Origin of the sequence: Bacillus sp. ZY-1-1, assembly GCF_003047165.1 — a bacterium.
In the GTDB taxonomy this organism is placed as follows: Bacteria; Bacillota; Bacilli; order Bacillales; family Bacillaceae; genus Bacillus; species Bacillus velezensis.
Genome location: NZ_CP027061.1, coordinates 3482561 through 3597903, shown reverse-complemented (window position 1 = coordinate 3597903; position 115343 = coordinate 3482561). Strand labels below are relative to the sequence as shown.

The window sequence follows — 115343 nt, the reverse complement described above, 5'->3', positions numbered from 1 at the left end:
GTCACCCACGCGAACTTATCGAAACTTCCGAGGTCCGCCACGATATTTCCCATCGCAGTGGCAACGATTGTATTATCCATAGCCGACATTAAAATGCCCAGCAAAAGACCGATGACGACAAACTTCGTCGAGGCGTCCTTCGCGGCTGTTTGTTCCATGCTTTTTCCTCCCATACTTACTTTTGATCATTAAATTTGCTATGATCATATTAGATTTGCCGAAAATTATCTTGATCGTCAAGATAAATTGATTTTATAGGGAGGCCTGTCAGTTGTCAACAAGAAATACCAGAAGCGAGACGGAGGAAACCGCCATACAGTTATTCCGGAAGATGGCCACAAGGACGATCCTGTTTCATCAGGCGGCCGCTCAATCTCTCGGTCTGTTTCCGACCGATTTGAAATCAGCTGATATCTTAAATGAAGCAGGCCCGATGACCGCAGGCGAGCTCGGGAAAAAAACCGGCCTCAGCACAGGTTCGGTAACGGCGCTCATTGACCGGCTCGAAAAAGCGGGATATGTCATGAGGAAAAAAGACCCCGAAGACAAACGGCGGGTGATCATCGTGCCGCTGACAGCCGGAAAAGCGAATGTGAAGCAATTATTCAGCTCCTTATCCCAGTCCACGATCAGCCTTTGCCGGCAATATAAAGAAGAAGAACTGCGGCTGATATTCGATTTTTTAGGAAAAGCGACGGACATGATGGAAGACGAGCTTGAGAAATTAAAATAATGTATCATAGCACGGCCCATTCATGAATAACTTGTACAAGTTGCATGAATGAGGGGGAAGCCAATGAACATCTTTTTAAGCTACATCGTTCTCGGGCTGTCATTGTCAGCACCTGTCGGCCCGGTCAATGCGGCGCAAATTGACAAAGGCATCAAAAACGGCTTTTGGCATGCATGGATTTTCGGTCTCGGCGCCATGGCCGCGGACGGGCTGTATATGATTTTGATCTATTTCGGGCTGTCTCAATTTTTGACCGCTCCTTTTGTAAAAACGTTTTTGTGGCTCTTCGGTTTTTTCGTGCTGACCTACACGGGAGTCGAAACGTTAAAAAATATAAGGGAAGCCATGAATGTCAGAAGCGGAAAAGGAAAACCGGCTTTTTACAAAACTTTCGGCGCGGGGTTTTTTATTTCTCTTTCCAATCCGCTGAGCATTTTATTCTGGCTCGGCATATATGGGAGCATTCTCGCCAAAACCGCTGAATCCTTCGATGCAAATCAGCTTTTGATTTACAGCTCCGGCATTCTTCTCGGCATTTTGATCTGGGATTTCTGCATGGCGGTCGCCGCGAGCACTTTCAGAAATCTCCTTCATGAAACAGCGCTCCGCTGGCTGACGGGAGCGGCGGGTGTGTCTTTGATCGTTTTCGGGTTTTATTTCGGATGGCAGGGGATTCAAATGCTCATCTCATAAATAGAAGAGTCACCCATCGCCTATCTCCGTCATAACGTATCATGACGATACTGGAGGTGGGCCGATGGCAAGCGGGCTGTACACAAAAAGTTGCCTTGAGGAAAAGTTATTGGATCTGCCAAATTGGCAGAGAATCGCTTTTGAGCTTCTATCAGAAAAAGTAGGCGATAAAGCGGACGCGTTTCCGTGCATTCCGGGACGTCAGGGATTTTTGACAGATCAGCTCCGGATATCCTTTGCGGGTGATCCCCGCGAAGAGGGAACCCCGGAGGAAGTGGGGATGCTGCTGTCCGAGTACGGAAAGATCTCAAGGAATACCGGAAAATACGCGTCGCTGCTTGTGATTTTTGATACGCCTGAGGATTTAGCTGAGCATTATTCCGTTGAGGCGTATGAAGAGCTGTTCTGGTCTTTTTTAAACCGGCTGAGCGGCTGCGACCCGAAAGACTGGCCGGAAGACATGCCGGAAGACCCTGAACATTATAAATGGGAGTTCTGCTTTGACGGCGAACCGTATTTTATTCTGTGCGCGACGCCTGCGCATGAAGCGAGACAAAGCAGAAGCTTCCCGTTTTTTATGCTGGCGTTTCAGCCGAGATGGGTTTTCGAAGGATTAAATGATTCAACCGCGTTCGGACGAAACATGAGCCGGCTGATCAGAAAACGCTTAGAGGCGTATGATGAAGCCCCTCTTCATCCCCGATTGGGGTGGTACGGAGGAAAAGACAATTTAGAATGGAAGCAATATTTCCTCCGTGATGATGAGACGCAAGTGTCAAAGTGTCCCTTTTCTTATTTGAAGAGACTGTTTAAACCGACGAAATAAGCTATGATCCGGCAGGGCTGTGTCCCTGCTTTTTTTGTACGATCCATGTCACGATCGCAATGACGGCGAGAAAACAAAGGCTGACCAGAAAACCGGGCCGGCTCGATTTCTCAAACAGCGTCCCGGAGACGGCCGCGACAATCAGCACAAGGGCGATAACAATCTGTACGGTTCCCATCTTTGTCGTTTCGAGCAGTTTCTTGCCCGAGAACAAAATGAACAGCCACGTATAAAGAAGCATCAGTCCCGCCGCGGTTGTCATGTGTTCATATATGTTTTTCGGCAGCACCAATGACAGGATGATGGAGACGATGAGTCCGGCAAACGTCAATCCGAGCGCAGGCCAGCAGATTTTTTTGTTTTCCTTTAATCTGAAGCATTTCGGCGCATCTCCGTCATCTGCCATCGTACAAAGCAATGTCGTCACGGCAAACAGCGAGGCGACGAGCGTGGAAAATCCCGCAATAATAAAAATCCCGTTAAAAATATCAAGAATGATATCTAAATGAAAACCCTTCAGCGATGTAATAAACGGGCTGTCCTGTTCGGTGAATTTGCCCAGCGGCACTAACAGCAGCGCCAGGCCGAGAGAAATGACGTAAATCACCGCAAGAACGGCAAGCATCAGCCGGCCTGATTTTGAGGCTTCCTCCGGCTTTTTCAAATGCACGGTCATCAGCCCCAAGACTTCAATTCCTCCGAAGGCGTAAAACGCATAAATCAGTCCCGTCCATAGCCCCATCGCTCCGTGCGGGAACAAATCCTTTGATTCGTTCGGCACCTGCACATCCGGTTTATGAGAAAATATACCGCACAGCGCCAATATGGCGATCACGATAAACATAAAAATCGCCGCCGTCTTGACAACAGCGAGCACATTTTCCGTTTTTTGAAAAACGGACAGCCCCGTAAATATAATCAAAAGACCGAGCACCGCATAGATGGAGGCGAAAATCCACAGCGGCACATTCGGAAACCAATGCTTCGTAAACAGCGAGATCGCTGTCAGCTGGCTTCCCGTGATCAGCATCTCGGACGACCAGTACACCCATCCGTTGCTGAAACCGGCCCAAGTGCCGAAAGCCTTTCTCGCATAAGCGCAAAAAGACCCCTTTTCGGGCTGTTTGGCGGAGAGCTTCGCGAGCTGCTCAAAGACAAAATAGGTGCCAAGCCCGGCAATAAGAAATGAGATCAGCGCGGAATATCCGCTTTTGACAATAGCGATGCTGGACCCGAGAAAAAAGCCCGTCCCGATTGTGCAGCCGACGCCGATTAAGGAGAGCTGCCACCAAGCGAGATTCCCTTTAGGCTGGTCCTGTGATTTACTCATGAAGTTCAACCCCTTTATCAAAGCTTAGATTGCGGCCGTCAGAAGGGGAATATACATCCAATAAATTGCTTTACATGAAACAAACGGCCGGAGTTCATAATAGAAGAAAAAAAGGAGCAGTCTGATGACACAGCAATTTATCGTACCGCCGAAAAAAGGGCTAGGCCTGAGGGTTCACAAAGGGCAGATTATAAAAGTAGTCGATGTGGAAGGGCAGCAGGTGGCTGATTTTACGGCGTATCATGCCAAGGACTTTTATGAACATCTTGATCAGGGCGCGACGATTGATGCCAACCAGTCCATTCATGTAAAAACGGGTGAACATATTTATTCGAATTTATACAAGCCGATGCTGACGCTGATTGAGGATACAGTCGGCAAGCATGACCTGCTGCTTCCCGCCTGCCGTCCGGATATGAACAGGCTTTTATACGGAAAGCATAAAGACGAGCTCCAGGATACGTGCTATGACAATATGAGCGGGGCGCTTGAACCGTTCGGGGTGCCGCGGCCGCATATGCATTACCCATTTGCCATCTTTATGAACACGGTGCTCGATGAGAAGGGGAACTTATCAGTCGAAACCCCTCTTTCTGACGCGGGTGATTATGTACGGCTCCGTGCGGAAATGGATCTCGTCGTCGCGTTTTCATCCTGTCCGATTGAAAAAGGAAAATGCAACGGAGACAGCATCACGGCGCTGCGGGTGGAAATCAGCTGATCCCGGTGTATTTGGTTCACTTAAAAACTGCACCTGTGCTATATTTAACAAAGAGTCGTACATAGTGGCATGATTCATTTTCAGTATGAACGGGAAATGAATCATAAAGAAACAATGCAGGAGGAGTGATTGGGATGAGCATCCAGAAACAAATTATGAATGATCTCCATGTAAAACCCTCAATTGATCCGAAACAAGAAATTGAGGACAGAGTGAACTTTCTGAAACAATATTTGAAAAAAACAGGTGCCAAAGGCTTTGTGCTCGGCATCAGCGGGGGGCAGGATTCCACGCTTGCGGGACGCCTCGCCCAATTGGCGGCTGAAAGCATCAGAGAAGAAGGCGGAAACGCGGAATTTATCGCCGTCCGTCTTCCGCACGGCACACAGCAAGATGAGGATGACGCCCAATTGGCGCTCAAATTCATTAAACCTGATAAATCATGGACATTTGATATTAAGTCCGCTGTCAGCGCGTTCGCTGATCAGTATAAAAAAGACACGGGCGATCAGCTGTCTGACTTTAACAAAGGAAATGTAAAAGCCAGAATGAGAATGATCGCTCAATATGCCATCGGCGGACAAGAGGGGCTGCTTGTCATCGGAACCGACCATGCGGCCGAGGCGGTGACCGGTTTCTTCACGAAATATGGTGACGGCGGAGCTGATCTGCTGCCGCTGACCGGATTAACGAAACGCCAGGGCAGACGTTTATTAGAAGAACTCGGCGCGCCGGAACGCCTGTATTTGAAATTACCGACGGCCGATCTGCTCGATGAAAAACCGCAGCAGACGGATGAGACCGAACTCGGCATCACATACAATGACATTGATGATTATTTAGAAGGCAAGGATGTTTCTTCCGAAGTGATTGAGGCGCTGGAAAAACGCTACCTCAGTACGGAGCACAAGCGCCAGGTGCCGGCATCAATGTTTGATGATTGGTGGAAATAGAATGAAAAAACCTCCCTTTTGAAAGGGAGGTTATTGTTTATCGTTTTTATTTATCTACACTTTCATAAATTCCTACCCAATACCCTTTGCTGCTGTCATAGTATTTGCTTTTGAAAATCCACTTTGTTCCATCTAAAACGAAAGAAGCAGCGAAGTTGCCGTTAGGGCTTTGAACGAGTTTGATGGCATTAATGCCGGCATCTGCTTTCGTTGAGATTGGGCTATTTTCCACGGATGCGGATGCTGTTGGTGATGCGGCAAAGGCAGGAGCGGCAGACATCAGTAAGGCAAGAGACAGCGCAGAACCGGTTAACACTTTTTTGAATTTCATTTCGAACACTCCCTTTTCAAATGAAATGTATTACAGTGTTAATAATTAGACAATTATCCATATAATTCCTCCTTTATTTCTAAAATTTTTTTCTTAAATTGAAAAAAACATCTCTTCGGAGGGACTTTTTATTTATTGATCCATTTGCATGGGTCAGGGACATGTTTTCAAAACGCTTTTTTATTTGATACGGATATGATTCAGCTTCACCATTAATTTGTCGGTGAATCTTCGAAGGCTGCCTCTCGAATCAGGCTCAAGAGGCAGATTTGCTTGGGCAGCGATCGTTTCTGCGGCCTGCTGAATAGACATTTGGTCTGTATGGAGATGTTCTGTGAAGAGGCTATCAGACAGGCTGTTGATGCAGCGGTCGATTTGTTTTGCGGCCCAGGAGTTTTTTCCTTCCGCTCTGGTGCGCAGGCGTTTCAGCAATGTTTCCTTTGAAGCCAGCAGGGTAAAGTGGTGAATGGTCCGGCCATCCTGTCTCAGCCTGCTGATAATGTCATGGAAGTATTGATCGTTCGTAATGGTCATGGGCACAATGATGATGCCCTGATATGTATCTGACAAATAGGAAAGCATGCTGTAATTGAATTCCCGCCACAGAGGGTAGCTTTGAAAGTCATCTTCAGCGATATCCGGCGGTATCATCGAACGCATCGCAAACCCCATCTTTTCAGGATCATATACGTAAGACGGTTTCAGTCTTCTGTGCAGTTCAAACGCTGTTTGTGTTTTTCCGGAACCGAAAGCCCCATTTATCCAAATGATCATCATGATATCCCCCTTTTTCTATATGATACAAAAAAAAGACCCTTCGATCGAAGAGTCAGCGGGAAAAAACAGACGTATATTCCCGGAGTGATTCCTTTATATGCGTAAAGGCATGTTCTCCAAAATACTCAAGAGAAACAAAGCCGTCATATTGTCTGTTCATCAGCTCTTTTAAAAATGCTTTTTGATCGAGATCTCCTTGAAAAATCGGAGTTGGCTTGCTGAGATACCAGTTGTCAAAATTCCAGTGATAGTTTTTCAGATGAATATGGCTGACGGTATGATACAGCTTTTCTAAAGCGGACATTTGGTCAACGTGATTGACGTGTAGGTTGGAGCCGTCAAAAATGGTGCGGACCCGCGGATGTCCGACATCCTCCAAAAATGCCAGTGCCGCCTCCGGTGTATCCGCGTACGTATCGTAATGAATCTCAAGCCCGATATCGACTTCATAGTCATCTGCGAGCCGTGCTACCTGCTGAAATTGATCAACCGCACGTTGCCACTTTTCCGGTGACGTCCGATGCGAAGGAAGATTGCCGGCAAAGACTCTGATCAAGGGGCTGTGCAGCTGTCGTGCCGCGCTTAATGCCCCTTGAACATCCTTTAATGCCTGCCTTTCATCCTGAGCGGCGAAGTCAGTGTACAAACTGACGGCAGGCACCCCGAGGCCTTCCTCCTGAAGCTGCTGTTCAAGCCTGTCGAGCGGGCCGATTTCCTCTATATATTGTTTAGCGTGTCCGTACCACAGTTCGATTCCGTCAAAGGAGTGCTCCTTCGCGAAAGAAATGATGTCGAAAATATGCTTTTTTTTAAATCCTGTCGTGCAAAAACTCAGTTTCATCGGTAATCCTCCCGTAACTGTCTATCATATGTGTACTTTTCCCCGGGTGAGATACGGATAAACAGGTGAAAAGGGCAGACACTTTTATAAGCGGAGTGTCAGTGCGGTGCACAAATTGTTTAGCGCTTTTTTGCGTCAAAGTATTAAATAATTGACCGAAGTGTTGTACAATTAATTTCATTCGAGTAAGGGGGGAGAAGCCATTGAAAAATGAAACGGAGCTGACGGACTTCAGTCCCGTCCGCAATAAACCGACTCGCGCTCGTTATGTGATACTGTTTCTTTTGTTTTTTATCACTGCGATTAATTATATAGACCGTGCCAGTGTATCCATCGCCGCCCCGTCCATTCAGACATCGCTGAACATAAGCCCCGCGCTTTTGGGCGTCGTCTTTTCCGCATTCAGCTGGACCTATACGGGTATGCAGATTCCCGGCGGGCTCATTTTGGACAAATTCGGGTCAAAACGGACGTACGGCGTTTCTTTAATGATCTGGTCTGTTTTCACCGGAGTGCAGGCTTTTGCAGCCAGTTTCGGATTTTTATTCGGCTGCCGCCTGATTATCGGGCTGGCTGAATCGCCTGCGTTTCCGGCAAACAACCGGATTGTCACGACATGGTTTCCAAGGCGGGAACGCGCCTTTGCCACGGGTGTTTATACGGCGGGGGAATATGTGGGACTGGCGTTCGCCACACCGGTTTTATTCTGGGTGTTAACGGCATTTGACTGGCGCGCCGTCTTTATTTCTTCAGGCGTGCTCGGGCTTGTTTTCTCCGTTTTCTGGTTCAAAATGTATCACGAGCCGAATCGGTACCGGAAAGTGAACCGGGAAGAGCTTGATTATATTAGAGAAGGCGGAGGACTGACAGAGGTGTCTGAATCAGCCGGCAGGATCACGTGGCGGGATTTCGTCCAGCTTCTTAAATACCGCAAGCTTGTCGGCTTGTATATCGGTCAATTCGCCGTAGCCTCCACGCTGTTCTTCTTTTTGACATGGTTTCCGACTTATCTGGCGGAGGCAAAGCACATGGCATTCTTAAAAGTCGGCTTCGCCGCATCAATCCCGTATATCGCCGCCTTTTTCGGCGTATTGTTCGGCGGATATTGGTCTGACGGAATGATGAAACGGGGCGTGTCGGTGAACGTTGCCCGGAAAACCCCCGTCATCCTCGGTCTTCTGCTGACAGGCTCCATCGTGCTCGCGAATGTTACGGATTCTGCTCCTGCGGTTTTGACGATCTTATCCATTGCTTCTTTTGCGCAGGGCATGTCCAATATATCCTGGACGATGCTGAGTGAGGTGGCGCCAAGCGAAACAATCGGATTGGCAGGAGGCGTGTTTAACTTTTTCGCCAATATGGCCGGCATTATCACCCCGCTTATCATCGGGTTTATCGTTTCTGCGACCGGTTCATATAACGGAGCGATTCTGTTTGTCGGCGCTGTCGCATTTATCGGGGCATTTTCTTATATTTTCATTGTCGGAAAGGTGGAACGCATTACGCTCCGATAGAAAGAAAAACTCATCTCTTCTTATAAAGGATGGGTTTTCTTTCATTGCATTATCTCTATATTTCAATATTGGGTTATCATATAATAAACATAACTTTTTCATTTCTTAGGAGGATTTCGCCGAAGATGAACGCAAAACGTGCCATTCCCGTAAGAGAAAGAAACATCGTACTGATCGGATTCATGGGTGTCGGAAAGACAACAATCGGCCAGCTGGTCGCTAAGAAATTATACAGAGACTTCATTGATATTGATTTGCAGATTGAGAAAGATTTCAATATGTCCATCCCTGAAATGTTTGAGAAAAAAGGTGAAGCCTTTTTCCGTCAGACCGAAAAGGATTATATATTAGATATCTGCCGCAATACGAAATTCAAGATCGTGTCGCTTGGGGGCGGTTCGTTTAAACAAGAGGAAATCAGACAGTGCTGCCTTGAAAACTGTCTCGTGCTCCATCTTGATTTATCATGGGAGAATTGGAAGCAGCGGGCTGACCTGCTGATTGAAAGCCGTCCCGTTCTGCATAACCGTTCCATGGATGAAATGCAGCAGCTCTTTAACGAGCGCCAAAGCATCTATGATAAACATAATTCAAAAGTGGCGACGGATAATCTGGAACCAGAAGAAATCGCCGATTATATCGTAGAAACGTTAAAAATCGGCTGGGATCTGTATCAGCCGATGTAAAAAGAGCCGTGACGCTGTGAGCGTACGGCTTTTTTGTTTTCTTTTAAACAAACGTTTATTAAAATGTTTAGAAAATGAGTGTAAAATCGTGTTAAGATAGAGTCAGAAAATTAAATCTTATAAAACAAAGGAGAATAATCGGATATGCAATTATACGACTTGCCGCTCGACCAACTGCAAACCTATAAACCAAATAAAACCGCTCCTCATGACTTTTCGGATTTTTGGGCATCATCATTACATGAGCTTGCAAAGGTAGAGGCAAAGCCTGAATTGACGGCTGAAAGCTACCCGGCTGACGGCGTGAAAGTATTCCGGCTGACATACCGAAGCTTCGGCAAGGCGGAAATTGAGGGATGGTACGCCGTTCCCGACCGGCAAGGACCGCATCCGGCCATCGTGAAATATCACGGCTATAACGCGAGCTATGACGGGGATATACATGACATCGTAAATTGGGCGCTTCACGGATATGCCGCGTTCGGCATGCTTGTCCGCGGTCAGCACAGCAGCACAGATACAAGCGTCTCACCGCACGGACACGTTCCCGGCTGGATGACGAAAGGGATTTTAGATAAAGATACATATTATTACCGCGGCGTGTACTTAGACGCCGTCCGGGCTTTGGAAGTCATCAGGGGCTTTGATGAAGTGGATGAGACGAGAATCGCCGTCATCGGGGGGAGCCAGGGAGGCGGACTTTCAATCGCCGCGGCGGCACTATCTGACATTCCGAGAGCGGTTGCGGCCGATTATCCTTATTTAAGCAATTTTGAGCGGGCCATTGATGTCGCTCTTGATGAGCCGTATCTTGAAATTAACTCCTTTTTCAGAAAGAACGGCAGCCCTGAAACGGAGAAGGCCGCGATGAATACACTGGCCTATTTTGATATCATGAATCTGGCGGACCGCGTAAAAGTTCCGGTGCTCATGTCCATCGGGCTGATTGACCGCGTGACTCCGCCGTCGACGGTGTTTGCCGCTTACAATCATCTGGAAACGGAAAAAGAATTGAAGGTGTACCGATATTTCGGACATGAATACATACCTTCTTTCCATACGGAAAAGCTGGCCTTTCTGAAAGCGCATCTGAAAGGCTGACCGACAGCGAAAAGCCCAAGTACTTGGGCTTTTTTCAGGAATGATCACGGAAAAGGACGGATACAGATGAAACAAAGGATCATCGAAGAATTAAAACGAATTGAAGCACAGCACGGCGTCAAGGTGCTTTACGCCGTAGAATCAGGAAGCCGCGCATGGGGATTTCCGTCAAGCGACAGCGACTACGATGTGCGGTTTCTCTATGTGCCGAAAAAAGAATGGTACTTTTCGATCGAACCGCATAGGGATGTCATAGAAGAGCCGATTCATGACATGCTTGACATCAGCGGCTGGGAACTGAGAAAAGCGCTGCGGCTTTTTAAAAAATCAAATCCGCCTCTTTTGGAATGGCTCTCTTCTGAGATGATCTATTATGAAGCTTTCTCAGCGGCTGAAAAGCTTCGAAAACTGAAAATCCGCGCCTTTTCGCCTGAAGCCGGCATTTATCATTATCTCAATATGGCAAAACGGAATGAAAAAACGGAATTGCAGGGCAGTGAAGTGAAGATTAAAAAGTATTTTTATGTTTTGCGTCCTCTCCTTGCCTGCAGATGGATTGAAACGTTCGGCTCCGTACCGCCGATGTCATTTCCCGTACTGGCCGATGCCTTATTGACGGATGAAGCGCTCATTTCTGAAATCAATACACTGCTTACAAGGAAAAAAAGCGGTCAGGAGCTGGCTCCGGAACCGAGAAATACGATCATTCACGGTTTTATAGAAGAAGAAATAGAACGCATCGGGCACTATGTCAAAACGATCAAAACACCGAAACCTGACATAACGGAGGAACTGAATCAGCTATTGATTCAGACCGTCGAAGAGGCGTGGGGGGAAAAAGGCGGAAATTGACGATTGCCGTCATTTCCGTCCGCCTTTTTTCGGCATAATCCGCCTGCTATCTAAGAAGCTGATTGTGGTAAAACCACAAAAATTTATCAGAATCTTTGTATTTTTAGAATATTGTGAGAGGATGTTTTGTCCATTTACAATAGACTCATACAAATACTTCTTAGATTGCGGGGTGTTAAGGTTGGAAGTGATTACAAGAGATTTTTTCTTATTTTTATCCAAGAGCAGCTTTCTCAATAAGATGGCGCGAAGCTGGGGAAGCCGTGTGGCAGCCGGCAAAATCATCGGAGGAATGGATTTCCGCAGTTCTATCCCGACAATCCGACATTTGAACAGCCAGGGGCTGTCAGTTACTGTCGATCATTTGGGGGAATTTGTCAACAGCGGTGACGTTGCGAAAGAACGCACCGAGGAGTGCATGCAGACCATCGCCTTAATTGCTGATGAACAGCTGAATTCCCAAGTGTCATTAAAAATGACGTCTTTAGGTCTTGATATAGATCTCGATCTCGTCTATGAAAATATGACGAAAATCCTCCAGACGGCTGAAAAACATAAAGTCATGGTGACGATTGACATGGAAGATGAAACGAGATGCCAGAAAACGCTGGATATCTTTAAAGACTTCCGGAGCCGGTATGAATATGTAAGCACCGTGGTGCAGGCTTATCTGTACAGAACGGAGAAGGATCTTGATGACCTCAGCCCGCTGAATCCGTTTCTGCGGCTTGTCAAAGGAGCCTATAAAGAATCGGAAAAGGTGGCCTATCCTGAAAAAAGCGACGTCGATGAAAATTATAAAAGACTCATCCGCAAACAGCTTTTAAAAGGACATTATACGGCAGTTGCCACGCATGATGACAAAATGATCGAGTTTACAAAACAGCTTGCCGAAGAGCACGGCATTCCAAACGACCGTTTTGAGTTTCAGATGCTGTACGGCATGCGCTCGCAAACCCAGCTCAGCCTGGTGGAAGAAGGATACCGCATGAGAGTCTACCTGCCTTACGGGGATGACTGGTACGGCTATTTCATGAGACGGCTCGCCGAACGCCCCTCAAACATCGCATTCGCCTTTAAAGGAATGACTAAGAAGTAAAAAAGGGAGAGATGACAATGACTACACCTTATAAACACGAACCATTCACGAATTTCCAAGATCAATCGAACGTTGAAGAATTTAAGAAAGCGCTTGCGACGGTAAATGAGTATCTGGGAAAAGATTATCCGCTCGTCATCAACGGTGAAAAGGTAGAGACGGAAGCGAAAATCGTATCCATTAACCCTGCAGACAAAGAAGAAGTCGTCGGAAAAGTGTCAAAGGCGTCCCAGGAGCACGCTGAGCAGGCGATTGAAGCGGCTGCGAAAGCGTTCGAAGAGTGGAGATACACATCCCCTGAAGAAAGAGCGGCCGTTTTGTTCCGCGCGGCTGCCAAAGTCCGCCGCAGAAAGCACGAATTCTCCGCCCTGCTCGTCAAGGAAGCCGGAAAACCTTGGAATGAAGCTGATGCGGATACGGCGGAAGCCATCGACTTTATGGAATACTACGCGCGCCAGATGGTTGAATTGGCAAAAGGCAAGCCGGTCAACAGCCGCGAAGGCGAGAAGAACCAATATGTCTACACACCGACCGGCGTAACGGTCGTCATTCCGCCATGGAACTTCCTCTTTGCGATTATGGCGGGAACGACGGTGGCACCGATCGTAACGGGCAACACGGTCGTTCTTAAACCGGCAAGCGCGACACCGGTCATCGCGGCGAAATTCGTAGAAGTGCTTGAGGAATCAGGCCTTCCGAAGGGCGTTGTCAACTTTGTGCCGGGAAGCGGAGCGGAAGTGGGAGACTATCTCGTCGATCACCCGAAAACAAGCATCATTACGTTTACGGGATCACGTGAAGTCGGTACGAGAATTTTCGAACGCGCGGCGAAAGTGCAGCCGGGCCAGCAGCACTTAAAGCGTGTTATCGCTGAAATGGGCGGTAAAGATACGGTTGTTGTCGATGAGGACGCGGACATTGAATTGGCGGCTCAATCCATCTTTACATCAGCATTCGGCTTCGCTGGACAAAAATGTTCTGCAGGTTCACGTGCAGTTGTCCATGAAAAAGTGTATGATCAAGTATTAGAGCGCGTCATCGAAATCACTGAATCAAAAGTGACGGCAAGCCCTGACAGCGCTGACGTGTATATGGGACCTGTCATCGACCAAGGTTCTTACGACAAGATCATGAGCTACATTGAAATCGGAAAAGAAGAAGGCCGTTTAGTAAGCGGCGGCACCGGAGATGATTCAAAAGGCTACTTTATCAAGCCGACGATCTTCGCTGACCTTGATCCGAAAGCCAGACTCATGCAGGAAGAAATTTTCGGGCCGGTCGTGGCGTTTTCTAAAGTATCAAACTTTGATGAAGCGCTGGAAGTGGCCAACAATACTGAATACGGTTTGACAGGCGCGGTCATTACAAATAACCGCAAACATATTGAACGGGCGAAACAGGAATTCCATGTCGGCAACCTGTACTTCAACCGCAATTGTACGGGAGCGATTGTCGGCTACCATCCGTTCGGAGGCTTCAAAATGTCCGGCACTGATTCAAAAGCGGGCGGCCCGGATTATTTGGCCCTCCACATGCAGGCGAAAACAATCAGTGAAATGTTTTAAGAGGGACTGAATGGGCATCCTCCTCGCGGGGGGTGTCCATTTCACCATAAACATATAAAGCGGAGGAGGAAATGCCATAGCAAACATTCAGTTGATTATTTCCATTTGTATTTATATGGCGGGCATGCTGTTTATCGGTTATTTCGCCTACAGACGGACGTCAAATCTGACGGATTACATGCTCGGGGGGCGTTCTTTAGGCCCTGCCGTCACAGCGCTCAGCGCGGGGGCGGCGGATATGAGCGGATGGCTCTTGATGGGGCTTCCGGGCGCCATGTTCTCAACGGGATTAAGCGGCGCTTGGATTGTGATCGGGCTTGTGCTCGGGGCGTGGGCGAACTGGCTTTTCGTCGCGCCGAGACTGAGAACGTATACCGAAAAAGCGGGGAATTCCATCACCATTCCGGGTTTCCTTGAAAACCGTTTCGGTGATCATACGAAGCTTCTCAGACTGTTTTCGGGTCTCGTCATTCTCGTCTTTTTCACTTTTTACGTATCATCCGGCATGGTGTCCGGAGGTGTCTTATTCAACAGCATTTTAGGGTTGAATTACCACACGGGACTGTGGGTCGTGACAGGCGTCGTTGTCGCCTACACCTTGTTCGGGGGCTTTTTGGCGGTAAGCTGGACGGACTTTGTTCAAGGGATCATTATGTTTGCGGCGCTTATTCTTGTGCCGATTGTGACGATTTTCCATACGGGCGGCCCGGGGGAAACCGTTGCCGATATCCGTTCCGTCAACCCGGAACTGTTTAATATGTTCAAAGGGACGACCGTCCTCGGCATTATTTCTTTATTTGCGTGGGGGCTCGGCTATTTCGGGCAGCCGCATATTATTGTGCGTTTTATGGCGATCACATCTGTGAAAGAGATCAAACGCGCCAGACGGATCGGAATGGGATGGATGATTTTGTCTGCACTCGGCGCGCTGTTTACGGGTCTTGCGGGAATCGCGTATTACCACCAGCGCGGGTTGAAGCTGGCTGATCCGGAAACCATTTTTATTCAGCTCGGCAGCATTCTGTTCCACCCGATTATTACGGGATTTCTCATTTCTGCGATTTTAGCGGCCATTATGAGTACGATTTCGTCTCAGCTGCTCGTTACGTCCAGTTCTTTAGTAGAGGATTTGTATAAGTCCATGTTCAGGCGTTCAGCTTCTGATAAGGAACTCGTATTTCTGGGGAGAATGGCAGTGCTTGCGGTGTCAATCATCGCTTTGGTGCTCGCCTGGGAGAAAAACAACACGATACTTGGTCTTGTCAGCTATGCATGGGCGGGATTCGGCGCTTCATTCGGGCCGGTCGTACTGCTCAGTTTATTTTGGAAACGGATGACGAAATGGGGGGCACTCGCCGGCATGATTGCGGGAGCGATTACCGTAATCATTTGGGCGAATGCCGGTCTTTCAGACTTTTTGTACGAAATCATTCCGGGCTTTGCTGTAAGCCTTGCAGCTGTATTTGTCGTCAGCTTATTGACACAGGCTCCGTCAAAAGATGTCACAGATCAGTTTCATGACTACCGTGATACACTTTCTCAATAAAAGCAAGGAACGAGAGGAAGAAGGGACCGCCCTTTTTCCTCTTTTCACGATACAGGCTTTCGGATCATTCCGTTTTGGGAGTATATGAATTTTTTTCTATACAAAAAGTCACCCCTCAGAGTATGATAAAGATAAAAAGAGCATAGGAGAAATAGGTATGGAAGAGCTTTTAGAGAGAGTTTTTTCATTTACGGACATTGATAAATTAATTGATTTCATCAGTTATGAATTGCAGAAGCCCGTTATTCTGGAAAGCGCGGATTTCTTTTTGCTTGCCTATAATTCTTATTACATTAATCACTTCGACTCCGCCAACCAGCAGACGATATTCTCAAAAAAATGCCCCGTGCAGATTTTTGAAAGGTTTCTGAAGGACGGGGTGATCGAAAAGCTGAAAACCGTTCCTGAACCGTTCCGTGTCGAAAAAATAGACAGTATCGGATTGAATCAGAGAGTGGTTGTAAGCGCAAAACATAAAGGGGAAGTGATGGGCTACATCTGGATTCAGGAGCTCGACCGAAACTTGACGGACGAGGAGCTTGATTTTTTATATGAAACTTCATTCCATGTCGGAAAAATCATCTACAAAACGAACCGGCTGAAACAGGAAAAAGAAGAGAGAGCGGAAGACCTGGTGAAACGGGCGATCTTTCAGCAATTCTCCTCTGAAAAGGAGTTCAGGCGGGAAGCGGAAAAGATGAACGCCGTGCTGCCGTCGGTTTTTTCGGTAGTCGTCCTGCACGCCGCGAATGGGGATGGGGAGGCAGTCGAAGATGTAAAGGAAAATATCAAATCGTACTTGAATTTGCGGGATAAAGTCAGCCACGTCTTAACCATTGATTCCAATATTGTCATCGTCGTCGCAAGCTTCTCGCAAAAAAGCTCCGGCACTTCGGCAGCATCTGAATTCATCCACAAACTGCTGACTCATTTTCACTTTCAGAAGATCCCCACTCCCATCTATATCGGAATCGGCAATGAATACAGCAGCATCCTGAAGCTCGGCAAAAGTTATATAGAAGCCCTTGAAGTCATAAAGGCTGCCGAAATTACCGGAAACCAGGAAAATATCCCGTACGAATACAGTAAGCTCGGGATTTACCGCTATCTTGAAAGCATCGAAGAAAAAAACGCCTCACTGGAATATGTAAACGATGATTTAGCGTTATTAAAAGCCAAAGACAGAGAAAGCAGCACCGAACTGCTGAAAACGTTAGAAATCTATCTCCTCAATAACTGCAAAACAAAACCAGCCGCAGAACAGCTTTTTATTCATCAAAACACATTGAACTACCGCATCAAACAGATTCTTGACATGACATCAATTAATTTAAACGACTTCAGGACAAGGTGCCAGCTGTATCTCGATATCATGCTGATGAAAAAGAGATAAAAAAGAAACCAGTCGCCGTACTGGTTTCAGTTTTAATACCTTCCCGCTTATCAATCTCAGAACCTCACTTCTGAATCACTCCTTTCCCGCAAGATGAGAAATGAATAAACACTGCTCCTCAATATGTGTTATACTTTCATTGATATTGATTCTCAATTAAAAAAGTATGAAGTATAGATATAACGGGAGGCACAACGATGGCGGAAAATCATGAGGTGTACGACGTCACGATTATAGGCGGAGGCCCGATCGGCCTGTTTGCGGCTTTTTATTGCGGGATGCGGGAGCTGAAAACGAAAGTGATCGAGTTTTTACCGCGGCTCGGGGGAAAGGTGTCTATGTTTTTTCCTGAAAAAATCATCCGTGATATCGGCGGAATACCCGGGATTGCCGGGGAACAGCTGATTAAGCAGCTGAAGGAGCAGGCGGCGACATTTGAGCCGGATATCGTGTTGAATCAGCGGGTGGCCGGATTTGAACGGCTGGAAGACGGAACCATTGTGCTGGAAAGTTCCGAAGGGGAAAAGCACTATACGCGCACGGTGATTTTGGCCGTCGGCATGGGGACGCTTGAGGTCAATGAACTTGACAGCGCGGATGCGAGCCGTTATTCAGGAAAGAACCTTCATTATAAGGTGGAGAAGCTTGATGCGTTTCGAGATAAGCATGTCGTGATTTCCGGAGGGGGAGATACCGCGGTTGACTGGGCGAATGAGCTGGAACCGATTGCGGCGTCTGTTACCGTCTTGCACCGCCGTGAGGAGTTTGGCGGTTTGGAAAGCAGCGTGGCGAAAATGAAGCGGTCTTCCGTGCGGGTGCTTGCGCCGTATCGTCTGAAGCATCTCAACGGCACCGGGGAACGGATCGAGAGCGTCACCGTTTGCCAAACTGAGTCCGGACTTTCTGAAGTCATCAAGCTTGATGAGCTCATTATCAACCACGGGTTTAAAATTGATCTCGGTCCGATGAAGGACTGGGGGCTTGAGATAGAAGAAGGCAGGATTAAAGCTGACAGGCATATGCGCACGAATCTTCCGGGCGTGTTTGTCGCCGGTGACGCCGCCCATTATGAAAGCAAGCTCAGACTGATTGCCGGCGGTTTCACGGAGGGGCCGACCGCAGTGAACAGCGCCAAAGCCTATTTGGACCCGCAGGCGGATCAGATGGCGATGTATTCGACTCATCATAAAAAATTGGTGACACAATAAAAAAGGGCTGCCCCCCGATGCTGGGTCCGGGGGTCAGAAAAGCATTCCGGCGTATCAGCTGTGAACGAGCATGTCTTTCATTTCATTTCGTATAAACGCAAATAACTGTTCCTGATTTTTCACGGCGGTAAACCCGCAGCCGGCGGGGAGGTCTTCGCCCATGCAGATGACGGGAGGGCGGTTTCCTCTCGGGTTCGGTGATATGCCGATTTGTTTTCCGGCGCTGATCAAATGCTGAGCGGATTCTTTGCCCGTACAGATAATCATTTGCAGAGGTGACTCACTGATCGTGCGTTCGATCATGGAAGTGAATCGCTCATCCGCGATATGTTCATGGGTGATATAAAACGGGCATGATTTTGAGTCTGGCAAGTTTTCTGCTGCTTGACGGCTCCCTACAATGAGAGAATGCGGAGAATCATTTTGCCATTCGGATAGGAGAAAGCCCCGTTTTGTCAGTTCCGTCTTTGCGGCTTCGGTCGCTGCATTCAGGCATGCGGTCACCCGGCGGATGTCGATCTGCTTGAAAGCCAGTGTGTCAAAGAATTCGCATACCGCAAGGCGTGATGTGAAAAATAGTTGTTCAAAGGTGCTGATCTGTTTCAGGATGTTTTCGTTTGCGGGCATTTTTTTAACGATCCGCTTCGGCCATTCAATAACATCGGCGCCATACTCGCGCAGCTTGTCTGTCAATGTATGTTCATCATCCCCATGAGTGACCACCATGATATGCCGTCCGATGAACGGTTTGCTTTCAAACCAGCTGTGTGTTTGAAAATTGACAATATCACCGATGACGATAATGGCAGGGTTGGTGATGTTTTGGCTTTGAACTTTTTCATGGATATCCTGAAGCGTTCCTTTAACGCTCCGCTGCCGTCCCCACGTCCCCCATTGAATGACGAGTACGGGAACGGAAGGGGATTTTCCGTACTCCATAAGCTTCCTGCATATAAATGACAGATTTTTAACGCCCATGTAAAACACAAGCGTTTGAACGCTTCGGGCAAGCCCTTCCCAGTCGAGATTCGGCCTGCCGTGCAATGATGTATCATGAGCGGTGATCATCGCGAAGGACGAAGCGAAATCACGATGGGTGACGGGGACTCCCGCATACAGCGGCGCTGCAATTCCCGAGGTGATGCCGGGCACCATTTCGTAGCGGATGCCATGCTGATGAAGCGCCTCTGCCTCTTCGCCGACCCTGCCGAACACACTTGGATCTCCGCCTTTCAAGCGGACGACGGTGTAGCCCTCCGCCGCTTTTTCAATCAGCAGGGCATTTATCTCAGACTGTTTCATAAAATGGCGGTCGGGCAGCTTTCCGCAATAAATGAACCGGCAGTCCGGTGAGGCGTATTCTAGAAACTTTGGGTTTGCGAGCCGGTCATACAAAATGATATCCGCTTTCTCCAGAGCCTGTTTTCCTTTTACGGTGATCAGCCCCGGGTCTCCTGGTCCGGCACCGACAAAGTATACGATTCCGTTTTTCATGATGGCGTCATCCCTTCAGCAATTTAAAAAATGAAGGACCACTTGGAAAAGTGATCCGGTCTTTGATCAATACAGGAGGTATACATTCTCTCCTTCGATCAGTGTTTCGTATGTTTTGACACAGCCATGATCCGGCTCTTGGACTTTTCCGTCTTCTAAGGAAATCTTCCAGTCATGCATCGGACAGAAGACGTATTCTCCGCTGACGATGCCTTCAGCCAGGACGCCCCCTTTATGGGGACAGCGGTTTTCGACGGCGCGGACGCTCCCGTCAGAAAGCTTAAATACGGCAAGCTCTTTATCTTCTATATATACGGTTTTTCCTAACTCCTCGGGTAATTCGTTTACATTGCCTATGCAAACCTTTGTCATATCTTTATTAACCATGTCCGTTCCCCCTTACTGTTTTATGAAGTCGTGACGACATTTTCGAATAGATCTTTAGAAGCTTTTTTATCTTTAAGGAAGTATTGCCACGGATCTTTGTGGACAGAGAGTGTCTCATTCATTCTGTCGTTGAGCTCCTGCCGTTTTTCCGGATCGTTTAATACGGATTGGACATGAGATAAACCGACGCGCTCAAGCCATGCGGATGTCCGCTCCAGATAGTTTGCCGTTTCTCTGTAGTACTGAAGGTAAGCACCCGCGTATTCTAAGACTTCTTCATTCGTTTTTACTTTCATCAGCAAATCACCGGCGCGCAAATGGGTTCCGCCGTTTCCGCCGACATAAAGCTCCCAGCCTCCGTCGATGCCGACAACGCCAAGGTCCTTAATGCCTGATTCCGCACAGTTCCGCGGGCAGGCGGACACGGCCATTTTAACCTTATGAGGCGTATTGAGCCCTTCGAATTTTTTCTCAAGCGCAATACCCAGTGCCATGGAGTCTTGTGTGCCGAAGCGGCAGAATTGTTCGCCTACGCACGTTTTTACCGTGCGGAGTGTTTTTCCGTACGCGTAGCCTGACGGCATATCAAGCTCGGCCCATACTTTCGGCAGATCTTCTTTTTTAACGCCGATGAGATCAATTCGCTGGCCGCCGGTCATTTTAACGAGCGGGATCTCATATTTGTCGACGACATCGGCGATCTTGCGGAGATCTTGAGAGTTGGTTACGCCCCCGTACATCCGGGGAACGACTGAGTATGTTCCGTCTTTTTGAATATTGGCGTGCATCCGTTCGTTCACAAAACGGGATGTTCTGTCATCCTCGTATGTAGCCGGATTAATCATGCCTAAGTAGTAGTTGAGGGCAGGCCGGCATTTGGAGCAGCCTTCCGGCGTTTTCCAGCCGAGCACGTTCATGATTTCTCTTGTATGTGAGAGCCCTTTGGCTTTGATTTCTTCTACGACTTCATCTCTCGACAGTGAGGTGCAGCCGCAAATCGCTTCTTTTTGCGCGGATGAGTCAAATTCTGAGCCCAGTGTATATTGAAGAATGTCTTCTACGAGCGGTTTACAGCCTCCGCAGGAACGGGATGCCCCGGTGCATGCTTTGATTTCGTCCGTTGATGTGCAGCCTTTTTCCTGAATGGCTTGAATAATCGCACCTTTTGAAACGCCGTTGCAGCCGCAGATGATTTCATCGTCGCTCATCGCCGCGGTCATGCTTGCGCCTGCTTCCTGATCAAGAGGCTGTAAGATTGATATTTTGGAGGTTTCAGAGATATCTGCTTCTTTTTGAATCATAGAAAACAGGCGGTTGCCTTCGCTGCTGTCTCCGAACAAAACAGCGCCGACAATTTGATTGCCCCTCAGGACGATTTTTTTATAAATGCCGTCCTGTTCATCGAACACTTTTATTGCCTTTTTGTCCTCTGATTCATCAAAGTCGCCGGCAGAGAAGACCTCGACGCCTGATACCTTTAATTGAGTGGAGAGAACGGAGCCTTCGTACGGTTTTGTTTCAATGCCGCAAATATGTTTGGCAAGCACTTTTGCCTGTTCATAGAGCGGCGCCACAAGACCGTATGCGATTCCGCGGTGCTCGGCACATTCACCGACCGCGTAAATGTGCGGAATTTCAGTCTGCATATAATCGTTGACAATGATTCCGCGGTTTACCGGGATGCCGCTTTCTGTGCCAAGCTGTGTATTCGGGCGGATGCCGACCGCCATGACGACCAGATCAGCTTCGATGCTTGTGCCGTCTTTAAAGCGTACGCCTTCGACACGGTCAGTACCGAGAATTTCTTCGGTTTGTTTTTCAAGGAAAAAGGTCATGCCTTGTTTTTCTAACTCGTTTTGCAGCAGGCGTCCCGCCGCTGCGTCAAGCTGGCGCTCCATCAGGAATGGGGCGAGGTGGATGACAGACACGTCCATGCCGAGATTCAGCAGTCCGCGCGCGGCTTCCAAACCCAGCAGTCCGCCGCCGATGACGGCTGCTTTTTTATATTGTTTTGACGCGGCGAGCATCGTGTCGGTATCTTTTATGTCCCGGAATGCCGTGACGCCTTGTTTGTCTGCGCCCGGAATCGGAAGGATAAAAGGGACAGAGCCTGTCGCCAGAATGAGTTCATCGTAAGGCTGGATTCTGTCTGCATCGGTGATGACGGTTTGGTTTTCCGTGTCGACTTTGATGACTGTTTCACCGGTATACAGCTGAATGTTGTTTTCTTTGTACCAGTTCCAATCGTTTAACGTAATGTCTTGAATGTCGGTATCGCCTTGCAGCACTTTTGACAGAAGGATTCGGTTATAGTTGGGATGAGGTTCGGCCCCGAATATTGTAATCTCAAATTCGTCTTTTGAAACACGCAGTATTTCTTCAATCGCTCTTACCCCGGCCATTCCATTTCCAACAAGGACTAGCTGTTTTTTTCCCATCAGATGATCCGCTCCTTATCTTTGTTTTTTTCAGCGTAGCACAGCAAAAACAAATATTTAAGATGCATGTTATGAAATGTAACAAAAAATACGAAAAAATCTAAAAATTTTATGAAAATTAGATAGGGCTGATTCGTACCGCACACATCTTAAAACCGGGCATTTTACAGTCCGGATCCAAGGCTTCACCAATTAAATCGTTGACGTTTTGCGTGTCAGACCAATGGATGGGGACAAACAACGTGTGATGTGTCTGACTTTTACTTGATTTTAAACGGAGAATACATCAAAATAAATAGTAACGATTACGATTTAAAACTATGTACATCATGATGAAAATAAGGCAGTTGCGAGATATAAATCGTAATCATTCTATTTTGTCAGGGGGCTATTGATATGAAAAAAATTCCGGTTACAGTATTGAACGGCTATCTTGGTGCCGGAAAGACGACCGTTTTGAATCATATTTTACAAAACCGCAACGGTTTAAAAATTGCCGTCATCGTCAATGACATGAGCGAAGTAAATATAGACGCGGGCTTGGTGAAGCAGGGAGGCGGTTTGTCAAGGACGGATGAGAAACTTGTAGAATTATCCAACGGCTGTATCTGCTGCACGCTGCGTGAAGATTTATTAGTCGAAGTTGAGAAACTCGCGAAAGACGGCAGGTTTGATTATATTGTCATTGAATCAACAGGGATCAGCGAACCGATTCCAGTTGCCCAGACATTTTCTTATATAGATGAAGAAATGGGCATTGATCTGACAACATTCTGCAGGCTGGACACAATGGTGACCGTGGTGGATGCAAACCGCTTCTGGCATGATTTCCAGTCCGGTGACAGCCTTCTTGACCGGAAGGAAGCGGCGGGAGAAGAGGATGAACGGGAGATTGCCGATTTATTAATTGACCAAATCGAGTTTTGTGATGTGCTCATTTTAAATAAATGCGACATGGTGGGCGAAAAAGAGCTTGAACAGCTGGAAACGGTTCTTCGCGCATTACAGCCCCGTGCCAGACTGATCCGGTCCGTTCGCGGAGAAGTGCCCGCCGAATGCATATTGAATACCGGTTTATTTGAGTTTGAGGAAGCGAGTTCATCAGCAGGATGGATAAAGGAACTGACGGTAGGTCATGAAGCGCACACTCCGGAAACGGAAGAGTACAGCATCACTTCGTTTGTGTACTCGCGGCGTCTGCCGTTTCATACCGTTCGTTTTGACAGCTGGCTGCATCAATCAATGCCTGACAACATTGTGCGCGCAAAAGGAATTGTTTGGTGCGCAACCCGCAACAGCCTTGCGCTGCTGATGTCTCAGGCGGGTCCGGCGGTTTCGGTTGAGCCTGTTTCTTATTGGGTGGCGGCAATGCCGAAACTTGAGCAGGAGCAGATCAAAAAGCAGGAACCGGAGATTCTGGAAGATTGGGACGACCAATTCGGAGATCGTCATACGAACTTGGTGTTTATCGGAACAGATTTAGATGAAGCCGCCATTACAAAGGAATTGGATCAGTGCCTGCTCACGCCGTCTGAGTTCGATTCCGACTGGTCGCAGCTTGAAGATCCTTTTCAATGGGATATTCAGCGGGCCGAATAACATACCGGCCAAGTTTAGAAGCAGGTGAAAAGGGAAGGAGTGATGAAAAAGGAGCTGACCAAGTGTGAAAGCATTGACATACCAAGGAAAAGAACATATGGAGGTGAAAGAAGTCCCGGCACCCGCCATTCAAGATGAGAGAGATGTCATCGTTCGAATCACCGCAACCGGGATATGCGGTTCAGACCTTCATTTATATAAAAACGGAATACCCGCCGATCCGGGTTATATTGTCGGGCATGAGCCGATGGGGATCGTTGAAGAAACGGGCAGTCAAGTCAAAAAGCTGAAAAAAGGCGACCGGGTCGTGATTCCTTTTAACATCGGCTGCGGAGAATGTCATTACTGCAAGCACCAGATGGAAAGCCAGTGTGATGAATCAAATCCAAATCCTCATACAGATGCCGGCGGTTTATTCGGTTTTTCGGAGTTTAACGGTAATTATCCCGGCGGGCAGGCTGAATATTTACGTGTTCCTTTTGCTGATTTCTCTTCTTTTCTGGTTCCGGCAGACAGTGAGCTTGAAGATGAGCAGGTGCTGCTTCTGTCAGATGTCATGCCGACCGCCTTTTGGAGCGTTCAGCACAGCGGAGTGAAAAAAGGAGATACAGTCGTTATTTTGGGATCAGGTCCGATCGGCTTAATGGCGCAAAAATTCGCGTGGAAAAAAGGAGCTAAACGGGTTATCGCAGTTGATCAAGTCCCGCATCGCCTTGAACATGCGAGACGCATAAACGGAGCAGAGACCTTCAATTTTTCAGAACATGATGAGATCGGGAAACTGCTGCATGAACAAACGTCAGGGGGCGCGGATGTAGTGATTGATTGTGTCGGAATGGACGGCACGCTGCTTTCAAAAGAAAAAGCAGAGCAAAAACCGAATCAGTTCGGAACGATCAGCCCGATTCTTATAGCATCAGAAGCCGTTAAGAAGTTTGGAACCGTGCAGCTCACGGGCGCATACATTTCTGAAGCGGACGGCTTTCCGCTCGGTGATTTTTTTACACGCAACGTTTCTTTAAAAATGGGCCAGGCACCCGTTATTCATCTGATGCCGATGCTGTATCAAATGATTGAACAAAATGAAATTGATCCGACGGATATCATTACACACAAAATGAGTCTTGCGGAAGCTCCTGCTGCATATGATATATTTGATAAAAAAGAAGATGGCAACATTAAAGTGATTTTGAAGCCATAGCGAGGGGAAACATGATGAATATTTACAGACCGGCGGGATTTTGGATCAGATTGGGAGCCGTTGTACTCGACTATTTAATTACTTCAGTGCCTTTGGCGATTATTTTTATGCTGGCAACAGGAAAAGACCCGAATGAGAGCGCAATGATCAGCATCATTTTGACTCTTTATGGAATTTTGCTCCCTGTATACTGGAACGGCTATGTTATCGGCAAAAAGATCTGCGGTATCCGCATCGTCAAAAAAGACGGAACCCAGGCAGGCTTTCTTACTATGATTTTGAGAGTGCTTGTGGGCGGCCTGATATATGGCGTGACGTTTGGAATCGGTGTGATCGTGAGCGCATTCATGGTCGGAATGAGAGAAGACAAACGGTCAATCCACGATTTTGTAGCGGGAACGTATGTCACATACGCACTGCCGGACGAATCGATTGAAAAGAGCGAATAATTTCGCTCTTTTTTTTGCATAAAAAATGGATGAGGAAGCAACATATAACAAACGTTAAAGGAGGAAAGAGTCATGAAAAAAGCTGCATTGTCTTTAGCTGCGTTTTTCATTACAGCAATGGTTTTCACAATGCCGGCACACGCCGAAACAAAAATGCCTTCAACAATGTCACTCACGGAACAGCAGAAAAAAGAAATTGAATCACTTGAAAAAGAAGTGCTCGAAAAACGCAAACATGTCATATCCAAATATGTTGAGTACGGGGTCCTGCCGAAAGAAAAAGCAGAACATATTAAACAGCATATGGACAGGCGCTTTAATATGATGAAACAAAATGGCTTTGTCCCGAAGCCTCCGCCTCATAAATTGGAAAAGCGGCATCATCATTCTTAAGCATCCGGCAAGCCGGATGCTTTTTTGTTTTTATCGGGATTGCTCTGAAATGCGTTTCAAAACGTATGATATCAATATCATACGCATCAGGAGGATGAAACACATGATACATAAAAAACAGGGTCTGTTCCCTGATACATTTCTATGGGGGTCAGCTTCGGCTGCCTATCAGGTTGAAGGAGCTTGGAATAAGACGGTAAAGGACCTTCAGTATGGGTGAACTGTGCAGAGAGGCTATTAGTGACGGAGTTCATCTCATCGGCTGCTGCAGCTGGTCATTCACGGATCTGTTTAAGCTGGCTGAACGGCTATCAAAAACGCTACGGTTTTGTGTATATCAATCGAGATGAAGAAGATGAAAAAGACTTGAAACGGATCAGGAAAACAGTTTTTATTGGTACCAGAATGTAATTGAAACAAACGGTAAAAGTTTATAAAAGTTCCCTGAGAGAAATATGATTCTCTCAGGGATTTCTTTTACATTGCGTCTGCATCAATAATATACGTATCCGCATGAAGATCGGATATTTCGGCAGGCACTGAATAACAGGTAAGGCTGTATCGGCCTTTCGGAATATTAAAGAAAAGCCGCTTTGACATCACGCTTTCAATCTCAATTCCATCTTTTACAACCTCAAAGGGAACAGTCGCTTTTTTCTCATAGGATAGTACCGGTTCACTTGTGTTAAGCCTGAAGACGATAAATGCCCTCGTATTTCTCCTTGCTTCGAATGAAACAGCTCCGTCAGCTTCCGCATATCCTTTTTCAATGGCTTCATCGGTCCAATCGATAACAGGCGGTTCTGAATCTTTTTGGAAGATTGTAAATTGATGATACGAAATGGCCAGTTCTTGCGGTTTCCATGATTTATTCAATACGCTGTTCCTCCTGTTTTTTTACTTGATTTTAAATAATACTCTCGTTCCGTCGGGATCATTGGTAAGCTGGTGTCCGACCCAAGAGCCGGCTCCGCGGTTGTCTGCCGGAGAAATATATTCTACGGAGGCATTGTTTCCGCCCTGTTTACAAACCGCCATCGGCCATTCATCCCTATCGTATCCCGTTTTGACAGGCACATGTTTAAGAGATTGCTCACGCCGCTTATGTACTCCGTCTCTGTCAATGGTGCATATGCTGGAATGACCTTCTTTTATCGCGTCCTTAATATGCTTTGCTGTTTCCGGATATCGATCGGACGGAAATAGGATTACTTTGTCGTAATCACTCTTCTGAACGGTCTGCTCGTTATCTGAGAAAAGATCACCCTTGATCAGGGCCGCGACTGCTCCGGCAATGATGATAAGAACAAGCAGCAGTGCTTTTAATGTTTTCAAGAGTATCAATCACCTCCAGTTTTAAATTGCTGTAAAGCTGGTCCAAGAATAAAGCAGAATCGGCCGGCTGTAAAGCTGTTAAAATATATTTCTCAGCCGCAATTCAGCTGAATATCTGTAAAACCATCCGCACAAATCAATTTTATTCATTAAATATCCGATCAGAAAGTGTTTTTTGCCGTTTCCCTATTCAGAAATGAACGGTTGCGGCCGTATCGTCAATTGACTTATTATAGCGATAAGCTCACCGGCAGGATATCTTCGTCTGCGAGTGTCCGACCCGAAAACCTTGGCCTGCATGACCGTGCGCAACAAGACGATAAAAAGACGGCCATCTGATAAGAAGGCCGTCAGCAAATCATTCCAGATTTGCATGCTTTGTAAACATGTCTGCTGAATTCAGTTCTTTTTTCTCCATGATTTTTAGAATAACCGCATCGTAAAACAGCAGAAGAGTTTGTTCGAATAAAGAACCCATCGGCTGAATCGTCTTTCTGTCTCCGCCGGTCTCTTCCTTAGGAGAGCCGGGAATCGTTATCGTAAGATCCGCAAGTTTGCCGAGACTTGAATCGGGGTTAATCGTTAATGCAGTGATGATGCCGTTAAGGCTTTTGGCTTTTTCAGCTGTATGAAGCAGACTTTTTGTTTCGCCTGAGCCTGAGCCGATGATGACGAGACCGCCTTCTTGGAGGGGAGGGGTAAGCGTCTCACCGACGATGTAAGCGTTCAGGCCGATGTGCATCATCCTCATGGCGAACGCTTTAGCCATAAAGCCGGAACGCCCCGCTCCGGACGTGAAGATTTGATCTGCCGATAAAATCTCATCTGCAAGCTTGTCAGCTTCACTGTCGGCTATTAATGCTGCGGTGCGGGATATTTCATTGAGTATTTCATGTAAGTATTCAGTCGTTTTCATGATCCTTGTGAAATCAGCTGTTTCATTTTAGCAGCAGCATCCGCTTTATTGTCAGCTCCCGTAATGCCTCCGCCGACAATGATTAAATCTGGGTTTTGTTTGATGGCTTCAGGAAGCGTATCAAGTTTAATGCCTCCGGCAATTGCGGTTTTAGCGCTCTTGACCGCTTTTTTAATCGCCGTCAGTTCCTCGAATGAATTCTTTCCTTCTGCTTGAAGATCATAACCTGTGTGAACACAAATATAATCAACACCGAGTTGGTCAATTTCTTTTGCCCGTGTTTCAAGGTTTTTTACGTTAATCATGTCGACGAGAATTTTTTTCTGCTGTTTTTTTGCTTCGGCAACCGCCCCTTTGATCGTTGAGTCGTCTGTCGCTCCTAAAACGGTGATGATGTCGGCGCCCGCTTCTGCCGCTTTCATGATCTCGTAGCCGCCTGCATCCATGATTTTAAGATCGGCAAGCACTTTCAGGTGAGGAAAGGCTGATTTCATTTCCTGTACGGCTTTCAGGCCTTCATTAATGACAACGGGAGTGCCGATTTCTACAACATCTATATATTGTTCGACCTCTTTCACAAGTTCAATTGCTTCCGGGATATTCACTAAGTCTAATGCCAGCTGTAATTCCACTTTATATCCACTCCTCTTTTTCATGTATTTACATTCTATAGAGTGCCCCGCATGTTGAGAAGTACGCACTTTGAAGTCTAATAGTTACTTTGAGGATACTGTCCCCGCAGGCAATGCGCTTTGTTTCAGCAAAACTGCGTGGTAGTATAAACTGATGAAAGTTGTGTAAAAAAGTAAGCGTGTATGAATAGATGATGAACGTACAAAAAGTAAGAGGAAGGAGAATGGCCCGTGAGCCGAATGGATGAGAAAACGTTTAATTGCGAAAAGGAATTGACGCTTGCCGTGATAGGCGGGAAGTGGAAAATGCTGATTATGTGGCACCTGGGAAAAGAAGGAACAAAGCGGTTTAATGAGCTGAAAGCTTTAATTCCGGATATTACGCACAAAATTCTTGTGAATCAGCTCAGGGAGCTGGAGCAGGATCTGATCGTTCACAGGGAAGTTTACCCTGTCGTCCCTCCGAAAGTGGAGTACTCATTAACGGAGCAAGGAGAGACCCTTATGCCGATTTTGGACGCCATGTATAAGTGGGGAAAAGAATATATGGAATTAATCAACATTGATAAAACTGCAATAAAGGAATCTTTTTGAAGCGCTCTATGTAAAATAGAGTGCTTTTTTTGCGGTTTAATGAAATCATATTGCGAACGATTAAATCTCCTGTTTCGGTTCTTGCGCTGTTTTTTCCCCATCAGCTCATATATGAAAACTATTTTCATTCTGCCATAACTGGATATTCGAGAGATTTATACTATAGTTTAAAGATTTTTAATTTTACATAAATAATATTTTTAAAAATAAATTGCGGGATGCCGCAAAATACCCTCTGGAATTGTCGGAATTTTTTTCGGTGTGCCGAATGAAACTTTTCACCCATTTTTCGGTGATAAAAACAATAATTTCATATAAAGTGAACGTAAGTAGATATATAGTAATTCATGAAGAAATAGGTAAACCCTGTTGCTTACAAACATTGGATTCTTGTCTTGATTTCTCATAAATTTGAGCCGCATTTCGGACTGTGCGGGTGAGTGGATTGCGGATTTCGGCGGTGATTGAATCGGGATCGTTTTGGAGGTAAGTGGTTCTTTTGGCTTGATAATGAGTTAGGGACATTGAGGGAGGCTGTTTCTAAGGGAGAATTGACAATTTTATCTTAAAAAGGGGAGGCGCACACATATGGAAATAACTTTTTATCCTTTAACAAATGCTCAAAAACGTATCTGGTATACAGAAAAATTCTATCCGAACACAAGTATTTCAAATCTTGCCGGGTTCGGGAAACTCATTTCTGACGACGGCGTACAGGCTCATTACGTTGAGAAAGCGATACAGGAATTCGTCCGGCGGTATGAGTCGATGAGAATCCGTCTGCGGCTTGATGATGAGGGGGAGCCCGTTCAATATGTGAGCGATTACCGTCCGCTGACTATCGAACATACAGACATCAGGCAAGCCGGCTGCTCTGCGGAAGAGCTGTCAAAATGGGGACGTGACGAGGCAAGCAAGCCTCTGGCATTATATGATCAGGATTTATTCCGTTTTTCCGTGTATACCATCAGCGAAAATGAGGTCTGGTTTTACGTTAATGTGCATCACATTATTTCAGACGGGATTTCCATGACGATTCTGGGCAATGCGATTACTGATATTTATTTGGAGCTTTCGGGCGGAGCAAGTATGGAACAGACGGAGATTCCTTCCTTTATCGAGCATGTGCTGACTGAGCAGGAATATGTGCAGTCGAAGCGGTTTAAAAAGGATCGGGATTTTTGGAACGGGCAGTTCGAGACCGTGCCGGAGCTTGTGTCCCTGAAACGGAGCCAGGCAGATGCGGGTCTTGATGCGAAACGGTTTTCTCAAGAAATTCCTCACGACTTATATGGCCGCATTCATTCATTCTGCGAGGAGCATAAAGTCAGCGTACTATCTCTGTTCCAATCAGCTTTGATCTCTTATCTCTACAAAGTGACCGGCCGGGATGACGTTGTTACGGGTACGTTTATGGGAAACCGGACAAATGCGAAAGAAAAGCAGATGCTCGGGATGTTCGTATCTACGGTTCCTGTGCGGACAAGCGTTGACGGAGGACAGTCGTTCTTGGAATTCGTTAAAGGCCGGATGAAGGATCTGATGAAAATTCTCCGCCACCAAAAGTATCCGTATAACCTGCTTGTCAATGATTTGCGCGCTTCGAAAAGTTCGCTGAGCAGATTGTTTACGGTGGCTCTGGAGTACCAGGTGATGCAGTGGCAGAAAAAAGAGAATCTGTCCTTCCTGACAGACCCTATTTTCAGCGGAAGCGGTACAAATGATATTTCGATTCATGTGAAGGAACGATGGGACACTGGGAAATTGACGATTGATTTTGACTATCGCAGCGACATATTCAAGGGAGAGGAGATTGTATCTGTTTCTGAACGTTTGATCACGCTGATTGAAGATGCGATTTCATCTCCTGATCGCATAATTGATGAGCTTACTCTTCTTTCTGAATCCGAGAAAGAGCGGCTGTTGACACGGGCCTCAGGCAATCCGGTGAATTACCGCGGGGAGATGACGATACCGGGGCTGTTTGAAGAGAAAGTGAAGTCACTGTCTGACAAACCGGCGGTGGTGTATGAAGGCCGAACATTGTCCTATCGCACATTGCATGAACAGTCAGGCCGAATTGCCGGACGTCTTCTTAATGCCGGGATATCAGCCGATTCTCCTGTCGCGGTGCTGCTTGGCCGTTCTGAGCGTGTTATTGCGGCAATATTGGGAATTTTGAAAGCGGGCGGCGCCTATGTGCCGATAGATCCTGACTTTCCGGCGGATCGGATTCAGTACATTTTGGAGGACAGCGGAGCGAAGGCTGTTCTGACAGAGGCCGGAATACAGGCGCCTGCAGCGGATGCCGAACGGATTGATTTTGACGAGGCTGTTCAGTTTGAAACGGCTGCGGACGGTGTCAGTACACAATCAGACCGGCTGGCTTACATCATCTACACGTCAGGTACAACGGGGCGGCCGAAAGGCGTGATGATTGAGCACCGGCAAGTTCATCATCTGGTGCAATCACTGCAGCAGGAGATTTATCAATGCGGTGAGCAGACATTAAGAATGGCGCTTTTGGCTCCGTTTCATTTTGATGCGTCCGTCAAACAGATTTTTGCCTCGCTTCTTTTGGGACAGACGCTTTATATCGTGCCGAAAACGACTGTAACGAATGGCTCGGCACTGCTGGACTATTATCGTCAAAACCGGATTGAAGCCACTGACGGAACCCCTGCGCATCTGCAGATGATGGTTGCGGCGGGAGATGTCAGCGGAATTGAATTGCGCCACATGCTCATTGGGGGAGAGGGCCTGTCCGCCGCTGTTGCTGAACAGCTGATGAACCTCTTTCATCAATCGGGCAGGGCGCCGCGTCTGACGAATGTCTACGGGCCGACAGAAACGTGCGTAGATGCGTCCGTGCATCAGGTGTCAGCCGATAACGGAATGAATCAACAGGCGGCGTACGTTCCGATCGGAAAACCGCTCGGCAACGCCCGTCTGTATATATTGGATAAGCACCAGAGGCTTCAGCCCGACGGGACGGCCGGTGAGCTGTATATCGCGGGTGACGGTGTAGGCCGCGGCTATTTAAATCTTCCGGATTTGACCGCAGAGAAGTTTTTGCAAGATCCGTTTAACGGAAGCGGCCGCATGTACCGCACGGGTGATATGGCGCGCTGGCTGCCGGACGGGACGATCGAATATATCGGCCGTGAAGATGATCAGGTGAAAGTCCGCGGCTACCGTATTGAGCTGGGAGAAATTGAAACGGTGCTCAGAAAAGCTCCGGGGGCGGCGCAGGCCGTCGTGCTGGCACGGCCGGATCAGCAGGGCAGCTTAGATGTTTGCGCATATATCGTTCAGGAAAAAGGAACCGAGTTTCACCCTGCCGAGTACAGGGAGTATGTGTCCAAGCACCTTCCTGATTACATGGTGCCCGCTTACTTTACAAAAACGGACGAAATTCCGCTCACGCCGAGCGGGAAGGCGGACCGCAAAAAGCTGTTTGCGCTTGATGTGCAGGCTGTCAGCTCATCCGAATATGCCGCGCCGAGAAACGAAACGGAGGAAACGCTCACCGTCATCTGGCAGGAAGTCCTCGGAATGGACAAGGCGGGTATTTATGATCATTTCTTCGAGTCAGGCGGTCATTCATTAAAGGCAATGACGCTTCTGACGAAAATTCATAAGCAAATGGGCGTTGAAATTCCGCTGCAATACTTGTTTGAGCATCCGACGATTGCGGCGCTTGCCGATTATGCGGAAAACCGAAACGAAGGACCGGCATTCAGGGCGATTGAGCCGGCTGAGAAGCAGGCGAGCTATCCGCTTTCGCTCGCTCAGCAGCGGACTTATATCGCGAGCCAATTTGAAGATGCGGGAGTCGGATATAACATGCCGGCTGCGGCCGTGATTGAGGGCGCTTTAGACCTTGAAAAGCTCGAGCGTGCATTTTCTGCCTTAATCAGCAGGCATGAAGCGCTCAGAACATCGTTTCAATCGGAGGACGGCACGCCGAGACAGGTGGTTCACGAACATGTTCCGTTTCATATTGAAATGATCGAAGCGCGCGGAAGAACGAATGAACAGGTCATGAAGGACTTTGTGCGCCGTTTTGATTTATCTGAGGCGCCGCTGTTCAGAATCGGCCTGCAAACGCTAGGTCACAATCGCCATATGCTGCTGTTTGATATGCATCACCTGATTTCTGACGGGGTGTCTATTTCCATCATGCTGAAGGAACTGGCTGACATCTACGGCGGAAATCAGCTGCCTGAATTGCGCATTCAATATAAAGATTATGCCGTATGGCAGGCGGAACGGGCGAAAGAAGGCTACAAGAAGGAGCGGGCGTACTGGAAAGAAGTCTTCAGCGGCGAACTGCCGGTGCTTCAGCTGCTCCCTGATTATCCGCGGCCGCAAGTGCAAAGCTTTGAAGGTGACCGCGTGTCCGCCAAGCTGCCGAAAATGCTGCGGGAACGGCTGCAGAAGCTTGCCGAGAAAAACGGAGCCACCCTTTACATGGTGCTGTTATCGGCATACTATACGCTGCTTTCTAAGTATTCGGGACAGGAAGACATCATCGTGGGAACACCGTCAGCGGGAAGAAATCACTCTGATACCGAGGGGCTTATCGGGATGTTTGTCAACACGCTTGCGCTGCGAAGCTCCGTGAAGCAGGATCAGACATTTGCCGGCTTGTTAGGTCATGTGCGCAAACAGGTGCTGGACGCGTTTTCCCATCAGGATTATCCGTTTGAGTGGCTGACCGAGGAGCTGAACGTGCCCCGGGACATGAGCAGGCATCCGATATTTGACACGATGTTCAGTCTGCAAAATGCTTCGGACGGAATTCCGGAGATCGGCAACCTGACGCTGTCTCTTCATGAAACCAACTTCAATATCGCTAAATTCGATCTGACAATGCAGGCCCGGGAAACAGCGGAAGGCATTGCGCTCGATTTGGATTATTGCACGAAGCTGTTTAAGCGCTCAACTGCGGATCGCATGCTTGCGCACTATGTCCGTCTGCTGGAGAACGCGGCAGCTCATCCGGATGCGAAAATCAGCGAATATGATCTGCTTTCTGAACGGGAGGCTTTGAACCAATTACAGCGGTTCAATCCGGAGCGCACGGCATACCCGAAAGAGCAAACGATCGTGCAGATCTTTGAAGAACAGGCCCGAAAGAACCCTGACCGGACAGCTCTTCAGTTCGAAGGGGATACTCTGTCGTATCAGCAGCTGAATGAACGCGCCAACAGGCTTGCGCGGCATATTCTTTCGGTCGGAGGCGGCGGGGAAACCGCGGCTGTTTTATGTGAACGGTCAATGGACATGATTGTTTCCATTATGGCTGTGTTAAAAGCGGGGTCCGCCTATGTGCCGATTGATCCTGAGCATCCGGTTCAGCGGATTCAGCATTTCTTCCGCGACAGCGGGGCGAATGTGCTCCTGACTCAGCAAAGCCTCAAGCCGCTTGCGGAAAAGGCCGGTTTTCAAGGCGTCATTGTGCTTGCTGATGATGAGGCGAGCTATGAAAAGGACTCTCGCAATCCAGCATTGCCGTTTGATTCCAAAACGATTGCCAACCTCACGTATACATCAGGCACGACGGGAACGCCGAAAGGAAACATCGTCACACATGCCAACATTTTGCGGACGGTAAAAAACACGAACTATTTGACCGTTTCTGAAGAGGACACAGTGCTCGGTCTGTCAAACTACGTCTTTGACGCTTTTATGTTTGATATGTTCGGTTCGCTGTTAAACGGTGCAAAGCTTGTGATCGTCCCGAAAGATACGGTGCTGGACATGTCGCGCCTGTCCCGTGTGATCAAACGGGAGAACGTCAGCATTCTGATGATTACGACGGCTCTGTTCCACCTGCTTGTTGATATGGAGCCGTCCTGTCTGACGACGCTTCGGAAAATCATGTTCGGGGGCGAAAGAGCGTCTGTAGAACATGTCAAAAAGGCGCTGGCGGCAGTCGGAAAAGGAAGACTGCTTCATATGTACGGTCCGTCGGAAAGCACGGTGTTTGCGACATACCATCCGGTGGATGTCATTGAAGAGGATACGCTCTCCGTTCCGATCGGTAAACCGGTCAGCAATACGGAAGTCTTTATTATGAACTCAGCCGGACGCATTCAGCCGGCGGGTATCGCGGGAGAGCTGTGCGTCAGCGGGGAAGGTCTCGTAGAAGGCTACTACAACCGTCCTGAACTGACGGAAGAAAAATTTGTAAAGCATCCGTTTAAGGAAGGTGAACGGATGTATAAAACGGGCGACTTGGCCAGATGGCTTCCGAATGGCGATATCGAGTTTATCGGACGCATCGACCATCAGGTGAAAATCCGCGGTCAGCGGATTGAGCTTGGCGAAATTGAGCATCAGCTTCAAAGCCATGATCAGATTCAGGAATGCATAGTGCTCGCTGTGGATCAGGGCGCGGGTGACAAACTTCTTTGCGCGTATTTTGTCGGCCTCAGGGAAATATCTTCCCGGGAGCTGAGGGAGCATACGGCGAAGGATCTTCCGGCTTATATGATTCCGTCCGTCTTTATTCAATTGGATGAACTGCCTCTTACAGGGAACGGAAAAATCGACAGGCGGGCGCTGCCGATGCCGGATGTGACCGCAGCGAATGCCGTGTCATATACGGCGCCGCGCAATGAAACAGAAAAAAAACTGGCGGATATTTGGGCTGAGGTGCTGCAAATGGAACGGGTCGGCGTCCATGATCAGTTCTTTGAGATCGGGGGCCACTCGTTAGCGGGGATGAAACTGCTGGCCCTTATCCAGAAGACATTCGGCGTGCAGCTTACCTTAAAGGACCTGTTCACTTCTCCGACGGCTGCTGGGCTGGCGCAGCTGATTGAAGGGGCTGAGCGGAAGGCGGCTGAGAGCATCGCACCGGCTGCGGAGCGGGAAACGTATCCGGTTTCTTCACCGCAGAAGCGGATGTTCGTGCTTCAGCAGCTGGAAGGCGCTGAAACAAGCTATAACATGCCGTCTGTGCTCCGTTTAAAAGGAAAGCTTGATGCAGAAAAGCTGAAATCCGTCATGAAACAGCTGACAGAACGCCATGAAGCCTTCAGAACGACATTTGACATAAAGGATGGAGAAACGGTTCAGCGTATATGGGCGGAAGCTTATATCGACATGGAATATTATGAAGCCTCTGAAGAAGATGCTGAACGGATTATTCAGAGCTTTATCCGGCCGTTCCGTCTGGATCAGCTTCCTCTCGTCAGAACGGGGCTGGTCAAGCTGGCTGAACATGACCACCTGCTGCTGTTTGATATGCACCATATCATTTCGGACGGCGCTTCAGTCGGCGTGCTGATAGATGAACTGTCCCGCTTGTATGGCGGCGAAACGCTTGAGCCGCTGCGGATTCATTATAAAGACTATGCGGTATGGCAGCAGAAATTTATTCAATCAGAGCAGTACCGCAAGCAGGAGGAGCATTGGCTTCGGGAGCTTGACGGCGAGCTTCCGGTATTGACGCTGCCGGCTGATTACAGCCGTCCGGCCGTGCAAACCTTTGAAGGAGACAAGCTGGTCTTTTCTCTGACTGAGGAACAGACGTCGGCTCTTCGCAGTCTTGCGAAACAAACGGATTCTACCATGTACATGGTGCTCCTGGCGTCGTACAGCGCCTTTCTCTCAAAACTGAGCGGACAGCATGACATCATTGTCGGCTCGCCGGTTGCGGGACGGTCACATGCGGATCTCGCAAACGTCATCGGTGTTTTTGTGAATACACTCGCGCTTCGTACGTATCCGGAAGCGGACAAAACGTTCACGGACTATCTTAAAGAAGTGAAACAAACCGCTTTACATGCATTTGACGCGCAGGATTATCCGCTTGAAGACCTTCTGCAAAAGGTTGAGGTGCAGCGTGATACGAGCCGAAATCCTCTGTTTGATGCGGTATTCTCAATGCAAAATGCAAATGCTGAAGATCTGGTCATGGAAGGAATTGAGCTGAAGCACCATCCGTTTGACAGAAAAACAGCCAAGTTTGACCTGACGCTGACGGCTGAGGACACAGACGAAGGCTTAACGTTTGTGCTTGAATATAACACCGCGCTGTTTAAACCGGAAACGGCAGAGACGTGGAAGCATTATTGGCTTCAACTGTTAAAAGCCGCAACGGAAAATCCGGCTGCGAAGCTTTCTGAGCTTTCCTTGGTGAATGAAACAGAAAAACAAGCCCTCCTCAATGCATGGAAAGGAAAAACACTCTCTGTGCCGCAGGACAAAACGGTTCACCGTCTCTTTGAAGAAACGGCCGCCCGATACGCGAACCGGCCGGCCGCGGCATATAACGGCGCGAAATGGACGTACGGCGAGCTGAACGCAAGGGCGAACCGGATCGCGCGCATTCTCATGGACTGCGGCGTCACGGCTGACGAACGTGTCGGCATTTTGACGAAACCGTCCTTGGAAATGGCCGCGGGCGTACTCGGCGTCCTGAAAGCGGGCGCGGCATTTGTGCCGATTGACCCCGACTACCCACAAGAGCGGATCAGCTACATTCTGCAGGACAGCGGCGCCAAGCTTCTTCTCACACAGGAAGCGCTGGACGTGCCGGATGGCTACACAGGAGATACGATTCTGCTTGACGGCGGACGCTCCATTCTGAGCCTGCCGCTTGATGAAAACGATGAAGCGAACCCGCAGACGGAAACAACGGCGGATCATCTCGCTTATATGATTTACACGTCAGGAACGACCGGACAGCCGAAGGGTGTCATGGTCGAACACCATGCGCTGGTGAACCTGTGCTTCTGGCATCACGACGCATTCGCCATGACGGCGGATGATAAAAGCGCCAAATACGCGGGCTTTGGTTTTGACGCCTCCATCTGGGAGATGTTCCCGACATGGACCATCGGCGCGGAACTTCACGTCATTGACGAAGCGATCCGGCTGGATATCACCCGCTTAAATCACTATTTCGAGGAGCACGGCGTGACCATCACCTTCCTGCCGACGCAGCTGGCCGAACAATTTATGGAGCTGGAAAATACCTCTCTCCGCATGCTTCTCGTCGGCGGCGACAAGCTGAAGCGGGCGGTGAAACAGCCGTACACGATCGTCAACAACTACGGCCCGACGGAAAACACCGTCGTCGCGACAAGCGGCGTCATCAATCCTGAGGAAGGATCGCTTTCGATCGGACGGGCGATTGCCAATACGAGAGCTTATATTCTCGGCGACGGCGATCAGGTGCAGCCGGAAGGCATTGCCGGTGAATTGTGCGTGGCCGGCCGCGGTCTGGCACGCGGATACCTGAACCGTGAGGAAGAAACGGCGAAGCGGTTTACCGCAGATCCGTTCGTGCCCGGCGAGCGCATGTACCGGACCGGCGACCTCGTCAAATGGAACGCGCAGAGCGGCATCGAATACATCGGCCGTATCGACCAGCAGGTCAAAGTGCGGGGCTACCGGATCGAGCTTTCAGAAATCGAAGTCCGCCTCGCCCAGCTTGCGGACGTTCATGACGCAGCGGTGACGGCGGTGGAAGACAAAGCGGGCAATACCGCGCTTTGCGCCTATGTCGCGCCTCGGCAGGACGATATTGAAGCGCTCAAAGCCGCGCTGAAAGACACGCTTCCGGACTACATGGTGCCGGCGTTCTGGGTGGAGATGGACGAGCTTCCGGTCACCGCAAACGGAAAGATTGACAAAAAAGCCCTGCCGGAACCGGACATTGAAGCGGGAAGCGCCGCTTATAAAGCGCCGGAAACGGAGATGGAGACGCTGCTTTCCGACATTTGGGAGGAAGTGCTCGGTCTTGATCAGATCGGCGTAAGCGATAATTTCTTCACCCTCGGCGGCGACTCGATCAAAGGCATCCAAATGGCGAGCCGCCTGAACCAGCACGGCTACAAGCTGGAAATGAAAGATCTCTTCCAGCACCCGACCATCGAAGAGCTCGTCTCTTATGTGGAGCGGACGGAAGGCAAGCAGGCCGATCAGGGACCTGTCGAAGGCGAAGCGGAGTTAACGCCGATCCAGCGCTGGTTCTTTGAGAAAAACTTCACGGACAAACACCACTGGAATCAATCCGTCATGCTTCATGCGAAAGACGGCTTTGATCCGGAGATAACAGAAAAAACATTACATGTCCTGACGGTGCACCATGATGCGCTCCGGATGATTTATCGTGAACAAAAACCGTATTACAGAGGGCTTGAGGATGCGTCTGTTGAACTGAACGTCTTTGAGCTGAACGGACCTGCTGAAGATCATGAGGACCGTATCGAACGGGAAGCAGACCGTCTTCAAAGCAGTATTTCACTGGAAACAGGACATCTGCTGAAGGCCGGGCTCTTCCGGGCTGAAGATGGAGACCACCTTCTTCTCGCAATCCATCACTTAGTCGTGGATGGTGTATCTTGGCGGATTTTACTGGAGGACTTCACGTCCGTTTATACGCAGCTGAAACAAGGCAATGAACCGGCGCTGCCTCCGAAAACACATTCATTCGCCGAATTTGCTGAGAGAATCAAAGAATACGCAAATACGAAGGCGTTTCTGAAAGAAGCGGATTACTGGAGGGGGCTTGAGGAGAAAGAGGTATGCACTCAGCTTCCGAAAGACAGGCAGTCTGGCGATCAGCGCATGAGACATACGAGAACGGTCAGTTTCTCTCTGACGCCTGAACAAACTGAACAGCTGACGACAAACGTACATGAAGCCTACCATACGGAAATGAACGACATCCTGCTCACGGCGCTCGGACTGGCGCTGAAAGAGTGGACGGGTGAAGACACGATCGGCGTTCATTTGGAAGGCCACGGGCGCGAAGACATTCTTGACGGCCTGAATATCACCCGGACGGTCGGATGGTTTACGAGCATGTATCCGATGATCCTTGAGATGAAGCACGCCGACGATCTTTCATATCAGCTGAAACAAATGAAAGAAGACATCAGACACATCCCGAACAAAGGAGTCGGCTACGGCATTCTGCGTTATGTAACGGCGCCTGAGCATAAAGAGGGTCTTTCATTTGAGATTGATCCGGATATCAGCTTTAACTACTTAGGCCAGTTTAATGAGATGTCGGATTCCGGCTTATTTACAAGATCCGGGATGCCGTCAGGACAATCGCTGAGCCCTGACACAGAGAAGCCGAATGCGCTTGATATTGTCGGATTTATAGAAAATGGGCAGATGACGATGACGTTTGCCTATCATTCTCTCGAATTTCATGAAAAAACCATTCAATCGTTCAGTGACAGCTTTAAAGGGCACCTCTTGAAAATCATAGATCACTGCCTGGCCCAAGACGGACCTGAGCTTACGCCTAGCGATCTTGGCGATGATGATCTGACGCTTGATGAACTTGATAAATTAATGGAAATTCTCTAACAGAAAAGACAGAGGTGACATATGAGCAAAAAATCGATTCAAAAGGTGTATGCACTCACACCGATGCAGGAGGGAATGCTGTATCATGCGCTGCTTGATCCGCATTCTTCCTCCTACTTCACACAATTAGAGCTTAGGATTCACGGAAGCTTTCAGCTTGAGCTTTTTGAAAAAAGTGTCAATGAGCTGATTCGGACATATGACATCCTGCGTACGGTATTCGTGCACCAGCAGCTTCAAAAACCGCGCCAAGTCGTATTAGCAGAGCGGAAGACGAAGGTGCACTATGAAGATATCAGTCAATTAGATGAAGCGCGCCAAACCGAATATATTGAACGCTATAAACGCGATGTGCAGCAGCAGGGCTTTCATCTGGCGAAGGATATTCTCTTTAAAGCGGCGGTGTTCAGGCTCAGTGAGAAGGAACTGTATCTCGTCTGGAGCAATCATCATATCGTCATGGACGGCTGGAGTATGGGCGTTTTGATGAAAAGCCTGTTTCAAAACTATGAAGCGCTTCGTGCCGGCCGGCCCGCCGGGGGAAGCCAGGGCAAACCTTACTCTGACTATATCAAATGGCTCGGAGGCAGGGATTATGAGGAGGCGGAACAATATTGGAGCAGCCGCCTGGCGGATTTCGAACAGCCGAGCCTGCTCCCGGGCCGTCTGGCATCAGAAAAGAAAGACTACCAAAATGAAGAATATTCTTTTGTCTGGGATGAAGAGCTGGTCGCGCAGATTCAGCAGACCGCCAACCGGCATCAAGTCACGGGGCCTAACCTGTTTCAGGCCGTTTGGGGTGCGGTGCTCAGCAAATACAACTATACAGACGATGTGGTGTTCGGCACCGTCGTATCAGGCCGTCCTTCAGAAATCAACGGCATTGAAACGATGGCGGGGCTGTTCATCAATACGATTCCTGTCAGAATCAAGATTGACAAAGATGCAGCCTTTTCTGACGTGATGGCGGCAGTTCAGAAAAACGCCGTGGAAGCCGAGCGCTATGATTATGTGCCGCTCTATGACATTCAAAAGCGCTCCGCTCTGGACGGCAGCCTCTTGAATCATTTGGTCGCGTTTGAAAACTATCCGCTGGACAAAGAGCTGGAAAACGGGGGCATGGAGGAAAGACTCGGCTTTTCCATTAAAGTTGAACATGCTTTTGAGCAGACGAGCTTTGATTTCAATCTCATCGTGTATCCGGGAAAAACGTGGACCGTCAAAATCAAATACAACGGAGCGGCTTTCGCACATGATGCCATCGAACGAACGGCGCACCATCTGACCTGCATGATGAAAGCGGCGGTCGGAACGCCTGACGCGCCCGTGCGGGAACTCGGCCTTGTTTCAGGCGAAGAAGAGCGGCAGATTGTTGAGATATTCAATGATACGAAAACGGCGCTTCCGGAAGAGGAGGCCGTTCACCGTTTGTTTGAAGCACAGGCAAACCGGACGCCTGCAAGCATCGCGATAAAAGAAGAGGGACGCGAATGGACCTACCGTGAAGTGAACGAAGCGGCCAACCGCCTGGCGAGACACCTTGTGAAGAGCGGGCTGGAAAAAGGCCGGACCGCCGCTATTATGAACGACCGGTCTGCGGAAACCGTTATCGGAATGCTTGCCGTCCTAAAAGCAGGCGGCGCCTATGTGCCGATTGATCCGGCTTTTCCGGAGGACCGTCTCCGCTTTATGGCGGCAGACAGCTCGATTCGGCTCGTGCTGACAGTTCAGGACTATCAAGAACAAGCGGGCACATTGCAAGTCCCGATTGTCATGCTGAATGAAAGCGCGGATGAAACGGTAAGCGGAACAGACTTGAATCTCCCGGCCGGCGGCAACGACTTGGCGTATATCATGTATACATCCGGATCGACCGGCAAACCGAAAGGCGTCATGATTGAACACAGAAATATCATCAGGCTCGTCAAACCTTCGAATTACGTGCCGGTTCATGAAGAAGACCGGATGGCGCAAACGGGAGCCGTCAGCTTTGATGCCGGAACCTTTGAAGTCTTCGGCGCATTGCTGAACGGAGCGGCATTGCACCCGGTGAAAAAAGAGACGCTGCTTGACGCCGGACGATTCGCCCAATTTCTGAAAGAGCAGCGGATCACGACCATGTGGCTGACGTCTCCGCTGTTTAATCAGCTTGCCCAAAAGGATGCCGGCATGTTTAACACGCTCCGGCACCTCATCATCGGCGGTGATGCGCTTGTGCCGCATATCGTCAGCAAAGTGAGGAAGGCATCACCGGAGCTGTCGCTTTGGAACGGCTACGGGCCGACGGAGAATACGACGTTTTCGACGAGTTTTCTCATTGATCAGGACTACGACGGTTCGATCCCGATCGGGAAGCCGATCGGAAATTCCACTGCGTACATTATGGACGAAAACCGCAACCTCCAGCCGATCGGCGCGCCCGGGGAGCTGTGTGTCGGCGGAAGCGGAGTGGCAAGAGGCTATGTGAATCTGCCTGAATTAACGGAGAAGCAGTTTGTCCGCGATCCGTTCAGACCGGATGAAACGATATACCGGACGGGGGACTTGGCGAAGTGGCTTCCGGACGGCACGATCGAGTTTCTCGGCAGAATTGACAACCAAGTAAAGGTCCGCGGTTTCAGAATCGAGCTCGGCGAAATTGAGGCGAAAATCAGCCAGGCGGAGAATGTGACGGAATCTGCGGCTGTGATCCGGAAAAATAAAGCGGATGAAAATGAAATCTGCGCTTACTTTACCGCAGACCAAGCCCTTTCGCCGGAAGACCTGCGCAAAACGCTTTCGGAATCACTTCCGGAATACATGATTCCCGCGCACTTCATCCAGATGAATCAGTTTCCGCTGACGGCGAACGGAAAGATTGATAAAAAAGCGCTGCCTGAGCCTCAGGCTGAAGCCGTTCAAAAAGAATACGAAGCGCCGAAAACGGAAGCGGAGCAGAAACTCGCGGACATTTGGGAAGGCATTCTCGGTGTAAAAGCGGGTGTGACTGACAATTTCTTCACGATTGGCGGACATTCTTTAAAAGCCATGATGATGACCGCTAAAATCCAGGAGCACTTTCAAAAAGAAGTGCCGATTAAAGTGTTATTTGAAAAGCCGACCATTCAGGAGCTTGCGCATTATTTGGAGCATGAGACCGAGGAGGAACAGCAGTTTGAACCGATCCGACAAGCGCCTTATCAGAAGCATTATCCTGTTTCCTCAGCACAGCGCAGGATGTATATCCTTAATCAGCTCGGACAGGCCAGCACGAGCTACAACGTCCCTGCTGTACTTCTGCTGGAAGGATCAGTAGACAAAAACCGTCTTGAGGAGGCCATGCAGGCATTAATCAACCGTCATGAGACACTGCGTACGTCGTTTGACATGGCAGATGGAGAAGTCGTGCAGACCATTCATAAAAATGTGTCGTTTGAGCTTGAAACCGCCGAGGGCCGGGAAGAAGATGCAGAAGAGCTGACAAAAGCCTTTATCAGGCCGTTTGCGCTCAATCGTGCGCCGCTGGTCCGTTCGAAGCTGATCCGGCTTGAAGAAGACCGGCATCTTCTGCTGATTGACATGCACCACATTATTACGGACGGGAGCTCAATGGGCATTTTCATCGGTGATCTTGCGAAGCTTTATCAAGGCACGGAGCTTGAGCTGCCAAAGATTCATTATAAGGATTTTTCAGTCTGGCAGCGTGAAAAAGCAAATCTTGATCAGCACGAAGCTTACTGGCTTGATACGTTCAAAGGCGATCTGCCGGTGCTGGATCTGCCGCTTGATTTCCCGCGTCCTGCCGAGCGCAGTTTTGAAGGGGAACGCGTCATCTTCGGGCTTGATAAACAGGTGACGGCGCAGATTAAGAAGCTGCTGGCTGATACGGATACGACGATGTACATGTTCTTGTTAGCCGCTTTTCAAGTGCTGCTGTCCAAATATTCGGGGCAGGAAGACATCATAGTCGGGTCTCCGGCGGCCGGAAGACAGCATCCTGATCTCCAAGACGTGCCGGGCATGTTTGTCAACACAGTTGCGCTTCGGTCGCATCCTGCCGGCAAAAAAACGTTCAAGCAATTTCTGGATGAAGTGAAAACGGCGAGCCTTCAAGCTTTTGAGCATCAAAGCTATCCGCTTGAAGAATTAATTGAAAAACTGCCGTTAACGAGGGACACAAGCCGGAGTCCGCTGTTCAGCGTGTTATTTAATATGCAGAACATGGAGATCCCGGCCCTGCGGCTCGGAGATTTGGAGATTTCTTCTTACTCCATGCATCATCATGTCGCTAAATTTGATCTTTCCTTAGAAGCGGCTGAGCGCGGAGAAGAGGTCGGATTGAGCTTTGATTACGCGAAAGCCTTATTTGCGGACGAAACCATCCGCCGCTGGAGCGCTCATTTTGTCAATCTGATTAAAGCCTGCGCCGAAAATCCGGATATTCAGCTGGCCGACGCAAGCCTGCTGTCCGCTCCTGAGCGGGAAGCGCTCCTTTCTGATGAAAAACGGACGGAAGCGGATCTGCCTGAGGGCACTTTTGTTTCGCTGTTTGAACGGCAAGCGCAAAAAACGCCTGATCTCACGGCGGTTGCGGGCGGAACAAGTCTGACATATCTTGAGCTTGATGAACGCTCGAACCGGTTTGCCCGCCACCTTCAGGCTTGCGGAACGGGCAGTGAGGACATCGTGGCCATTATGATGGATCGTTCGGCCGACTTGATTACCGCGATTCTCGGCGTCATGAAAGCCGGAGCGGCATTTCTCCCGATTGATCCGGAGACTCCTGAAGAGAGAATCCGCTACTCTCTCGAAGACAGCGGAACGAAGCTTCTGGTCGTCAATGAGAGAAACATGACCGCGGCCGCCGTTTATAAAGGAAAAACGGTCGTAATGGAAGACGGAGAATGGCAGAACGAAAGCGCCGACCGGCTTGAAACGGAGCCCGGCGCCGACCGGCTTGCCTATATCATTTATACCTCGGGAACAACGGGCAAACCGAAAGGCGTCCAGCTGGAGCACCGCAATCTAATCAATTATGTCACATGGTTCAGCCGTGAAGCCGGTTTGACCGAAGCTGACAAATCCGTGCTGCTGTCTTCTTACGCATTTGATCTCGGCTATACGGCCATATTCCCGATTCTTCAGGCGGGCGGCGAGCTGCATATTGTGCCGAAAGAGACGTACACCGCACCTGATCAGCTTGGTGAGTATATACAGAAAAACGGCATTACGTATATGAAACTGACGCCGTCATTGTTCCATATGATCGTCAATACAGCCCGTTTTACGTCAGAACGCCGTTTCAGCCCGCTTCGTTTAGTGGTGCTCGGCGGAGAAAAGATCATTACGTCCGATGTCCGCAAGTTTCATGACGTATACGCCCATACCGACTTCATCAATCACTACGGGCCGACGGAAACGACGATCGGCGCCATTGCGGAACGGATCAATATGGAGCGTCTTGCTCAATATGAGCAGCGTCCCGTCATCGGCCGCCCGATCGCAAATACCGGCGCGCTTGTATTGGACGGAGCAATGCAGCTCGTTCCTCCGGGCGCAAGCGGCGAGCTTTATATTACCGGGAAGGGGCTTGCCAGAGGATATCTTCACCGTCCGCAGCTGACGGCGGAGAAATTTCTCTCAAAACCTTTTTCACCGGACAGCCTGATGTACAAAACGGGAGATATCGTCCGCAGGCTTCCTGACGGGACGATTGAATTTATCGGCCGTGCGGATGATCAGGTGAAAATCCGGGGCTACCGCATTGAATTAAAAGAGGTTGAAACCGTGCTGTTAAGCGTAAACGGCATTCAGGAGGCGGTCGTTCTCGCAGTCAGCGAAGGCGGGCTGCCGGAACTGTGCGCGTACTTTAAAGCCGACAGCGGGCTGAAAGGCTCTGAGCTTCGCAAACGGCTTTCCGAAACACTGCCGTCTCATATGCTTCCGGCCTATTTCGTGCAAGTAGACCGCATTCCGCTCACAGCCAACGGAAAAACCGATAAAAACGCCCTCCCGAAACCGGGCGTCAGCCAAACGGCGCAAATTGCTTCAGCCTTGCCGGAAACGGAATTGGAGGAAAAGCTGTGCCGCATTTGGAAACAGACACTCGGTACGGATACGCTCGGCATCGACGATAATTTCTTCGATTACGGCGGGCACTCTTTAAAAGGAATGATGCTCCTCGCCAATATTCAGGCTGAACTGGACAAAACGGTTCCGTTAAAAGCGCTGTTCGAACAGCCGACTGTCCGCCTGCTTGCCGCATATATCGAAAAATCGGCGGTATCTGAGGGATATCGGATGATCACACCGGCAGACAGTGCAGACGCGTACCCGTTATCATCCGCCCAAAAACGGATGTACGTTCTGAACCAGCTTGACCGGGAGACAATCAGCTATAATATGCCGTCCGTTCTTCTGATGGAAGGAGAAGTCAATATTTCAAGGCTTCAGAAAGCGCTCAATCAGATGATCAACCGCCACGAATCTTTGCGGACGTCCTTTATCGATCAAAAAGGCCAGCCGATGCAGCAGATCGCAGAACAGGCTGACATTGACCTGCACATCTTTGAAGCAGCGGACGAGGAGAAGGCGGATCTTATCATTCAGGCATTCATTAAGCCGTTTGATCTGAGCGCGGCTCCGCTCATTCGGGCCGCTCTTGTCAGACTGAATGAAAAGAAACACCTGCTGCTGCTGGATATGCATCATATCATTGCCGACGGCGTGTCCAGGAGCATGCTGGTCAAAGAGCTCGCTCACCTTTACAAAGGCGGAAGTCTGCCGTCGCCGAACCTGCACTATAAAGACTTCGCCGTCTGGCAGAATGAACCCGGGCAGGCCGAACGGATGAAAGACCATGAGCGTTATTGGCTCTCGGCATTTTCCGGCGAGCTTCCTGAATTGAATCTGCCGACCGATTTTCCGCGTCCGCCGGTTCAAAGTTTTAAAGGACAATCCGTCCGTTTCAGAGCGGGGCGTCAGACGGAAAAAGCGGTGCGTGAATTAATGGAATCATCGGGAGCGACTCTTCATATGGTGCTTCACGCCGCGTTCCATGTCTTTTTGAGCAAAATCACGGGCCAGCGCGATATCATTATCGGTTCGGTGACCGCCGGAAGAACGAGCGCCGAAGTTCAGGAAATGCCGGGGATGTTTGTCAATACGCTTGCGCTACGCAATGAAACGCAAAAAGAGCAGACCTTCGCCGGGCTGCTCGAACGGGTGAAACAAACCAATCTCGACGCGCTGGCGCATCAGGATTATCCGTTTGAGGAGCTGATCGGAAAGCTTGACCTGCCGAGAGATATGAGCCGCAACCCGTTGTTCCAGGTGATGGTGACGACAGAAGATCCGGATAAAGAAACACTGGAACTGGAGAACCTGCGCATCACTCCGTATGAGTCAAACCAAGGCACGGCGAAATTCGATCTGACACTCGGCGGCTTTACGGATCAAGAAGGTCTCGGCCTTCAGTTTGAATATGCGACTGATCTGTTTAAAAAAGAAACCATTGAAAAGTGGAGCGCCGGGTTCCTGCGGATTCTGAAGCAAGCGGCGGAAAGCCCGGACAGAAAGCTGCCTGAGATTTCACTGATCAGCGATGCTGAAAAACAAGCCCTCCTTGACGCATGGAAAGGAAAAACACTCTCTGTGCCGCAGGACAAAACGGTTCACCGTCTCTTTGAAGAAACGGCCGCCCGCCACGCGAACCGGCCGGCCGCGGCATATAACGGCGCGAAATGGACGTACGGCGAGCTGAACGCAAGGGCGAACCGGATCGCGCGCATTCTCATAGACTGCGGCGTCACGGCTGACGAACGTGTCGGCATTTTGACGAAACCGTCCTTGGAAATGGCCGCGGGCGTACTCGGCGTCCTGAAAGCGGGCGCGGCATTTGTGCCGATTGACCCCGACTACCCACAAGAGCGGATCAGCTACATTCTGCAGGACAGCGGCGCCAAGCTTCTTCTCACACAGGAAGCGCTGGACGTGCCGGATGGCTACACAGGAGAAACGATCCTGCTTGACGGCGGACGCTCCATTCTGAGCCTGCCGCTTGATGAAAACGATGAAGCGAACCCGCAGACTGAAACAACGGCGGATCATCTCGCTTATATGATTTACACGTCAGGAACGACCGGACAGCCGAAGGGTGTCATGGTCGAACACCATGCGCTGGTGAACCTGTGCTTCTGGCATCACGACGCATTCGCCATGACGGCGGATGATAAAAGCGCCAAATACGCGGGCTTCGGTTTTGACGCCTCCATCTGGGAAATGTTCCCGACATGGACCATCGGCGCGGAACTTCACGTCATTGACGAAGCGATCCGGCTGGATATCACCCGCTTAAATCACTATTTCGAGGAGCACGGCGTGACCATCACCTTCCTGCCGACGCAGCTGGCCGAACAATTTATGGAGCTGGAAAATACCTGTCTCCGCATGCTTCTCGTCGGCGGCGACAAGCTGAAGCGGGCGGTGAAACAGCCGTACACGATCGTCAACAACTACGGCCCGACGGAAAACACCGTCGTCGCGACAAGCGGCGTCATCAATCCTGAGGAAGGATCGCTTTCGATCGGACGGGCGATTGCCAATACGAGAGCTTATATTCTCGGCGACGGCGATCAGGTGCAGCCGGAAGGCATTGCCGGTGAATTGTGCGTGGCCGGCCGCGGTCTGGCACGCGGATACCTGAACCGTGAAGAAGAGACGGCGAAGCGGTTTACCGCAGATCCGTTCGTGCCCGGCGAGCGCATGTACCGGACCGGCGACCTCGTCAAATGGAACGCGCAGAGCGGCATCGAATACATCGGCCGTATCGACCAGCAGGTCAAAGTGCGGGGCTACCGGATCGAGCTTTCAGAAATCGAAGTCCGCCTCGCCCAGCTTGCGGATGTTCATGACGCAGCGGTGACGGCGGTGGAAGACAAAGCAGGCAATGCCGCGCTTTGCGCCTATGTCGCGCCTCAGCAGGACGATATTGAAGCGCTCAAAGCCGCGCTGAAAGACACGCTTCCGGACTACATGGTGCCGGCGTTCTGGGTGGAGATGGACGAGCTTCCGGTCACCGCAAACGGAAAGATTGACAAAAAAGCCCTGCCGGAACCGGACATTGAAGCGGGAAGCGCCGCTTACAAAGCGCCGGAAACGGAGATGGAGACGCTGCTTTCCGACATTTGGGAGGAAGTGCTCGGTCTTGATCAGATCGGCGTAAGCGATAATTTCTTCACGCTCGGCGGCGACTCAATCAAAGGCATCCAAATGGCGAGCCGCCTGAACCAGCACGGCTACAAGCTGGAGATGAAAGATCTCTTCCAGCACCCGACCATCGAAGAGCTCGTCTCTTATGTGGAGCGGACGGAAGGCAAGCAGGCCGACCAGGGACCTGTCGAAGGCAAAGCGGAGTTAACGCCGATCCAGCGCTGGTTCTTTGAGAAAAACTTCACGGACAAACACCACTGGAACCAATCCGTCATGCTTCATGCGAAAGACGGCTTTGATCCGGACCTGGTGGAAAAAACCCTGCAAGCATTGATTGAACACCATGATGCGCTCCGCATGGTTTACCGTGAAGAAAGGGAAGGCATCATTCAGACATACCTCCCTGTCACAGAATGCAAGGCAAGCTTTGAAATCGTTGATCTGTACGGAACGGACGAGGATATGCTGAAAAGCCAGATTCAGCGGCTGGCCGATCATCTTCAGGGCAGTCTTGATCTGGAGAACGGCCCGCTGTTAAAAGCGGAGCAATACCGGACAGAACAAGGCGATCATCTGTTAATCGCGGTTCACCATCTCGTCGTGGACGGGGTTTCATGGAGAATTCTGCTTGAGGATTTCGCTTCAGGTTATAAACAGGCGCAGCAGCAAAACAGCATCGTCCTCCCGCAAAAAACCCACTCCTTTAAAGATTGGGCGGAGGCGCTGAACACGTTTGCGCAATCAGAAGAGCTGAAAAAGCAGGCGGATTATTGGGCGCAGGCAGATGCGGAAGAGCTCCGGCCGCTGCCGAAAGACCATGATCCGGACAAACGGCTCGTCAAACATACGGCGGCCGTGAAATGTGAATTGACTGAGGAAGAAACGGCACAGCTGCTGACAGATGTTCATCATCCGTACGGAACGGAAATCAACGACATTCTGCTCAGCGCACTCGGCTTAACGATCGGTGAATGGACGGAAAACGGCAAAGTCGGCATCAACTTAGAAGGACACGGCCGGGAAGAAATCATACCGAACGTCAATATTTCACGGACGGTCGGCTGGTTTACGGCCCAATATCCGTTGATTCTGCAGATCAGCAAGGAAGACGGCGTCTCTTCCGTCATTAAAACGGTAAAAGAGACAGTGCGGCGCGTTCCAGATAAAGGTGTAGGATACGGAATTCTCCGGTATCTGTCATCCGATGAAACAGAAAAAGGCGCCGCGCCTGAAATCAGTTTTAACTACTTGGGGCAGTTTGACAATGAAGTGAAAACGGAATGGTTTGAGCCGTCTCCATATGATATGGGACGTCAAGTCAGCGAAGAGTCAGAGGCGTTATACGCACTGAGCTTCAGCGGAATGGTTACAGGCGGCCGCTTCGTCATTTCCTGCTCATACAATCAGGAAGAATATGAAAGAAGCACCGTCGAAAAACAGATGCAGCGGTTTAAAGACAATCTTTTAATGATCATCCGCCATTGCACGGCCAAAGAGGAGAAAGAATTTACGCCGAGCGATTTCAGCGCGCAGGATCTTGAGATGGATGAAATGGGAGACATCTTTGACATGCTTGAGGAGAATTTAACGTGACAAAAACAGTTAACAGAAGGGGGGAGCGGAGCAGATGAGCCAGTTCAAAAAAGATCAAGTTCAGGACATGTATTATTTGTCGCCGATGCAGGAGGGAATGCTGTTTCATACTCTCCTGAATCCCGGCCAAAGCTTTTACATCGAACAAATGACAATGAAAGTAAAAGGCAGCTTGAATATCAAATGCCTTGAAGAAAGCATGAATGTGATCATGGACCGGTACGATGTATTTCGTACCGTGTTCATTCACGAAAAAGTAAAAAGGCCGGTCCAAGTCGTATTGAAAAAACGGCAGTTTCAGATAGAAGAAATCGATCTGACACACTTAACGGGCAGCGAGCAAGCATCCAAAATTAATGAATACAAAGAACAGGATAAGATCAAGGGCTTTGATTTGACGCGGGATATTCCGATGCGGGCAGCCATCTTTAAAAAATCGGAAGAAAGCTTTGAATGGGTGTGGAGCTACCACCACATCATTTTGGACGGCTGGTGCTTCGGCATCGTCGTGCAGGATCTGTTTAAGGTATACAATGCCCTGCGAGAACAAAAGCCGTACAGCCTGCCGCCGGTCAAACCGTATAAAGACTATATCAAGTGGCTTGAAAAGCAGGATAAACAAGCATCACTGCATTACTGGCGCGGGTACTTAGAAGATTTTGAAGGACAAACGACATTTGCGGAGCAAAGAAAGAAACAAGAGAACGGCTATGAGCCGAAAGAGCTGCTCTTCTCACTGCCGGAGGCGGAAACAAAAGCATTTACCGAGCTTGCAAAATCGCAGCATACCACTTTGAGTACGGCGCTGCAGGCAGTTTGGAGTGTATTAATCAGCCGCTACCAGCAGTCCGGCGATTTGATCTTCGGCACAGTCGTTTCCGGGCGTCCCGCAGAAATCAAAGGCGTTGAACATATGGTCGGGCTGTTTATCAATGCTGTTCCGAGGCGGGTGAAGCTGTCTGAGGATACCACATTTAACGGCTTGCTCAAGCAGCTGCAGGAGCAATCGCTGGAGTCTGAGCCTCATCAATATGTGCCGCTCTATGACATCCAAAGCCAGGCCGATCAGCCAAAGCTGATTGACCACATCATTGTGTTTGAAAATTATCCGCTTCAGGATGCAAAAAATGAAGAAAACAGTGAAAACGGCTTTGATATGGAGGACGTCCATGTTTTTGAGAAATCGAATTATGATCTCAACCTGATGGCTTCTCCAGGTGATGAGATGCTGATTAAGCTTGCCTATAACGGGAATGTGTTTGATGAGGCGTTTATCCTACGCTTAAAATCTCAGCTTCTTACAGCGATTCAGCAGCTCATCCAGAAGCCGGATCAGCCTGTCAATACGATCAGACTTGTTGATGAAAAGGAAAGAGAGCTTCTGCTTACCGGCTTAAACCCGCCGGCTGAGACTCATCAGGCGAAGCCTCTGACGGATTGGTTCAAGGAAGCGGTGAATGTAAATCCTGATGCACCGGCGCTTACGTATTCCGGCCAGACTCTTTCCTATCGCGAATTAGATGAGGAAGCGAACCGTCTTGCGCGCCGTTTGCAAAAGCAAGGTGCGGGTAAAGACACCGTTGTCGCGTTGTACACGAAGCGCTCGCTTGAACTGGTGATCGGCATTCTCGGCGTATTAAAAGCAGGAGCGGCTTATCTGCCGGTTGATCCGAAGCTGCCGGAGGACCGAATCTCGTACATGCTGACTGACAGTGCGGCAGCCTGTCTGCTGACACATCAGGAGATGAAAGAAAAAGCGGCTCAGCTGCCGTATACAGGAACAACACTCATCATCGATGATCAAGCACGGTTTGAGGAACAGGCAAGCGATCCTGCAGCCGCAATTGATCCCGATGATCCGGCGTATATTATGTATACGTCCGGCACAACCGGAAAGCCGAAGGGCAATATCACCACTCATGCCAATATACAAGGATTGGTCAAGCATGTAGACTATATGGCATTTTCTGAACAAGATACGTTCTTATCTGTTTCGAATTACGCCTTTGACGCATTTACTTTTGATTTCTACGCATCAATACTGAATGCGGCACGGCTCATTATCGCAGATGAACATACACTGCTTGATACAGAACGGCTCACTGATCTGATCCGGCAGGAGAATGTCAATGTCATGTTTGCGACAACCGCACTTTTTAATCTTCTCACCGATGCGGGAGAGGAGTGGCTGAAGGGGCTCCGCTGTGTGTTATTCGGGGGTGAGCGCGCGTCTGTGCCTCACGTCAGAAAGGCGCTTGAGATCATGGGGCCTGGCAAGCTGATTAATTGCTACGGGCCGACTGAGGGAACGGTGTTTGCGACAGCTCACGTCGTGCATGATATACCGGATTCCATTTCCTCATTGCCGATCGGAAAGCCGATCAGCAATGCAAGTATTTATATTCTTAACGGGCAAAACCAGCTTCAGCCGTTCGGAGCTGTCGGTGAACTGTGCATCAGCGGAATGGGTGTATCAAAAGGGTATCTGAACCGTCACGACCTGACGAAGCAAACATTTATCCCAAATCCGTTCAAGCCGGGAGAAACGCTTTACCGCACAGGGGATTTAGCACGCTGGCTGCCGGATGGAACGATTGAATACGCCGGGCGTATTGACGACCAGGTCAAAATACGCGGTCACCGGATTGAACTTGAAGAAATCGAAAAGCAGCTGCAGGAATACCCGGGTGTGAAAGATGCGGTCGTTGTTGCAGACCGCCATGAGTCCGGAGATGCATCAATCAACGCCTATCTCGTGAACCGGACGCCGCTTTCAGCTGAAGACGTAAAGAGGCACTTGAAAAAACAGCTTCCTGCTTACATGGTGCCGCAAACCTTTACTTTCTTAGAAGAGCTTCCTTTAACGACAAACGGGAAGGTCAATAAACGGCAGCTGCCGAAACCGGATCAGGCTCAGGCGGCGAAAGAATGGATCGGGCCTCGAAACGCGACGGAAGAAACGATTGCACACATCTGGTCCGAGATTCTCGGCAGACAGCAGATCGGGATTCATGATGATTTCTTCGCGCTCGGAGGCCATTCCTTAAAAGCGATGACGGCAGCGTCGCGCATTAAAAAAGAGCTCGGTACGGACATCCCGGTGCAGCTGTTATTCGAAGCGACGACAATCGCAGACATTGCCGGTTATCTGCTTCACGGTGAAGAAAAAGGAATGAAAGATCTCACCATCATGAATAAAAATCAGTCTGACACACTGTTTGCGTTCCCGCCGGTTCTCGGTTACGGGCTGATGTACCAGCCGCTGGCAAAACAGCTGTCCGGCTATAGAATCTGTGCGTTTGATTTTATCGAGGAAGACAACCGCATCGAACGCTACACAGAGCTGATCAATCAGCTCCAGCCGGAAGGACCGGTCAAGCTGTTCGGATACTCGGCAGGCTGCACGCTCGCCTTTGAAACGGCCAAACGGCTTGAAGCCGAAGGACGTAAAGTGGAGCGGCTGATCATGGTTGATTCCTATAAAAAACAAGGCGTCAGCGACTTGGAAGGCCGCACCGTAGAAAGCGATGTCCAGGCGCTGATGAAGGTAAACCGGGATAACGAAGCGCTGAATGACGAAGCCGTCAAAGAAGGTCTCGCCAAAAAAACAAACGCGTTTTATTCTTATTTCGTGCATACCGTCAGCACCGGCACGGTCAATGCGGATATAGATCTATTAACGTCAGAACCGGACTTTGCGATGCCGCCGTGGCTCGCTTCGTGGGAGGAAGCCACGACAGGTGAATACCGTGTGAAAAAAGGCTGCGGCAGTCACGCAGAAATGCTTCAGGGAGAATGTCTCGAAAGGAATGCGGCATATTTGCTCGAATTCCTAAGGAAGGAACATCCGAAGCTGACAGCTTCACGATAGAAAAGGAGGAAGCCCGCCAATGGTCCAGCTCTTTAAATCGTTCGATACCACGGAAAAAACGCAGCTTATCTGTTTTCCGTTCGCAGGAGGCTATTCCGCATCATTCCGCCCGCTCCACACCTATCTTCAAGGTGAGTGTGAGATGCTTGCCGCGGAACCGCCGGGACACGGAACAAATCAAATGTCCGCCGTTGAGGATTTTGAACAGCTTGTCAGTTTATACAAGCAGGAGTTGAATCTCCATCCTGACCGCCCGTTTGTCCTGTTCGGCCACAGTATGGGAGGCATGGTCGCTTTCAGGCTGGCGCAAAAGCTGGAGCGGGAGGGGATTTACCCGCAGGCCGTGATCATCTCAGCCATTCAGCCGCCGCATGTTGAAAGGAAAAAAGTGTCTCATCTTGATGATGAAAAATTTCTCGCCCATATTATCGAGCTGGGCGGAATGCCGCAGGAGTTAGTGGAGAATAAGGAGGTCATGTCATTTTTCCTGCCTTCTTTCAGATCCGACTACCGCGCGCTTGAAAGCTTCTGTCCGTCTGATTCTCACATGATTCAATCACCCGTCCATATTTTTAACGGGCGGAAAGATAAAAAATGTATCAAAGATGCGGACGGATGGAAAAAATGGGCCGACAATCCCGTATTTCATGAGTTTTCGGACGGCCACATGTTCATATTAAGTGAAACTGAAAAAGTGGCGGAACGAATATATGAGATTATTAACAGGAGCACTGCAGGCCAATTGTTATAGGATATGACAGACAGCATTCGCTGTCTGTTTTTTGTAACAAAATCTGCCCGTGAGTTTTCTCATTTATCAAAAATTTTATGTTATGATTTGATGGAATATAATTTTGAAGGGATTGTCGTACATGAATGATGCAGCAAAAGAGCTGAACAGAACATTATCTGAAGAAAACCCGCACGTGCTTCATATGCTTTCTGATTTGGGCAGAGAGTTGTTTTATCCGAAAGGGGTGCTGACACAATCGGCGGAAGCGAAAGCCAAGGCCGGAAAGTATAATGCCACGATCGGGATTGCCACCTCACAAGGCGAGTCCATGCACTTTTCCCATATTCAAGAGACACTGTCCGCCTATAACCCCGATGATATCTACGATTATGCTCCGCCGCAGGGAAAAGAGCCGCTCAGACAGGAATGGCTGAAAAAAATGCGTCTCGAAAATCCTTCATTAGCCGGCAAAGACATCAGCACGCCGATCGTGACAAACGCTTTAACACACGGGCTGAGCATTGCCGCCGACTTGTTCGTCAATGAAGGGGATGCGCTGCTTCTGCCGGATAAATATTGGGGAAATTACAATTTTATTTTCGGTGTCCGGCGCAAGGCATCCATTGAGACGTACCCGCTTTTTCAGCAGGATGGGCGTTTTAATGCGGCGGGGCTGTCCGAGCTGCTGAAAAAGCAGGAAGAAAAGGCGATTGTCGTGCTGAATTTCCCGAATAATCCGACAGGCTATACGCCGGGGGAAGAGGAAGCGTCAGAAATCGTCAGTGTGATCCTGGAGGCAGCGGAGGCCGGCAAAGAGATTGTCGTGCTCGTAGACGATGCGTATTACAATCTGTTTTACGATGAAACGGCCATTCAGGAATCCATCTTCAGCAAACTCGCCCAAGTGCACGACCGGGTGCTTTGCGTAAAAATAGACGGCGCGACGAAGGAAAATTACGCGTGGGGCTTCCGCGTCGGTTTTATTACGTACAGCACAAAAAGCGAAAAAGCGCTGCGCGTGCTCGAGGAAAAAACAAAAGGGATTATCAGGGGAACGATTTCAAGCGCCCCGCATCCGTCCCAAACGTTTATGCTGCGGGCGATGCAGTCACCGGAATACGAGAAAGAAAAATCGCTGAAATATAATATCATGAAAAAACGGGCTGACAAAGTGAAAGCCGTTCTTGCAGAAAACAAGCACTATGAAGACGTATGGACGCCTTATCCGTTTAACTCGGGTTATTTCATGTGTGTCCGGCTGAAAGACATAAACGCCGGCGAATTAAGAGTGTCGTTGCTTGAAAAGAGAGGAATCGGGACGATATCCATTAATGAAACCGATTTGCGAATCGCATTTTCATGTGTTGAAGAAGAATACATCGCGGATCTGTTCGAAGAAATTTATCAAGAAGCAAAGCAGCTGCAGAAACAGGCGGAAATATCAGGCTGACAAAAAAAGGAGGGGGATACCCTCCTTTTTCTATGCTTACATCAGCTCTTCATACGTTTTCATCTCAATCCCGTCACAAAAATCGGGATGCGCCGCACAAACGGCCAGCTTATATTCCTCGTCCGCATCATATGTGCGGATGAAACAAGGTTCATGTCCGTCCGGGAGCTCAATGGACACATGGCCGTCGTCTTTGAGGCGGACGCTGAATGAATCAAGCGGAAGGGAAAGCCCTTTTCCGGCCTGCTTGATAAAGCTTTCTTTCATCGACCACAGGAGGTAAAAATAATCGGTCTGCTGATCGGGGTGTTTCGCTTGCAGATCACTGTATTCCGTCGGCGAAAAAAAACGTTTGGCGATATCAATCGTGCCGGGCTTCATTTTTTCAATATCAATGCCGATCGGTTTTGAATCAACGGCACACACGATCCAGCGCCCGGAGTGGGAAATGTTAAAGTGCATGTCCGGAAGCGCGGGGATGTACGGCTTTCCGTATTCCTGGACGCTGAATGAAATCGCGGCCGGATCAAGTCCGTAAGCCTTCGCCGCAGCGGTGCGGATCAGCATGTCGCCGATCAAGGTGCGGTGAGCATCCTCCTTATGGTAAAAGCGCCGGCATTTTTCCCGCTTTTCGGCGGACACGGCTGCCATCATCCGATCCTCTTCCCCTGCAGAAAGCGGGCGGTCCATATATACTCCGTAAATCTTCATGTCCAGATCCTCCGTCTGAAAATATTGTCAAAACCATCCTATCATATCAAACGAAAGCTGTCCGAAAATAAAAAAACAAAACCGTTTCGGCTTTGTTTTTAATGCACGGACGTTGCCCGCCCGGAGATCGCGTATGTTAACAGTTTAGAGGACTGCGGCAAAGAAAAACGCAGAATCAGCCCCGTCAAAACAGCCGTAATAATGGTTCCGGCGCCGATCGGTCCGCCCATCACCCAGGCTGCGGCAAGAATCGTCAGCTCAATGCCGTTCCGCACCCATTGCACGTTCCAGCCCGTTTTTTCAGATATCAGCATCATCAGAGAGTCCCGGGGGCCCGCGCCGAGCCCTGCTGATACGTAAATACCGACGCCGCAGCCGATCAGCAGCAATCCGATAGAAAAAAACACGGCCGCTAAGGAAAAAGCGTGCGCCTCAGGAAGCAGAAACGAGAAGAAATCAATAAACATTCCCATCAGCACCATGTTTAAGATAGCGCCGATTTTCGGGAGCGTCCTCGTGAACAGGCAGGTTAAAGCCACGATGACCGCGCCGACCAAGATGGACCATTGGCCGACAGATAGCCCGAAATGCTGAAAAAGCCCATAATGAAAGGCATCCCAAGGGCTGATGCCGAGAGCTTTTCCTTTAATGGTTAACGATACCCCGAAAGACAAAATCAACAGACCGGCAAAATAAAACGTCCAGCGCATCAAGAATTCCCGCTTCAAAGAGGTCCCTTCTTTCATAACATTCATTAATTGTCATTGTAGCATAACCGCCCAAAAAAAGAAGAAGCGAAATCAGTGTTTCGCTTCTTCTCCGGCTCCTACAAAGGATTCAGTATACGATTTAAAAACCGCTGCGTGCGTTCTTCTTTCGGCGCGGAAAAAATCTGGGCCGGCGGTCCTTGTTCCACAATGACGCCGCCGTCAATGAAGATGACTTCATCGGCCACTTCCTGCGCGAATTTGATTTCATGGGTGACGACGACCATCGTCCAGCCTTCGTTCGCCAGATCCTTAATCACTTTGAGCACCTCGCCGACCAGCTCCGGATCAAGTGCTGACGTCGGTTCGTCAAACAGCATCAGCTCGGGCTGAATCGCAAGCGCGCGGGCGATGCCGACCCGCTGCTGCTGACCGCCGGAAAGCTGGAACGGATATAAATCCATTTTGTCTTTCAGTCCGACTTTTTCCAGAAGCTCTATCGCTTCTTTTCTGACTTGCTCCTTGTCGCGCTTTTGCACTTGAACGGGTCCTTCCATGACGTTTTCAAGCGCCGTGCGGTGAGGAAACAGATGATACGCCTGAAAGACCATGCCTGATTTGCGGCGGAGGCGGAGAATATCAGCCTGCTTCACTTTTTTGGAGAAATCTATTGAAAAATCGGAGAATGCCAGCTCGCCGCGATTGGGGATCTCAAGCGCGTTCAGACAGCGCAGAAGCGTCGTTTTTCCTGAACCGGACGGTCCCAGAATGGCGATGACTTTCCCTTTTTCTATCTCCATATCTATCTTTTTTAAAATTTCATTCTGTCCGAATGATTTATTTAATCCTTTGACGGAAAGCATATCGAAACCTCCTTATTTGGCCACATAACGGTCGAGACGCCGTTCGATCACATGCTGTACGATTGACAGCAAGAAGCAGATGATCCAATAGATAAAGGCGGCTTCAATATAGATGACCAAGATTTGATCAAGGTTTTGCGCGCCGATTTCCTGCGCTTTTCTGAACAGCTCCGCGACGAGAATCTGTGACGCGAGAGATGTATCCTTGATCAGGCTGATAAATGTATTTGATAATGGCGGAATGGACACGCGAAACGCCTGCGGCAGGATCACGCGGAACAATGTCTTTCGATAGGTCATGCCGATCGTATAACCGGCTTCCCATTGCCCTTTCGGCACGGATGAAATAGATGCCCGGATGATTTCAGAAGCATAGGCGCCCACGTTTAATGAAAACGCGATGACTGCGCTTGGGAAAGGGTCCAGCGTAATATTAAATGTCGGGAACAGATAAAAAATGATGAACAATTGAACGAGAAGAGGAGTGCCGCGCACCGCTGATACGTATACGCTGAACACCCATCTCAATGGTTTCATATTTGACATTCTGGCGAGCGCCGTAATCAGCGCGATGATCATTCCGAAAATAAAGGAAAGAATGGTAAGGGGAATCGAGTAATAGATTCCCCCGGAAAGAATCGGCCAGAATGACTGCTGCACCAAATCCCACGGAATGGCTGTTGCAATCACGGGTTCCGGCATGTTACTTAGAAACATCTTCGCCGAACCATTTTTTCGCTATTTTAGAAAGAGTCCCGTCCTCTTTCATTTCTTTTAACGCTTTGTTGACGTGAGTCACAAGTTCGCCGCTTCCTTTTCGGAATGCGAAATATGTCTGCTGCGGCTGGCCTGCTTCAAACGCGATTTTCACGTTTTTATTGCCGGACGTTTTTAAGTAGTTCAGTACGGCAAGCTTATCGTTGTAAGTCAGATCAGCGCGGCCCTGCTGAATGAGCTGAAGGGATTGCGCCATGCCTTCAACGCCTTCAATTTTCGCGCCGGCTTCTTTCGCTAATTTATTGTAATTGCTTGTTAATGACTGAGCCGCTGTTTTTCCTTTGACATCAGCCTCTTTCGCAATCGTGCTGTCTTTTTTCGTCACGACGACTGCATTTGACGTTGTGTATTTATCAGAAAAATCATATTGGTTCTCACGGCCTGTTTTGCCGACTTGGTTGGCGACGACGTCAAACCGTTTCGCGTTTAAACCGGCAAACATGCTGTCCCATTGTGTTTCTTTAAAGTCAGCTTTCAGACCGAGGCGTTTCGCGACTTCTTGAATCACTTCAACATCATATCCGGTCAGTTTGTCAGTCTTTTTATCATGGAAGGTAAACGGTTCGTACGTTCCTTCTGTACCGACGGTCAGTACGCCTTTTTTCTTGACAGAAGCCCAAAGATCGCCGTCTTTTGACTTAGATCCGCTGTCCTGTGAGTTTCCGCAGGCTGCAAGCATTGCGATGCTGACCATCATGAACAAAGCGAATAATGCTTTTTTCATCTTCTTTATTCCCCACTTTTCTGAGTAGTTTTATTGAGAAAAAATAGCTCCCAATTGTAAAGGATAACTTTTTTTTAGTATGAGTCAAGTAATTGGTTTTCATAAGCGGGAATTCATCGTGTTCCGGATCAAAATAATTCCAAAAACTGTCTGACAGGCTTCGGCAGGTAGCTGTCTTTTCTCCAGATGACGGCCGGTGTCATGACAAACGGGTTGTCTTCGATGATAACCGTTTTGACATGCGAGCGCATATGGACGGGAATCATCGTCAAAGGCAGAATTGTGGCGCCGAATCCTGATGATACAAGGCTCAAGAGCGTCGCGGAGTCATGGCATTCACAAACAACCTGGAGGTCGAGACCGTACTGTTCACAAACTTGGAGGACTTGGTCATACACACCTCTTCCATTGACGGTGCGCAAAAGGATCAGAGGCAAAGAGGCGATGTCATTCAGTTTAATCGTTTCTCCGCACAGTCGTTTTGAATGCTCGGACAGCACCAATACACACGGAATGTCTTCAAGCTCCTTCGATTCAATGCCGTCGTTTTTAATCAAGGTGGTGGTGACGGCGGCGTCAATCTGCCGGGTTTCCAGAAGCTCGAGCAGTGAGACGGGTTCATCTTCCCAAATGTTAAAGGTGAGATGCGGAAACCGCTCTTTCATCTGTGACACTTTCTCAAGCATAAGCGCTGCGCAGTAAATGGTTGACCCGACGGCAAGTGTCCCGGCCACCTCCTCCTTCAGCTCTTGTACCTCGATTATAGCGTCCTCAAACTTATGAAGAATCTCTTTTGCTCTTTTCAAAAAGACGTTTCCTTCATATGTGAGGGTCATTTGTTTCTTTTTATTGCGGTCAAACAGAATGACGCCCAATTCTTCTTCGAGCTGTTTCAACTGTCGGCTCAAAGGCGGCTGTGCCATATGGAGCTTTTTGGCGGCCGTCGTGATTTTCTGCTCTTGGGCAATGGTGATGAAATAACGCAATTGCCGAATATCCATGAGAACGCTCGCTCCTTTCTTTTATACCTTTAAGGTATGATACATAGATTTAACGAATATTTTTCATATGGATATATCAGGAGTATGATGGATTTGACACCACATTTCAAGCGTAAAGGAGGGGTCAATATGAAGCTCGTCATCGGAATGACCGGGGCAACGGGAGCCATATTCGGGATCAGGCTTTTAGAATATTTAAAAGCCGCGGAGATCGAAACCCATCTTGTCGTGTCTCCTTGGGCAAATGTCACCATTACACATGAAACCGATTATACGTTAAAAGATGTCGAGAAACTCGCATCCTATACGTATTCTCACAAAGACCAGGCAGCGGCGATTTCAAGCGGTTCGTTTGAAACGGACGGGATGATCATCGCTCCGTGCAGCATGAAATCACTGGCAAGCATCCGCACCGGAATGGCTGACAATCTGCTGACAAGGGCGGCTGACGTCATCCTGAAGGAGCGGAAAAAACTTGTGCTGCTGACAAGAGAAACGCCGCTCAGCCAAATCCATTTAGAAAATATGCTAGCGCTTACAAAAATGGGTTCCGTCATTCTTCCGCCGATGCCGGCATTCTATAACAAGCCGGCTGACATGGATGAATTGATAGACCATATTGTGTTCCGGACGCTCGATCAGTTCGGCATCCGTCTGCCGGAAGCGAAACGGTGGTACGGAATTGAAAAACAAAAAGGAGGAATCTGATAATGGCCTATCAGGATTTTAGGGAATTTCTCGCCGCTCTTGAAAAAGAAGGGCAGCTCTTAACCGTCAACGAAGAGGTAAAACCGGAGCCGGACCTGGGCGCCGCCGCGCGTGCAGCCAGCAATCTCGGGGATAAAACCCCTGCGCTTTTGTTTAACAATATTTACGGACATCACGATGCGCAGGTGGCTCTGAATGTCATCGGCTCGTGGCCGAATCACGCGATGATGCTCGGCATGCCGAAAGATACGCCTGTTAAAGAACAATTCTTTGAGTTTGCCAAACGGTACGATGCATTTCCGGTGCCGGTCAAACGGGAAGAAACCGCGCCGTTTCATGAAAATGAAATAACGGAAGATATCAATCTATTTGACATCCTTCCGCTATTCAGAATCAACCAGGGGGACGGCGGCTACTATTTGGATAAAGCGTGCGTCATTTCCCGCGATCTTGAAGATCCGGACAATTTCGGCAAGCAGAATGTCGGTATTTACAGAATGCAGGTAAAGGGAAAAGACCGCCTTGGCATTCAGCCCGTGCCTCAGCATGATATTGCGATTCATCTTCGCCAAGCTGAAGAACGCGGCGTGAATCTTCCTGTTACGATCGCGCTCGGCTGTGAGCCGGTGATTACGACGGCTGCATCAACTCCGCTGTTATACGATCAATCCGAGTATGAAATGGCCGGCGCGATTCAAGGGGAGCCCTACAGAATCGTTAAATCTAAATTGTCTGATTTAGACATCCCTTGGGGCGCTGAAGTCGTTCTGGAAGGAGAGATCCTTGCGGGAGAACGGGAATACGAAGGACCTTTCGGTGAGTTCACGGGCCATTATTCAGGCGGCCGCAGCATGCCGGTGATCAAAATCAAACGGGTATATCATAGAAACAATCCGATTTTTGAACATTTATACTTAGGCATGCCGTGGACGGAGTGCGATTATATGATCGGCATTAATACGTGCGTGCCGCTTTACCAGCAGCTGAAGGAAGCCTATCCGAACGAAATCGTCGCCGTGAATGCGATGTATACACACGGGCTGATCGCCATTATCTCCACGAAAACGCGCTACGGCGGATTTGCCAAGGCCGTCGGCATGCGCGCCCTGACGACGCCGCACGGACTCGGCTACTGCAAAATGGTCATTGTCGTGGATGAGGATGTCGATCCGTTTAACCTGCCGCAAGTCATGTGGGCGCTCTCAACGAAAATGCATCCGAAACACGATGCAGTCATCATTCCTGATCTGTCCGTCCTTCCGCTTGACCCGGGGTCTGATCCGGCAGGGATGACACACAAAATGATTCTTGACGCCACGACGCCTGTCGCGCCGGAAACAAGAGGCCATTATTCGCAGCCGCTTGATTCCCCGCTGACAACGAAAGAGTGGGAACAAAAACTGATGGACTTAATGAATCAATAAGAAAGGATGAGTTTACTATGAAAACATGCCCGCGCTGTGAATCGCAAAAAGGAGAAACCGTCAGCCAATCGCCGGTCAAAGGCGCTTGGGAAATATACCAATGCCAAACCTGCTTTTTTACATGGAGATCCTGTGAACCGGAAAGCATCACGAATCCGGCGGCATTCAACCCGGCATTTAAAATCGATCCGAAAGAAACAGAGACGGCCACACATGTTCCCGCTGTCCCGGAAAGAAAAGCGTAATGCTGACGGAGCACTTGCCGGAGGCGCTTTACGCGCTTTTAGACGGAACGGAACTTGAAAAAAAGCAGCACGACGCATTTGTGCTCCAATCCGTGACAAAAGAAGGCCGTCCGCACGCGGCCATGATCAGCGCCGGTGAAATCGCGGCCGTGAGCAGAACAAATCTCCGGCTCGCCTTATGGAAAAACACGACGACCGTAAAAAGCCTGCTGCATTCGGGACAAGCTCTTTTCATCGCCTGGCACGGAGGAGCCGCATATTACGTCACATTGGAATGTAAGGCGCTTCCGCCGCTGAAAGAGGCGAAACACGAGCGGGAACGGTTCAGCTGCCGCGTGATCACCGTCAAGGAAGATCGGGCGAAATACGCGGATCTGACATCAGGACCGGCCATCCAGCTCCACGAACCGGAAGATGTCCTGAAGAGATGGAGAGAAACACTTGAGGAGTTAAAACGATAGACGCACAAAAAAAGCCTGCGGACGATTCCGCAGGCTTCTCTTTTATTGTACGCCTTTCATCGCCCGTTTAATGACGGGAGACAGAAGAATTAAAATAATACCGAGAATGATCGAAACAAGACCGATTGAGCCGAAGTAGGCCGCTTCAGAAATCTTATCAAACAAACCGACTACTTTTGCGTTCAGGGCTTGACCGCAGGCGTTTGTTAAAAACCACATACTCATCGTCTGCGCTGAGAAAGCTGCAGGCGCAAGTTTCGTTGTGACGGATAAACCGACCGGTGAAAGGCAAAGCTCACCAAGCACAACCAAAAGGAAGCTGAGCACAAGCCAAAGCGGGCTCACAAGCTCGCCGCTTCCGCCCATAACCGGAAGCACCATGACTAAAAATGATAATCCGGCAAGGATAATGCCGATCGCGAATTTAATCGGTGTTGAAGGCTGGCGTTTGCCGAGCTTCATCCAGATCCACGCGAACACCGGCGCGAAAATAACGATGAATAACGGGTTCAGAGACTGGAACCATGAAGACTCAAGATGCATGCCCGCAAAGGAAAGTCTCGTGCGCTGATCCGCATATAAAGCTAGAATCGTCGCGCCCTGCTCCTGAATCGCCCAGAACATTGCCGCTGCAATAAACAGCGGAACATAAGCCGCAAGCCGTGATTTTTCCGTTTTCGTCGCTTTTTTGCTTGTGAACATCACGATAAAGTAAATAACCGGAATGACAATGCCGAGGATACTGACGGTGTCAATCACACGCTGGATCGTCAGCCAGCCGGTTTGAATCAGAACAATAATAACGGCTGCTGCGATGACCACTCCGATTCCCGTGCCGATCACTGATGATTTAGAAATCGGATTCGGTACATTGGAGCCTGCTTTGCCGAGGTATTTCTTTCTCGTAAGAGCGAAAACAATCAGTCCGAGGAACATACCGGCCGCGGCGCATCCGAAGCCTAAGTGGTAGTTGTACTTCTGTCCGAGTGTTCCGACAATTAGCGGCGCAAGCAATCCGCCGAGGTTGATCCCCATGTAAAAGATGCTGAAACCTGAGTCGCGGCGCTCGTCTTCCTTCGTATATAAATCTCCGACAACGCTGGATACGTTTGGTTTAAGCAGGCCGGTTCCGATAATGATCAGAGCCATGCTGGTAAAAAACGCCGCCGTGCTGCCGGGGAAGGCAAGAGCGATGTGCCCGAACATAATTAAAATTCCGCCGTAAAATACGGTGTTTGCCGTGCCGAATACCCGGTCGGCCAGCCATCCGCCGATGACGCTCGACATATATACGAGAGATCCGTATATGGACATGATGGCAACTGCGGTCGTTTTATCAAAGCCGAGACCGCCATGAGCGACTTCCGTGTATAAATAGTAAAGCAATATGGCTCTCATACCATAGTAGGAGAAACGCTCCCAAAATTCGGTAAAAAACAGTGTGAACAAGCCGCGGGGATGACCGAAAAAGCCTCGTTGCGGCACAGTTTCTGTTATAGATTCCTTATCAATAGATGCCACCTGAGCCAACCCTTTCTTAAAAAAGTGTATTACAAAAATCATATTCTTATATAATACTTGTGTCAATATAATTTATACTGAATTCAAAAAATTCCAGAATGAAAAGATATTAAAACGGTGAATATAGACGAATTTTCCTGATTCCAATGACTTATTTTGTTATATTATCTGACTAAACTATCTTTATAAACTTTTTTAATAAAATTTAAAGTATGTACAGGCGGAGCGGGATATGGCGGAATAAGATGACAATAAGAGAGGAAGGAGGAGATTATCACTTGCCGAATCGTATATTGGATATTACGGATTGCGGTGTGGCGGCAGACGGAAAAACCGATGTGACGGGCGCCATCAACCAATGCTTGGCCAGAGCCGTCAGCGAAGGCTGTCATACGGTGTTTTTTCCGCCCGGAACGTATAAAATCAACGGCACGCTTGGCGGGGACAAAAGCCAGCCGTTTCGGAACGCCGGGATTAACGTGCCGAGCCATCTCACCATCGTTTTAGATCCGGAATGCACGATTAAAGTGGCGCCGAACAGCTCCTGGGGCTACTCGGCTTTCTATATAGGCAGGCGTGAAAATGTCACCATCACCGGCGGCCGGATCATCGGGGAACGGGATGAACACACGTATACCAATGTCCCTTTGCGGTCGACCCATGAATGGGGGTTTGGAATCTGTATTGAAGGCAGCAGCAATGTGCTGATCGAAAATGTGAAGATTTCAGATTTTACGGGAGACGGTATAATTGTCAGCCCGCTCGGGTTAAAAACAAACAGTGATTACGAAACTTCAGAACAGGTGACCATCCGCTGCTGTGAGATCAGGCAGTCAAGGCGGAACAACATTTCAATCACCGGCTGCAATACCGTTACGGTGGAAGAATGCGTGATTGAAGACGCCGGGCAAGGGAACGGAACGGCTCCGAAATTCGGAATCGATATTGAATCGTACGGAGAAGGCGATATTGATTATGAAGAAGCTCTTCATATTACGGTCCGCAACAACTTCTTTTCCGGAAACGCCGCAAGCTCAGTCACCAATTTTAACGGATATAATGTGTTAATTGAAGGAAATCATTCCGATAACACAATCAGCTACGGGTATGGGGCGCATACCGTCATTACGGGGAATGTCTTCTTTCGGTCAGACGGCGGCTCAAGGACCGCAGTCGCCGGACAAGGTGTGTCACAAGGACAGGACAGCAGCAATGCCGTCATTTCCAACAATCTGATTACCGGGTTTTCCACCGGAATAGATGTAAGGGGAAAAAGCGTCCTCGTCACCCACAACAAAATTAATCAATTTGAAAATACGGGCATTTCCGTCTATCAGGCAGAAGATGTGACCGTTGACGGCAATGTCATTGAAAACGGACGTTCCGAAACGAGACGAAGCACGGGGATGCGGGCGACGCTTTCGGAGAACGCCGTCTTTACGAATAACACTCTGAATCAGGTGACAGACGGAATCAGCATGTCGGCCGGCAGTATCATTGTAAAACAAAATGTGCTGAAATCGTTCAGCCGGGGCATATGGGTCACAGGCGGAAATGCCGTTATTGAAGGAAATACGCTCCTTCCGAATGCGTATCAGGGCGCCGCGGAGTCCTATGCCGTATCTGTGACAAATGACGCCGGGGCTGTCATCAAAGGCAATCTCTTTAAGAACTATAAAAACTATCCCGTATTCAGTTCAACATCCTCGGGAACCTCTGTCATCAGCAACCGCTTTGAATCATCACCGCTTATCGTTACCGTGTATCTGAACTCAGGCACGCATGAAGTCATAGACAATACGCTCACGATCAACCGAACAGCGGGCAGCCCGATCGGCATCTATCTGAACGGAGCCTCCAATTCCCTCGTTTCGGGCAATACCATCAACAACCTTTCCGCCGCTTCTGCTTCCGCCATCCAAACCAGCTCCTCCGCAAGTACTAAAATCATCGGCAACCGCATTATCAAAGGCGTCATTGTGAAGCACGCGACAGATACGGAAAGCGGAAATATCGTCATCTGAGAACATCTGCGCCGGAAAAATAAAAAGAACACATGAACTCCGAGAGAAGGAGGAATGTGTTCTTTTTTGACACAATAAAGCCTTGCGCCTGTCAGGCATCTTTTTTACCTGATTTATATAAAGCGATCATTTCTCTGATTAAAAAGAGGGCGAATAAAAACAGCATCAGCCATTCTGAGAAGGTGGTCAATTTAAAAGCGGACAGGTTGTTTTGAACCGCTCCATAGAAACTGAAACCTTGCAGCATATCCACCGTTACTGAAATGATCAGACAGGCAGTCAGCAAAAAGAATGAAACCCCCAATATTTTCATGCGCATCACTCTCCCTTTTTATCCTTTTCGATTACGCAGAACTTATACAGACTTTCCGCCGTGCATAATCTTTTGCCGTACAGGAAGAATATGAAAAAAACGAGGAAAGGTTTTTTGCGATATGCCGCCATTTTTTAAGCAGAGGAAACAAAAAAAAGCCGATCAAAACGACCGTGACAATGAAAGCAGAAAAGAAGCGGACAGCCAGCCGGACAAAGAGCGGGATGAGCCGATCTCCCTCAGCTTAAAGCAAAATATGAAGAAGCTGTCTGAGAGGTTCGGCAACAGTGCCGATGTCGTCATCCGCCGGCTGAAAATCGGAAAAGAAGAGCTTCCGGCCGCAATCGTGTATATCGCCGGTTTGGTAGACGAACAGCTTGTCAGCCAATCCCTTCTGGAGGATTTAATCGATATCCCGTCCGTTCAGCCGGAACAAGCGGTCTGCCTGATATACGATAAAACGCTTGCGATCGGCGGGGTGAAAGAGGAAGAAAAATGGAAAAGCCTTTATGCCGGGCTGGTGGCGGGCAGCACGCTCATTTTTGTCGACGGGGCTGACAAGGCGCTGATCGCCAGCACGGAAGGGGGAGAGCACCGGTCCATTCAAGAGCCGAGCACTCAGGTCTCTTTCCGCGGCCCGCGCCAGGGATTCACTGAATCTCTGCAAACCAATATTTCCATGATCCGCAGGTATGTAAAAACGCCTGATGTATGGGTTGAAAAAATGGAGATCGGACACGAAACGAATACGGATGTCGCGCTGATGTATATTAACGGAATTTGCGATAAAAAGCTGATTAAGGAAGTCCGCAAGCGGCTGAAGCACATTGACATCGACAGCATCCTGGAATCCGGCTACATTGAACAGCTCATTGAAGACGCGCCGTTTTCTGTGTTCCCCACCGTATATCATACGGAGCGGCCGGACGTCGTGGCGGGGAATCTGCTGGAAGGACGATTTGCGATTATCGTGGACGGAACGCCGTTCGTTCTCATCGCGCCGGCCTTATTTATTCAATTTTTTCAATCCGTTGAGGATTATTATTCACGATTTGATATCGCCACAAGCATCAGGGTGCTGCGGGTTTTGATTTTCTTCATTTCACTGGTGGCGCCGGGGATTTATGTGGCGGCGACGACCTTTCACCAGGAAATGATTCCGACGCAGCTGCTGATTGTCATCGCGGCTCAGCGGGAGACGGTGCCGTTCCCGGCCGTGATTGAAGCGCTGACGATGGAAGTGGCTTTTGAGATTCTCAGGGAGGCGGGTGTCCGGCTTCCGAGAGTTGTCGGCTCCGCCGTTTCCATAGTCGGAGCGCTTGTCATCGGCCAGGCCGCCGTACAGGCCGGCATCGTCTCCCCGGCCATGGTTATCGTCGTCGCGCTGACGGCGATTGCCAGCTTTGCGACCCCGGCTTTTGACATGGCGATATCCGCGCGGCTGATCCGGTTTCTCTTTATTCTGTCAGCGGCGGTCATGGGATTTTACGGGCTGATTCTGGGCATTATCATGATGTTCGTCCATCTGTGCGGCCTGCGTTCATTCGGTTTTCCGTATATGTCCCCGCTCGCTCCTTTGACCCCGGGCGGGCTGAAGGATTCCATCCTCCGCGCTCCGTTATGGGCAGATGAAAAAAGGCCGGAACTGCTCGTGCAGGAAAACAACAGGCGCCAAGGGGAACATCAAAGACCGAAACCGGAGACATCCAGAGGGATGGTTAATAAAGATGTAGAAGAGGGCGACGGTAATGAAAAGACGTAAATGGATACTTATCCTTTGTACGATGGTTTCCCTTATGTTTGTATCCGGATGCTGGGATAAAAGGGAGCTGACTGATTTGGCTGTGATCTCCGCCATCGGTATTGACCGGACTGAAACGGGAAAATACGTCCTTCACTTGCAAATTATCAATCCGGGAAACGTGGCCGGCGGTCTGCAGGGCGGCGGAGCGGGAGACCGGCCTCCGGTTTCCGTCTATTCGGTGTCCGGAGACAATATGACGGAAGCTTTGAGAAAAGGCTCGATGAAAGTGTCCAGAAGGCTCTATTTTGCGCATACGAATCTCGTGGTGTTCAGTGAAAAGCTGGCGAAAGAGGAAGGGCTCAGTTTTATTCTGGACAATCTTGACCGCGACACCGAATTCAGGACGACCGCAACCGCGGTGATCGCGCATAATTGCAAGGCTGAAGACATTATTAAAGTGCTGACGCCGATTGATAAAATCCCTTCCAATAAAGTGAACAAGACGCTCAGCTTCACGCAGGAACAATACGGCAGAGTCATTAAAACCAGCCTTCAGGACGTTCTGATTGATCTCGCTTCTCCGGCCGGGTCGCCGTTTATTCCGGGTTATGAAATGCACGGAGACGATAAAGCCGGTCCTACGATGGAAAATACGCAGACGACTGAACCGAAAGCAGTGCTGTCAGCGGACGGACTGGCGGTGTTCAAAAAGGATGGGAGGCTGGATTACTGGATTGAGGATGACGACAGTGTGGGGGCTGTATGGCTGCTCAATAGGATCAAGCATACGTTCATCAATGCGGATTGGAAGAATGTGAAGCACGCAATCAGTCTGCAGGTCACCCGCCAGAATACAAAGGTGACGGCCACTTTTCCGAACGGAAAACCGCATATTCACGTGCATGCTCAGGTCGAGGGGCTGGTGGACGCTGTCAGATACCCTTTCCATCTGTCTGATCCGCAAGTGCTGATGACGATGCAAAAGGCGCTCAGCGTGCAGCTTGACAAAGATATCACCAAATCAATTGAAGATATAAAAGCCCGTAAGAATGACTTCGTCGGCTTCGGAGACCTGATCTATCGGAAGCATCCGGACAAATGGAAAAAGTTCAAAGGGAAGTGGGATGAAGAATATTTCCCCAATCTCCCCGTAGATGTCAAAACGGAAGTCATTATCAGAAGAACGGGCTTGCGGAATAATCCTCTCTCAGACAAGCTTGAGCATGATTGATTTGAGGAGAAAGGAGCGAAGCGTATGGAAAATGCGAAAATCGGCACGCGTCAGCTGTTTATTATGATCATTTTGTTTGAATTGGGCAGTTCGTTATTGATCCCGCCAGGCACGATGGCCGGGCGGGATGCATGGCTGTCCGTGCTTCTCGGGTGCGTTATCGGTCTCGGACTTTTCTACGTTTATCAGGCGCTGTATCAATTTTTTCCTGAGTCTTCTCCGAGAGATTACATGAACGAACTGATCGGCAGACATCTGAGCTGGGCGGTCTCGCTTCTTTATATTCTCTATTTTTCTTATATCGCGGCCCGCGTATTGCGGGATTTTGGCGAAATGCTTGTCACCTTCGCCTACCAGGACACGCCGCTTTTAATTGTGAATGCCATGCTGATGATCGCCGCGATATTTGCAGTCAGAAAGGGTATTGAAGTGATAGCGAGAGCCGGCGAGCTGCTGTTTGGCATTATGTATTTTCTGACAGCCGTCGGGCTGATCCTCATTATCAGCTCAGGCACGATAAACCTCAGATTTCTCCAGCCCGTTTTAGCGGAGGGTGCAGGAACGGTCATTTATTCCGTGTTTAAACAGACGATGTTCATCCCGTTCGGTGAATTAATCGTGTTTGTCATGATTTTCCCTTATTTAAAAGATCGGAAAAAGGTGAAGAAAACCGGATTTCTGGCGATTATCATCAGCGGGCTGTTTTTGGCGATGTCAGTGGCGATTAATATTTGTGTGCTGGACGTCAACTTAATGCTCCGCTCTCAATTTCCGCTGCTGAGCACCATACAGACGATTAAAGTAGAAGAGTTTTTAGACCGGCTGGATGTCTTTTTCATGCTCGTGCTCGTCATCGGCGGTTTTTTCAAAGTCAGCCTTTTTACATATGCGGTTGTCGTGGGTGTGTCCACGCTGTTTAAAGAAAAAAATCCGTCTCAGCTGGCCTTTCCGGTCGGATTGGGGGTGCTGATTCTCTCCATCAGCATCGCAAGCAATTTTTCGGAACACATGAATGAAGGCTTAAACATTGTGCCGATCTATATTCATCTTCCGTTTCAAGTGCTGTTCCCCGTTTTGCTGCTTATCATTGCCGTTATTAAGAAAAAGGTCAAAGGGACCGTCTATACAGTTTCGAAGAAATAACCCGGACGGTGCGCCGGGTTATTTTTAAAATCATGATTTTTGTCTTAATGCATTGACAAACTTGCGTGACAATTGTACATTTTGATTTATTCTTATAAAATTACTAGGAAATATAGGTTTAGTGGTGTTAATATTTTCCGAACCGTATTTCAGAATAGAAGGAGATCCATCATGACAAAGAAAAAAGAAATCAAACTCGGTGTGTTTCTCGCGGGCACCGGCCATCATGTCGCTTCTTGGAGACATCCTCAGGCACCGGCGGACGCGAGCATGAATTTGGATTATTTCAAAGAACTGGCGAAAACAGCTGAGCGGGGGAAATTGGACATGCTGTTTTTGGCGGACAGTTTATCAATAGACGGCAAATCACATCCGAATGTGCTGACGCGCTTTGAGCCGTTTACGCTGCTGTCGGCGCTCGCTCAGGTCACATCCCGCATCGGTCTGACGGCGACCGCGTCTACCACATACAGCGAACCGTTCCATATCGCGAGACAATTTGCATCGCTTGATCATCTTTCCAACGGCCGCGCGGGCTGGAATGTCGTCACATCTTCGATTGAATCGACCGCGCTTAATTTCAGCGGCGAAAAGCATCTTGAGCACCATCTCAGATATCAGCGCGCGGAAGAATTCGTTGAAGTCGTCAAAGGATTATGGGATTCGTGGGAGGAAGACGCCTTTATCCGTGACAAAGAATCAGGAGCATTTTTCGATAAAGACAAAATGCATGAATTGAACCATAAAGGAACATATTTCTCCGTGAGAGGGCCGTTAAATGTCGCCCGCACACCTCAAGGGCGCCCGGTCATTATTCAGGCCGGATCATCAGGAGACGGAAAAGCGCTGGCCGCCAAAACGGCGGAGGTCATTTTCACCGCGCAAAATCATTTGGAGTCCGCGCAGGAATTCTATCAATCTATTAAAGAACAAGCGGCTTCTTTCGGCCGTGATCCTGAAAAAATCGCGATCATGCCGGGGATCTTTCCCGTTATCGCCGATACCGAGGAAGAAGCGCAGGCAAAATATGAAGAGCTCCAAGATCTCATCATTCCGTCTGTCGGCCTGAACATTCTGCAAAACTATCTGGGCGGCGTCGACCTTTCCGCCTGCCCGCTTGACGGCCCGCTGCCTGAATTGGATGCGGATGCGTCGAATGCCGTTAAAAGCCGGTTCAAGCTCGTTCAGGAGATGGCCAAACGCGATAACATGACCATCCGCGAGCTGTACAAATATGTGGCGGGTTCAAGAGGCCATCATATCTTTGTCGGAACGCCTGAACAGCTTGCCGATAAGATGGAAGAATGGGTCGGAAAACAAGCTTGTGACGGCTTCAACATCATGCCGCCGCTTTTGCCTGAAGGTCTCACTCTTTTTGTAGACAAAGTGATTCCGATTTTACAAGAACGGGGCGTGTTCAGAAAAGAGTATGAAGGAACGACGCTCAGAGAACATTTCGGACTGGAAAAACCGGCAAACCGATATGCCGACTAAAGGAGGGCTCATCATGTCAAGACAATACCGGCTTGCAACGGAGGCAGACGCTGATGAGTTGCTTTCACTGACACTGCGGGCGTATGAACCGATCCGCAAGCTCGGCATCAATTTTGCCGCTGCCACGGCGGATAAAGAACTCGTATTAACTAACATACAGAAAAACGCCTGTTACGTTTTGGAGGAAGACGGACGGATTCTGGCGACGATTTCTCTGCGGATGCCGTGGGGGCCGAATCCCGGGCCGTACGGTGTCCCTCATATTTGGTGGTTCGCCGTCGATCCTGAAACCGGAAAAAAAGGGACGGGCTCAGACATGCTGGAGTGGCTGGAGAATACAGTGCTCCGCGATACATTAAAAGCGCCTTTCGTGTCACTGGGCACAGCGGACAAGCATCCGTGGCTGATCGGCATGTACGAGCGGAAAGGCTACGTCCGCGCAGGCGAAAAGGATTTAGGAAAAGGCCACATCACCATCTATTTAAAAAAACAATTGCAGGATTAACATTTTAATAGGAAAAGGCGGGATTTCAATGAAGAAGAAAACATGGGCTTTGCTGCTGTCTGCCGCGCTTTTGGCGGTCTTAACAGCATGCGGAAACGGAAAAGAAAGCGAAGGCGGCGATAACGTGCTGCATGTCGGCGCCACGGGACAAAGCTATCCGTTCGCATATAAAGAAAACGGCAAGCTGACAGGCTTTGACGTGGATGTCATGGAAGCCGTAGCGAAAAAAATCAACATGAAACTGGACTGGAAGCTGCTTGAATTCAGCGGACTGATGGGCGAGCTCCAGACCGGCAAACTCGACACCATCTCAAACCAGGTCGCTGTCACGGACGAACGCAAGAAAACGTATAACTTCACAGAACCGTATTCGTATGCGGGCACTCAAATCGTCGTCAAAAACGATAACAAAGACATCAAATCAGTCAATGATCTGAAAGGAAAAACAGTGGCGGCCGTTCTGGGCTCAAACCACGCGAAAAACCTTGAGAGCAAGGACCCGGATAAAAAAATCAACATAAAAACATATGAAACACAAGAAGGTACGCTGAAAGACGTGGCTTACGGACGGGTTGACGCCTATGTAAACAGCCGCAGCGTCCTGATCGCCCAGATCAAAAAGACCGGTCTGCCTCTGAAATTAGCAGGAGACCCGATTGTCTATGAAAAAGTCGCTTTCCCGTTTGCGAAAGATGCGGCTCACGATAAAATCCGCAAAAAAGTAAACAAAGCCATTGAAGACCTGCGGAAAGACGGCACGCTGAAAAAGCTGTCTGAAAAGTACTTTAACGAAGATATCACAAAGGAAGCAAAGCAATAAGAAACGGCGGTGAAAATCGAGAATGAACAGCATTGATTGGGGATTTATGTTTTCAGCTTTTCCCGCGTTAATCGAAGCCTTGCCGATCACATTACTAATGGCCGTCGCGGCCATGGTATTTGCCGTGATCGGCGGCCTTATATTAGCGCTTATCACAAAAAATCGTATTCCTGTGCTTCACCAGCTGTCAAAGGTGTATATTTCATTTTTCCGGGGCGTGCCGACGCTCGTGCAGCTTTTCTTAATTTATTACGGCCTGCCTCAGCTCTTTCCCGGGATGAGCAAGATGACGGCGTTAACTGCGGCGATTATCGGGCTAAGCCTGAAGAATGCCGCCTACCTGGCTGAAATCTTCCGCGCGGCGCTCAACTCAGTCGATGAGGGGCAGCTTGAAGCCTGTCTGTCTGTCGGAATGACAAAATCCCAGGCGTACAGACGGATCATTTTCCCGCAAGCCGTCAGAAACGCGCTTCCCGCGACGGGAAATACGTTTATCGGCCTGTTAAAAGAAACATCGCTCGCTTTTACATTAGGTGTGATGGAGATGTTCGCCCAAGGAAAAATGTACGCATCAGGCAACCTCAAATATTTTGAGACGTATTTAGCCGTCGCGGTCATGTACTGGATTCTTACGATTATTTACAGTGTGCTGCAGGATCTGCTCGAACGGGCGATCAGCAAGCCTTATCGCACATAGGAGGAGGCTCAGGATGATACAAGTCAGACATATTCGAAAAGCATTTAAAGACCTTACCGTACTTGACGGGATCGATCTTGAGATCAAAAGCGGCGAAGTTACGGCCATCATCGGCCCGTCAGGCTCGGGAAAATCAACGCTCCTCCGCTGTCTGAATCTGCTGGAGCGCCCGGATGACGGCATCATTGAAATCGGCGATGCAAAGCTGAATGCAGCGTCCTATTCGCGCAAAGACGTACACAAGCTTCGCCAGCAGACGGCGATGGTGTTTCAGAATTACAACCTGTTCAAAAACAAAACCGCCCTGCAAAATGTGACAGAGGCGCTGATCACCGCGCAAAAGAAACCGAAAAAAGAAGCGGAACAGATCGGTATGGACCTGCTGCGGCAAGTCGGTTTAGAACACAAAGCGGACAGCTACCCGATTACGATGTCAGGCGGGCAGCAGCAGCGGATCGGGATTGCGAGAGCCTTGGCCGTTGATCCTCACGCGATTTTACTGGATGAACCGACTTCGGCCCTTGACCCTGAGCTTGTAGCCGGGGTGCTCCAAGTCATCAAATCAATTGCCGAAAAACAGACAACCATGATCATCGTCACGCATGAGATGGCTTTTGCGCGTGAAGTAGCCGACAAAGTTATTTTTATGGCGGACGGACGCATCATCGAACAGGGAACGCCGGAGGAGCTGTTTGACAATCCGCAGAACGAACGGACGAAAAAATTCATTAAGCAAGTGGGAGAGCCTGCCGAACTTGTCTAAGAAGGGAAGAAGAAGAAATGGCAAATGAAACGTATGAATCATTAAACAAACGTTTAATCAATATCCGCCGCGACCTTCATGAACACCCTGAGCTGTCAGGCGAGGAATTCGAAACGACGAATAAAATCCGCCGCTGGCTGGAGGAAGAAGGAATCACGGTTCTTGATGTGCCGAAACTTCAAACCGGAGTGATCGCTGAAATCAAAGGAGATAAAAGCGGCCCCGTCATCGCCGTCAGAGCGGACATCGACGCACTGACGATCGAAGAGAAAACAAACCTTCCGTTTGCTTCGCGCAACAGCGGCGTGATGCACGCATGCGGCCATGATTTCCATACGGCATCTATCCTCGGCACGGCTTTCTTATTAAATGAGAGAAAGCATGAGCTGAAAGGAACGGTGCGGTTTATTTTTCAGCCCGCGGAAGAAATCGCCGCCGGAGCAAGACAGGTCATTGAAGCCGGCGCGCTTGACGGTGTATCGGCGATATTCGGCATGCATAACAAACCTGACCTCCCCGTCGGCACGGTCGGTCTGAAAGAAGGCCCGCTTATGGCGAGTGTCGACCGCTTTGAAATCACCGTGAAAGGAAAAGGCGGCCACGCCGGAATCCCCGACAACAGCATTGACCCGATTCAGGCGGCAGGGCAGATCATCGGCGGCCTGCAATCGATTGTCAGCAGAAACATCAGCTCGCTTCACAATGCCGTCGTCAGCATCACAAGAGTTCAGGGGGGCAGTTCTTGGAATGTCATTCCGGACCATGTTGAAATGGAAGGAACCGTCCGGACGTTTCAAAAAGAAGCGCGGGACGCTGTTCCGAAACATATGAAGCGGGTTGCCGAAGGAATCGCGGCCGGATTCGGGGCAGAGGCTGACTTCCGCTGGTTTCCTTACCTGCCGTCAGTGATGAACGATGCCCGATTCATACAGGCGGCGGAACAAACGGCTGAAAGCCTCGGACTTCAAACCGTTCGGGCAGAACAGTCGCCCGGCGGCGAAGACTTCGCATTATATCAAGAAAAAATCCCCGGCTTCTTCGTCTGGATGGGAACAAACGGAACAGAAGAATGGCACCATCCAGCCTTTACACTCGACGAAAAAGCGCTTCCGAAAGCGGCTGAGTTTTTCGCCCGGCTTGCCGTCAATGTATTGGAGCAGACGGAATGAATACGGAAAATCTGACGGCCGGACTTGCTCAGGCCGTCATGTCGTCTGTGCCGGAAACATCCGCCGAAGCGATGAAAGAAGCGCGCAAAGGACTGCTTGATTTTACAGCGGCAGCTTTTGCGGGGAGACGGGATACAGGAGTTGAAAAGCTGGTAAAACTGGCCGAAGAAGAAGGCGGGATGCCGATAGCGCCGCTTATCGGCAGAAATCAAAAAACCACGCCGTCCCAATCCGCGCTCATTAACGGTTTCATCGCACATGCGCTTGATTTTGACGATGTTCATTCTGATGTAAGAGGACATCCGAGCGCGGTCATCCTTCCGGCTTTGATTGCAGCCGCATCAGCCGGCCGGATAGACAAGAGCCGTTTTCTCGGTGCTTATGTGACGGGAATCGAAGTGATGGCGCGGCTCGGCGAGTCAGCTGGAAGGCATCATTACGAGAAAGGCTGGCACAATACAGGAACGTTAGGTGCCATTGCGGCCGCATGCGCCGTCGGATTCGCGGAGAATCTGAATCAAACCCAATTACAGAAAGCAATCGGGTTTGCAGCTGCCCGTTCCGGAGGCATGAGAATGCAATTCGGGACAGAAATGAAGCCGCTCCACGCCGGCCTGGCCGCTCAAGCCGGGGTGTTCGCCGTAAAGCTTGCAAAGGCCGGTTTCGGCGGCTCAGCTCATGCGCTCGACGGGGAGAAAGGTTTTTTCGGACTGTACGGCGATCTTGAACGGGCAGAAACCCTGCTTGTAAACGGGTGGGGAAACCCTTGGCGGATCGTGAGTCCGGGACTTTGGTTTAAGGTTTATCCGTTTTGCTCGGCGGCCCATCATGCGGCGGACGCCATTCTCAAGCTGAAGGCCGAACATGGTCTCACTTTCGGCCAAACGGAACGGATTGACGTGATTTATCCGCCGGGCGGGGACGCCGCATTGACAGAACGGCGTCCGAAAACAGGCGAAGCGGGTCGGTTCAGCGTAGAATATGTGATCACCTTAGCTTTGCACGGTAAGGATTTTTCAGTTGAACATTTCACATCCGAGCCGATTCCGCAATCCCTTCAAAAAGGATTTGAGCGGATTCACCGCAGCTGCGATGACCAAATTCAGCCGGCTGACAACGCCGTTCCGAAGGGCCGTTTTACAATTGTACGGGTCACGGTTTCCGGCGGTCATGTCTATGAAGCACGTATCGACTGTCCAAGGGGAGCGCCGGGAAACGGTCTTTCTGAAAAAGACATTGAAGACAAGCTCCGGCTCGCTTTGCCGGGAGAAGAGAAAAAGGCGGAAGAATTGATCAAAGCAGCCGGACAATCAAATATTGACCGTTATTTACAGCTGATATAAATAAAAAGAGCGAGGGGATGCAGCCCTGGCTCTTTTTACGTTCACTTCTATTGAATAGGGGGATATAGGGTGCGCCCCTGTCTGCGCTGGCAGGGGCGCGGTATCAGGAAACGGCCGTGCCGTTTTCTTTGACCGTGAAACTTCCTCTTGATAAGCGGATGTTGATATCAGACACTTTGGCAATTTGTTCGTCGTGCGTAACCATGATGACGCATTTGCCGTCTTTATGCGCCAGATCCTGAAAGAGCCGGACGATTTCCTTTGACGTATCCTCGTCGAGGTTTCCCGTCGGCTCATCCGCGCAAATCAGATCCGTATCACAGCAGAAAGCCCGCGCAATTGAAACGCGCTGCTGCTGTCCGCCGCTTAATGTCAGCACCCGCTGACGGGCCTGCTGTTCGGTGATGCCGACTTTATCCAGCATGCTGAGCGCGGACGCATCTTTGTTGTTCTCCTTAGATCCGGTAATCTCCATCGCGGTTGTGACGTTCTGGAGCGCCGTCATATACGGGATCAGATGATGAGATTGAAAGACGATAGAGACATATTGATTTCTGAATTTGGTTAATCCGATTTTGGAGATGTCTTCTCCGTTATAAAGGATGCTTCCCTCTTTAGGTGTGTCAAGGCCGCCCGCCAGAGACAGAAACGTGGTTTTTCCCGTTCCGGAGGCGCCGGCAATTGTATAAAACTTCCCTTTTTCAAAGCTGATCGTTATATCCTGAAACAGCGGCTGTGATTTATCTTGGTACCAGTAGCCGGTCTGTTGAAAGGTTAATAGGCTCATTATGCTGCCTCCTCTTATTCCTGCTTGGTCAGGATCGTTTTAGGGTGAAGCCGCATGACTGATACAGACGGCAGTAATGTGGCGATGACGGCAATTGCGACGCCGATCCCGCCGAGAATCAGAAGGTCATTCAGCGAAACGTTTACCTGCATTGTACTGATGACATCTGCACCGGATGAATGCTGACCGAACATGCCGTCTCCCCGCGGCATTTCTCCTCCGCCCCAGCCGCTTGTTTGCTGCTGGGAATCATCGGCTGAGCTGACCTGCTGGGAAAGAAGCTGATTTCCGAGCTGATTCGCCACAAGGCTGCCCGTGACGGATGCGATCCCGATGGCGATAACCGCGACAATCAGAATTTCCGTTAAGAATTGTCCGATGAGCTTCCAGCGCTTTTCGCCGATCGCCATCAAGACACCCATTTCATACTTGCGTTCCCTGATCGACATCATCACGATCAATCCGAGAATGACCGCGCCCGCGATGGATACAAGGTACACCACGTTTTTAGAAAATGACGCGACATTTTCAATCGGGCCGGCCATTTGCTGATACACCTGATCATTTGTCGTCAGCGTGTAGGTTTTATCATCTATAGATGTTTTTTTCGCAGCCGCAACGAATGAGTCAATATATTTTGCATCATCCATATAATAAACGGCTGAGCTGATTCTGTTTTTGTTATCAGACCCTTTTAACGCCGCAGCTGCGGTGTAAGGCGTATAGATTTTATTGTCAGGGTTTAAGAATGAAAAATGCTCTGCCTGATCGTCTCCTGATGATGTTGTTTTATAAATTCCCACAATTTTAAGCTTTGTACTCACAGAATCATCCGCTGCTGAGGAAACTGTAATGGAGCCGCCGACCTTCAGCTTGTTTTGATCTGCCAGCGTTTCATTGATCACTGCGACTTTTGCGTCCGCATCTGTTTTTGTGATGGCGCGGCCATCAGTGATTTTTGAGCTCCCGCCTGTGAAATCATCAAGCAGCGCCGTAGAGAGCACGCCTTCGACCGAAATATCCGCTGAAATCATCTGTCTTCCGCCGCCTTGAAAACGGCTTCCGCCGGAGCTGTTATCGGCTGATTCGCCTGAGCTTTTTATCGCGTCAAAGCTTTCTGCGTTTGCTGACGCTGTCGTGAGGAAGTTGTAATTTTTAACGTGCTGTAAAGATGTAAGTTTCTTGGCATCAGAGACGGAAATCGGCGTTGATTCAAACGTCCTCTTTTCACCGTCTTTTTGCTGCTGCGCCATTTGCTTTTGGCGGTCAGCCTGGAGTGTGACGCTCCCGCCGATCTGCTGCCTTGCCAGTTCGCTTGATTTCTTTGCCGCTGACTGGATCGTAAGACCGGACAGGACAAAAATGCAAATCACTGAAAACACAACCAGCTGCAAAAACGTTTTTCCCTTTTTTGCCTTCATGCTCCAAAAGGCTCTTTTTATAAAGTTCATGTCTGTTCCTCCGTGTGGGTGTCAGATCTTGTAAAACCAGCCTTCTTTAGAACCGGTTATCCGATATGTATATAGTAGGAGAAATGTATGAAAAAAATATGAACAAACTATTTCCGGGTGATGAAATAAAAACTAACAATTGTGAAACGCGAAAATATCCGGGTAAAATGGTGCTATTATAAGTAAAAGCGTCAAGATAAACGGAGGACCCAATGAAGATATTAATGGTAGAAGACAATATAAGCGTATGCACCATGACGGAAATGTTCTTTTTTAAAGAAGGATTTGAAGCCGAATTTGTCCATGACGGAGTGGAAGGCTATCAGCGGTTCACGGAAGAGGACTGGGATTTGGTCATTCTGGATATTATGCTTCCATCTATGGACGGAGTGACGATCTGCCGGAAAATAAGAGAGACGAGCAGTGTGCCGATTATTATGCTGACCGCAAAGGACACGGAGTCTGATCAGGTGATCGGGTTTGAAATGGGAGCCGACGACTATGTCACCAAGCCGTTCAGCCCGCTGACGCTAGTAGCGCGGATTAAAGCGGTGATCAGAAGATACCGGGCGACGGGGCAGGCCGTAAAAAGCGGCGACTTGATCGAAACGGCGTGTTTTTCAATCAATAAGAAGACGCGGGAAGTGTTTCTGCATGGAAAGCCTGTCGAGAATCTGACGCCGAAGGAATTCGATCTGCTCTTTTATCTCGCACAAAATCCGCGCCAGGTCTTTTCGAGAGAGCAGCTGCTTGAGCAGGTGTGGGGCTATCAATTTTACGGCGATGAACGTACGGTTGATGTTCATATTAAACGGCTGCGCAAAAAACTGTCCAGTGACGAAAAACCGTTTTTATACACGGTGTGGGGGGTAGGATACAAATTTGATGAGGATTAAATACTTATATCAGCTGCTGTTAAGCCATGTCAGCATTTTGATTTTGGCCTTTTTCATCATCATTTCCCTGTTTTCGCACTTTGTGAAAGATTTTGCGTATCAAAATAAAGTGGATGAGCTGTCTTCTTACGCCCAGCAGATCACAAGTGAGCTGAACGGACGCGATCTTGATCTGCGCCGCCTGTATCCGTATCAGGACATGTTAAAAACGCGCGAGACCAGGTTTATTATTTTTGATGAACATCAGCGGCCGTACTTTTTTCCTGACGATATGCCGCCGCGCGAGAAGCTCAAAAGTAAGGAGTGGCACATGCTGAAGCAAGGGAAAACCGTTCAGATCAGAGCGGAGATGAACCGTTTTAATACGGAGGGCTTGGAAGTATCGCTTGTCGCAAAACCGCTTTTGATCAACGATCAATTTAAAGGCGCGGTGCTGCTCGTGTCTCCCGTCAGAGGGGTCGAGCAGATGATCAGCCAGGTCAACCGCTATATGATTTACGCGATTATCAGCACCCTTATCATCACGATTCTGCTGAGCTGGCTTTTATCTAAATTTCACGTTAAGCGGATTCAGACATTGCGGGATGCGACCGGAAAAGTGGCATCCGGGGATTACGATATTTCGCTCAAGAACAGCGGCGGCGATGAAATCGGCATGCTGGCGTCCGATTTCAACATCATGGCCAAAAATCTGAAGCAATCGAGAGAGCAGATTGACCGCCTGGAAAAACGGAGGCGCCAATTTATCGCCGATGTCTCCCATGAGCTGAGAACGCCTTTGACGACCATTAACGGACTTGTGGAGGGGCTTAACAGCAACACCATCCCGGAAAAAGATAAAGAGAAATGCTTCTCGCTGATCAGTGAAGAAACGAAGCGGATGCTCAGGCTCGTGAAAGAAAACTTGGATTATGAAAAAATCAGATCCCAGCAAATCAAACTGGACAAGCTCAGTCTGCCGCTCATCGAGGTGTTTGAAATTATTAAAGAGCATCTCAATCAGCAGGCGGAGGAAAAACAAAATCAGCTGCGGATTCAGGCGGAGGACGGCGTCAAAGTGTTCGCCGATTATGACAGGCTGATCCAGATTCTCGTCAACATCACGAAAAACAGCATTCAATTTACGCAAAACGGAGACATCACGCTGCGCGGGTATGAAGGCTATAAAGAAACGGTGATTGAGATCGAAGACACCGGAATCGGCATCTCCAAAGAGGAAATTGAGCATATATGGGAGCGGTTTTATAAGGCGGACGTGTCCCGGACGAATACGGCATACGGCGAATACGGACTCGGCCTGTCCATCGTCAGGCAGCTCGTTGAAATGCACAAGGGCACGATAGATATTGCCAGCGAAAAAGGAAAAGGCACGACGTTTACAATCCGCCTTCCGCTGAATACGAAACATGAATCATCTTGAAACCGGCAGTCCCGTCTGGCTGCCGGCTGTTTCATCTTCACTCGGAAAATTGCGCTCTGCCGAAACAAAGTTTGCGTGTTTTTCGGGATGGAAAGACACGGAAACGTGATAAAATAACTGGTAAACAGGTCTTGGATGGGGAGGGTGAAGGAATGAAGAGCGGGTTAATTCCTTCTTCAGCAGTCGGGCAGAAAATTAACGAGTGGTATCGATACATCAGAACATTCAGCGTGCCGGATGCGGAGATCTTGAAGGCCGAGATCAAACAAGAGCTTGACCGTATGGAGCCTGATTCAAACTTAGTGCTTTATTATTCCCTCATGGAATTTCGCCATCAGCTGATGCTGGACTACTTGGAGCCGCTGGAAAAACTGAAGATAGAAGACCAGCCGACCCTGTCGGAAATTCTTGATAACATTGATAACAGCCAGGCCGGCCTCAAAGGGCTTCTCGATTATTACGTCAACTTTTTCAAAGGCATGTTTGAATTTGATAAAAGAGAATTTATCTCAGCGATTACATATTATAAACAAGCTGAGAAAAAACTGGCCTTCGTATCGGACCACGTGGAACGGGCGGAGTTTTATTTTAAAGTGGCCGAAGCTTATTATCATATGAAACAAACGTATTTTTCTTTGATACATATAAAAAACGCTTATGAAATTTACGTCGAGCAGGACACATATAACGTCCGGATCATTCAATGCCATTTTGTATTCGGCGTCAATTTAATGGATGAAAGGCGCTTTGAACAGGCGGCCAAACATTTTCAGCACGCTCTGCAAATGGCCGAAAAAGAACAAAAAGCGCAGCTTGTCGGGAGGGCGCTGTATAACCTCGGACTGTGCTACTACAATCAGGACCGCATCGGCGAAGCGATTCCGTACTTTGAACGGGCGGTTGATACATTTGAATCACAAAGAATCGTCAATTCTCTTCCTCAAGCATATTTCCTAATCACACTCATTTACTTTAAACTCGGAAAAAAAGAAAAAGCGTCGGAATATCACAAGCGGGGATATGAATATGCTAAAGAAACAGACGATCCCGTTTACACGGTAAAATTCGAATGGCTGCAGGCTCTGTATCAGGCGAAACCGGATGAGGAAACAATCAGCGCGTGTTTCCGTTACCTGGAAGATAAAAATTTATACGCCGATATAGAGGATTTAGCACTAGAAGCAGCTAAATATTACTATGAACAAAATTGCTTTAAGATTTCTTCTGACTATTTTCTGAAAGTCGAAGAGGCAAGGAAACAAATACAAAGGAGTGAGGGTTTGTATGAAATTGAAATCTAAATGGTTTGTTATTTGTTTAGCAGCCGCCGCGATTTTTACAGTGACAGGTGCAGGCCAGACAGATCAGGCTGAATTCCATGTAGCTGAAAGAGGAATGACGTGAGAAGAAAATAACCTGAACAAAGGAAAAGACTGCCCGGGAATGTTCCCGGCAGTCTTTTTTTTTGCGCGGCCGGACTTGAACAGCGGCGGAAAACAAAAGAAAACGCCGCAGGTCAAAACCCGCAGCGTCCTCATATAGACGGAGTGATGCTTAGAAACCGCCAACATAGGCAGTACCTACAATAACCAACAGGATAAATAAAACAACGATCAAAGCGAAAGAGCTGATTCCAGAATATCCTGACATGAGCTTCACCTCCATATTGTCTATACCATACAATATGTAAAAGAAGCTGCTTTGTAAGGGATATTAGTGGACAAGAGAAAAAAGAGGCGGTGTCCTATGAGAGTAAGACTCCGGCGAAAAACTCGTCATACAGCGCCCGCACCGCTTGTTTTTCCTGTTCTTCTTTCACCCCGAACATCATGCTGACTTCCGATGACCCCTGATTGATCATCTCGATGTTGACGCCGGCTTCGGACAGTGCTTTGGATGCCCTGGCGGTTGTGCCGACATTATGGCGCATCGCTTCCCCGACGACCATAATCAGCGCCAGGTTGTGCCTGACTGTGACTTCATCTGCTTGAAGTTCCTGCTTCAGACGGGTGACGAGCCTGTGTTCCAGTTCTGAGTCCATCTGATCGTGCCGAAGGATGATCGTGATGTCGTCAATGCCGGATGGAACATGTTCATACGTCAATCCTTCTTCCTCCAAAATGTGAAGGGCTTTGCGGCCGAAACCGATTTCCCGGTTCATTAAATATTTGCTTATGTAAATGCTGCAAAAGCCCGTGTCGCTTGCGATGCCGATGACTGGCCCGTTCGTATTGTCACGGCTGCTGACGACGCGCGTTCCTTTCGCCTCCGGATTATTCGTATTCTTAATCTGAACGGGGATGCCGGCCCGAAAAGCGGGAATCAGCGCTTCATCATGAAAAACGGAAAACCCGGCATAGGAGAGCTCACGCATTTCCCGATACGTCAGTTCGTTAATCTCTTTCGGATGCCGCACGATTGACGGGTTGACGGAATAGACGGCGTCCACATCAGTAAAGTTTTCGTACAGGTCGGCTTTTAAGCCGCTGGCGAGAATGGAGCCGGTAATATCAGAACCGCTCCGGGAAAACGTCACAATCTCATGCTCCTTCGTGTAACCGAAAAATCCCGGAAAAATGATCAAGCCTTCACGGTTTCTCAGACGGTACAAATGATCATAAGACTCAGGGAGCACCTGGGCGCTTCCGGGTTCATTCGTCACAAACAGCCCCGCTTCTTTCGGGCTTACGTATTCGGCTTTCACGCCCTGCCGGCGGAAGTAGGCCGCGATCAGCTTCGCGTTGTTGTCCTCGCCGCTCGCTTTCACCGCATCCATATACTGATCGGGATTGGCTTTGCTGCTGTTTAAGAGAGCGAATAGGTCACTGCGGATTCTTTCTATAATAGAGAAATCCAGGTTCAGCTCACGCGCGATGGCGGCGTACCGTTCAATGACCGGTTCGGCAAGCTCGGGCGCTGCACCATTTTGCAAATAATGCTCCGCACAGCGGATTAACAGATCCGTCACCTTTGTATCGTCCGAGAAGCGTTTTCCCGGCGCCGATACGACGACGGCTTTCCGCGAGGGATCAGCCGTCACGATTTGAAACACTTTCTCAAGCTGGGCTCCTGACGCAAGAGAGCTGCCTCCGAATTTTACAACTTTCATGATTTACATCCCCTAATATTTAAATTTTCTCACAAATTTAATTTTTATTATCTCTCTTTCAAACATGTAAATCAAGGATTTTTTCTATGTGGGGAGAACATTTGTATTTTCATGGAGGAATTTTGCCGCTGTTTGTCAGATTTGTTTCCCGCAAGCGTGTCATCATGTGCAAAAAATGATAAGCAGCCAAATGAAGGTTATAGAAAATCCTGCAAATTCTTGATAGACTGATTGTAAGACAATTTAGTGTACGGCCCGCGGATGACCGTTTTTGAAAGCAAAACTGTATTGACTGCGCTTGGAAAGATGATAAGATTATAGTTGTCGTTGATAATGATAATCATTACGAGTGGGGATATATGGGAGTTGTTTGGCAATCAGTCATACCGTTTGTGATGGGTGCAGGGAGGCAGCATGAAGCTACGTTACTTACTTTTGCTACTGGCGGTTTTGGCGTGTACTTCTATATTTATCGGTGTAGAAGATTTGTCGCCGCTGGATATTTTTCATTTAAATAAAGAACAGGCAGGTACATTGTTTGACAGCCGGCTGCCGCGTTTGGTGAGCATTATCATCGCCGGCATGAGCCTGAGCATCTGCGGATTAATCATGCAGCAGATCAGCCGGAATAAATTTGTATCGCCGACGACTGCGGGAACGATGGACTGGGCAAGGCTCGGAATTTTGATTTCATTAATGCTTTTTACGTCAGCGAGCCCGCTTGTGAAAATGTCTATCGCTTTTATTTTCGCGTTGGCGGGAAATTTCCTTTTCATGAAAATCCTCGAGAGAATCAAGTTCAATGATGCGATTTTTATTCCTCTCGTCGGTTTAATGCTTGGGAACATCGTCAGCTCAATCGCCACGTTTATCGCATATAAATACGACCTGATCCAAAACCTGTCATCTTGGCTGCAGGGAGATTTCTCACTGGTCGTTAAAGGCCGGTATGAGCTTTTATATCTGAGTATCCCGCTGGTGATCATCGCTTATGTGTATGCGGATAAATTTACGGTGGCGGGAATGGGAGAGAGCTTTTCCGTCAATCTCGGCCTGAAATACAAACGCGTCGTCAATATCGGTCTGATTATCGTGTCGCTCATCGCTTCACTGGTGATCCTGACCGTCGGGATGCTGCCGTTTCTCGGTTTGATCATTCCCAATATGGTGTCGATTTACAAAGGGGACAACCTGAGGAGCAGCCTGCCTCACACAGCTCTCTTGGGCGCTGTTTTTGTGCTGTTTTGCGACATTTTGGGAAGGGTGATCATCTTCCCGTACGAAATTTCCATCGGCCTGATGGTCGGTGTTATCGGTAGCGGCATCTTCCTGTATATGCTGTTAAGGAGAAAAGCATATGAGTCATAATAAAAAAATTACGCTGCTGGCGGCGCTCGCCATAATATGTATCGGATTCTTTCTGTTCTACGGACTGGGCAATTGGGAATACTCCCTGCCGAGACGATGCTTCAAAGTGCTTGCCATGATGCTCACAGGGGGAGCGATCGCGTTTTCAACGGTCATCTTCCAGACGATTACAAATAACCGCATACTGACACCGGGCATTTTAGGCCTCGATTCCCTGTATATGCTCATTCAGACCGTCATCGTGTTCCTGTTCGGTTCAATGAATATCGTCATGATGAACAAAAATCTTAATTTCGCCATCTCCGTCGGGCTGATGGTGCTCTTGTCACTCGTTTTGTATCAGCTCATGTTTAAAGGCGAGGGGCGGAACGTGTTTTTCCTTCTGCTTGTCGGCGTCGTGTTCGGCACGCTGTTCAACAGTCTGTCATCCTTTATGCAGATGCTGATTGATCCGAATGAGTTCCAGGTTGTTCAGGACAAAATGTTTGCCAGCTTTAACAATATCAACACCGATCTTTTAGGATTTGCCGGTGCTGTCTTTCTTCTGACAGGCATTTATGTCTGGCGGTTCACGCGGTTTTTTGACGTGCTGTCGCTCGGCAGGGAGCACGCCGTCAACCTTGGGATTGATTACGATAAGCTTGTGAAACAGATGCTCATCGTCGTCGCCATTCTTGTGTCTGTCTCTACGGCTCTTGTCGGGCCGATTATGTTTTTAGGACTGCTTGTCGTCAATCTGGCGAGAGAGTTTTTAAAAACCTACAGGCACACGTATTTAATCGCGGGTTCCGTCCTGATCAGCATCGTCGCGCTCGTCGGGGGCCAGTTTGTCGTGGAGAAAGTGTTCACGTTTTCCACGACGCTGAGCGTCATCATTAATTTTGCCGGCGGGATTTATTTTATCTATCTGCTGTTAAAGGAGAATAAATCATGGTAGAGGTCAAAAATGTAAGCAAACAATACGGAGGGAAAACCGTCCTTGAGAAAACGTCTCTATCCATTCAAAAGGGCAGGCTCACCTCGTTTATCGGTCCGAACGGCGCGGGAAAAAGCACGCTGCTGTCTATCATGAGCCGGCTGATTAAGACGGATTCCGGAGAAATCACGGTCGACGGGCAAGAGATCGGGGCCTGTAAAAGCAACGATCTGGCGAAAAAAATCAGCATCCTGAAGCAGACGAACCAAATCAATATCAGACTGACGATTAAAGACCTGGTCAGCTTCGGCAGATTTCCGTATTCCCAGGGGAAACTGACGGATGAAGATTGGGTGCATATCAACCAGGCCCTCAGTTATATGAAGCTGGATGACTTAAAGGATAAATACCTCGATCAGCTCAGCGGAGGCCAGTGTCAGAGGGCGTTTATCGCGATGATCATCGCTCAGGATACGGACTATATTTTTCTCGATGAGCCGCTGAACAATTTAGATATGAAGCATTCCGTTGAAATGATGAAGCTGTTGAAGCGGCTTGTGGAAGACTTCGGAAAAACGGTCGTCGTAGTGATTCACGATATCAACTTCGCATCCGTATATTCAGACCATATCGTCGCACTGAAAAACGGACGGATCGTCAAAGAAGGGCCGGCGGAGGAGATCATTGAAACCTCCGTGCTTGAAGATATTTATGATATGACCATCCCGATTCAAGAGATTGACAGTCAGCGGATCGGTGTGTACTTTTCTTAAAAACCAGATGAGGTGAAAGTCATGAAAAAATTCGCATTGCTATTCATTGCGCTAGTTACGATTTTTGTTGTTTCTGCATGCGGAAACGGGGACAAAACATCAGGCAAATCAAAAGAAACAATCACAATCAAAGATGATCTGAACAAAGAAGGAGTCAAAGTGCCGAAGAATCCGAAAAAAGTCGTCGTATTCAACTTCGGAATGCTGGATACGATGGATGAACTCGGTTTACAGGATCACGTGGCGGGACTTCCGAAACAAAACCTTCCAAAATACTTATCTTCATATAATAGTGATAAATACGCCAATACCGGCGGTTTAAAAGAACCGGATTTTGAAAAAGTCGCGGATATTGATCCGGATTTAATCATTATCGCCCACAGACAATCTGATTCTTATAAAGAGTTCTCAAAAATCGCGCCGACGATTTATCTTGATGATGACTATACAAACTACGTTGACAGATTCAAGCAAAACACTGAAGTGATCGGCAAAATCTTTAACAAAGAAAATGAAGTGAAAGATAAGCTTGCGAAAATTGACAAATCCATTGCCGATCTGAAGAAAAAGACAAGCAGCACGGATAAAAACGGGTTAGTGGTGATGGCGAACGACGGCAAAATCAGCGCGTTCGGATCTAAATCAAGATACGGCTTCATTCATGATGTGTTCGGCGTCAAACCGGCTGACAAAAACATCGAAGCCTCACTGCACGGACAAAGCATTTCCTATGAATATATCGCCAAAACAAACCCTGATTACATGTTTGTCGTTGACCGCGGAACAGCGATCGGCACAAAATCTTCAACAAAACAAGTGGTTGAAAATGATTATGTAAAATCGGTGAAAGCCGTGAAAAACAACCATGTTGTCTACCTTGATTCAGCTACATGGTATTTATCAGGAGGCGGCCTGGAATCCATGGCGCAAATGGTGAAAGAAGTAAAAGACGGAATCGAGAAGTAAAAAAAGAACCCGGTCACATACGTGATCGGGTTCTTTTTGGTTTACCGCGTAACGGCCTGCTGCTGCTCGGGCTGACGCGGTTTTTTCTTCAATGTAAAAGATAGGAGGAAGCCGGCTAGCGCGATGCAGGCGGCTACGACAAAGGCCGCATTCATGCCGTGCAGGGCGGCGTTTGCCGGAGTTGACGCATTGGCGTGCGCGGCCTGGCTGCTCATCACGGAAACCAGCAGCGCCGTACCGATAGAACCGCCGACTTGGCGGACGGTATTGTTCATGGCTGTGCCGTGCGGAATTAAGTGGCGCGGCAGGGCGTTGATTCCCGCTGTCGTCACCGGCATCATAATCATGGCTGTTCCCAAAAGCCGCGCGGTATAAACGACGACAATCCAAATGAGAGACGTCGAGTCCGTCAGATTCATAAACGGCAGGGACGTGAGCAGGATGATGAAGAATCCGGTCATCGCAAGGCCTTTTCCGCCGATTCTGTCAAACACCCGGCCGATAAACGGAGACATCATCCCCATCACAATCGCGCCCGGCAAAAGCATTAATCCGGTATCAAACGCGGAGACGCCCCGGACTTTTTGCGTGTAAAGCGGGAGAATGGTTTCCGTTCCGATCAGCAGCGCGAAAACAAGCGTTCCGAGCAGGGTGGTCAGGCTGAAAATCCCGAAAGAAAACACACGGAATTCCAGCATCGGTTTTTTGAGCTTCATCTGTCTTGCGATAAAGAAAATCAGCGCGGCCGCTCCGACAAGCAGCGAAGTCAGCACTTCAGTACTGGTCCATCCTGAGGAACCGGCGCTTGAGAAGCCGTAAAGCAGCCCGCCGAATCCGAGGGTCGATAAGATCACGGATAAAATATCAATCTGTGTTTCTCGTAATGTCGTGACGTTTTTCATCAGAATAATTGCTAAAAGCAAATCGATGACTGCGATCGGGAAGATGATATAAAACAAAGACCGCCAAGAGAATGCTTCGACCGCCCATCCGGAAAGCGTCGGGCCGATCGCCGGCGCGAACGAAATAACCAAGCCGACCATACCCATGGCGCGGCCGCGCTTTTCCATCGGGAAAATCGTGAGAAATACCGTCTGCATGAGCGGCAGCATAATTCCGGCGCCGGCCGCCTGAATAATCCGGGCCGTTAAGAGCACCGGAAAGTTCGGGGCGAATGCGCCGACAATGGTGCCCGCCGTGAAAATACTCATAGCGGAAATCAGGAGGGTGCGGCTCGTAAATTTCTCTATTAAAAATGCGGTAATCGGAATCAAAATCCCGTTTGTCAGCATAAACGACGTTGTCAGCCATTGCGCTTTGTTGGCATCTATATTGAAGTCATTCATAATGTGCGGCAGCGCCGTGATAAGCAGTGTCTGGTTCAAAATGGCGACGAACGCTCCCGCCAAAAGAATCCCGACAATGACAGAGCGGTTGTATGGTGCAGTTTTAATACTCTTATTCAAGCTGATTCCTTCTTTCTTTATAGTTTGAGCAATGTTTTAACGGCTGCAAGCGGCTGGTGCAGCGGTCCGGCCTGCTCCAAATAACCGATGAGCGCTTTTATAAGAAAATCCCGCGGCTGTTTGTCCGCTGATTCTTTCTCCAGCATAACCGCCGCGGAAGCGAGTCCTGCGGCATCATATTTTTCCTCCGGAAGGGCTGAGACGGCTTCTTTCAGTTCCTTCAGGCTTTCAGCCAGCAATACGGTTTTGTCTTTCGGCTCAAATGAGGAAGCGGAGGCGGTATAAAGGTCAATCATCTCCTGAGGCAAAGCGGTTTCGGTTTTCCTGTTTTCGACGATGAGATTGAGATGGCGGATGATAAAGTCCGTGAGCGGCTCCAGGGCGAGCGGTTCTTTTTCCAGCTTAATCAGCGTGATGCATTCTCTCAGGAGCCCCTGCAGGACGATCACCAGCTCCCATACATAAGGAATAATGTCTTCGCCGTACGTCTGAATCAGTGAATCGCGATGCCAGCAGATAAAGGTGGAGCGGGCCCTGTGAATATGCCGTTTTACCCGCTCATTAATGGAAGAGGGGCTTCCGTACATCAGCATATTAAAAAACTGCTGGTTGCGTCTGAAGCCTTCAAGCTCAGCCATCAGTTTTTTGGCAAACCGTTCCTCAGGGGAGAGGCTCGTTTCTTCATTTAATAATGAAGCGGCCGCTACCATCTGTTTCTGGTTAAAATCGAGCAGCTCCAGGAGCAGGTCTTCCTTTGATTCAAACAGCTTATACAAAGATGCTTTGGAGACTTTGCACTCCTCTGCGATCGCCTGCATCGAGACCGACGAAAAGCTTTTCCCGGAAAAAAGCTTCCTTGCCGCCAGCAGAATATCCGTTTTCTTATCATTCATAAGCCCAGATTCCTTCTTTCGTCACAATAGAAAACCCATCGGTTCACAGAAAACCAATGAGTATATGATGAAAATATTAACAAAAATTTTTACATAGTGTCAACGCTTTTGTTTGAGAAATAGAAAAAACCTGCCGGAGTGTTCCGACAGGCTGATACGTTTATTTATCCGTCTTAAATCCTTGTTTTTCAAGCATTTCACGAATGTGAGGATAATAAACCTGCTTATAGTAGGAAGTGATGCCTTGTGACCAGTTTCTTGTTTCCTGTCCGTCGGTGCGTTTTTTCATGTATTCGGACATCTGCTTGTCATAGGCCTCGATATGGGTTCTTAAATCTTCTTCTTGATACGTTTCATGATGCAGAACGGCTGCTTGCGGCAGACGCGGTTTTTTCGCGGAGCGGTCTGCCGGATGGCCGATGACGAGACCGGAAACCGGGAAAACGTATTTCGGAAGTTTCAGCAATTCAATGATTTCGTCAGGCTTGCCGCGCACGGCGCCGATCGGCACAGTGCCGAGTCCCATTGATTCAGCCGCAGCCGTTGCCGTACCCAGCGCAATCCCGACATCTACGGCTCCGACTAGAACGGACTCTAAACCGTTCGTGATCTCAAGCGGTGTATCATTATATTCTTCAAGCGCAATTTTGGCGCGGTTAAAATCAGCGCAGAATAAAAGGAAAACAGGCGCTTGGTCAATCCACGGCTGGCCGCCGGCCAATTCGGATATTTTTTTCTTCCGCTCCTTATCTTTCACCGCAATAACGGTAAATTGCTGGCCGTTAATGGAAGTCGGCGCTGCCTGAGTTGCTTGGATGATAAGGTCCAGCTGCTCATCCGATACGGGTTCATCTGTGTAGCTGCGGATGGAACGGTGGTCTGTTAATATTTGAAGGACTTCGTTCATGTCATTCATCCTTTCGTTACTCTGACAGTTCTGTGCGGACGACGTCAAGCGGCGCACTCAGCACTTCTTTTGCTTTTGCCACGAATCCTTGGAAATGGTCAGTTGCGTTGTGGAATTTCATCGCTTCTTCATCTTTCCATTGCTCAAGCATAACGAATGTATTTTCCTCACCGACTTTTTCGAAAAGATCGTATTGCACATTTCCTTCTTCCGCGCGTGAATGCTGAACAAGTGATTGCGCTTCTCCTAAAAATTCCTCGCGTTTATCCGCTTTTACTTTCATGTAAGCCTGTAAGACGATCATTGTTATTCCTCCTGATTGGGTTTATTTGTTATAGTTCGAATATTATCGAACTAACTGTAACATGTTTCGCAGTGAATGGTAAAGGAAAAACCCTCACCGCCTAAATTGTCACCCGCCGCTTTTATGTGTTACATTTGACTCATGAACATTCCAAACCATCCTGAAACCGACCGCTTACAGCTGACAAAGGTTCTTCATGCTCTGAGTGATCCGCTCCGCTTAGAGCTGGTCAAACAATTGGCGGAAACAACAGAAAAAACGTGCGGTACCTGCGCTGATGTCCGGGTCGCCAAATCAACGCTGTCCCATCACTTCAAAGTGCTGCGGGAAGCGGGGATCGCCCAAGTGCGCATAGACGGGAAGCACCGTTATTATTCCCTGCGCAAAGATGATTTACAAGCGGCGTTTCCCGGCCTGCTGGAGGCGATTTTGCAGACAGAACCGGACCGCTGGTAAATAAGTCCCCGAATTCCGGGGGTTTTTTTATGCGCCGAAAACCGCCCGGTAAAGCCTGAGGACGCCATCTTGAATATCGCTCTCCTTCAGGCGGGCAAACCCCAGAATGAGCTGCGGCTTATTTGAATCGCCTCCCGCTTTCAGACGGAACCGGCTCATCGCAAACAGATCGAGCTGTTCTGCATCCGCCCGTGCCAAAATCTCTTTTTCTGAACGGGCGCAGTCAAACTCAGTGACAAAATGAAGCCCCGCATTGGCGCCCTTTACACTGATTTTTTCTCCGAATGTTTCTTCCAAAGCCGAAATGAGGCGTTCCCGCATGTTCTTATAATGCTGCTTCATCTTTTTAATATGTTTCTGATATTCACCTGAGTCGATAAATTCTTTCAGCGCGAGCTGGGCAAGCGTGCTGCACGTATGCAGGTCATAGGTTCTCTCTTTGAACGTCCGCAAAAGCCCGGGCGGCAGAACCATATAGCTGATGCGCAGACCTGGGAAAAGGGATTTTGAAAAGGTCCCCATGTAGATGACATTTTGAAACCGGTCAAGGCTTTGAAGCGCCGGTATCGTATCGGCGTCATATTTAAATTCACTGTCATAATCATCTTCAATGATGAAGCGGCCGTTCTGTTCGGCGGCCCAGTTTAAAAGCTGAATCCGCCGGGAAGCGGGCATGATCACGCCTGAGGGGAATTGATGGGAAGGCGTGGTGATCAATACACAGGGCCGGTGTTTTTCGATTTCGGCCATGGACATGCCTTTTTCATCAAGGCTGATCGTCGCAACCTTTTTCCCGAGGTTTTGCAGCAGCCGGTACATCCTCATATATCCCGGGTTCTCCATGGCGTACAGCGCGTCTTTTGGCAGCAGTTCCGTCAGCAGCTGCGTCAGCATTTGCGTGCCCGCCCCGAGCACGATTTGTTCCGGGCGGCATGTAACGCCCCTTGTCAGGGAAATAAGCCGCGAAATGGTTTCACGGACTTCATATAAGCCTTGCGGATGGACGAGTTCCCCGAGTGTATGAAATGAACGGGCGGCTGCTTTATGCTCACAGCGGAACCAGCTTTTCAGGGGAAAATGCGCCGTATCCACGCTCATATGAGAAAACGAAATCCAGCCGCTCTTATCCGGCTCCCGCTCTTTTAAATCTTCAGGCAATGAGAGCGAAGGCGTTTCTTCATGATAAACCGTATCAATTTCCTCCACGAAAAAGCCTTTTCTTTCGACTGCATATAAATAACCTTCCGAAAGCAGCTGCTGATAAGCTGAATTCACTGAATTCACGCTGACCTTCAGCGTCTCGGCAAGCTCCCGTTTAGACGGCACCTTTGTATGAGGCATCAGGCTGCGTTTCAAAACGGCCGCTTTTATGTGCTGATAGATCTGCTGATAGATATAATCCGCCGTTTCCGAATGATCAATGGAAATCGTCAGCATCCAGACCCTGCTCCTTTCTGATACCATGGAAAAATTGATTTTGGTACTTTTCATCATACCAAAAAGAAGTCAGAATGATAAGAAAACAATATAGGGGGATGGAATCTATGAGTCGAACAGCATCATTGGAAGTGACAACAGCCCAGTGGCAGCAAAAACGGGATCAATTCGTTTCCAAGGGGGTCGGCAACGGAAACCGCAGCATGGCGGTAAAAGGGGAAGGGGCGCTTTTGTACGATTTGGACGGCAGACGATTCATTGATTTTGCCGGAGCGATCGGAACGCTGAATGTCGGCCATTCTCATCCGAAAGTGGTGGAGGCCGTAAAGAAACAGGCGGAGGATCTGATTCACCCGGGATTTAACGTCATGATGTATCCGTCTTATATTGAGCTGGCCGAAAAACTTTGCGCCCTTGCGCCGGGAGATCATGCGAAAAAAGCGATTTTTCTCAATTCGGGGGCGGAAGCGGTGGAAAACGCCGTGAAAATCGCCAGAAAATATACGAAGCGCCAGGCTGTCGTGTCATTTACAAGAGGGTTCCACGGCCGCACGAACATGACGATGAGCATGACGAGCAAGGTGAAGCCTTATAAATACGGTTTCGGCCCGTTTGCCTCAGAGGTGTATCAAGCGCCGTTTCCTTACTATTATCAAAAGCCGGCCGGCATGAGTGACGAGCAGTATGACGACTTTATCATCAGCGCTTTCGAGGATTTCTTTATCGCCGCAGTCGCACCGGAAACCGTCGCCTGTGTCGTAATGGAGCCGGTTCAGGGAGAAGGCGGCTTCATCATTCCGTCAAAACGTTTCGTGCAGCACGTCGCCGCTTTTTGTAAAAAACACGGTATCGTTTTTGTAGCGGATGAGATTCAGACCGGTTTTGCCAGAACGGGAACGTATTTTGCGATTGAGCATTTCGAAGCCGTTCCGGATTTGATCACCGTATCCAAATCACTTGCGGCCGGATTACCTCTGAGCGGTGTCATCGGCCGGGCGGAAATGCTTGATGCCGCCGCGCCGGGGGAACTCGGTGGCACATATGCGGGAAGCCCGCTCGGCTGTGCGGCTGCGCTCGCGGTCCTGGATATTATTGAAGAAGAAGGGCTGAATCAGCGTTCCGAAGAGATCGGCCGGATCATCGAGCATCAAGCGCTCGAGTGGAAAAAAGAGCATGCCTGCATCGGAGAAGTGCGCAGACTCGGCGCGATGGCGGCCATCGAAATTGTCAAAGATCCGCACACGCGGGAACCGGATAAAGCAAAGGCCGCGGCGATCGCTAAAACGGCGAACGAGAACGGACTGCTGCTGCTGACGGCCGGCATTAACGGCAACATTATCCGATTCCTGACGCCGCTTGTCGTGACGGATGAGCAGCTCAAAGAAGGCCTTTCCATTATCGAAGCAGCTCTGTGAGTTCAATTATTGGAATCCCGCCGGATGTGTCTGCTATCATGAAAGTGTGAGATACATCAACAAGCATACAATGGTTTTACTATAGGAAAGAAAGGAATGTTCAATATGCCAGAACAATTAACAGTGTACAACCCGGCAACGGGAGAGGCGATCGAAAGCATCCCCCAGCAGACGGCCGAAGATGTTGAAAAAGCGATTGAACGTTCACATCAAGCGTTTCAATCATGGTCCAAAACATCAGCGGGAGAACGTGCCTCACTTTTGAGAAAATGGTATGAGCTGATTGTTGAAAATAAAGAAGAACTTGCGGAATTAATTACGAAAGAAAACGGCAAACCGTACGAAGAAGCGGTCGGAGAAGTTTTATACGGCGCCGGCTATATTGAATGGTTCGCCGAAGAAGCAAAACGGATTTACGGCAGAACCGTACCTGCGCCGACAACAGGCAAACGGATTGTCGTCACCCGTCAGGCGGTCGGCCCGGTAGCCGCGATCACGCCGTGGAATTTCCCGAATGCGATGATTACAAGAAAAGCCGCGCCCGCTTTGGCGGCAGGCTGTACGTTCATCATCAAACCGGCGGAGGATACGCCGCTTTCCGCTTACGCCCTTGCGCGTCTCGCATATGAAGCGGGAATTCCGAAGGACGTGCTGCAAGTGGTGATCGGTGACGGAGCTGAAATCGGAAACGTCTTCACCAGCAGCCCGAAAATCCGTAAAATTACCTTTACCGGCTCAACGCCTGTCGGTAAAATCCTGATGAAAAACAGCGCCGACACCGTAAAACATATGTCAATGGAGCTTGGCGGACATGCGCCGCTGATCGTGGATGAAGACGCTGATCTTGATCTGGCGGTAGCCCAAACAATGGCCTCTAAATTCAGAAATGCCGGCCAAACCTGCGTCTGTGCGAACCGGCTGATCGTACACGAATCCGTGAAAGACGAGTTTGCGAAAAAACTGAGTGAAGAAGCTGCGAAACTCAAAGTCGGAAACGGTCTTGAAAAAGGCGTAAACGTCGGCCCTGTCATCAACAAAAAAGGCTTCGATAAAATCGTCGGACAAATTAATGACGCCGTGGAAAAAGGTGCAGAAGTGCTGACGGGCGGAACGTATGACCAAAACGACGAAAAAGGATGCTATTTCGTGACGCCGACCGTGCTTTCAAATGTAGATACATCCATGAACATCATGCATGAAGAAACATTCGGCCCGGTTGCGCCGATCGTTACGTTCTCAGATATTGATGAAGCGATCAAGCTTGCGAACGATACGCCGTTCGGGCTTGCGGCTTATTTCTTCACAGAAAACTACCGCCGCGGCATCTATATTTCTGAACAGCTTGAATACGGCATCATCGGCTGGAATGACGGCGGTCCGTCCGCGGTTCAAGCGCCGTTCGGAGGAATGAAAGAAAGCGGCATCGGCCGTGAAGGCGGTACAGAAGGCATTGAACCGTACCTGGAAACCAAATACATGTCTATCGGACTTTAATGAGCCGAAAAGAAAGCCCCGCTTCTAAGCGGGGCTTTTTTTATTGAGCGGTCTGCCGGTGAATATCGCCGGCAGGCTTTTTTGATCTTGCGGGAATAATCGGTTCGATTCCAGACAAAATAACAGCAAATACGATTGAAAGAAGGTCGCCATCATGGATATATTACTGGCTCTTCTCCCGGCTTTATTTTGGGGGAGCATCGTGTTATTTAACGTCAAATTAGGCGGCGGGCCTTACAGCCAGACGCTGGGAACGACAATCGGGGCGCTCATCGTTTCGTTTGTGCTGTATCTGTTTGTCCATCCGGTGCTGTCCGGGCGCATTTTTATTGTCGGCATCATCTCGGGGCTGTTTTGGTCGCTCGGCCAAAGCAATCAGCTTAAAAGCATACAGCTGATGGGCGTTTCAAAAACGATGCCGATATCAACGGGAATGCAGCTCGTCTCGACTTCTTTGTTCGGTGTGATCGTATTCAAAGAATGGTCAACCCCGATCGCGATTACGCTGGGTATTCTCGCCCTTATTTTTATCATCATCGGGATTGTGCTCACATCTTTAGAAGATAAAAAGGGGCGGGCGGACGGAGAACCGGGAAACTTAAAAAAAGGCATTGTCATCCTGCTGATCTCCACGCTCGGCTATTTGGTCTATGTCGTCGTCGCCCGGCTGTTCGGTGTATCAGGATGGTCAGCGCTTCTGCCGCAGGCGATCGGGATGGTCATCGGCGGACTGGTCCTGACGTACAAGCATAAACCGTTTAATAAGTACGCCCTCAAGAACATTCTGCCGGGAATCATCTGGGCGCTCGGGAACATGTTTCTGTTCATCTCACAGCCGCGCGTCGGAGTTGCGACAAGTTTTTCCCTCTCTCAAATGGGGATCGTCATCAGCACGCTCGGCGGAATCTTCATTCTCCGTGAGAGCAAAACGAAGCGTCAGCTGGTCGCCATTGCCATCGGGATTATCCTGATCATTGTAGCCGCGGTATTCTTAGGCGTTGCAAAATCAAATTCATAACATATGCAGGAGGTTTGAACATGTACACGGATTTAAAAGGAAAAGTCGTTGCCATTACGGGAGCTTCATCAGGATTAGGAAAAGCGATGGCGATCCGCTTCGGACAGGAGCAGGCGAAAGTCGTGGTTAACTACTATAGTAATGAAAAAGACGCCCAAACCGTTAAAGAAGAGATTCAAAAAGCGGGAGGCGAAGCTGTCATCGTTCAAGGAGACGTCACAAAAGAAGAAGATGTCAAAAACATCGTGCAGACCGCAGTGAAGGAATTCGGCACATTGGATGTCATGATCAATAACGCCGGCATGGAAAATCCGGTTCAGTCGCATGAAATGCCGCTTAAAGACTGGAACAAAGTTATCAATACCAATCTGACCGGCGCTTTCTTAGGAAGCCGCGAAGCCATAAAATATTACGTAGAGAATGATATTCAAGGAAACGTCATTAACATGTCAAGCGTACATGAAATGATTCCGTGGCCGCTGTTTGTCCACTACGCGGCGAGTAAAGGCGGCATCAAATTGATGACGGAAACGCTGGCGCTTGAGTACGCGCCGAAGCGCATCCGTGTTAACAATATCGGACCGGGCGCCATCAATACGCCGATCAACGCGGAAAAATTTGCCGATCCCGTTCAGAAAAAAGATGTGGAAAGCATGATTCCGATGGGATATATCGGTGAGCCGGAAGAAATCGCGGCTGTCGCCGTCTGGCTTGCTTCAAAGGAATCAAGCTATGTGACCGGGATTACGCTGTTTGCTGACGGGGGAATGACCAAATATCCGTCTTTCCAGGCAGGCCGCGGATAAGAAAAAAAGCGATCGCAGGCTCTTTAGAGCCGGATCGCTTTTTGCTTACGCGCGTTTTTTCTTTACAAGCGCCGCGATGGAAAGGATAATCGCCGCAGCTGACAGAACGATGGCCGCAATATCAAGCGGTGATACGCCGGATTTGCTTTCTTCGTTTGACTGTTCAGCTCCGTGCGCATCCGTCACGCTGGCCGATTTCGTGATTTTCGTAATCGAGTGAGGCGTGTCGGCTTTCTCATCCCCCGTCCATTCTACAATGCTGCCGTCTTTGTAATATTGGTAAGCGTCCCAAGCGGCATCTCCGCTCTTTTCAGGATTTTTCGCAACGAACGTGAACTGCTGGAATTGGCCGGGCTGAATGCCGCCGTCCTTTGCTTCCCAAGTGACGGAGACCGCTTTGTCATCATGTTTGGATACGGATGTTTTCCAGCCCGGAATCGGCTGATACTGCTGAAATTCAACGCCGGCGGGCATTTTCAGCACGACTTTCGTTGTCGGCTCATTCTTTTCCACAGGCACTTTCATCGTGTATGTTTCCCAAGAACCGGCCGCGGATTCCGCGGGTTTGACTGAGACGTGGGCGCTTGCTGCCGCCGTAAAACCGACGAGTGACAGAGTCACGGCGGATATGAATATTAAAGCCTTTTTTTTCAACATGAGATACACTCCTTAGTTTGTCGTTGAGAATATTTGGTTGATTTCATTAAAATCGTTTGTCAGCCCGTGGACTTTGATCTTCCAGTTTCCCTTTTTGGTGATGGACAGGTTGGCGGCTTCGAATGTGCCTTCCTTCGTCTTCTTCAAATCAAAGGTGCTTTCATGCTGTTTGCCGCTGAAGCCCGTCTGGTAAACAGTGACCGTAAATTGCTGAATGTCTTTTACCAAGCTGCCGTTATGATCGGTGACAATGACTTGAAATTCATTTTTACCCGGCTGGTTCGGCGTAATGTGCAAGGATAGGGTCTCCCCGTTTCCGATCGTTTCTGAGCCGTTAAAAGGCAATGGCGCGGGCGGAGGCGGACTGGGCAGGCTTGTGAAGACGGCGGTTGTGAATAACACCGCAATGCCTAGTGCCCATTCGGCCTTTATCGTTGCGCTGATGCTCCTTTTTCTGCTGAACTTCGTCATCCATACGTGAACGGCGCCGAGCGCAAGCATGATGACAAACAGTCCGATTTTCAAAAGGAGCGTCTTGCCGTAAGCGGTGTGAAAGAGTGAATCAAACGAGCGGATAATGAAAAATCCGTTCAGCACACCTGAAAATAACAGCACGCCGACAGAGGCGAACGCCCAAGGAGAAAACCGTCTGACCGTTTCCCAAGCGATGGTTTTATCGGTTTTTCTCCACTCTGATGAAAGAAGCAGCACAAGAGCGGCTATACCGCCCATCCATACAGACGCGGCCGATAAATGGAGAAAGTCCATCGCGATGCCGACCGCTTTTTCGTCAATGACCGCCGCATGCCCGGCGAATGCTTTTGCCAAAAGCGAAGCGAAGAAGAGCAACAGCGGCGCCGTCCAGTACGCAAATGACCGGAATGTTTTCTTCTTCAGCAGCGGGATCATCGACAGGGCGAGCAGGATAAATAAGCTGATCTGGATCATCCAGACGTACCCGCCTGCCGTTTTCAGAAGCGTTTCTTTTACATAGTCGGGCTGAAACGCGGCGCTCCAAGCGCCGCCCGCGTTTTCTTTCGTCTGGATCGGGAGCTGGCACACGAGCGCGAGCCCCGTTAAACATAAAGAAATCACGAGCAGCTTTACAGTTCGTTTTGCTTTTGATGAATCTTCATTATTTCTGTACCAAAACAGATGGAAAAAAGCCGTGCCGATAAACAGGGAGAGAGCGGTGTACAAAATACCGCGGTCGATGGCCGCTTCGGGATGAAGCGCCGCTTGCGATGATGTCTGCTCCTGAAGTTCTCCGCCGGCTTTTCCGATGCTGAAAGGGATGACGCCGGATACCGGATGTCCGTCGGCCGATACCGCGTTCCATTCCGCTCTGTAAATATCATGCGGCAGATTTTTTTTCAATGCCGCGGTCATGATGCGGGCATTATTTTTTTGAATCACCGTTTTGCCCGCGTCAACCCGTTCGCCGGATGAATTATAGACCTTAATGGAGTGGAAGCCTTCTTCAATCTGTTCATTAAACTCAATTTCAATCTGCTTCGGCGCTTGTTTTAATTCGCTGTTCTCACCCGGATTTGAGTTTGTGATGTAGGCGTGGGCGAAGCTTGTTTTCGGAATCAAAACAAGGAACAGCAAAAAGACGAGCCAGCGTTTGTTCTGTCTCATGGATGATGACACCGCCTTCCGGTTGGTTGTTGTTATGTCTTGCTGCAGGTGCATCCCTTCTGCCTGTCGTGTAAGATGATGTCCGCCGCCTCGTCAAAGGTGCAAATGACCCCGCCGAATCCTTTTTGAAACCGTTCTGCGTAATCAAGCGTTGAGAAGGGAATCGCCTGAGGCCGGCAGCAGTGAAGGTCAATATCGGCATGGACTAAAAAGTATGCGGAAGCTGCCGTCAGCGTCGTCTGAAGAAGAAAATCCTTACAAATGACGTGGGACACTTCATCCTTTTTATCCTCATACCGCAAAATCGCGCAATGAATGCAGCACATCTGCTCAACGGTTTGTGAAACGGTAATAAGCTGAACAGAATACGAATGCTGAATCGGCCGCAGGCAATAGCCGCATTGATTGGCGCTTCGTTCTGAAGCGGGAGGGAGCGTAATGCCGCCGGGTGTCCGGATAATCCGGTTTGCATCCGCCAGCTGATTGACGTCTCTGTACACGGTCATCTCGGAGACGCCGAATTTCTCGCTTATGTCAGAGATTTTCAGCGCGCCCTCTTCTTTCAGCCATTCAAGCAAGGTTTGCTGTCTGTGAATCGGAAGCAATTCTGCATCCTCCTTTTTATGCGAATGAGTGATGAACCTCCCTCTAAGAGTAGATGTTTTCACAAATGCACACAAGAGCCTGATGATAAAATATGTGAAAAAATGTTGAACAATCACAAATGTAAAACACGCAGTCAGACTCTGTTATAATAGAAGAGTTGAATGGAGGAATAAACATGAAAGAAACGACCTGCCCGAACTGCGGCAAGCCGATTACAGGCGACATGGTCAGATCATCGATGATCCCGTGCCAGTTTCAGTGCGGGCATTGCCATGTGAAATTGCGTGAATATAAAGTATCAGCTCCGATTATGGCTGCGGCCATTGCGATCACGGTGCTTTTGATTTATCTTGTGCAGATGGCCAGAACCGCCGTCATGCCGATGTTTCCGGCAGCGCGGTATGTGCCGGCCGCCATTTTCGCGCTCGTATGTGCGTATCCGGTGTTTATTGTCAGTGAGCGGCTCATTGCCAAGCTCGTCGTCACAAAAGGACACATTATATACAGAAAGCGGTAAGACACCTTTGATGAGGTGTCTTTTTTTGTTAAGGATTTGTCACAGTCTCTGTGCCAAACTCCTCTTTACTTTTCATTGAATGAGGATTGTAAGCGTTTTATGATGAAGACACAGGGGAGAGAGAAACCCCGTGTCTTATTTATTTTCATCTGAAGGCAGGCAAACAGGGAGGGAATGAGCATGCAGCAAGAACAGCAAGCTGGCATGAAAGTGAAGATACAGCGGTTCGGCAGTTATTTAAGCGGTATGATCATGCCGAATATCGGCGCATTTATCGCATGGGGAATTATCACTGCGCTGTTTATTCCGGCGGGATGGTTTCCGAATCCGCAGCTGAATACATTGGTAAGCCCGATGATTACGTATCTTCTGCCGCTTTTAATCGCATATACGGGCGGAAAAATGATCTATGATCACCGCGGGGGAGTCGTCGGAGCGACGGCCGCCATCGGAGTCATTGTCGGAGCGGACATTCCGATGTTCTTAGGGGCAATGATTATGGGACCTTTGGGCGGTTATCTCATTAAACAATTAGACCGTGTATTTAAAGATAAAGTCAGACAGGGTTTTGAAATGCTGATCAACAACTTCACGGCGGGAATTATCGGCGCGGTGCTGACGATTATCGCGTTTTATGCGATCGGCCCGGTCGTCCTGTCTCTTAACAAATTGCTGGCGGCGGGTGTGGAAGTCATTGTTCACGCGAATTTGCTGCCGATTGCAAGCGTTTTCGTAGAGCCGGCGAAAGTCCTGTTCCTGAATAACGCGATCAACCACGGCATTTTAAGTCCGATCGGAATCGAGCAGGCCGCCAAAGCGGGAAAATCCATTCTGTTCTTAGTGGAAGCGAACCCCGGACCGGGACTCGGTATTTTACTGGCCTATATGTTCTTTGGGAAAGGCTCTTCAAGATCGACAGCTCCGGGAGCGGCGATCATTCATTTCTTCGGGGGGATTCATGAAATCTATTTCCCTTACATTTTAATGAAACCGATGCTGATCCTCGCGGCGATCGCAGGGGGAGCGAGCGGACTGCTCACATTCTCGATCTTTAACGCGGGTCTTGTCGCCGCATCATCTCCGGGAAGCATCATCGCCATTTTGGCGCTGACGCCGAAAGGAAGCTATCTCGGCGTGCTGGCGGGCGTCATCGTGGCCGCGGCCGTATCGTTTATCGTCTCGGCGCTTATTCTGAAATCGTCTAAAGCGGGCGAAGAAGATTTGACAGCCGCGGCGGAAAAAATGCAGGAAATGAAAGGCAGGAAAAGTGAAGCGGCGGCCGCATTGGCAGACAAAGAGGAAGAGCCGGAAAACAGCGCCGCTGATATTTCCGCTGACCAAGTCAGCCGCATTATCTTCGCATGTGACGCGGGTATGGGATCGAGCGCAATGGGCGCCTCCATTTTAAGAAACAAAGTGAAAAAAGCAGACCTGGATATTGATGTGACAAATACGTCGATCAATAATCTTCCGAATGACGCGGATATCGTCATTACGCATAAGGACCTGACTGACCGCGCGAAAGCGAAGCTGCCGCAGGCGGTGCACATTTCGGTTGATAATTTCTTAAACAGCCCGAAATACGATGAACTGATTGAAAAGCTTAAAAACTAATCAAACAGAAAGAGGGATCTTCATCATGGAAGTATTGGCTAAAGCGAACATCAAACTGAACCAGACAGTGAACTCAAAAGAGGATGCCATCCGCCTGGCGGGACAGACGTTGATTGATAACGGTTACGTGAAGAACGGCTATGTGGAAAAAATGTTCGAACGTGAAGAAACATCATCCACGTTTATGGGAAATTTCATTGCGATCCCGCACGGAACAGAAGATGCGAAGGATGAGGTGCTTCATTCAGGCATTTCCGTCATCCAGATTCCGAACGGTGTGGAATACGGTGAAGGCAATACGGCAAAGGTCGTTTTCGGTATCGCCGGAAAAAACAATGAACACTTAGACATCCTGTCAAACATCGCCATCATCTGCTCAGAGGAAGAAAACATCGAACGGCTGATCAGTGCAAAGACGGAAGAAGAACTGGCCGCTATTTTCAGCGAGGTGAACTGACATGATTGCCCTTCATTTCGGAGCGGGAAACATCGGGCGGGGCTTTATCGGCGCCCTGCTCCATCATTCCGGCTATGACGTAGTTTTCGCTGATGTGAATGAAACGATGGTCAGCCTTCTCAATGAAAAGAAGGAATATACCGTGGAGCTTGCCGACGGCGGCAGGCAGACAGAAATCATCGGCCCCGTTTCAGCCATCAACAGCGCGGTGCAAGAACAAGAGCTGTACGGGCTGATCAATGAAGCGGCGATCATTACGACGGCGGTGGGCCCGAACGTTCTCAGACTCATCGCCCCGTCCATCGCGGAAGGTCTGAAGCGCAGAACGTCCTCTGAGCCTCTCAATATCATTGCCTGTGAAAATATGATCGGCGGCAGCAGTTTTCTGAAAAAAGAAGTTTTCGGACATTTGACGGAAGCGGAGCGGGAACTCGTGAACCGGACAGTCGGCTTCCCGGATTCTGCGGTAGATCGGATCGTGCCGATTCAGCACCATGAAGATCCGCTGAAAGTATCCGTAGAACCGTTTTTTGAATGGGTCATAGACAGAACCGGCTTTGCCGGCGATCAGCCGGTACTTAAAGGCGCGTTGTTTACGGATGATCTTACGCCTTTCATTGAGAGAAAGCTGTTTACCGTCAATACCGGGCATGCCGTCACGGCGTATGTCGGCTATCAGCGTGGATTAAAAACCGTCAAAGAGGCCATCGGCCATCCGGAAATCCGGCGTGTCGTGTACGATGCACTTTCAGAAACGGGCGAGTACTTGGTGAAAGCATACGGCTTTAAGCAATCCGAACACGAGCAGTACATGAAAAAAATCATCAGCCGCTTTGATAATGAATACATCACGGATGATGTGACAAGAGTCGCCAGATCACCGCTCAGAAAACTCGGAGCGAATGACAGATTAGTAGGGCCGGCCAAAAAAATAAAAGAACCGAATGCGCTGGCGGAAGGTATCGCCGCCGCCCTGCGCTTTGACTATCAGGATGATCCGGAAGCGGTTGAGCTGCAAAAGCTTATCGCGGAAAAAGGCACGAGCGGCGTTCTTCAAGACATTTGCGGTATTCAGCCGCATGAACCGCTGCACGGCATCGTGCTCAAAAAGCTCAATCAATAAAAATGAACCCGCGTCGGGGGGACGCGGGTTTTTTCTTGCGTTATAATGAGAGGGAAGGGAGGCTGCGTGATGAATCAGAAGCTATTGCCCCATCGTTTTCCGTTTCTTTTGATTGACGGCACGACGAACAGTGAAGCCGGAAAATGGGCGGCTGCTTACAAAAACATCAGTGAAAATGACTGGTTTATAACTGAATCCCAAAGAGAGATGCCATTTTCGCTCGTCGTTGAAGCAATGGCCCAAACGGCGGCTTGCGCGGGAATTACCGGCGGTGACGGTCTCGGTCTCTTATCCGCGGTGAAGAAAGCGGAAAGGTTAGGTGCCGCTTTGCCGGGAGACCGTCTGGATCTTTTTTTTGAGGTCACGCGAATCAGACGCGGTTTTGTGTTCGGCCGGGCGAAAGCGTCCGTTGCCGGGAAGCCTGTGGCGGAAGCGGAGCTCAGCATATTTATCCAGCCATCGTAAAAAAAGCCGCCTCCACCGGCGGCTTTCGGACAAGCGTGTTATTTTGTATCATAATCTCTCTCACTTTGTGAATTGTCCCTCTGGTCATGTTTGTGTTTTTCGTCATTGGCGTTTTCCTTCAGCTCTTCCAGCGGAATCGGATCCGTTAAATCATGATGTTCAGGATTTTCATTCGGTTTGTTCTTTTGTTTTCTTTCTTTCATCCTCCATCACCTCAATATTTCTTTTCCTCAACGCTCGCCCCGCCAAACGCAGGAAGCGGTTTTTTGTTCCTGTGGGTCATATGTATTAAAATAGAGACGACTACAATATAAAAAGTGAGGTACATATATGCCGATACAAAGAGAAGACGCAGATATTAAACTGATCGCGATTGATATGGACGGAACCCTGCTCAATGACGAGCAGCTCATCCCGGAGGAAAACCGGCGGGCGATCAAGGAAGCGGAGGCGAAAGGAATTCACGTCGTCATCAGCACAGGACGCACGCTGATGACCTGCCGCGAACTGGCTGAGTCTCTCGAGCTGTCATCCTTTTTAATCACGGCAAACGGCAGCGAAATCTGGGATTCCAACTTTGAGCTGGTTGAGCGCAAGCTTCTTCATACCGATCATATTCAAAAATTATGGGATCTGAGGAATAAGCACAACACGAATTTCTGGGCCTCTACCGTCGATAGAGTGTGGAGAGGGGAATTCCCGGAAACGATTACGGATCATCAGTGGCTCAAGTTCGGGTTCGAAATCGAGGATGATGAAGTGCGGAATGAGGTGCTGAAAGAGCTCAAGGAATACAAGGAGCTCGAAATCACAAACTCAAGTCCGATCAACATCGAAGTCAATGCCCTCGGTATCAACAAAGCGGCTGCGCTGGCGAAGGTATCGGAAAAACTCGGCTTCACGATGGAAAATGTGATGGCCATGGGTGACAGTCTGAATGACATTGCCATGATCGAAAAAGCGGGTGTCGGCGTCGCCATGGGGAACGCGCAGGACATCGTGAAAGAAACAGCTGACTGGGTGACTGATGTCAACACGGAAAACGGGGTCGCCAAAGCGATCCGCCACTGGGTGTTATAATAGAAAAAAGAGAGAGTCTCAGCATGAGGCTCTCTTTTTTGTTTTGTCAGATTTGTGACTAGGTCCATGGTAGGTTTTCTGACAAAAGGATGTTCAAACTTGTCAGAATTAAATATAATGAAGAGAAATCCAACAATTCGGAATAGTCATTCCAAATATCGGAATGATAATAAAATAAAACGTTTACAATACAGGAGGGAGCTTATGTTTCAGATTGACATCAATTGTGATTTAGGAGAGAGTTTCGGTGCTTATAAAATCGGACTGGATGAAGAGATTTTGGATTATGTGACATCTGCAAACATCGCCTGCGGCTTTCATGCGGGTGATCCTAGCGTGATGCGCAAAACGGTTGCGCTTGCGGCGGAAAAAGGCGTGAAAATCGGCGCTCATCCCGGGCTGTTCGATCTGCAGGGATTCGGGCGGCGGCAGATCGCGATTACGCCCGAGGAAGCGTATGATCTGACGCTGTATCAAATCGGCGCGCTGTCAGGGTTTTTAAAAGCGGAAGGTGTCGAGATGCAGCATGTGAAGCCGCACGGCGCTTTATATAATATGGCCGCCGTCAATCCCGGCCTGTCAGAAGCCATCGCTCAGGCGGTCTGTCATTTTGATCCCGGACTTATTCTTTTCGGGCTTTCCGGAAGCGAGCTGATTAAAGCGGGAGATCGAATCGGACTGAGGACGGCAAGCGAAGTGTTTGCGGACCGCACCTATCAGGAAGACGGCACGCTGACGCCGCGTTCAGAGCCGGATGCGCTGATTCAGGATGACAAAAAAGCGGTCGGTCAAGTGATTCAAATGGTGAAAGACAGCACGGTGACATCACGTAAGGGACAAGCTGTAAACCTGAAAGCGGACACGGTCTGCATTCACGGAGACGGCGCCCACGCGCTGACATTCGCAAAAACAATCAAAAAAGAATTAAAAGCGGCAGACATTCAAATCAGCGCGCTTGCAAAAGACTGAGCAGCAGAGGGAGGAAGACAGCATGGAGCAAAAGAAAAAAACAGCCGGAAAGGCTTCCGGCAAATGGTCGCTTCTTTTAGGCGCGACATTTTTGATGGCGACATCATCAATCGGGCCCGGCTTTCTGACGCAAACGGCCACGTTTACCAATACATTGGCGGCAAGCTTCGGCTTTATCATTTTAATTTCTATTATTTTGGACATCTTCGCGCAAACCAATGTATGGCGGATTATCGCGGTTTCCGGAAAGCGCGGCCAAGAGATTGCCAATATGGTGCTTCCGGGCGCCGGTTATGCCATTGCTTTTCTGGTCGTGCTCGGCGGACTTGCGTTTAATATCGGAAACATCGGCGGCGCGGGTCTCGGTCTTCAAGTATTATTCGGAATCAAACCGGAGATCGGCGCTTTAATCAGCGCAGCGGTCGCGGTGCTGATTTTTGTCATAAAGGAAGCCGGAAAAGTCATGGACCGTTTTATGCAGATCGCCGGAATCGTCATGATCGTATTGACGGTGTATGTTGCCGTAACGACGGCTCCGCCGGTCGGACACGCCGTTGTAAAAACTTTTATGCCTGATCATATCAGTGTGCTGGCAATCGTGACGCTTGTCGGCGGCACGGTCGGCGGATACATTACATTTGCCGGAGGCCATCGCTTGCTTGATTCAGGCATCCAGGGGAAGGAAGTCATTCCTCAGGTGACGAAAAGCTCCGTCACAGGCGTCTTGATTACATCTGTTATGCGGATTGCCCTGTTTCTCGCCGTGCTCGGCGTCGTTTCAAAGGGTCTGCGCATTGATCCTGATAATCCCGCGGCTTCTGTATTCCGGCTTGCGGCGGGAAATGTCGGCTATAAAATTTTCGGCGTCATCATGTGGTCTGCCGCTATCACGTCTGTCATCGGCGCCGCCTATACATCGGTGTCATTCTTCAAATCGTTTTCGGCAAAAATCGAAAAGCACTCACATGGCGTAATTATCGGTTTTATCATCGTATCCACTCTTATTTTTGTCACGATCGGCCAGCCTGCCAAAATTCTGGTCGCGGTCGGTTCGCTTAACGGCTTAATTCTGCCGCTTGCATTAGCGATGATTCTGTTGGGCGCCTATAAGAAAAAAATCGTCGGCGATTACAAGCATCCGATCTGGCTCACGATTGCAGGGGCGATCGTAGTGGTTGTCATGGCGGTTATGGGCATCTATACATTATTCTCGCAAATGCCGCAGCTATGGAGCTGATGATATGAAAAACCATATGAGTGATATGAGTCCCGAAGAAGTCAGACAGCTTATCAGGAAAGGGCAGATGACCGGGCCGACGGCGGGGTTGGCCGCTTCTTACGCACAAGCCAATCTCGTCGTTTTGCAAAAGGATCTTGCCTTTGATTTTCTCTTATTCTGTCAGCGCAATCAAAAGCCTTGTCCGGTGCTTGATGTGACGGATGCGGGTTCACCCGTTCCGACAATAGCGGCGCCGGGAGCTGATATCCGGACGGACTTTCCGAAATACAGGATTTATCGGCATGGCGTGCTTACTGAAGAGGTAACGGATATTACGCCGTATTGGAAGGATAATTATGTCGGGTTTTTGATCGGCTGCAGTTTTTCATTCGAGCAGGCCCTTATTAATCAGCACATCCCGATCAGGCACATCGATGAAGGCGTGAACGTTCCCATGTATAAAACAAATATTGACTGTGTTCCGGCGGGCCCGTTTTCAGGAAAAATGGTCGTCAGCATGAGACCGATTCCGGAAAGGCTGGCAGTCCGCGCGGCGCAGGTCACGTCACGTTTTCCCGCCGTGCACGGCGCCCCCGTCCGCATCGGAAATCCGCAAAGCATCGGCATCAGCGATTTGCATCAGCCGGATTTCGGAGATGCCGTAACGGTGCGGGAAGGTGAAGTTCCCGTATTCTGGGCTTGCGGCGTTACACCCCAGGCGGTGATCATGGAAGCAAAGCCTGATATCGTAATAACACATTCACCGGGGCACATGCTGATCACCGATATACAAAATGAATCGCTTACTGTCCTGTAAGTGAGAAAGAATACAACGAGGTGATGACAATGATGCAGTATAGCGGAAATACAGCGCTTGATATACAGCCGTACGGTGATTCCGCCGTTATCATCCGCTTTGGCGGGCACATCAGCGAAGAGGTTAACAGCCGGGTGCAGGCGGCGGCAGCCTGTATGGAAGAACGGCCGTTTCCGGGCTTCGTTGAATGTATTCCGGCATTCACAAGCTTAACGGTCTTTTATGACGTGTCTGCCGTCTCAAACATAAAAAAAGGCGTTTCTCCTTTTGCCCTGGTCAAGAAAGAAGTGACAGAACGTCTCAGCCATATAATGACCGGCCGCAAAAAAGAGCGCCGGGTGATGGAAATCCCCGTTTGCTACGGCGGAGATTTCGGTCCCGATTTAGAAGAGGTCGCTGAAATGAACGATCTGACCCCGGAAGACGTCATCCGCATTCATACTGAAGGCGAATATCTCGTTTATATGCTCGGATTTGCGCCGGGATTTCCGTTTTTAGGTGGAATGTCTGAGCGGATCAGAGCGCCGAGAAAGGCGTCGCCAAGGCCGTCCATCCCGGCCGGTTCAGTAGGAATCGCGGGAATGCAGACCGGTGTGTATCCGATATCCACTCCCGGCGGCTGGCAGCTGATCGGCAGCACCCCGCTCCGGCTTTTCAGGCCGGAAGAACATCCGCCGAGTCTATTGAGAGCGGGCGATACGGTGAAATTCGTCCGGATCACAGCAGAGGAGTACAGACGCATCAAGGAGGGAGCCGAATGAGTATGAAAGTGGTAAAACCCGGTCTCTTGACGACGGTTCAGGACACGGGGCGGACGGGATATCAGAAATACGGTGTGCTGGGAAGCGGCGCAATGGATACGATCTCTCTGCGCATCGCCAATCTTCTTGCCGGAAATCAAGAAAAAGAGGCGGGGCTTGAAGTTACGCTTATGGGGCCAGGGCCTTCCTTTGAGTTCTCAGAACCCGCGGTTATTGCCGTTACGGGGGCGGATTTCGCCTTTCATATTAATGGGGAGCGCGCCCCTCTGTGGAAACCGGTTTTGATAAAGGAAAACAGCGTCGTTTCATTCGGGCCGTGCAAGATGGGGAGCCGCGCTTATCTCGCCGTCGCGGGGGGATTTGACGTGCCCGCCGTCATGGAAAGCAAAAGCACGTATGTCAGAGCGGGGATCGGCGGCTTTTGCGGAAGAGCGCTGCAAAAAGATGATGAGCTGCCGCTCGGCCGTATGACGCCATGTTCGGAATCAATCGCGTACCGTCTGAGCGATTCTTTCGGACAGCATGGTTTCTCAGCGCCTGATTGGTCTGTCAGCAGCAGAGGGTTTCTGCCGCTGAAAAAAAATCCGGTCATACGAGTGCTTGAAGGCGCTCAATTTCATGCTTTTACAGAAGAAGCAAAATTACGTTTTTATCAAGAGTCATATACGGTCACGCCTCAATCCGACCGAATGGGCTACCGGCTGAAGGGCGCTCCGCTTGAATTGCGGGAGCCGCTGGAAATGGTATCTGAGGCTGTGACGTTCGGAACGGTGCAGGTGCCGCCGGACGGCAATCCGATTATTCTGCTGGCTGACAGACAGACGACGGGGGGCTATCCGCGAATGGCGCATATCATATCCGCCGATCTTCCTCTCGTCGCCCAAACGATGCCGGGGGAACATATTACGTTCCGGGCCGTTTCGCTGGAGGAAGCGGAAATGCTGCTTTTGGAGAAGGAACAGCAGCTGAAGGAGCTGAAAGCAAGGCTCAAAATGGAATGGCTGATCTGACAAAGGGGCTAAAGACCATGGAAAACAAAAACAAAACCGTCATCAAATCAATGGAACTGCTTCATTTGTTTCTCACTGAACCGAGCCTGAGCTTAAATGAGCTGGTTTCTCTATCGGAAATGCCGAAGACTTCGGTTCACCGGATGGCAAGCTCACTGGAGGAAACAGGGTTTCTCACCCGGGCGGCGGACGGCCGTTATCAGCTTGGTCTGATCTTTTTACAATTCGGCCAGCTCGTCTCTGAACGTCTGGATATCAGGAAAATAGCCAAACCGATTATGGAAGAGCTGTGCAGCGAAGTGGATGAGGCCGTTCAGCTGATCATGAGGGACGGGGATGAAGCCATTTACG

Annotated in this window: 99 protein-coding genes and 1 pseudogene (2 of these 100 running past the window's edge); 66 read left to right on the top strand and 34 right to left on the bottom strand. The window is 49.2% G+C overall.

What is annotated here, in order from left to right; translation table 11 throughout:
- A protein-coding gene (locus C5I45_RS17975; protein WP_003156627.1) for an MDR family MFS transporter crosses the window boundary here: on the bottom strand, nucleotides 1–158 show its beginning. It extends 1375 nt beyond the left edge of the window; the window shows 158 of its 1533 coding nt (coding positions 1–158); it begins with the start codon at nucleotides 156–158; its stop codon lies beyond the left edge, outside the window.
- Nucleotides 159–271: 113 nt separating this feature from the next.
- Between C5I45_RS17975 and C5I45_RS17970 the strand changes: the two genes are divergently transcribed.
- From C5I45_RS17970 to C5I45_RS17960, 3 genes are all read left to right on the top strand, one after another.
- Nucleotides 272–733 (top strand): MarR family transcriptional regulator, encoded by a 462-nt coding sequence (locus C5I45_RS17970; protein ID WP_003156626.1) that lies wholly within the window; start codon nucleotides 272–274, stop codon nucleotides 731–733.
- Nucleotides 734–796: 63 nt separating this feature from the next.
- Nucleotides 797–1426: a LysE family translocator gene (locus tag C5I45_RS17965; protein ID WP_003156625.1), complete on the top strand. Its 630-nt coding sequence runs from the start codon at nucleotides 797–799 to the stop codon at nucleotides 1424–1426.
- A 64-nt stretch (nucleotides 1427–1490) separates the two neighbouring features.
- Nucleotides 1491–2252, top strand: a complete 762-nt coding sequence (locus tag C5I45_RS17960; protein ID WP_044053432.1) for a YqcI/YcgG family protein — start codon at nucleotides 1491–1493, stop codon at nucleotides 2250–2252.
- Between the two features lies 1 nt (nucleotide 2253).
- On the opposite strand, the gene C5I45_RS17955 is transcribed toward C5I45_RS17960, so the two are convergent.
- Entirely contained in the window at nucleotides 2254–3582 is a 1329-nt protein-coding gene (locus C5I45_RS17955; RefSeq protein ID WP_032857841.1) for an amino acid permease, read from the bottom strand.
- A gap of 124 nt (nucleotides 3583–3706) precedes the next feature.
- Between C5I45_RS17955 and C5I45_RS17950 the strand changes: the two genes are divergently transcribed.
- On the top strand, nucleotides 3707–4303 hold the full coding sequence (locus C5I45_RS17950; protein WP_025853789.1) for a DUF1989 domain-containing protein: 597 nt from the start codon (nucleotides 3707–3709) through the stop codon (nucleotides 4301–4303).
- A 134-nt stretch (nucleotides 4304–4437) separates the two neighbouring features.
- Complete coding sequence (nadE, locus tag C5I45_RS17945; RefSeq protein WP_007409061.1) at nucleotides 4438–5256, top strand: ammonia-dependent NAD(+) synthetase; 819 nt, start codon at nucleotides 4438–4440, stop codon at nucleotides 5254–5256.
- A gap of 46 nt (nucleotides 5257–5302) precedes the next feature.
- Here the strand turns inward: nadE and C5I45_RS17940 are convergent, their stop codons facing one another.
- The 3 genes from C5I45_RS17940 to C5I45_RS17930 form a co-directional block, all read right to left on the bottom strand.
- Complete coding sequence (locus C5I45_RS17940; protein ID WP_003156618.1) at nucleotides 5303–5587, bottom strand: antimicrobial peptide LCI; 285 nt, start codon at nucleotides 5585–5587, stop codon at nucleotides 5303–5305.
- A gap of 180 nt (nucleotides 5588–5767) precedes the next feature.
- Entirely contained in the window at nucleotides 5768–6361 is a 594-nt protein-coding gene (tmrB, locus tag C5I45_RS17935; RefSeq protein ID WP_003156615.1) for a tunicamycin resistance ATP-binding TmrB, read from the bottom strand.
- A 55-nt stretch (nucleotides 6362–6416) separates the two neighbouring features.
- Nucleotides 6417–7205, bottom strand: a complete 789-nt coding sequence (locus C5I45_RS17930; RefSeq protein WP_057080009.1) for a sugar phosphate isomerase/epimerase family protein — start codon at nucleotides 7203–7205, stop codon at nucleotides 6417–6419.
- 203 nt (nucleotides 7206–7408) lie between these two features.
- Between C5I45_RS17930 and C5I45_RS17925 the strand changes: the two genes are divergently transcribed.
- From C5I45_RS17925 to C5I45_RS17885, 9 genes are all read left to right on the top strand, one after another.
- On the top strand, nucleotides 7409–8719 hold the full coding sequence (locus C5I45_RS17925; RefSeq protein ID WP_032857845.1) for an MFS transporter: 1311 nt from the start codon (nucleotides 7409–7411) through the stop codon (nucleotides 8717–8719).
- A 125-nt stretch (nucleotides 8720–8844) separates the two neighbouring features.
- Nucleotides 8845–9405, top strand: coding sequence for a shikimate kinase (locus C5I45_RS17920; RefSeq protein WP_003156609.1), 561 nt, complete (start codon nucleotides 8845–8847; stop codon nucleotides 9403–9405).
- Nucleotides 9406–9549: 144 nt separating this feature from the next.
- On the top strand, nucleotides 9550–10506 hold the full coding sequence (gene cah, locus C5I45_RS17915; protein ID WP_107994551.1) for a cephalosporin C deacetylase: 957 nt from the start codon (nucleotides 9550–9552) through the stop codon (nucleotides 10504–10506).
- 66 nt (nucleotides 10507–10572) lie between these two features.
- Complete coding sequence (locus tag C5I45_RS17910) at nucleotides 10573–11358, top strand: nucleotidyltransferase domain-containing protein (RefSeq protein ID WP_003156605.1); 786 nt, start codon at nucleotides 10573–10575, stop codon at nucleotides 11356–11358.
- 187 nt (nucleotides 11359–11545) lie between these two features.
- A complete protein-coding gene (locus C5I45_RS17905) occupies nucleotides 11546–12457 on the top strand; it encodes a proline dehydrogenase family protein (RefSeq protein ID WP_088037528.1) in 912 nt (303 codons plus the stop codon).
- 17 nt (nucleotides 12458–12474) lie between these two features.
- Nucleotides 12475–14022 carry an L-glutamate gamma-semialdehyde dehydrogenase gene (gene pruA, locus C5I45_RS17900; RefSeq protein ID WP_003156602.1) on the top strand — a complete coding sequence of 516 codons (1548 nt, stop codon included), beginning with the start codon at nucleotides 12475–12477 and terminating at the stop codon, nucleotides 14020–14022.
- A gap of 91 nt (nucleotides 14023–14113) precedes the next feature.
- A complete protein-coding gene (gene putP / locus C5I45_RS17895; RefSeq protein ID WP_024084869.1) occupies nucleotides 14114–15568 on the top strand; it encodes a sodium/proline symporter PutP in 1455 nt (484 codons plus the stop codon).
- Nucleotides 15569–15725: 157 nt separating this feature from the next.
- Nucleotides 15726–16961, top strand: a complete 1236-nt coding sequence (locus C5I45_RS17890) for a proline utilization transcriptional regulator PutR (protein ID WP_003156600.1) — start codon at nucleotides 15726–15728, stop codon at nucleotides 16959–16961.
- Between the two features lie 197 nt (nucleotides 16962–17158).
- Nucleotides 17159–18169, top strand: coding sequence for an NAD(P)/FAD-dependent oxidoreductase (locus C5I45_RS17885; protein WP_014304310.1), 1011 nt, complete (start codon nucleotides 17159–17161; stop codon nucleotides 18167–18169).
- Between the two features lie 54 nt (nucleotides 18170–18223).
- On the opposite strand, the gene cobA is transcribed toward C5I45_RS17885, so the two are convergent.
- The 4 genes from cobA to C5I45_RS20030 form a co-directional block, all read right to left on the bottom strand.
- Nucleotides 18224–19663, bottom strand: a complete 1440-nt coding sequence (gene cobA / locus C5I45_RS17880) for a uroporphyrinogen-III C-methyltransferase (RefSeq protein WP_014304311.1) — start codon at nucleotides 19661–19663, stop codon at nucleotides 18224–18226.
- A gap of 66 nt (nucleotides 19664–19729) precedes the next feature.
- Nucleotides 19730–20050, bottom strand: coding sequence for a nitrite reductase small subunit NirD (gene nirD, locus C5I45_RS17875; protein WP_003156597.1), 321 nt, complete (start codon nucleotides 20048–20050; stop codon nucleotides 19730–19732).
- Nucleotides 20051–20070: 20 nt separating this feature from the next.
- The gene (gene nasD, locus C5I45_RS17870; protein ID WP_014304312.1) at nucleotides 20071–22488 is read right to left on the bottom strand and encodes an NADPH-nitrite reductase; all 2418 of its coding nucleotides are present in this window, start codon (nucleotides 22486–22488) and stop codon (nucleotides 20071–20073) included.
- A 118-nt stretch (nucleotides 22489–22606) separates the two neighbouring features.
- Entirely contained in the window at nucleotides 22607–22771 is a 165-nt protein-coding gene (locus C5I45_RS20030) for a molybdopterin dinucleotide binding domain-containing protein (protein WP_370648487.1), read from the bottom strand.
- Nucleotides 22772–22884: 113 nt separating this feature from the next.
- On the opposite strand from C5I45_RS20030, the gene C5I45_RS17860 reads away from it, so the two are divergent.
- From C5I45_RS17860 to C5I45_RS17835, 6 genes and pseudogenes are all read left to right on the top strand, one after another.
- Entirely contained in the window at nucleotides 22885–24087 is a 1203-nt protein-coding gene (locus C5I45_RS17860) for a GTP-binding protein (protein WP_014304313.1), read from the top strand.
- A 64-nt stretch (nucleotides 24088–24151) separates the two neighbouring features.
- Nucleotides 24152–25288, top strand: coding sequence for a zinc-dependent alcohol dehydrogenase (locus C5I45_RS17855; RefSeq protein WP_107994550.1), 1137 nt, complete (start codon nucleotides 24152–24154; stop codon nucleotides 25286–25288).
- Between the two features lie 14 nt (nucleotides 25289–25302).
- A complete protein-coding gene (locus C5I45_RS17850; protein ID WP_003156592.1) occupies nucleotides 25303–25737 on the top strand; it encodes an RDD family protein in 435 nt (144 codons plus the stop codon).
- Between the two features lie 117 nt (nucleotides 25738–25854).
- On the top strand, nucleotides 25855–26130 hold the full coding sequence (locus C5I45_RS17845) for a YckD family protein (RefSeq protein ID WP_369719109.1): 276 nt from the start codon (nucleotides 25855–25857) through the stop codon (nucleotides 26128–26130).
- Nucleotides 26072–26350 (top strand): family 1 glycosylhydrolase, encoded by a 279-nt coding sequence (locus tag C5I45_RS20280; RefSeq protein ID WP_107890409.1) that lies wholly within the window; start codon nucleotides 26072–26074, stop codon nucleotides 26348–26350. The genes C5I45_RS17845 and C5I45_RS20280 overlap by 59 nt, the downstream gene beginning before the upstream one ends.
- Nucleotides 26349–26567 (top strand): annotated as a pseudogene (locus tag C5I45_RS17835) (family 1 glycosylhydrolase); the annotation flags it as partial. The gene C5I45_RS20280 and the pseudogene C5I45_RS17835, both read left to right, overlap by 2 nt.
- A gap of 40 nt (nucleotides 26568–26607) precedes the next feature.
- Here the strand turns inward: C5I45_RS17835 and C5I45_RS17830 are convergent.
- The 4 genes from C5I45_RS17830 to hxlA form a co-directional block, all read right to left on the bottom strand.
- Nucleotides 26608–27006: a competence protein ComJ gene (locus C5I45_RS17830; RefSeq protein ID WP_003156589.1), complete on the bottom strand. Its 399-nt coding sequence runs from the start codon at nucleotides 27004–27006 to the stop codon at nucleotides 26608–26610.
- Between the two features lie 21 nt (nucleotides 27007–27027).
- Complete coding sequence (locus C5I45_RS17825) at nucleotides 27028–27465, bottom strand: NucA/NucB deoxyribonuclease domain-containing protein (protein WP_003156588.1); 438 nt, start codon at nucleotides 27463–27465, stop codon at nucleotides 27028–27030.
- 358 nt (nucleotides 27466–27823) lie between these two features.
- On the bottom strand, nucleotides 27824–28381 hold the full coding sequence (hxlB, locus tag C5I45_RS17820; RefSeq protein WP_014304318.1) for a 6-phospho-3-hexuloisomerase: 558 nt from the start codon (nucleotides 28379–28381) through the stop codon (nucleotides 27824–27826).
- On the bottom strand, nucleotides 28378–29013 hold the full coding sequence (hxlA, locus tag C5I45_RS17815) for a 3-hexulose-6-phosphate synthase (RefSeq protein ID WP_014304319.1): 636 nt from the start codon (nucleotides 29011–29013) through the stop codon (nucleotides 28378–28380). The genes hxlB and hxlA overlap by 4 nt, the downstream gene beginning before the upstream one ends.
- A 231-nt stretch (nucleotides 29014–29244) precedes the next feature.
- Between hxlA and C5I45_RS17810 the strand changes: the two genes are divergently transcribed.
- The 6 genes from C5I45_RS17810 to C5I45_RS17785 all read left to right on the top strand — a co-directional run bounded on the left by C5I45_RS17810 (nucleotide 29245) and on the right by C5I45_RS17785 (nucleotide 57786).
- Nucleotides 29245–29607, top strand: coding sequence for a transcriptional activator HxlR (locus C5I45_RS17810; protein ID WP_014304320.1), 363 nt, complete (start codon nucleotides 29245–29247; stop codon nucleotides 29605–29607).
- Nucleotides 29608–30195: 588 nt separating this feature from the next.
- A complete protein-coding gene (gene srfAA, locus C5I45_RS17805) occupies nucleotides 30196–40950 on the top strand; it encodes a surfactin non-ribosomal peptide synthetase SrfAA (RefSeq protein ID WP_107994549.1) in 10755 nt (3584 codons plus the stop codon).
- 21 nt (nucleotides 40951–40971) lie between these two features.
- A complete protein-coding gene (srfAB, locus tag C5I45_RS20175; protein ID WP_107994548.1) occupies nucleotides 40972–51732 on the top strand; it encodes a surfactin non-ribosomal peptide synthetase SrfAB in 10761 nt (3586 codons plus the stop codon).
- Nucleotides 51733–51766: 34 nt separating this feature from the next.
- On the top strand, nucleotides 51767–55603 hold the full coding sequence (gene srfAC, locus C5I45_RS17795; RefSeq protein ID WP_107994547.1) for a surfactin non-ribosomal peptide synthetase SrfAC: 3837 nt from the start codon (nucleotides 51767–51769) through the stop codon (nucleotides 55601–55603).
- A gap of 19 nt (nucleotides 55604–55622) precedes the next feature.
- A complete protein-coding gene (srfAD, locus tag C5I45_RS17790; protein ID WP_107994546.1) occupies nucleotides 55623–56354 on the top strand; it encodes a surfactin biosynthesis thioesterase SrfAD in 732 nt (243 codons plus the stop codon).
- 121 nt (nucleotides 56355–56475) lie between these two features.
- Nucleotides 56476–57786: an aminotransferase class I/II-fold pyridoxal phosphate-dependent enzyme gene (locus tag C5I45_RS17785; RefSeq protein ID WP_046559339.1), complete on the top strand. Its 1311-nt coding sequence runs from the start codon at nucleotides 56476–56478 to the stop codon at nucleotides 57784–57786.
- A gap of 36 nt (nucleotides 57787–57822) precedes the next feature.
- Here C5I45_RS17785 and C5I45_RS17780 read toward each other — a convergent pair whose 3' ends face one another.
- From C5I45_RS17780 to C5I45_RS17755, 6 genes are all read right to left on the bottom strand, one after another.
- Nucleotides 57823–58497, bottom strand: a complete 675-nt coding sequence (locus tag C5I45_RS17780) for a 4'-phosphopantetheinyl transferase family protein (protein ID WP_014304326.1) — start codon at nucleotides 58495–58497, stop codon at nucleotides 57823–57825.
- Between the two features lie 98 nt (nucleotides 58498–58595).
- Nucleotides 58596–59243, bottom strand: coding sequence for a YczE/YyaS/YitT family protein (locus C5I45_RS17775; RefSeq protein WP_077723128.1), 648 nt, complete (start codon nucleotides 59241–59243; stop codon nucleotides 58596–58598).
- Nucleotides 59244–59323: 80 nt separating this feature from the next.
- Nucleotides 59324–60067 carry a cystine ABC transporter ATP-binding protein TcyC gene (gene tcyC / locus C5I45_RS17770; protein ID WP_003156376.1) on the bottom strand — a complete coding sequence of 248 codons (744 nt, stop codon included), beginning with the start codon at nucleotides 60065–60067 and terminating at the stop codon, nucleotides 59324–59326.
- A gap of 12 nt (nucleotides 60068–60079) precedes the next feature.
- A complete protein-coding gene (locus C5I45_RS17765) occupies nucleotides 60080–60784 on the bottom strand; it encodes an amino acid ABC transporter permease (protein WP_003156375.1) in 705 nt (234 codons plus the stop codon).
- Nucleotides 60771–61568 (bottom strand): cystine ABC transporter substrate-binding lipoprotein TcyA, encoded by a 798-nt coding sequence (gene tcyA, locus C5I45_RS17760; protein WP_003156373.1) that lies wholly within the window; start codon nucleotides 61566–61568, stop codon nucleotides 60771–60773. Before tcyA ends, C5I45_RS17765 begins: the two co-directional genes overlap by 14 nt.
- A gap of 128 nt (nucleotides 61569–61696) precedes the next feature.
- A complete protein-coding gene (locus tag C5I45_RS17755) occupies nucleotides 61697–62569 on the bottom strand; it encodes a transcriptional regulator BsdA (RefSeq protein ID WP_003156371.1) in 873 nt (290 codons plus the stop codon).
- Nucleotides 62570–62662: 93 nt separating this feature from the next.
- Between C5I45_RS17755 and C5I45_RS17750 the strand changes: the two genes are divergently transcribed.
- Genes C5I45_RS17750 through C5I45_RS17735 form a run of 4 tightly spaced genes read left to right on the top strand, consistent with a single transcriptional unit; the run spans nucleotide 62663 to nucleotide 65407 of the window.
- A complete protein-coding gene (locus C5I45_RS17750; protein WP_088005476.1) occupies nucleotides 62663–63277 on the top strand; it encodes a non-oxidative hydroxyarylic acid decarboxylases subunit B in 615 nt (204 codons plus the stop codon).
- Nucleotides 63278–63279: 2 nt separating this feature from the next.
- Nucleotides 63280–64701, top strand: a complete 1422-nt coding sequence (gene bsdC, locus C5I45_RS17745) for a phenolic acid decarboxylase BsdC (protein WP_003156369.1) — start codon at nucleotides 63280–63282, stop codon at nucleotides 64699–64701.
- A gap of 17 nt (nucleotides 64702–64718) precedes the next feature.
- Complete coding sequence (locus C5I45_RS17740) at nucleotides 64719–64946, top strand: non-oxidative hydroxyarylic acid decarboxylases subunit D (RefSeq protein ID WP_003156368.1); 228 nt, start codon at nucleotides 64719–64721, stop codon at nucleotides 64944–64946.
- Nucleotides 64946–65407 carry a hypothetical protein gene (locus tag C5I45_RS17735; protein WP_058906559.1) on the top strand — a complete coding sequence of 154 codons (462 nt, stop codon included), beginning with the start codon at nucleotides 64946–64948 and terminating at the stop codon, nucleotides 65405–65407. Before C5I45_RS17740 ends, C5I45_RS17735 begins: the two co-directional genes overlap by 1 nt.
- 42 nt (nucleotides 65408–65449) lie before the next feature.
- On the opposite strand, the gene C5I45_RS17730 is transcribed toward C5I45_RS17735, so the two are convergent.
- Nucleotides 65450–66928: a peptide MFS transporter gene (locus C5I45_RS17730; RefSeq protein WP_003156366.1), complete on the bottom strand. Its 1479-nt coding sequence runs from the start codon at nucleotides 66926–66928 to the stop codon at nucleotides 65450–65452.
- Between the two features lie 278 nt (nucleotides 66929–67206).
- Between C5I45_RS17730 and C5I45_RS17725 the strand changes: the two genes are divergently transcribed.
- The gene (locus C5I45_RS17725; protein ID WP_079890897.1) at nucleotides 67207–68952 is read left to right on the top strand and encodes a right-handed parallel beta-helix repeat-containing protein; all 1746 of its coding nucleotides are present in this window, start codon (nucleotides 67207–67209) and stop codon (nucleotides 68950–68952) included.
- 91 nt (nucleotides 68953–69043) lie between these two features.
- On the opposite strand, the gene C5I45_RS17720 is transcribed toward C5I45_RS17725, so the two are convergent.
- Nucleotides 69044–69265, bottom strand: coding sequence for a YczF family membrane protein (locus C5I45_RS17720; protein WP_003156362.1), 222 nt, complete (start codon nucleotides 69263–69265; stop codon nucleotides 69044–69046).
- Between the two features lie 121 nt (nucleotides 69266–69386).
- Here C5I45_RS17720 and gerKA point away from each other — a divergent pair, with 121 nt between their 5' ends.
- The 10 genes from gerKA to C5I45_RS17670 all read left to right on the top strand — a co-directional run bounded on the left by gerKA (nucleotide 69387) and on the right by C5I45_RS17670 (nucleotide 80174).
- Nucleotides 69387–71027, top strand: a complete 1641-nt coding sequence (gene gerKA / locus C5I45_RS17715; RefSeq protein ID WP_058906561.1) for a spore germination protein GerKA — start codon at nucleotides 69387–69389, stop codon at nucleotides 71025–71027.
- Entirely contained in the window at nucleotides 71014–72240 is a 1227-nt protein-coding gene (locus C5I45_RS17710) for a Ger(x)C family spore germination protein (protein ID WP_003156359.1), read from the top strand. The genes gerKA and C5I45_RS17710 overlap by 14 nt, the downstream gene beginning before the upstream one ends.
- Nucleotides 72241–72264: 24 nt before the next feature.
- Nucleotides 72265–73383 carry an endospore germination permease GerKB gene (locus C5I45_RS17705; RefSeq protein WP_003156357.1) on the top strand — a complete coding sequence of 373 codons (1119 nt, stop codon included), beginning with the start codon at nucleotides 72265–72267 and terminating at the stop codon, nucleotides 73381–73383.
- Nucleotides 73384–73551: 168 nt separating this feature from the next.
- Nucleotides 73552–74877, top strand: coding sequence for an LLM class flavin-dependent oxidoreductase (locus tag C5I45_RS17700; RefSeq protein WP_029326230.1), 1326 nt, complete (start codon nucleotides 73552–73554; stop codon nucleotides 74875–74877).
- A gap of 13 nt (nucleotides 74878–74890) precedes the next feature.
- Complete coding sequence (locus tag C5I45_RS17695; protein WP_015388710.1) at nucleotides 74891–75382, top strand: GNAT family N-acetyltransferase; 492 nt, start codon at nucleotides 74891–74893, stop codon at nucleotides 75380–75382.
- 28 nt (nucleotides 75383–75410) lie between these two features.
- Complete coding sequence (locus tag C5I45_RS17690; protein WP_024084882.1) at nucleotides 75411–76202, top strand: amino acid ABC transporter substrate-binding protein; 792 nt, start codon at nucleotides 75411–75413, stop codon at nucleotides 76200–76202.
- 22 nt (nucleotides 76203–76224) lie between these two features.
- Nucleotides 76225–76899, top strand: coding sequence for an amino acid ABC transporter permease (locus C5I45_RS17685; protein ID WP_003156350.1), 675 nt, complete (start codon nucleotides 76225–76227; stop codon nucleotides 76897–76899).
- Between the two features lie 13 nt (nucleotides 76900–76912).
- Nucleotides 76913–77662, top strand: a complete 750-nt coding sequence (locus tag C5I45_RS17680) for an amino acid ABC transporter ATP-binding protein (RefSeq protein ID WP_003156349.1) — start codon at nucleotides 76913–76915, stop codon at nucleotides 77660–77662.
- A gap of 17 nt (nucleotides 77663–77679) precedes the next feature.
- Nucleotides 77680–78831 (top strand): M20 peptidase aminoacylase family protein, encoded by a 1152-nt coding sequence (locus tag C5I45_RS17675; protein ID WP_107994545.1) that lies wholly within the window; start codon nucleotides 77680–77682, stop codon nucleotides 78829–78831.
- On the top strand, nucleotides 78828–80174 hold the full coding sequence (locus tag C5I45_RS17670) for an MmgE/PrpD family protein (RefSeq protein WP_107994544.1): 1347 nt from the start codon (nucleotides 78828–78830) through the stop codon (nucleotides 80172–80174). The genes C5I45_RS17675 and C5I45_RS17670 overlap by 4 nt, the downstream gene beginning before the upstream one ends.
- A gap of 103 nt (nucleotides 80175–80277) precedes the next feature.
- Here the strand turns inward: C5I45_RS17670 and C5I45_RS17665 are convergent, their stop codons facing one another.
- On the bottom strand, nucleotides 80278–80961 hold the full coding sequence (locus tag C5I45_RS17665; protein WP_015388709.1) for an ABC transporter ATP-binding protein: 684 nt from the start codon (nucleotides 80959–80961) through the stop codon (nucleotides 80278–80280).
- A gap of 14 nt (nucleotides 80962–80975) precedes the next feature.
- Nucleotides 80976–82412, bottom strand: a complete 1437-nt coding sequence (locus C5I45_RS17660; RefSeq protein WP_107994543.1) for an ABC transporter permease — start codon at nucleotides 82410–82412, stop codon at nucleotides 80976–80978.
- Between the two features lie 212 nt (nucleotides 82413–82624).
- Between C5I45_RS17660 and C5I45_RS17655 the strand changes: the two genes are divergently transcribed.
- The 4 genes from C5I45_RS17655 to C5I45_RS17640 all read left to right on the top strand — a co-directional run bounded on the left by C5I45_RS17655 (nucleotide 82625) and on the right by C5I45_RS17640 (nucleotide 86132).
- Nucleotides 82625–83308 (top strand): two-component system response regulator YclJ, encoded by a 684-nt coding sequence (locus C5I45_RS17655; RefSeq protein ID WP_103695313.1) that lies wholly within the window; start codon nucleotides 82625–82627, stop codon nucleotides 83306–83308.
- Nucleotides 83295–84728 carry a two-component system sensor histidine kinase YclK gene (locus C5I45_RS17650; protein ID WP_161620115.1) on the top strand — a complete coding sequence of 478 codons (1434 nt, stop codon included), beginning with the start codon at nucleotides 83295–83297 and terminating at the stop codon, nucleotides 84726–84728. Before C5I45_RS17655 ends, C5I45_RS17650 begins: the two co-directional genes overlap by 14 nt.
- 152 nt (nucleotides 84729–84880) lie before the next feature.
- Complete coding sequence (locus C5I45_RS17645) at nucleotides 84881–86029, top strand: Rap family tetratricopeptide repeat protein (RefSeq protein ID WP_014304340.1); 1149 nt, start codon at nucleotides 84881–84883, stop codon at nucleotides 86027–86029.
- On the top strand, nucleotides 86013–86132 hold the full coding sequence (locus tag C5I45_RS17640; RefSeq protein WP_003156334.1) for a phosphatase RapC inhibitor PhrC: 120 nt from the start codon (nucleotides 86013–86015) through the stop codon (nucleotides 86130–86132). The genes C5I45_RS17645 and C5I45_RS17640 overlap by 17 nt, the downstream gene beginning before the upstream one ends.
- 150 nt (nucleotides 86133–86282) lie before the next feature.
- Here the strand turns inward: C5I45_RS17640 and C5I45_RS17635 are convergent, their stop codons facing one another.
- Both C5I45_RS17635 and C5I45_RS17630 read right to left on the bottom strand, forming a co-directional pair.
- Nucleotides 86283–86393, bottom strand: a complete 111-nt coding sequence (locus C5I45_RS17635; protein ID WP_369719092.1) for a YjcZ family sporulation protein — start codon at nucleotides 86391–86393, stop codon at nucleotides 86283–86285.
- Between the two features lie 79 nt (nucleotides 86394–86472).
- On the bottom strand, nucleotides 86473–87837 hold the full coding sequence (locus C5I45_RS17630) for an aspartate kinase (RefSeq protein WP_014304341.1): 1365 nt from the start codon (nucleotides 87835–87837) through the stop codon (nucleotides 86473–86475).
- A 414-nt stretch (nucleotides 87838–88251) separates the two neighbouring features.
- On the opposite strand from C5I45_RS17630, the gene C5I45_RS17620 reads away from it, so the two are divergent.
- The 4 genes from C5I45_RS17620 to C5I45_RS17605 are packed head-to-tail and all read left to right on the top strand — an operon-like array spanning nucleotide 88252 to nucleotide 91860.
- Nucleotides 88252–89205 carry an ABC transporter permease gene (locus C5I45_RS17620; protein ID WP_003156332.1) on the top strand — a complete coding sequence of 318 codons (954 nt, stop codon included), beginning with the start codon at nucleotides 88252–88254 and terminating at the stop codon, nucleotides 89203–89205.
- Complete coding sequence (locus C5I45_RS17615; RefSeq protein WP_069448545.1) at nucleotides 89195–90142, top strand: iron chelate uptake ABC transporter family permease subunit; 948 nt, start codon at nucleotides 89195–89197, stop codon at nucleotides 90140–90142. The genes C5I45_RS17620 and C5I45_RS17615 overlap by 11 nt, the downstream gene beginning before the upstream one ends.
- Nucleotides 90136–90894: an iron ABC transporter ATP-binding protein gene (locus C5I45_RS17610; RefSeq protein WP_003156330.1), complete on the top strand. Its 759-nt coding sequence runs from the start codon at nucleotides 90136–90138 to the stop codon at nucleotides 90892–90894. Before C5I45_RS17615 ends, C5I45_RS17610 begins: the two co-directional genes overlap by 7 nt.
- A gap of 21 nt (nucleotides 90895–90915) precedes the next feature.
- Nucleotides 90916–91860, top strand: a complete 945-nt coding sequence (locus C5I45_RS17605) for a siderophore ABC transporter substrate-binding protein (RefSeq protein ID WP_003156329.1) — start codon at nucleotides 90916–90918, stop codon at nucleotides 91858–91860.
- A gap of 41 nt (nucleotides 91861–91901) precedes the next feature.
- Here the strand turns inward: C5I45_RS17605 and C5I45_RS17600 are convergent, their stop codons facing one another.
- The 4 genes from C5I45_RS17600 to C5I45_RS17585 form a co-directional block, all read right to left on the bottom strand.
- Nucleotides 91902–93326 (bottom strand): MDR family MFS transporter, encoded by a 1425-nt coding sequence (locus C5I45_RS17600; RefSeq protein ID WP_015388705.1) that lies wholly within the window; start codon nucleotides 93324–93326, stop codon nucleotides 91902–91904.
- A 17-nt stretch (nucleotides 93327–93343) separates the two neighbouring features.
- The gene (locus C5I45_RS17595) at nucleotides 93344–94219 is read right to left on the bottom strand and encodes a TetR/AcrR family transcriptional regulator (protein ID WP_003156326.1); all 876 of its coding nucleotides are present in this window, start codon (nucleotides 94217–94219) and stop codon (nucleotides 93344–93346) included.
- A gap of 160 nt (nucleotides 94220–94379) precedes the next feature.
- Entirely contained in the window at nucleotides 94380–95126 is a 747-nt protein-coding gene (gene nfsA / locus C5I45_RS17590; protein ID WP_032857700.1) for an oxygen-insensitive NADPH nitroreductase, read from the bottom strand.
- Between the two features lie 16 nt (nucleotides 95127–95142).
- On the bottom strand, nucleotides 95143–95430 hold the full coding sequence (locus C5I45_RS17585; RefSeq protein ID WP_003156323.1) for a putative quinol monooxygenase: 288 nt from the start codon (nucleotides 95428–95430) through the stop codon (nucleotides 95143–95145).
- 141 nt (nucleotides 95431–95571) lie between these two features.
- On the opposite strand from C5I45_RS17585, the gene C5I45_RS17580 reads away from it, so the two are divergent.
- A complete protein-coding gene (locus C5I45_RS17580) occupies nucleotides 95572–95886 on the top strand; it encodes an ArsR/SmtB family transcription factor (protein ID WP_003156322.1) in 315 nt (104 codons plus the stop codon).
- A gap of 27 nt (nucleotides 95887–95913) precedes the next feature.
- Here the strand turns inward: C5I45_RS17580 and gabR are convergent, their stop codons facing one another.
- On the bottom strand, nucleotides 95914–97323 hold the full coding sequence (gene gabR / locus C5I45_RS17575; protein ID WP_058906564.1) for a MocR-like transcriptional regulator GabR: 1410 nt from the start codon (nucleotides 97321–97323) through the stop codon (nucleotides 95914–95916).
- 107 nt (nucleotides 97324–97430) lie between these two features.
- Between gabR and gabT the strand changes: the two genes are divergently transcribed.
- The 4 genes from gabT (at nucleotide 97431) to gdh (ending at nucleotide 102056) form a co-directional block, all read left to right on the top strand.
- Nucleotides 97431–98738: a 4-aminobutyrate--2-oxoglutarate transaminase gene (gabT, locus tag C5I45_RS17570; protein ID WP_107994542.1), complete on the top strand. Its 1308-nt coding sequence runs from the start codon at nucleotides 97431–97433 to the stop codon at nucleotides 98736–98738.
- 105 nt (nucleotides 98739–98843) lie between these two features.
- Complete coding sequence (gene gabD / locus C5I45_RS17565) at nucleotides 98844–100232, top strand: succinate-semialdehyde dehydrogenase (RefSeq protein WP_003156319.1); 1389 nt, start codon at nucleotides 98844–98846, stop codon at nucleotides 100230–100232.
- Between the two features lie 154 nt (nucleotides 100233–100386).
- Complete coding sequence (locus C5I45_RS17560; RefSeq protein WP_014304346.1) at nucleotides 100387–101250, top strand: RhaT/GlcU family sugar-proton symporter; 864 nt, start codon at nucleotides 100387–100389, stop codon at nucleotides 101248–101250.
- A 20-nt stretch (nucleotides 101251–101270) separates the two neighbouring features.
- Nucleotides 101271–102056: a glucose 1-dehydrogenase gene (gdh, locus tag C5I45_RS17555; protein ID WP_003156315.1), complete on the top strand. Its 786-nt coding sequence runs from the start codon at nucleotides 101271–101273 to the stop codon at nucleotides 102054–102056.
- Between the two features lie 45 nt (nucleotides 102057–102101).
- Here gdh and C5I45_RS17550 read toward each other — a convergent pair whose 3' ends face one another.
- The 3 genes from C5I45_RS17550 to C5I45_RS17540 are packed head-to-tail and all read right to left on the bottom strand — an operon-like array spanning nucleotide 102102 to nucleotide 104959.
- Entirely contained in the window at nucleotides 102102–102713 is a 612-nt protein-coding gene (locus C5I45_RS17550) for a YcnI family copper-binding membrane protein (protein WP_070081368.1), read from the bottom strand.
- 12 nt (nucleotides 102714–102725) lie between these two features.
- Complete coding sequence (locus C5I45_RS17545; RefSeq protein WP_107994541.1) at nucleotides 102726–104354, bottom strand: copper resistance CopC/CopD family protein; 1629 nt, start codon at nucleotides 104352–104354, stop codon at nucleotides 102726–102728.
- Between the two features lie 32 nt (nucleotides 104355–104386).
- Entirely contained in the window at nucleotides 104387–104959 is a 573-nt protein-coding gene (locus tag C5I45_RS17540; protein ID WP_032857706.1) for a DeoR family transcriptional regulator, read from the bottom strand.
- Nucleotides 104960–105135: 176 nt separating this feature from the next.
- Here C5I45_RS17540 and C5I45_RS17535 point away from each other — a divergent pair, with 176 nt between their 5' ends.
- The 5 genes from C5I45_RS17535 to C5I45_RS17515 all read left to right on the top strand — a co-directional run bounded on the left by C5I45_RS17535 (nucleotide 105136) and on the right by C5I45_RS17515 (nucleotide 109136).
- Nucleotides 105136–105477 (top strand): hypothetical protein, encoded by a 342-nt coding sequence (locus tag C5I45_RS17535; RefSeq protein WP_003156306.1) that lies wholly within the window; start codon nucleotides 105136–105138, stop codon nucleotides 105475–105477.
- 174 nt (nucleotides 105478–105651) lie between these two features.
- Entirely contained in the window at nucleotides 105652–107091 is a 1440-nt protein-coding gene (locus tag C5I45_RS17530) for a PTS mannitol transporter subunit IIBC (protein ID WP_101235263.1), read from the top strand.
- A 25-nt stretch (nucleotides 107092–107116) separates the two neighbouring features.
- The gene (locus tag C5I45_RS17525; protein WP_003156302.1) at nucleotides 107117–107548 is read left to right on the top strand and encodes a PTS mannitol transporter subunit IIA; all 432 of its coding nucleotides are present in this window, start codon (nucleotides 107117–107119) and stop codon (nucleotides 107546–107548) included.
- A gap of 1 nt (nucleotide 107549) precedes the next feature.
- Nucleotides 107550–108671: a mannitol-1-phosphate 5-dehydrogenase gene (locus C5I45_RS17520; protein ID WP_032857712.1), complete on the top strand. Its 1122-nt coding sequence runs from the start codon at nucleotides 107550–107552 to the stop codon at nucleotides 108669–108671.
- 69 nt (nucleotides 108672–108740) lie between these two features.
- Entirely contained in the window at nucleotides 108741–109136 is a 396-nt protein-coding gene (locus C5I45_RS17515; RefSeq protein ID WP_003156298.1) for a 3-hydroxyacyl-ACP dehydratase FabZ family protein, read from the top strand.
- Between the two features lie 38 nt (nucleotides 109137–109174).
- On the opposite strand, the gene C5I45_RS17510 is transcribed toward C5I45_RS17515, so the two are convergent.
- The gene (locus tag C5I45_RS17510; protein WP_003156294.1) at nucleotides 109175–109339 is read right to left on the bottom strand and encodes a hypothetical protein; all 165 of its coding nucleotides are present in this window, start codon (nucleotides 109337–109339) and stop codon (nucleotides 109175–109177) included.
- A 127-nt stretch (nucleotides 109340–109466) separates the two neighbouring features.
- Here C5I45_RS17510 and C5I45_RS17505 point away from each other — a divergent pair, with 127 nt between their 5' ends.
- The 7 genes from C5I45_RS17505 to C5I45_RS17475 all read left to right on the top strand — a co-directional run.
- On the top strand, nucleotides 109467–110216 hold the full coding sequence (locus tag C5I45_RS17505; RefSeq protein ID WP_003156292.1) for a Cof-type HAD-IIB family hydrolase: 750 nt from the start codon (nucleotides 109467–109469) through the stop codon (nucleotides 110214–110216).
- A 204-nt stretch (nucleotides 110217–110420) separates the two neighbouring features.
- Entirely contained in the window at nucleotides 110421–111185 is a 765-nt protein-coding gene (locus C5I45_RS17500; protein ID WP_003156290.1) for a 5-oxoprolinase subunit PxpA, read from the top strand.
- A gap of 22 nt (nucleotides 111186–111207) precedes the next feature.
- The gene (locus C5I45_RS17495) at nucleotides 111208–112422 is read left to right on the top strand and encodes an NRAMP family divalent metal transporter (RefSeq protein WP_025853756.1); all 1215 of its coding nucleotides are present in this window, start codon (nucleotides 111208–111210) and stop codon (nucleotides 112420–112422) included.
- Between the two features lie 4 nt (nucleotides 112423–112426).
- The gene (locus tag C5I45_RS17490; protein ID WP_057080610.1) at nucleotides 112427–113221 is read left to right on the top strand and encodes a putative hydro-lyase; all 795 of its coding nucleotides are present in this window, start codon (nucleotides 112427–112429) and stop codon (nucleotides 113219–113221) included.
- A gap of 29 nt (nucleotides 113222–113250) precedes the next feature.
- Nucleotides 113251–113982, top strand: coding sequence for a 5-oxoprolinase subunit PxpB (pxpB, locus tag C5I45_RS17485; protein ID WP_107994540.1), 732 nt, complete (start codon nucleotides 113251–113253; stop codon nucleotides 113980–113982).
- A gap of 2 nt (nucleotides 113983–113984) precedes the next feature.
- A complete protein-coding gene (locus tag C5I45_RS17480; protein WP_107994599.1) occupies nucleotides 113985–114992 on the top strand; it encodes a 5-oxoprolinase subunit C family protein in 1008 nt (335 codons plus the stop codon).
- A gap of 17 nt (nucleotides 114993–115009) precedes the next feature.
- Nucleotides 115010–115343, top strand: partial view of an IclR family transcriptional regulator gene (locus C5I45_RS17475; protein WP_014304354.1) — the 5' portion only. The gene runs 416 nt beyond the window's last position; 334 of the gene's 750 nt are visible here — the first part of the coding sequence; the start codon lies at nucleotides 115010–115012; its stop codon lies off the right edge, out of view.

Bases quoted from the DNA above. Each gene is read 5' to 3' on its own strand.
- C5I45_RS17965 (WP_003156625.1), top strand. From the start codon at position 797: ATGAACATCTTTTTAAGCTACATCGTTCTCGGGCTGTCATTGTCAGCA.
- C5I45_RS17960 (WP_044053432.1), top strand. From the start codon at position 1,491: ATGGCAAGCGGGCTGTACACAAAAAGTTGCCTTGAGGAAAAGTTATTG.
- C5I45_RS17955 (WP_032857841.1), bottom strand. From the start codon at position 3,582: ATGAGTAAATCACAGGACCAGCCTAAAGGGAATCTCGCTTGGTGGCAG.
- C5I45_RS17950 (WP_025853789.1), top strand. From the start codon at position 3,707: ATGACACAGCAATTTATCGTACCGCCGAAAAAAGGGCTAGGCCTGAGG.
- nadE (WP_007409061.1), top strand. From the start codon at position 4,438: ATGAGCATCCAGAAACAAATTATGAATGATCTCCATGTAAAACCCTCA.
- C5I45_RS17940 (WP_003156618.1), bottom strand. From the start codon at position 5,587: ATGAAATTCAAAAAAGTGTTAACCGGTTCTGCGCTGTCTCTTGCCTTA.
- tmrB (WP_003156615.1), bottom strand. From the start codon at position 6,361: ATGATCATTTGGATAAATGGGGCTTTCGGTTCCGGAAAAACACAAACA.
- C5I45_RS17930 (WP_057080009.1), bottom strand. From the start codon at position 7,205: ATGAAACTGAGTTTTTGCACGACAGGATTTAAAAAAAAGCATATTTTC.
- C5I45_RS17920 (WP_003156609.1), top strand. From the start codon at position 8,845: ATGAACGCAAAACGTGCCATTCCCGTAAGAGAAAGAAACATCGTACTG.
- cah (WP_107994551.1), top strand. From the start codon at position 9,550: ATGCAATTATACGACTTGCCGCTCGACCAACTGCAAACCTATAAACCA.
- C5I45_RS17910 (WP_003156605.1), top strand. From the start codon at position 10,573: ATGAAACAAAGGATCATCGAAGAATTAAAACGAATTGAAGCACAGCAC.
- pruA (WP_003156602.1), top strand. From the start codon at position 12,475: ATGACTACACCTTATAAACACGAACCATTCACGAATTTCCAAGATCAA.
- C5I45_RS17890 (WP_003156600.1), top strand. From the start codon at position 15,726: ATGGAAGAGCTTTTAGAGAGAGTTTTTTCATTTACGGACATTGATAAA.
- C5I45_RS17885 (WP_014304310.1), top strand. From the start codon at position 17,159: ATGGCGGAAAATCATGAGGTGTACGACGTCACGATTATAGGCGGAGGC.
- cobA (WP_014304311.1), bottom strand. From the start codon at position 19,663: ATGAAAAACGGAATCGTATACTTTGTCGGTGCCGGACCAGGAGACCCG.
- nirD (WP_003156597.1), bottom strand. From the start codon at position 20,050: ATGGTTAATAAAGATATGACAAAGGTTTGCATAGGCAATGTAAACGAA.
- nasD (WP_014304312.1), bottom strand. From the start codon at position 22,488: ATGGGAAAAAAACAGCTAGTCCTTGTTGGAAATGGAATGGCCGGGGTA.
- C5I45_RS17860 (WP_014304313.1), top strand. From the start codon at position 22,885: ATGAAAAAAATTCCGGTTACAGTATTGAACGGCTATCTTGGTGCCGGA.
- C5I45_RS17850 (WP_003156592.1), top strand. From the start codon at position 25,303: ATGAATATTTACAGACCGGCGGGATTTTGGATCAGATTGGGAGCCGTT.
- C5I45_RS17845 (WP_369719109.1), top strand. From the start codon at position 25,855: ATGGTTTTCACAATGCCGGCACACGCCGAAACAAAAATGCCTTCAACA.
- C5I45_RS20280 (WP_107890409.1), top strand. From the start codon at position 26,072: ATGGCTTTGTCCCGAAGCCTCCGCCTCATAAATTGGAAAAGCGGCATC.
- hxlB (WP_014304318.1), bottom strand. From the start codon at position 28,381: ATGAAAACGACTGAATACTTACATGAAATACTCAATGAAATATCCCGC.
- srfAA (WP_107994549.1), top strand. From the start codon at position 30,196: ATGGAAATAACTTTTTATCCTTTAACAAATGCTCAAAAACGTATCTGG.
- srfAB (WP_107994548.1), top strand. From the start codon at position 40,972: ATGAGCAAAAAATCGATTCAAAAGGTGTATGCACTCACACCGATGCAG.
- srfAC (WP_107994547.1), top strand. From the start codon at position 51,767: ATGAGCCAGTTCAAAAAAGATCAAGTTCAGGACATGTATTATTTGTCG.
- srfAD (WP_107994546.1), top strand. From the start codon at position 55,623: ATGGTCCAGCTCTTTAAATCGTTCGATACCACGGAAAAAACGCAGCTT.
- C5I45_RS17785 (WP_046559339.1), top strand. From the start codon at position 56,476: ATGAATGATGCAGCAAAAGAGCTGAACAGAACATTATCTGAAGAAAAC.
- C5I45_RS17780 (WP_014304326.1), bottom strand. From the start codon at position 58,497: ATGAAGATTTACGGAGTATATATGGACCGCCCGCTTTCTGCAGGGGAA.
- C5I45_RS17775 (WP_077723128.1), bottom strand. From the start codon at position 59,243: ATGAAAGAAGGGACCTCTTTGAAGCGGGAATTCTTGATGCGCTGGACG.
- tcyC (WP_003156376.1), bottom strand. From the start codon at position 60,067: ATGCTTTCCGTCAAAGGATTAAATAAATCATTCGGACAGAATGAAATT.
- C5I45_RS17765 (WP_003156375.1), bottom strand. From the start codon at position 60,784: ATGTTTCTAAGTAACATGCCGGAACCCGTGATTGCAACAGCCATTCCG.
- tcyA (WP_003156373.1), bottom strand. From the start codon at position 61,568: ATGAAAAAAGCATTATTCGCTTTGTTCATGATGGTCAGCATCGCAATG.
- C5I45_RS17755 (WP_003156371.1), bottom strand. From the start codon at position 62,569: ATGGATATTCGGCAATTGCGTTATTTCATCACCATTGCCCAAGAGCAG.
- bsdC (WP_003156369.1), top strand. From the start codon at position 63,280: ATGGCCTATCAGGATTTTAGGGAATTTCTCGCCGCTCTTGAAAAAGAA.
- C5I45_RS17740 (WP_003156368.1), top strand. From the start codon at position 64,719: ATGAAAACATGCCCGCGCTGTGAATCGCAAAAAGGAGAAACCGTCAGC.
- C5I45_RS17735 (WP_058906559.1), top strand. From the start codon at position 64,946: ATGCTGACGGAGCACTTGCCGGAGGCGCTTTACGCGCTTTTAGACGGA.
- C5I45_RS17720 (WP_003156362.1), bottom strand. From the start codon at position 69,265: ATGAAAATATTGGGGGTTTCATTCTTTTTGCTGACTGCCTGTCTGATC.
- gerKA (WP_058906561.1), top strand. From the start codon at position 69,387: ATGCCGCCATTTTTTAAGCAGAGGAAACAAAAAAAAGCCGATCAAAAC.
- C5I45_RS17710 (WP_003156359.1), top strand. From the start codon at position 71,014: ATGAAAAGACGTAAATGGATACTTATCCTTTGTACGATGGTTTCCCTT.
- C5I45_RS17705 (WP_003156357.1), top strand. From the start codon at position 72,265: ATGGAAAATGCGAAAATCGGCACGCGTCAGCTGTTTATTATGATCATT.
- C5I45_RS17695 (WP_015388710.1), top strand. From the start codon at position 74,891: ATGTCAAGACAATACCGGCTTGCAACGGAGGCAGACGCTGATGAGTTG.
- C5I45_RS17690 (WP_024084882.1), top strand. From the start codon at position 75,411: ATGAAGAAGAAAACATGGGCTTTGCTGCTGTCTGCCGCGCTTTTGGCG.
- C5I45_RS17685 (WP_003156350.1), top strand. From the start codon at position 76,225: ATGAACAGCATTGATTGGGGATTTATGTTTTCAGCTTTTCCCGCGTTA.
- C5I45_RS17680 (WP_003156349.1), top strand. From the start codon at position 76,913: ATGATACAAGTCAGACATATTCGAAAAGCATTTAAAGACCTTACCGTA.
- C5I45_RS17675 (WP_107994545.1), top strand. From the start codon at position 77,680: ATGGCAAATGAAACGTATGAATCATTAAACAAACGTTTAATCAATATC.
- C5I45_RS17670 (WP_107994544.1), top strand. From the start codon at position 78,828: ATGAATACGGAAAATCTGACGGCCGGACTTGCTCAGGCCGTCATGTCG.
- C5I45_RS17665 (WP_015388709.1), bottom strand. From the start codon at position 80,961: ATGAGCCTATTAACCTTTCAACAGACCGGCTACTGGTACCAAGATAAA.
- C5I45_RS17660 (WP_107994543.1), bottom strand. From the start codon at position 82,412: ATGAACTTTATAAAAAGAGCCTTTTGGAGCATGAAGGCAAAAAAGGGA.
- C5I45_RS17655 (WP_103695313.1), top strand. From the start codon at position 82,625: ATGAAGATATTAATGGTAGAAGACAATATAAGCGTATGCACCATGACG.
- C5I45_RS17645 (WP_014304340.1), top strand. From the start codon at position 84,881: ATGAAGAGCGGGTTAATTCCTTCTTCAGCAGTCGGGCAGAAAATTAAC.
- C5I45_RS17640 (WP_003156334.1), top strand. From the start codon at position 86,013: ATGAAATTGAAATCTAAATGGTTTGTTATTTGTTTAGCAGCCGCCGCG.
- C5I45_RS17635 (WP_369719092.1), bottom strand. From the start codon at position 86,393: ATGGAGGTGAAGCTCATGTCAGGATATTCTGGAATCAGCTCTTTCGCT.
- C5I45_RS17630 (WP_014304341.1), bottom strand. From the start codon at position 87,837: ATGAAAGTTGTAAAATTCGGAGGCAGCTCTCTTGCGTCAGGAGCCCAG.
- C5I45_RS17620 (WP_003156332.1), top strand. From the start codon at position 88,252: ATGAAGCTACGTTACTTACTTTTGCTACTGGCGGTTTTGGCGTGTACT.
- C5I45_RS17615 (WP_069448545.1), top strand. From the start codon at position 89,195: ATGAGTCATAATAAAAAAATTACGCTGCTGGCGGCGCTCGCCATAATA.
- C5I45_RS17610 (WP_003156330.1), top strand. From the start codon at position 90,136: ATGGTAGAGGTCAAAAATGTAAGCAAACAATACGGAGGGAAAACCGTC.
- C5I45_RS17605 (WP_003156329.1), top strand. From the start codon at position 90,916: ATGAAAAAATTCGCATTGCTATTCATTGCGCTAGTTACGATTTTTGTT.
- C5I45_RS17595 (WP_003156326.1), bottom strand. From the start codon at position 94,219: ATGAATGATAAGAAAACGGATATTCTGCTGGCGGCAAGGAAGCTTTTT.
- nfsA (WP_032857700.1), bottom strand. From the start codon at position 95,126: ATGAACGAAGTCCTTCAAATATTAACAGACCACCGTTCCATCCGCAGC.
- C5I45_RS17585 (WP_003156323.1), bottom strand. From the start codon at position 95,430: ATGATCGTCTTACAGGCTTACATGAAAGTAAAAGCGGATAAACGCGAG.
- C5I45_RS17580 (WP_003156322.1), top strand. From the start codon at position 95,572: ATGAACATTCCAAACCATCCTGAAACCGACCGCTTACAGCTGACAAAG.
- gabR (WP_058906564.1), bottom strand. From the start codon at position 97,323: ATGCTGACGATTTCCATTGATCATTCGGAAACGGCGGATTATATCTAT.
- gabT (WP_107994542.1), top strand. From the start codon at position 97,431: ATGAGTCGAACAGCATCATTGGAAGTGACAACAGCCCAGTGGCAGCAA.
- gabD (WP_003156319.1), top strand. From the start codon at position 98,844: ATGCCAGAACAATTAACAGTGTACAACCCGGCAACGGGAGAGGCGATC.
- C5I45_RS17560 (WP_014304346.1), top strand. From the start codon at position 100,387: ATGGATATATTACTGGCTCTTCTCCCGGCTTTATTTTGGGGGAGCATC.
- gdh (WP_003156315.1), top strand. From the start codon at position 101,271: ATGTACACGGATTTAAAAGGAAAAGTCGTTGCCATTACGGGAGCTTCA.
- C5I45_RS17550 (WP_070081368.1), bottom strand. From the start codon at position 102,713: ATGTTGAAAAAAAAGGCTTTAATATTCATATCCGCCGTGACTCTGTCA.
- C5I45_RS17545 (WP_107994541.1), bottom strand. From the start codon at position 104,354: ATGAGACAGAACAAACGCTGGCTCGTCTTTTTGCTGTTCCTTGTTTTG.
- C5I45_RS17535 (WP_003156306.1), top strand. From the start codon at position 105,136: ATGAAAGAAACGACCTGCCCGAACTGCGGCAAGCCGATTACAGGCGAC.
- C5I45_RS17530 (WP_101235263.1), top strand. From the start codon at position 105,652: ATGAGCATGCAGCAAGAACAGCAAGCTGGCATGAAAGTGAAGATACAG.
- C5I45_RS17525 (WP_003156302.1), top strand. From the start codon at position 107,117: ATGGAAGTATTGGCTAAAGCGAACATCAAACTGAACCAGACAGTGAAC.
- C5I45_RS17520 (WP_032857712.1), top strand. From the start codon at position 107,550: ATGATTGCCCTTCATTTCGGAGCGGGAAACATCGGGCGGGGCTTTATC.
- C5I45_RS17515 (WP_003156298.1), top strand. From the start codon at position 108,741: ATGAATCAGAAGCTATTGCCCCATCGTTTTCCGTTTCTTTTGATTGAC.
- C5I45_RS17510 (WP_003156294.1), bottom strand. From the start codon at position 109,339: ATGAAAGAAAGAAAACAAAAGAACAAACCGAATGAAAATCCTGAACAT.
- C5I45_RS17505 (WP_003156292.1), top strand. From the start codon at position 109,467: ATGCCGATACAAAGAGAAGACGCAGATATTAAACTGATCGCGATTGAT.
- C5I45_RS17500 (WP_003156290.1), top strand. From the start codon at position 110,421: ATGTTTCAGATTGACATCAATTGTGATTTAGGAGAGAGTTTCGGTGCT.
- C5I45_RS17495 (WP_025853756.1), top strand. From the start codon at position 111,208: ATGGAGCAAAAGAAAAAAACAGCCGGAAAGGCTTCCGGCAAATGGTCG.
- C5I45_RS17490 (WP_057080610.1), top strand. From the start codon at position 112,427: ATGAAAAACCATATGAGTGATATGAGTCCCGAAGAAGTCAGACAGCTT.
- pxpB (WP_107994540.1), top strand. From the start codon at position 113,251: ATGATGCAGTATAGCGGAAATACAGCGCTTGATATACAGCCGTACGGT.
- C5I45_RS17480 (WP_107994599.1), top strand. From the start codon at position 113,985: ATGAAAGTGGTAAAACCCGGTCTCTTGACGACGGTTCAGGACACGGGG.